The sequence below is a fragment of the Paenibacillus nuruki genome, from assembly GCF_963311185.1.
In the GTDB taxonomy this organism is placed as follows: domain Bacteria; phylum Bacillota; class Bacilli; order Paenibacillales; family Paenibacillaceae; genus Saccharibacillus; species Saccharibacillus nuruki.
This window is the reverse complement of the sequence record NZ_OY725677.1, coordinates 2,463,674-2,579,016: the sequence shown is the minus strand read 5'-3', so window position 1 is coordinate 2,579,016 and position 115,343 is coordinate 2,463,674. Positions and strand designations below refer to the sequence as shown.

At 39.1% G+C, this 115,343-nt stretch carries 122 protein-coding genes, 1 other RNA gene and 1 pseudogene (1 of these 124 cut by a window edge); 92 read left to right on the top strand and 32 right to left on the bottom strand.

What is annotated here, in order from left to right; genetic code table 11:
• Positions 1-130 precede the first annotated feature (130 nt).
• Complete coding sequence (locus tag RCP16_RS11355) at positions 131-1,576, top strand: FAD/NAD(P)-binding protein (RefSeq protein ID WP_308640283.1); 1,446 nt, start codon at positions 131-133, stop codon at positions 1,574-1,576.
• Between the two features lie 71 nt (positions 1,577-1,647).
• Here RCP16_RS11355 and RCP16_RS11350 read toward each other — a convergent pair whose 3' ends face one another.
• Positions 1,648-2,022 (bottom strand): ribosomal protein L7/L12, encoded by a 375-nt coding sequence (locus RCP16_RS11350; RefSeq protein WP_069327015.1) that lies wholly within the window; start codon positions 2,020-2,022, stop codon positions 1,648-1,650.
• 224 nt (positions 2,023-2,246) lie between these two features.
• Here RCP16_RS11350 and RCP16_RS11345 point away from each other — a divergent pair, with 224 nt between their 5' ends.
• The 16 genes from RCP16_RS11345 (at position 2,247) to RCP16_RS11270 (ending at position 20,514) form a co-directional block, all read left to right on the top strand.
• Positions 2,247-2,900 (top strand): serine/threonine-protein kinase, encoded by a 654-nt coding sequence (locus tag RCP16_RS11345; protein WP_308640282.1) that lies wholly within the window; start codon positions 2,247-2,249, stop codon positions 2,898-2,900.
• 90 nt (positions 2,901-2,990) lie between these two features.
• Positions 2,991-3,980 (top strand): D-cysteine desulfhydrase family protein, encoded by a 990-nt coding sequence (locus tag RCP16_RS11340; RefSeq protein ID WP_069327017.1) that lies wholly within the window; start codon positions 2,991-2,993, stop codon positions 3,978-3,980.
• Positions 3,981-4,316: 336 nt separating this feature from the next.
• Positions 4,317-5,498, top strand: coding sequence for a glycosyltransferase family 4 protein (locus tag RCP16_RS11335; RefSeq protein ID WP_083243410.1), 1,182 nt, complete (start codon positions 4,317-4,319; stop codon positions 5,496-5,498).
• Between the two features lies 1 nt (position 5,499).
• Positions 5,500-6,609, top strand: coding sequence for a prenyltransferase/squalene oxidase repeat-containing protein (locus RCP16_RS11330; protein WP_308640281.1), 1,110 nt, complete (start codon positions 5,500-5,502; stop codon positions 6,607-6,609).
• The gene (locus tag RCP16_RS11325; protein ID WP_273593605.1) at positions 6,602-7,681 is read left to right on the top strand and encodes a mannose-1-phosphate guanylyltransferase; all 1,080 of its coding nucleotides are present in this window, start codon (positions 6,602-6,604) and stop codon (positions 7,679-7,681) included. Before RCP16_RS11330 ends, RCP16_RS11325 begins: the two co-directional genes overlap by 8 nt.
• A 20-nt stretch (positions 7,682-7,701) precedes the next feature.
• Complete coding sequence (locus RCP16_RS11320; protein ID WP_193555942.1) at positions 7,702-8,658, top strand: DUF1861 family protein; 957 nt, start codon at positions 7,702-7,704, stop codon at positions 8,656-8,658.
• Between the two features lie 538 nt (positions 8,659-9,196).
• Complete coding sequence (locus tag RCP16_RS11315; RefSeq protein ID WP_137222380.1) at positions 9,197-9,943, top strand: DeoR/GlpR family DNA-binding transcription regulator; 747 nt, start codon at positions 9,197-9,199, stop codon at positions 9,941-9,943.
• A 2-nt stretch (positions 9,944-9,945) separates the two neighbouring features.
• The gene (gene pfkB / locus RCP16_RS11310) at positions 9,946-10,857 is read left to right on the top strand and encodes a 1-phosphofructokinase (protein ID WP_308640280.1); all 912 of its coding nucleotides are present in this window, start codon (positions 9,946-9,948) and stop codon (positions 10,855-10,857) included.
• 37 nt (positions 10,858-10,894) lie between these two features.
• Positions 10,895-12,853 carry a PTS fructose transporter subunit IIABC gene (locus RCP16_RS11305; protein WP_137222384.1) on the top strand — a complete coding sequence of 653 codons (1,959 nt, stop codon included), beginning with the start codon at positions 10,895-10,897 and terminating at the stop codon, positions 12,851-12,853.
• Positions 12,854-13,269: 416 nt separating this feature from the next.
• Positions 13,270-14,034, top strand: a complete 765-nt coding sequence (locus RCP16_RS11300) for a DeoR/GlpR family DNA-binding transcription regulator (protein ID WP_137222386.1) — start codon at positions 13,270-13,272, stop codon at positions 14,032-14,034.
• A gap of 167 nt (positions 14,035-14,201) precedes the next feature.
• On the top strand, positions 14,202-15,584 hold the full coding sequence (locus tag RCP16_RS11295; protein WP_137222388.1) for a PTS fructose transporter subunit IIC: 1,383 nt from the start codon (positions 14,202-14,204) through the stop codon (positions 15,582-15,584).
• Between the two features lie 121 nt (positions 15,585-15,705).
• Complete coding sequence (locus RCP16_RS11290; RefSeq protein WP_069327028.1) at positions 15,706-16,164, top strand: PTS sugar transporter subunit IIA; 459 nt, start codon at positions 15,706-15,708, stop codon at positions 16,162-16,164.
• Positions 16,165-16,378: 214 nt separating this feature from the next.
• A complete protein-coding gene (locus RCP16_RS11285; protein WP_308640279.1) occupies positions 16,379-17,305 on the top strand; it encodes a prenyltransferase in 927 nt (308 codons plus the stop codon).
• 226 nt (positions 17,306-17,531) lie between these two features.
• Complete coding sequence (locus RCP16_RS11280; RefSeq protein WP_308640278.1) at positions 17,532-18,695, top strand: sn-glycerol-1-phosphate dehydrogenase; 1,164 nt, start codon at positions 17,532-17,534, stop codon at positions 18,693-18,695.
• Between the two features lie 60 nt (positions 18,696-18,755).
• Positions 18,756-19,838 carry a GntR family transcriptional regulator gene (locus tag RCP16_RS11275; protein ID WP_308640277.1) on the top strand — a complete coding sequence of 361 codons (1,083 nt, stop codon included), beginning with the start codon at positions 18,756-18,758 and terminating at the stop codon, positions 19,836-19,838.
• Between the two features lie 70 nt (positions 19,839-19,908).
• Positions 19,909-20,514: an SMI1/KNR4 family protein gene (locus RCP16_RS11270; protein WP_308640276.1), complete on the top strand. Its 606-nt coding sequence runs from the start codon at positions 19,909-19,911 to the stop codon at positions 20,512-20,514.
• Between the two features lie 104 nt (positions 20,515-20,618).
• On the opposite strand, the gene RCP16_RS11265 is transcribed toward RCP16_RS11270, so the two are convergent.
• Positions 20,619-21,221 (bottom strand): transcriptional regulator, encoded by a 603-nt coding sequence (locus RCP16_RS11265; protein WP_069327033.1) that lies wholly within the window; start codon positions 21,219-21,221, stop codon positions 20,619-20,621.
• 670 nt (positions 21,222-21,891) lie between these two features.
• Here RCP16_RS11265 and RCP16_RS11260 point away from each other — a divergent pair.
• The 6 genes from RCP16_RS11260 to racE all read left to right on the top strand — a co-directional run bounded on the left by RCP16_RS11260 (position 21,892) and on the right by racE (position 25,616).
• The gene (locus RCP16_RS11260) at positions 21,892-22,545 is read left to right on the top strand and encodes a 50S ribosomal protein L25 (protein WP_069327034.1); all 654 of its coding nucleotides are present in this window, start codon (positions 21,892-21,894) and stop codon (positions 22,543-22,545) included.
• A 152-nt stretch (positions 22,546-22,697) separates the two neighbouring features.
• A complete protein-coding gene (locus tag RCP16_RS11255; RefSeq protein ID WP_069327035.1) occupies positions 22,698-22,985 on the top strand; it encodes a Dabb family protein in 288 nt (95 codons plus the stop codon).
• Positions 22,986-23,000: 15 nt separating this feature from the next.
• A complete protein-coding gene (locus RCP16_RS11250) occupies positions 23,001-23,474 on the top strand; it encodes a DUF86 domain-containing protein (protein WP_069327036.1) in 474 nt (157 codons plus the stop codon).
• Positions 23,475-23,642: 168 nt separating this feature from the next.
• A complete protein-coding gene (locus RCP16_RS11245; protein WP_308640275.1) occupies positions 23,643-24,284 on the top strand; it encodes a helix-turn-helix transcriptional regulator in 642 nt (213 codons plus the stop codon).
• Between the two features lie 126 nt (positions 24,285-24,410).
• Complete coding sequence (locus RCP16_RS11240; protein ID WP_069327038.1) at positions 24,411-24,725, top strand: YtxH domain-containing protein; 315 nt, start codon at positions 24,411-24,413, stop codon at positions 24,723-24,725.
• A gap of 75 nt (positions 24,726-24,800) precedes the next feature.
• Entirely contained in the window at positions 24,801-25,616 is an 816-nt protein-coding gene (racE, locus tag RCP16_RS11235) for a glutamate racemase (RefSeq protein ID WP_308640274.1), read from the top strand.
• 135 nt (positions 25,617-25,751) lie between these two features.
• Here the strand turns inward: racE and mtnK are convergent, their stop codons facing one another.
• The 4 genes from mtnK to RCP16_RS11215 form a co-directional block, all read right to left on the bottom strand.
• On the bottom strand, positions 25,752-26,960 hold the full coding sequence (gene mtnK, locus RCP16_RS11230) for an S-methyl-5-thioribose kinase (RefSeq protein ID WP_308640273.1): 1,209 nt from the start codon (positions 26,958-26,960) through the stop codon (positions 25,752-25,754).
• Positions 26,961-27,024: 64 nt separating this feature from the next.
• Positions 27,025-28,011, bottom strand: coding sequence for an ABC transporter permease (locus RCP16_RS11225; RefSeq protein WP_069327040.1), 987 nt, complete (start codon positions 28,009-28,011; stop codon positions 27,025-27,027).
• On the bottom strand, positions 28,008-29,537 hold the full coding sequence (locus RCP16_RS11220) for a sugar ABC transporter ATP-binding protein (protein WP_308640272.1): 1,530 nt from the start codon (positions 29,535-29,537) through the stop codon (positions 28,008-28,010). Before RCP16_RS11220 ends, RCP16_RS11225 begins: the two co-directional genes overlap by 4 nt.
• A 108-nt stretch (positions 29,538-29,645) precedes the next feature.
• Positions 29,646-30,737 (bottom strand): sugar ABC transporter substrate-binding protein, encoded by a 1,092-nt coding sequence (locus RCP16_RS11215; RefSeq protein WP_308640271.1) that lies wholly within the window; start codon positions 30,735-30,737, stop codon positions 29,646-29,648.
• Positions 30,738-31,027: 290 nt separating this feature from the next.
• Between RCP16_RS11215 and RCP16_RS11210 the strand changes: the two genes are divergently transcribed.
• The 6 genes from RCP16_RS11210 to RCP16_RS11185 all read left to right on the top strand — a co-directional run bounded on the left by RCP16_RS11210 (position 31,028) and on the right by RCP16_RS11185 (position 36,551).
• Entirely contained in the window at positions 31,028-32,404 is a 1,377-nt protein-coding gene (locus RCP16_RS11210) for a hypothetical protein (RefSeq protein ID WP_308640270.1), read from the top strand.
• A gap of 31 nt (positions 32,405-32,435) precedes the next feature.
• Complete coding sequence (locus tag RCP16_RS11205; protein ID WP_308640269.1) at positions 32,436-34,538, top strand: hypothetical protein; 2,103 nt, start codon at positions 32,436-32,438, stop codon at positions 34,536-34,538.
• A gap of 6 nt (positions 34,539-34,544) precedes the next feature.
• Positions 34,545-35,183, top strand: a complete 639-nt coding sequence (locus RCP16_RS11200) for a class D sortase (RefSeq protein ID WP_308640268.1) — start codon at positions 34,545-34,547, stop codon at positions 35,181-35,183.
• A gap of 221 nt (positions 35,184-35,404) precedes the next feature.
• Entirely contained in the window at positions 35,405-35,665 is a 261-nt protein-coding gene (locus RCP16_RS11195; RefSeq protein WP_069327046.1) for a hypothetical protein, read from the top strand.
• 307 nt (positions 35,666-35,972) lie between these two features.
• Positions 35,973-36,275 (top strand): heme biosynthesis protein HemY, encoded by a 303-nt coding sequence (locus RCP16_RS11190; RefSeq protein ID WP_069327047.1) that lies wholly within the window; start codon positions 35,973-35,975, stop codon positions 36,273-36,275.
• 24 nt (positions 36,276-36,299) lie between these two features.
• Positions 36,300-36,551, top strand: a complete 252-nt coding sequence (locus RCP16_RS11185) for a YuzB family protein (RefSeq protein ID WP_069327048.1) — start codon at positions 36,300-36,302, stop codon at positions 36,549-36,551.
• A 201-nt stretch (positions 36,552-36,752) separates the two neighbouring features.
• Here the strand turns inward: RCP16_RS11185 and RCP16_RS11180 are convergent, their stop codons facing one another.
• Positions 36,753-38,768, bottom strand: a complete 2,016-nt coding sequence (locus RCP16_RS11180) for an LTA synthase family protein (protein ID WP_371748081.1) — start codon at positions 38,766-38,768, stop codon at positions 36,753-36,755.
• Positions 38,769-38,821: 53 nt separating this feature from the next.
• Positions 38,822-39,982: a THUMP domain-containing class I SAM-dependent RNA methyltransferase gene (locus tag RCP16_RS11175; protein WP_308640267.1), complete on the bottom strand. Its 1,161-nt coding sequence runs from the start codon at positions 39,980-39,982 to the stop codon at positions 38,822-38,824.
• Between the two features lie 316 nt (positions 39,983-40,298).
• Between RCP16_RS11175 and RCP16_RS11170 the strand changes: the two genes are divergently transcribed.
• Positions 40,299-40,943 (top strand): O-methyltransferase, encoded by a 645-nt coding sequence (locus tag RCP16_RS11170; protein ID WP_308640266.1) that lies wholly within the window; start codon positions 40,299-40,301, stop codon positions 40,941-40,943.
• A gap of 119 nt (positions 40,944-41,062) precedes the next feature.
• On the opposite strand, the gene RCP16_RS11165 is transcribed toward RCP16_RS11170, so the two are convergent.
• The gene (locus RCP16_RS11165) at positions 41,063-42,319 is read right to left on the bottom strand and encodes an MFS transporter (protein WP_308642477.1); all 1,257 of its coding nucleotides are present in this window, start codon (positions 42,317-42,319) and stop codon (positions 41,063-41,065) included.
• A gap of 288 nt (positions 42,320-42,607) precedes the next feature.
• On the opposite strand from RCP16_RS11165, the gene hemE reads away from it, so the two are divergent.
• The 8 genes from hemE to RCP16_RS11125 all read left to right on the top strand — a co-directional run bounded on the left by hemE (position 42,608) and on the right by RCP16_RS11125 (position 51,911).
• A complete protein-coding gene (gene hemE / locus RCP16_RS11160; protein WP_069327052.1) occupies positions 42,608-43,666 on the top strand; it encodes a uroporphyrinogen decarboxylase in 1,059 nt (352 codons plus the stop codon).
• Between the two features lie 53 nt (positions 43,667-43,719).
• The gene (hemH, locus tag RCP16_RS11155; protein ID WP_308640265.1) at positions 43,720-44,667 is read left to right on the top strand and encodes a ferrochelatase; all 948 of its coding nucleotides are present in this window, start codon (positions 43,720-43,722) and stop codon (positions 44,665-44,667) included.
• A complete protein-coding gene (gene hemG / locus RCP16_RS11150) occupies positions 44,667-46,103 on the top strand; it encodes a protoporphyrinogen oxidase (RefSeq protein ID WP_308642423.1) in 1,437 nt (478 codons plus the stop codon). Before hemH ends, hemG begins: the two co-directional genes overlap by 1 nt.
• A gap of 265 nt (positions 46,104-46,368) precedes the next feature.
• Complete coding sequence (locus RCP16_RS11145) at positions 46,369-47,835, top strand: CapA family protein (protein ID WP_308642422.1); 1,467 nt, start codon at positions 46,369-46,371, stop codon at positions 47,833-47,835.
• 34 nt (positions 47,836-47,869) lie between these two features.
• Complete coding sequence (locus RCP16_RS11140; RefSeq protein WP_308642476.1) at positions 47,870-48,496, top strand: fumarylacetoacetate hydrolase family protein; 627 nt, start codon at positions 47,870-47,872, stop codon at positions 48,494-48,496.
• Complete coding sequence (locus RCP16_RS11135) at positions 48,496-49,332, top strand: DUF92 domain-containing protein (RefSeq protein WP_137222418.1); 837 nt, start codon at positions 48,496-48,498, stop codon at positions 49,330-49,332. The genes RCP16_RS11140 and RCP16_RS11135 overlap by 1 nt, the downstream gene beginning before the upstream one ends.
• Positions 49,333-49,344: 12 nt before the next feature.
• Positions 49,345-49,968 carry a TetR/AcrR family transcriptional regulator gene (locus tag RCP16_RS11130; protein ID WP_069327058.1) on the top strand — a complete coding sequence of 208 codons (624 nt, stop codon included), beginning with the start codon at positions 49,345-49,347 and terminating at the stop codon, positions 49,966-49,968.
• A complete protein-coding gene (locus tag RCP16_RS11125; RefSeq protein WP_069327059.1) occupies positions 49,965-51,911 on the top strand; it encodes an ABC-F family ATP-binding cassette domain-containing protein in 1,947 nt (648 codons plus the stop codon). The genes RCP16_RS11130 and RCP16_RS11125 overlap by 4 nt, the downstream gene beginning before the upstream one ends.
• A 127-nt stretch (positions 51,912-52,038) precedes the next feature.
• On the opposite strand, the gene RCP16_RS11120 is transcribed toward RCP16_RS11125, so the two are convergent.
• From RCP16_RS11120 to RCP16_RS11100, 5 genes are all read right to left on the bottom strand, one after another.
• Entirely contained in the window at positions 52,039-53,079 is a 1,041-nt protein-coding gene (locus RCP16_RS11120) for a M42 family metallopeptidase (RefSeq protein ID WP_308642421.1), read from the bottom strand.
• A gap of 174 nt (positions 53,080-53,253) precedes the next feature.
• Positions 53,254-53,604 (bottom strand): LapA family protein, encoded by a 351-nt coding sequence (locus RCP16_RS11115; RefSeq protein ID WP_175425146.1) that lies wholly within the window; start codon positions 53,602-53,604, stop codon positions 53,254-53,256.
• A 152-nt stretch (positions 53,605-53,756) separates the two neighbouring features.
• Complete coding sequence (gene pepF, locus RCP16_RS11110; protein ID WP_069327061.1) at positions 53,757-55,547, bottom strand: oligoendopeptidase F; 1,791 nt, start codon at positions 55,545-55,547, stop codon at positions 53,757-53,759.
• A gap of 62 nt (positions 55,548-55,609) precedes the next feature.
• On the bottom strand, positions 55,610-55,798 hold the full coding sequence (locus RCP16_RS11105) for a hypothetical protein (RefSeq protein WP_069327062.1): 189 nt from the start codon (positions 55,796-55,798) through the stop codon (positions 55,610-55,612).
• Positions 55,799-55,807: 9 nt separating this feature from the next.
• Positions 55,808-56,038, bottom strand: a complete 231-nt coding sequence (locus tag RCP16_RS11100) for a hypothetical protein (RefSeq protein WP_069327063.1) — start codon at positions 56,036-56,038, stop codon at positions 55,808-55,810.
• A gap of 153 nt (positions 56,039-56,191) precedes the next feature.
• Here RCP16_RS11100 and RCP16_RS11095 point away from each other — a divergent pair, with 153 nt between their 5' ends.
• A complete protein-coding gene (locus RCP16_RS11095; protein WP_069327064.1) occupies positions 56,192-56,389 on the top strand; it encodes a cold shock domain-containing protein in 198 nt (65 codons plus the stop codon).
• A gap of 259 nt (positions 56,390-56,648) precedes the next feature.
• Here the strand turns inward: RCP16_RS11095 and RCP16_RS11090 are convergent, their stop codons facing one another.
• Positions 56,649-57,962, bottom strand: coding sequence for a multi antimicrobial extrusion protein MatE (locus RCP16_RS11090; RefSeq protein WP_273593624.1), 1,314 nt, complete (start codon positions 57,960-57,962; stop codon positions 56,649-56,651).
• 405 nt (positions 57,963-58,367) lie between these two features.
• On the opposite strand from RCP16_RS11090, the gene RCP16_RS11085 reads away from it, so the two are divergent.
• The 4 genes from RCP16_RS11085 to RCP16_RS11070 all read left to right on the top strand — a co-directional run bounded on the left by RCP16_RS11085 (position 58,368) and on the right by RCP16_RS11070 (position 62,223).
• Complete coding sequence (locus RCP16_RS11085; RefSeq protein WP_371748230.1) at positions 58,368-59,438, top strand: tetraprenyl-beta-curcumene synthase family protein; 1,071 nt, start codon at positions 58,368-58,370, stop codon at positions 59,436-59,438.
• A 27-nt stretch (positions 59,439-59,465) separates the two neighbouring features.
• Positions 59,466-60,437: a 6-phosphofructokinase gene (gene pfkA / locus RCP16_RS11080; protein ID WP_069327067.1), complete on the top strand. Its 972-nt coding sequence runs from the start codon at positions 59,466-59,468 to the stop codon at positions 60,435-60,437.
• A 279-nt stretch (positions 60,438-60,716) separates the two neighbouring features.
• Positions 60,717-61,313 (top strand): TetR/AcrR family transcriptional regulator, encoded by a 597-nt coding sequence (locus tag RCP16_RS11075; protein WP_069327068.1) that lies wholly within the window; start codon positions 60,717-60,719, stop codon positions 61,311-61,313.
• A 28-nt stretch (positions 61,314-61,341) separates the two neighbouring features.
• On the top strand, positions 61,342-62,223 hold the full coding sequence (locus tag RCP16_RS11070; protein ID WP_069327069.1) for a DUF72 domain-containing protein: 882 nt from the start codon (positions 61,342-61,344) through the stop codon (positions 62,221-62,223).
• A 56-nt stretch (positions 62,224-62,279) separates the two neighbouring features.
• Here the strand turns inward: RCP16_RS11070 and RCP16_RS11065 are convergent, their stop codons facing one another.
• The 4 genes from RCP16_RS11065 to RCP16_RS11050 all read right to left on the bottom strand — a co-directional run bounded on the left by RCP16_RS11065 (position 62,280) and on the right by RCP16_RS11050 (position 66,555).
• Positions 62,280-63,647, bottom strand: coding sequence for an MATE family efflux transporter (locus tag RCP16_RS11065; protein ID WP_308642419.1), 1,368 nt, complete (start codon positions 63,645-63,647; stop codon positions 62,280-62,282).
• A 211-nt stretch (positions 63,648-63,858) separates the two neighbouring features.
• Entirely contained in the window at positions 63,859-65,031 is a 1,173-nt protein-coding gene (locus tag RCP16_RS11060) for a putative glycoside hydrolase (protein ID WP_137222428.1), read from the bottom strand.
• Positions 65,032-65,286: 255 nt separating this feature from the next.
• The gene (locus RCP16_RS11055; protein WP_175425148.1) at positions 65,287-65,475 is read right to left on the bottom strand and encodes a hypothetical protein; all 189 of its coding nucleotides are present in this window, start codon (positions 65,473-65,475) and stop codon (positions 65,287-65,289) included.
• 258 nt (positions 65,476-65,733) lie between these two features.
• On the bottom strand, positions 65,734-66,555 hold the full coding sequence (locus tag RCP16_RS11050; protein WP_069327073.1) for a YitT family protein: 822 nt from the start codon (positions 66,553-66,555) through the stop codon (positions 65,734-65,736).
• Between the two features lie 392 nt (positions 66,556-66,947).
• Between RCP16_RS11050 and cshA the strand changes: the two genes are divergently transcribed.
• From cshA to RCP16_RS11030, 4 genes are all read left to right on the top strand, one after another.
• A complete protein-coding gene (gene cshA, locus RCP16_RS11045; protein WP_069327074.1) occupies positions 66,948-68,534 on the top strand; it encodes a degradosome RNA helicase CshA in 1,587 nt (528 codons plus the stop codon).
• A gap of 209 nt (positions 68,535-68,743) precedes the next feature.
• Positions 68,744-69,610, top strand: coding sequence for a YesL family protein (locus RCP16_RS11040; RefSeq protein ID WP_083243412.1), 867 nt, complete (start codon positions 68,744-68,746; stop codon positions 69,608-69,610).
• Positions 69,611-69,731: 121 nt separating this feature from the next.
• A non-coding RNA gene (gene ssrS / locus RCP16_RS11035) (6S RNA) lies at positions 69,732-69,921 on the top strand.
• Positions 69,922-70,125: 204 nt separating this feature from the next.
• Positions 70,126-70,521: a DUF1499 domain-containing protein gene (locus RCP16_RS11030; RefSeq protein ID WP_069327075.1), complete on the top strand. Its 396-nt coding sequence runs from the start codon at positions 70,126-70,128 to the stop codon at positions 70,519-70,521.
• A 160-nt stretch (positions 70,522-70,681) separates the two neighbouring features.
• Here the strand turns inward: RCP16_RS11030 and tpx are convergent, their stop codons facing one another.
• The gene (tpx, locus tag RCP16_RS11025; protein WP_273593627.1) at positions 70,682-71,200 is read right to left on the bottom strand and encodes a thiol peroxidase; all 519 of its coding nucleotides are present in this window, start codon (positions 71,198-71,200) and stop codon (positions 70,682-70,684) included.
• Between the two features lie 121 nt (positions 71,201-71,321).
• Here tpx and RCP16_RS11020 point away from each other — a divergent pair, with 121 nt between their 5' ends.
• Positions 71,322-72,005: a rhomboid family intramembrane serine protease gene (locus RCP16_RS11020; protein WP_308642418.1), complete on the top strand. Its 684-nt coding sequence runs from the start codon at positions 71,322-71,324 to the stop codon at positions 72,003-72,005.
• A 152-nt stretch (positions 72,006-72,157) separates the two neighbouring features.
• On the opposite strand, the gene RCP16_RS11015 is transcribed toward RCP16_RS11020, so the two are convergent.
• Positions 72,158-72,841: a zinc metallopeptidase gene (locus tag RCP16_RS11015; RefSeq protein ID WP_137222434.1), complete on the bottom strand. Its 684-nt coding sequence runs from the start codon at positions 72,839-72,841 to the stop codon at positions 72,158-72,160.
• Positions 72,842-72,868: 27 nt separating this feature from the next.
• A complete protein-coding gene (locus tag RCP16_RS11010) occupies positions 72,869-73,303 on the bottom strand; it encodes a MerR family transcriptional regulator (RefSeq protein ID WP_069327107.1) in 435 nt (144 codons plus the stop codon).
• Between the two features lie 479 nt (positions 73,304-73,782).
• Here RCP16_RS11010 and RCP16_RS11005 point away from each other — a divergent pair, with 479 nt between their 5' ends.
• The 3 genes from RCP16_RS11005 to RCP16_RS10995 are packed head-to-tail and all read left to right on the top strand — an operon-like array spanning position 73,783 to position 77,022.
• Positions 73,783-75,165, top strand: coding sequence for an ammonium transporter (locus RCP16_RS11005; protein ID WP_308642417.1), 1,383 nt, complete (start codon positions 73,783-73,785; stop codon positions 75,163-75,165).
• 40 nt (positions 75,166-75,205) lie between these two features.
• Positions 75,206-76,288, top strand: a complete 1,083-nt coding sequence (locus RCP16_RS11000; RefSeq protein ID WP_371748218.1) for a DUF294 nucleotidyltransferase-like domain-containing protein — start codon at positions 75,206-75,208, stop codon at positions 76,286-76,288.
• Positions 76,285-77,022 (top strand): exonuclease domain-containing protein, encoded by a 738-nt coding sequence (locus tag RCP16_RS10995; RefSeq protein WP_137222438.1) that lies wholly within the window; start codon positions 76,285-76,287, stop codon positions 77,020-77,022. Before RCP16_RS11000 ends, RCP16_RS10995 begins: the two co-directional genes overlap by 4 nt.
• Positions 77,023-77,049: 27 nt before the next feature.
• On the opposite strand, the gene RCP16_RS10990 is transcribed toward RCP16_RS10995, so the two are convergent.
• Both RCP16_RS10990 and cimA read right to left on the bottom strand, forming a co-directional pair.
• Positions 77,050-77,625, bottom strand: a complete 576-nt coding sequence (locus tag RCP16_RS10990; protein ID WP_308642415.1) for a M67 family metallopeptidase — start codon at positions 77,623-77,625, stop codon at positions 77,050-77,052.
• A 248-nt stretch (positions 77,626-77,873) separates the two neighbouring features.
• A complete protein-coding gene (gene cimA, locus RCP16_RS10985; RefSeq protein WP_137222442.1) occupies positions 77,874-79,493 on the bottom strand; it encodes a citramalate synthase in 1,620 nt (539 codons plus the stop codon).
• A 186-nt stretch (positions 79,494-79,679) separates the two neighbouring features.
• On the opposite strand from cimA, the gene RCP16_RS10980 reads away from it, so the two are divergent.
• From RCP16_RS10980 to RCP16_RS10865, 24 genes are all read left to right on the top strand, one after another.
• Positions 79,680-80,240, top strand: a complete 561-nt coding sequence (locus tag RCP16_RS10980) for an Imm50 family immunity protein (protein WP_069327084.1) — start codon at positions 79,680-79,682, stop codon at positions 80,238-80,240.
• Positions 80,241-80,320: 80 nt separating this feature from the next.
• Entirely contained in the window at positions 80,321-80,776 is a 456-nt protein-coding gene (locus tag RCP16_RS10975) for a tetratricopeptide repeat protein (protein WP_308642414.1), read from the top strand.
• Positions 80,773-81,315: a hypothetical protein gene (locus tag RCP16_RS10970; protein ID WP_308642413.1), complete on the top strand. Its 543-nt coding sequence runs from the start codon at positions 80,773-80,775 to the stop codon at positions 81,313-81,315. Before RCP16_RS10975 ends, RCP16_RS10970 begins: the two co-directional genes overlap by 4 nt.
• Before the next feature lie 12 nt (positions 81,316-81,327).
• Positions 81,328-81,801 (top strand): hypothetical protein, encoded by a 474-nt coding sequence (locus RCP16_RS10965; protein ID WP_308642412.1) that lies wholly within the window; start codon positions 81,328-81,330, stop codon positions 81,799-81,801.
• Between the two features lie 28 nt (positions 81,802-81,829).
• Positions 81,830-82,552, top strand: coding sequence for a metallophosphoesterase family protein (locus tag RCP16_RS10960; protein WP_308642411.1), 723 nt, complete (start codon positions 81,830-81,832; stop codon positions 82,550-82,552).
• Positions 82,545-83,165 carry an SMI1/KNR4 family protein gene (locus tag RCP16_RS10955; protein WP_308642410.1) on the top strand — a complete coding sequence of 207 codons (621 nt, stop codon included), beginning with the start codon at positions 82,545-82,547 and terminating at the stop codon, positions 83,163-83,165. The genes RCP16_RS10960 and RCP16_RS10955 overlap by 8 nt, the downstream gene beginning before the upstream one ends.
• Before the next feature lie 13 nt (positions 83,166-83,178).
• On the top strand, positions 83,179-83,553 hold the full coding sequence (locus RCP16_RS10950) for a hypothetical protein (RefSeq protein ID WP_308642409.1): 375 nt from the start codon (positions 83,179-83,181) through the stop codon (positions 83,551-83,553).
• Between the two features lie 42 nt (positions 83,554-83,595).
• Complete coding sequence (locus RCP16_RS10945) at positions 83,596-83,973, top strand: hypothetical protein (RefSeq protein WP_137222454.1); 378 nt, start codon at positions 83,596-83,598, stop codon at positions 83,971-83,973.
• A gap of 11 nt (positions 83,974-83,984) precedes the next feature.
• The gene (locus RCP16_RS10940) at positions 83,985-84,332 is read left to right on the top strand and encodes a hypothetical protein (RefSeq protein ID WP_308642408.1); all 348 of its coding nucleotides are present in this window, start codon (positions 83,985-83,987) and stop codon (positions 84,330-84,332) included.
• Between the two features lie 91 nt (positions 84,333-84,423).
• Entirely contained in the window at positions 84,424-84,870 is a 447-nt protein-coding gene (locus RCP16_RS10935; RefSeq protein ID WP_308642407.1) for a DUF6386 family protein, read from the top strand.
• 59 nt (positions 84,871-84,929) lie between these two features.
• Positions 84,930-85,364: an immunity 26/phosphotriesterase HocA family protein gene (locus RCP16_RS10930; RefSeq protein WP_308642406.1), complete on the top strand. Its 435-nt coding sequence runs from the start codon at positions 84,930-84,932 to the stop codon at positions 85,362-85,364.
• A gap of 202 nt (positions 85,365-85,566) precedes the next feature.
• Positions 85,567-86,856 (top strand): DNA polymerase IV, encoded by a 1,290-nt coding sequence (locus RCP16_RS10925; RefSeq protein WP_069327094.1) that lies wholly within the window; start codon positions 85,567-85,569, stop codon positions 86,854-86,856.
• A 210-nt stretch (positions 86,857-87,066) separates the two neighbouring features.
• Complete coding sequence (locus RCP16_RS10920; RefSeq protein WP_069327812.1) at positions 87,067-87,309, top strand: ferredoxin; 243 nt, start codon at positions 87,067-87,069, stop codon at positions 87,307-87,309.
• 240 nt (positions 87,310-87,549) lie between these two features.
• Positions 87,550-88,962, top strand: coding sequence for a L,D-transpeptidase (locus tag RCP16_RS10915; RefSeq protein WP_308642405.1), 1,413 nt, complete (start codon positions 87,550-87,552; stop codon positions 88,960-88,962).
• 214 nt (positions 88,963-89,176) lie between these two features.
• Positions 89,177-90,271, top strand: a complete 1,095-nt coding sequence (locus tag RCP16_RS10910; protein ID WP_083243496.1) for a quinone-dependent dihydroorotate dehydrogenase — start codon at positions 89,177-89,179, stop codon at positions 90,269-90,271.
• Positions 90,272-90,323: 52 nt separating this feature from the next.
• Positions 90,324-91,148, top strand: coding sequence for a GTP diphosphokinase (yjbM, locus tag RCP16_RS10905; protein ID WP_069327814.1), 825 nt, complete (start codon positions 90,324-90,326; stop codon positions 91,146-91,148).
• Positions 91,132-91,611, top strand: a complete 480-nt coding sequence (locus tag RCP16_RS10900; RefSeq protein WP_308642404.1) for a DUF309 domain-containing protein — start codon at positions 91,132-91,134, stop codon at positions 91,609-91,611. Before yjbM ends, RCP16_RS10900 begins: the two co-directional genes overlap by 17 nt.
• A 227-nt stretch (positions 91,612-91,838) precedes the next feature.
• The gene (locus tag RCP16_RS10895; protein ID WP_308642403.1) at positions 91,839-93,494 is read left to right on the top strand and encodes an RsmF rRNA methyltransferase first C-terminal domain-containing protein; all 1,656 of its coding nucleotides are present in this window, start codon (positions 91,839-91,841) and stop codon (positions 93,492-93,494) included.
• Positions 93,495-93,499: 5 nt separating this feature from the next.
• The gene (locus RCP16_RS10890) at positions 93,500-94,255 is read left to right on the top strand and encodes a pseudouridine synthase (RefSeq protein ID WP_308642402.1); all 756 of its coding nucleotides are present in this window, start codon (positions 93,500-93,502) and stop codon (positions 94,253-94,255) included.
• A 19-nt stretch (positions 94,256-94,274) separates the two neighbouring features.
• Entirely contained in the window at positions 94,275-95,087 is an 813-nt protein-coding gene (locus RCP16_RS10885) for a Cof-type HAD-IIB family hydrolase (protein ID WP_308642401.1), read from the top strand.
• A gap of 103 nt (positions 95,088-95,190) precedes the next feature.
• Complete coding sequence (locus RCP16_RS10880) at positions 95,191-96,369, top strand: glycosyltransferase family 4 protein (protein WP_273593648.1); 1,179 nt, start codon at positions 95,191-95,193, stop codon at positions 96,367-96,369.
• Positions 96,370-96,450: 81 nt separating this feature from the next.
• Positions 96,451-97,020 (top strand): xanthine phosphoribosyltransferase, encoded by a 570-nt coding sequence (locus RCP16_RS10875; RefSeq protein WP_069327820.1) that lies wholly within the window; start codon positions 96,451-96,453, stop codon positions 97,018-97,020.
• Between the two features lie 273 nt (positions 97,021-97,293).
• Positions 97,294-97,623: a hypothetical protein gene (locus RCP16_RS10870; RefSeq protein ID WP_069327821.1), complete on the top strand. Its 330-nt coding sequence runs from the start codon at positions 97,294-97,296 to the stop codon at positions 97,621-97,623.
• A gap of 135 nt (positions 97,624-97,758) precedes the next feature.
• Positions 97,759-98,010 carry a hypothetical protein gene (locus RCP16_RS10865; protein WP_308642400.1) on the top strand — a complete coding sequence of 84 codons (252 nt, stop codon included), beginning with the start codon at positions 97,759-97,761 and terminating at the stop codon, positions 98,008-98,010.
• 222 nt (positions 98,011-98,232) lie between these two features.
• On the opposite strand, the gene RCP16_RS10860 is transcribed toward RCP16_RS10865, so the two are convergent.
• Positions 98,233-98,730, bottom strand: a complete 498-nt coding sequence (locus RCP16_RS10860; protein ID WP_273593649.1) for a YhjD family protein — start codon at positions 98,728-98,730, stop codon at positions 98,233-98,235.
• A gap of 402 nt (positions 98,731-99,132) precedes the next feature.
• Between RCP16_RS10860 and RCP16_RS10855 the strand changes: the two genes are divergently transcribed.
• The 5 genes from RCP16_RS10855 to RCP16_RS10835 all read left to right on the top strand — a co-directional run bounded on the left by RCP16_RS10855 (position 99,133) and on the right by RCP16_RS10835 (position 103,334).
• Complete coding sequence (locus RCP16_RS10855; RefSeq protein ID WP_137222477.1) at positions 99,133-100,251, top strand: glycerol dehydrogenase; 1,119 nt, start codon at positions 99,133-99,135, stop codon at positions 100,249-100,251.
• Positions 100,252-100,543: 292 nt separating this feature from the next.
• Positions 100,544-101,746 carry an MFS transporter gene (locus RCP16_RS10850; RefSeq protein ID WP_308642399.1) on the top strand — a complete coding sequence of 401 codons (1,203 nt, stop codon included), beginning with the start codon at positions 100,544-100,546 and terminating at the stop codon, positions 101,744-101,746.
• Between the two features lie 72 nt (positions 101,747-101,818).
• On the top strand, positions 101,819-102,139 hold the full coding sequence (locus RCP16_RS10845) for a cupin domain-containing protein (RefSeq protein WP_273593651.1): 321 nt from the start codon (positions 101,819-101,821) through the stop codon (positions 102,137-102,139).
• A 371-nt stretch (positions 102,140-102,510) separates the two neighbouring features.
• Positions 102,511-102,951 carry a ribonuclease gene (locus RCP16_RS10840; RefSeq protein ID WP_069327827.1) on the top strand — a complete coding sequence of 147 codons (441 nt, stop codon included), beginning with the start codon at positions 102,511-102,513 and terminating at the stop codon, positions 102,949-102,951.
• Positions 102,952-103,046: 95 nt separating this feature from the next.
• Positions 103,047-103,334 (top strand): barstar family protein, encoded by a 288-nt coding sequence (locus tag RCP16_RS10835; protein ID WP_308642398.1) that lies wholly within the window; start codon positions 103,047-103,049, stop codon positions 103,332-103,334.
• 157 nt (positions 103,335-103,491) lie between these two features.
• Here the strand turns inward: RCP16_RS10835 and RCP16_RS10830 are convergent, their stop codons facing one another.
• Positions 103,492-104,442: a copper amine oxidase N-terminal domain-containing protein gene (locus RCP16_RS10830; protein ID WP_308642397.1), complete on the bottom strand. Its 951-nt coding sequence runs from the start codon at positions 104,440-104,442 to the stop codon at positions 103,492-103,494.
• A gap of 179 nt (positions 104,443-104,621) precedes the next feature.
• Here RCP16_RS10830 and RCP16_RS10825 point away from each other — a divergent pair, with 179 nt between their 5' ends.
• The 5 genes from RCP16_RS10825 (at position 104,622) to RCP16_RS10805 (ending at position 109,094) form a co-directional block, all read left to right on the top strand.
• Positions 104,622-105,059 (top strand): hypothetical protein, encoded by a 438-nt coding sequence (locus RCP16_RS10825; RefSeq protein ID WP_308642396.1) that lies wholly within the window; start codon positions 104,622-104,624, stop codon positions 105,057-105,059.
• A gap of 141 nt (positions 105,060-105,200) precedes the next feature.
• Positions 105,201-106,547: a stalk domain-containing protein gene (locus tag RCP16_RS10820; RefSeq protein WP_308642395.1), complete on the top strand. Its 1,347-nt coding sequence runs from the start codon at positions 105,201-105,203 to the stop codon at positions 106,545-106,547.
• Positions 106,548-106,634: 87 nt separating this feature from the next.
• On the top strand, positions 106,635-106,880 hold the full coding sequence (locus RCP16_RS10815; protein ID WP_308642394.1) for a hypothetical protein: 246 nt from the start codon (positions 106,635-106,637) through the stop codon (positions 106,878-106,880).
• Positions 106,881-107,179: 299 nt separating this feature from the next.
• On the top strand, positions 107,180-107,515 hold the full coding sequence (locus RCP16_RS10810) for a hypothetical protein (RefSeq protein WP_308642393.1): 336 nt from the start codon (positions 107,180-107,182) through the stop codon (positions 107,513-107,515).
• Between the two features lie 31 nt (positions 107,516-107,546).
• The gene (locus tag RCP16_RS10805) at positions 107,547-109,094 is read left to right on the top strand and encodes a patatin-like phospholipase family protein (protein WP_273593657.1); all 1,548 of its coding nucleotides are present in this window, start codon (positions 107,547-107,549) and stop codon (positions 109,092-109,094) included.
• A 28-nt stretch (positions 109,095-109,122) separates the two neighbouring features.
• On the opposite strand, the gene RCP16_RS10800 is transcribed toward RCP16_RS10805, so the two are convergent.
• The gene (locus RCP16_RS10800; RefSeq protein WP_273593658.1) at positions 109,123-109,413 is read right to left on the bottom strand and encodes a hypothetical protein; all 291 of its coding nucleotides are present in this window, start codon (positions 109,411-109,413) and stop codon (positions 109,123-109,125) included.
• 146 nt (positions 109,414-109,559) lie between these two features.
• Between RCP16_RS10800 and RCP16_RS10795 the strand changes: the two genes are divergently transcribed.
• A complete protein-coding gene (locus RCP16_RS10795; RefSeq protein WP_308642392.1) occupies positions 109,560-110,012 on the top strand; it encodes a WapI family immunity protein in 453 nt (150 codons plus the stop codon).
• 53 nt (positions 110,013-110,065) lie between these two features.
• A pseudogene (locus RCP16_RS22560) lies at positions 110,066-110,518 on the top strand (WapI family immunity protein).
• A 1-nt stretch (position 110,519) separates the two neighbouring features.
• On the opposite strand, the gene RCP16_RS10780 reads toward RCP16_RS22560, so the two are convergent.
• The 3 genes from RCP16_RS10780 to RCP16_RS10770 form a co-directional block, all read right to left on the bottom strand.
• Positions 110,520-110,795, bottom strand: a complete 276-nt coding sequence (locus RCP16_RS10780; RefSeq protein ID WP_308642389.1) for a hypothetical protein — start codon at positions 110,793-110,795, stop codon at positions 110,520-110,522.
• Between the two features lie 69 nt (positions 110,796-110,864).
• Positions 110,865-111,200, bottom strand: coding sequence for a type II toxin-antitoxin system PemK/MazF family toxin (locus RCP16_RS10775; RefSeq protein WP_069326302.1), 336 nt, complete (start codon positions 111,198-111,200; stop codon positions 110,865-110,867).
• A complete protein-coding gene (locus tag RCP16_RS10770) occupies positions 111,197-111,466 on the bottom strand; it encodes an AbrB/MazE/SpoVT family DNA-binding domain-containing protein (RefSeq protein ID WP_308642388.1) in 270 nt (89 codons plus the stop codon). The genes RCP16_RS10775 and RCP16_RS10770 overlap by 4 nt, the downstream gene beginning before the upstream one ends.
• 156 nt (positions 111,467-111,622) lie before the next feature.
• Here RCP16_RS10770 and RCP16_RS10765 point away from each other — a divergent pair, with 156 nt between their 5' ends.
• From RCP16_RS10765 to RCP16_RS10745, 5 genes are all read left to right on the top strand, one after another.
• Positions 111,623-112,192, top strand: coding sequence for a ribonuclease domain-containing protein (locus RCP16_RS10765; protein ID WP_308642387.1), 570 nt, complete (start codon positions 111,623-111,625; stop codon positions 112,190-112,192).
• A gap of 152 nt (positions 112,193-112,344) precedes the next feature.
• Entirely contained in the window at positions 112,345-112,833 is a 489-nt protein-coding gene (locus RCP16_RS10760) for a tetratricopeptide repeat protein (RefSeq protein ID WP_308642386.1), read from the top strand.
• 45 nt (positions 112,834-112,878) lie between these two features.
• Positions 112,879-113,367, top strand: coding sequence for a GNAT family N-acetyltransferase (locus tag RCP16_RS10755; RefSeq protein WP_308642385.1), 489 nt, complete (start codon positions 112,879-112,881; stop codon positions 113,365-113,367).
• A gap of 150 nt (positions 113,368-113,517) precedes the next feature.
• Complete coding sequence (locus tag RCP16_RS10750) at positions 113,518-114,039, top strand: HPP family protein (protein ID WP_308642384.1); 522 nt, start codon at positions 113,518-113,520, stop codon at positions 114,037-114,039.
• A 264-nt stretch (positions 114,040-114,303) separates the two neighbouring features.
• Complete coding sequence (locus RCP16_RS10745; protein ID WP_308642383.1) at positions 114,304-114,597, top strand: hypothetical protein; 294 nt, start codon at positions 114,304-114,306, stop codon at positions 114,595-114,597.
• 28 nt (positions 114,598-114,625) lie between these two features.
• Here RCP16_RS10745 and RCP16_RS10740 read toward each other — a convergent pair whose 3' ends face one another.
• Together RCP16_RS10740 and RCP16_RS10735 are read right to left on the bottom strand one after the other, a co-directional pair.
• Positions 114,626-114,937 carry a hypothetical protein gene (locus tag RCP16_RS10740; RefSeq protein ID WP_308642382.1) on the bottom strand — a complete coding sequence of 104 codons (312 nt, stop codon included), beginning with the start codon at positions 114,935-114,937 and terminating at the stop codon, positions 114,626-114,628.
• Between the two features lie 217 nt (positions 114,938-115,154).
• Positions 115,155-115,343 carry the end of a superoxide dismutase family protein gene (locus RCP16_RS10735; RefSeq protein WP_273593663.1) on the bottom strand. It continues 543 nt past the right edge of the window, so only the last 189 of its 732 coding nucleotides appear in the window; its start codon lies off the right edge, out of view — the gene reads right to left on this strand; its stop codon occupies positions 115,155-115,157.

Here is a 115,343-nt window from a genome sequence, read left to right as displayed (position 1 = left end):
AGCTTACAAGTTACATCTCATTACATTTAAATTTAAAATAAAATAATATATCACATCAACATCACATATTAAATGGCTTCAATTCATTCTAATAAGCAATAGATATAGAGCAGAGGAAGGATGAGAGAGTATGAGTTTGGCAGAACTGAATCAACGTGTGAAAACAGACCTTTCTTATCTAGCTTATGGAGGAGCAGATTGGGTACGTCCATTGCAACATCCAGCAGGTCATGTCTATGATGTCGTGATTGTAGGTGGTGGTCAGAGTGGTCTGGGCGCGGCTTTTGGATTATTGCGTGAACGGATATCGAATATTTTGGTTATAGATGAAAATAAAGAAGGGGTCGAGGGTCCATGGGAAACGTATGCACGGATGGTCACTTTGCGTACTCCTAAGCATTTAACATCAATAGATCTAGGGATTCCTTCATTAACGTTCCGCTCATGGTGGGAAGCACAGACAGGTGCAGAAGGATGGGCAGCTGTGGATAAAATTCCACGTGGAGACTGGATGAATTATCTACGGTGGTATCGCCATATTCTTGATTTACCTGTACGCAATCATGTACGCTTGAAGCTGATCGAACCGACCGAAGAAGGGATTCACCGTCTGCATATCGAGAATACCAGCTCAGATTCAGTAAGCGTTAATGACGTACTTTTAGCACGGAAAGTCGTGTTGGCGACAGGTATACAAGGAGGAGGAGAGTGGCATGTTCCACCAATGATCCGTAATCATCTGCCTTCTCATCTGTATGCTCATACTTCAGCAGATATTGATTTTGAACCGTTAAAAGGCAAAAAAGTAGCTATATTAGGTGGCGGAGCTTCCGCTTTTGATAATACTCATTTTGCCCTTACGCAAGGTGTAGGCGAAGCTCATGTTTTTGTCAGACGTGAACAATTACCACGAATCAATCCGATTCGACAAATGGAAGTATCGGGTATGATTGAACGGTTTGCCGCTTTGCAAGATGAAGATAAATATGCAGCAATCGGGCACTTTTTCAAATACAATCAACCACCCACCAATGATACATTTGAACGTGCATCTGCATGGGATGGATTTCATCTTCATTTGGGAGCACCATGGTTAAAGGTTGAACAAGTAGGTGAGCAAGCTGTCGTTACCACACCTCAAGGAAGATTTTCGTTTGACTTCTTAATTATCAGTACAGGATTATTAAGTGATCCCGCATTACGTCCTGAATTGAAGTTAGTAGAGTCTCATATTGCACGTTGGAGTGATAAATATACAGCACCGGCAGAAGTGGCTAATCCATTATTGGATGCTCATCCGTATCTTAATGCAGGGTTCGGTCTGCAAAGTCGAGATGAAGCTGGTAAAGAACGACTGCATGGATTGTATGTTTTTAACTATTCTGCGTTGGTCAGTTGTGGATTATCGGCATCTGCGATTTCAGGCATGCGATTTGCGATACCGAAGTTAGTCGGAGCGATTGCGGATGAATTGTTTTTAGACGATCGAGCAGATATTTTACACAACTTCTTCGCTTACGCTGAAGATGAATTTATCGGACAATGGCCGAAAGTAGCCAATACCGTAGATGTATAAGTAAACTTTGAAAGTCTGTAACTTAATGATCGTTCTATAAAAAGAAACCTGCAAACACGTTGAAATCGTGCTTACAGGTTTTTTTGTTTGTATTCATTTTCCAAGTGATCTACATAATCTTTGGCTTCTTTGAGTCCCCATCCACGTGCTTCACGAACTTCTTTGATCGCTTGAATCTTTTTATTGTCATGAGTCAAAAACAATATACGTTCTTCAAAAGTAGCTTGGTCAATCATTGGCGGTGAATGAGGAGGATGAACTTCACTTGTTGAAGATACCGACTTGGCACGATAAGAGGTAGACACTCCTGCATTACCCGGCCGATTTTTGAGCCATTCTAGATCTGATTTTATTTCGTTGAGTTGACTTTGTAGACTAATGACACGCAGTAACAGAAATACGGATAATACAAGCGCAATCATCGCCACAATTTCATATGTATTCATGGTATCTTGCTCCTTTCTTTATATAGTCATCTACAAAAGTATAACATACATCAGATTAGGGGTCATATCAGCATCTATTGTTTATCTTTTGTGAAATAAATCTATGAAATGTAGATGCGTTTTGCTACATTATCACGTAAAATAATACTGTGAATCACTTACAGTATGTACATACTTAGAAAAGAATAACCTGTTGATGAATGAAGCTATAGGGAGCGTATGAGATGGAGAAGTTATTACAGCAAATAAGGGATGAATTGATCGCTCATGTTATTGTAGAAAGTTTTCATTTTATGGAGCCTGTACGAGTAAAAAATGCACCTCAGCCATGGATTTTACTCGGTGCAGGGAATTATGCAGCTGTATTTTATCATCCCGATTATGAAGATTATGCAGTGAAAGTATATGCAATTGGGAAAACAGGCTTAAAAGAAGAAGCAGCCGTTTATGAAAAGTTAGGTGTACATCCTGCGTATTCCGCTTGTTATTATGTAGGGGAGAATTTTCTAGTTCTAAAGCGTCTACGAGGTGTAACCGTCTATGAATGTATGAAACGCGGAATTCTAGTCTCTGAACAAGCGATCAAAGATATAGATGCGGCGCTCGATTATGCTATTTCCAAAGGTCTACGTCCTCATGATATCCATGGTAAAAATGTGATGGTTGAACATGGGCGAGGGCTGATCGTAGATATCTCTGACTTTTATAAACAAGAAGAATGTAAAATGTGGGCAGACTTCAAAAAAGCATATTACCGTGTATATTTGCCTGTCGCTTCTCGTATATTATTTCCAGTGCCAGGTATCATGTTGGAAGGTGTACGCAAAGGCTATCAAGTATATCGTAAACGAAAAAAAGCTCAACTAGCTAGACATTGACTTGATGTAGTGTCTTTTGTTTTCATTTATCCTAAATAAGGTATATAGAAGTAATAGATCATACAGAGTCTATAAAGGAGGCATTATCCGATGATCACTATCCCGGAACGAATCATACTGGCTAATCTACCGACCAAGATCGAAAAGTTAGAGCGTATCTCTGCGCAATTACAAGGACCTTCCATCTATATCAAGCGGGATGATCAGACAGGGACTGAATTGTCAGGTAACAAAATTCGCAAACTGGAATATTGTATTCGCGAAGCCATCGACCAGGGTTGTGATACGTTGATTACTTGTGGAGGGATTCAATCGAATCATTGTCGTGCAACAGCCGCCGCAGCCGCCAAGCTCGGGTTAAAAGCGATCGTTGTATTACGTGGTCATGATCCTGATACATACGAAGGCAATTTATTGTTGGATCATTTATTAGGTGCAGAAGTACGTTGGATCAGTAGTGAAGATTATCGAGATCATCGGATGGATATTATGCATACGATTGCTGATGAAGTATCGGCTAAAGGGCAACAAGCTTATGTGATTCCAGAAGGAGCTTCAAGCGGAATCGGTGCATTTGGATATTTCTCAGCGCTACAAGAAATTGTCCAACAAGAGCAAGAATTAGGTATCTCTTTCGATGCTGTTATTGTGGCAGTAGGCTCAGGGGGTACACATGGTGGATTATTGCTAGCTCAACAGTTACTTCCTACTTCACATCGTATTATAGGGATTAATGTGTGTGATGATGAAGATTATTTTATAAAAGCGATCACTACAGTTATTGAAGAAAGTGCTCATTACCTTGATCAATCGGTTACGATACCGACTGAAGCGATAGAAATCATAGATGGCTATGTAGGTAAAGGTTATGCTCAAAGTCAACCTCAAGAATTACAGTGTATTAAAGATCTGGCTTCGCTAGAAGGTGTAATTCTTGATCCTGTCTATACGGGGAAAGCTTTTTATGGGTTAGTTGAAGAAATTCGTAAAGGTACATTCCAAGACTTACAAAATATCTTATTTATTCATACTGGCGGATTATACGGATTATTTCCTCACAGTGCATCTTTTGAATTTTAAATAATAAACAAAGCCCATTATACATACATCATTTTATTCTTAATATGGTGTTGTGATTGGATTAAGTTTATTCACTATTTTCATTTGTCAAATATAGTACCACGTTAAGTTAATTATTTGACAACTTATACACCCAGTGGTAAAGTTAGGAAAGCAGATAGGAACGGAAAGATACACATATCAGCTAAGAATATACATCATGACTCATTTTAATTGCTTATCCAATACGTACAGAATCAAATACAAATTTATTCGATCTTAAGAAATAAAGGTATCTTTATTTCTTTTTTGTTATCTCATTTTGGAAAATAATATAATAAAAGGGAGAAAATAACTATGAACAAAGAGATCAAAAAACGGAATATTGTATTTTTAGGAACCAGTCTACCAAGAGAATGTGGATTGGCTACCTTTTCGCAAGATATGCTTGATGAAATTCAAAAAATAAGCGATTTTAATCCTCCACATATTATGGCTGTAAACAATGACAAAACATATGAGTACGGTAGTCAGGTCATGGGGCAAATTAATCAGTTTGAACGTGCTGATTATTTGAAAGCAGCGAATGAATTGAATCAATCCAACACAGACGTACTGGTGATTCAACATGAATTTGGTATTTACGGTGGCGAAAGTGGCGAGTATGTTGTAGAACTTGCAGAACATTTAACCATACCGTTTATTATTATTTTCCACACCGTTCTATCTGAACCTAGCGATAAGCAACGTCAGATTATGAAAAAGCTAGCAGATATGAGTTATAAAGTAGTGACAATGGTGCAGAATAAAGTACAAGATTTGATCGAAGTGTACGATATTGCTGCTGATAAAATAGAAATGTATCATCATGGTGTTCCGTTTGTTGACACAGGTAGTCGTACTGAATTGAAAGAACGTTATGGATATAGTGATCGTCAAGTATTATCTACATTTGGATTTTTGAGCCCGGGTAAAGGAATCGAATATGCGATTCAAGCGATGAGCGGTGTTGTCAAAACACATCCAGAAGCGCTTTATATTATATGGGGAAAAACACATCCAGTCGTGAAACAACAGGTCGGTGAAGTATATCGTCAAAAGCTAACTGATTTGGTCACTGAACTTGGACTTGAGAACAATGTCGCTTTTGTAGATAGACTGTTGACGCAAGAAGAAGTGGTTCAGTCGTTGGTCATGTCTGATATTTATTTGACTCCTTATTTGGGAAAAGATCAGGCTGTAAGTGGAACACTGGCTTATGGAATAGGATACGGACGTGTTATTATTTCAACGCCTTATCGTTATGCTATTGAAATGTTAGCAGATGGCAGAGGGATGCTAGCAGAGTTCAATGATTCAGCATCGTTAGAAACGCATATGTTGAATATATTAGATCACCCAGAGCTGAAGACAGAAATGGAAAACAAAACCTTGGCTCTTGGACAAACCATGATGTGGAGCGAAGTTGTGAAGTCCTATGCCAAACTATTTCGTGAAGTCATGTCTAGCAGTTACGGATTAAAAGGGAGTGCAGTATAAAATGGAAAACGTCATCGATTCAACGCCAACATCTACCTTATCTGCAGATTACTTACGACGCTTAACCGATGATACAGGGATTTTTCAACACACCAAATTTGGTATTCCTGACCGTTCGAAAGGCTACACTTCTGATGATAATGCAAGAGCGCTCATCGCAGCGGTATTACTTTATAAAACCAAACAAGATCAGGCTTCCCTTGATCTTGTGCATACGTATCTAGCCTTTATCTACCATGCTCAAAATGAAAATGGTAGCTTCCGTAACTTTATGGATTATAACCGTACATTTATAGAAAAAACAGGTTCTGAAGATTGTCAGGGCAGATGTCTGTGGGCATTAGGTGTCACTATTGCAGAGCCTTCGATTCCAGATAATTTGCAAAATACATGTAAATTTATGATCAACCGTGCACTTCCATTTTTGGAGAATATTCGTGCTCCAAGAGCGATTGGGTATGCTTTGATCGGATTAACAACTATGCTCGATACTCCAGGTGCGTTAACGTATACATTCCCATTTGCTACAGGTGAGAAATCAGGCGCTTCATTCTTACCACGCACACGAATCGAATCTTTGATTCAGAATATGGGGATTCGTCTGCACAATCTGTATCAAGGTCATGCTAGCGCAGATTGGCACTGGTTTGAAGACAAAGTGACTTATGGTAATGCAATGTTACCGTGGGCTTTGTTCAAAGCGTCTCAACATTCCAATACAGCTGCTTTTCAAAAAACAGCCCAGGAAAGCTTAGATTTCTTGGCGGAGTTAACATTTGTTTCTGAAGGTTATTTCAAGCCGATAGGTAGTCATGGTTGGTTACAGCGTGGTAAGCCTGCTGCACCTTATGATGAGCAACCGATCGAAGCTTCTGAGATGTTAATGGCTTGTTATGAAGCTTACAAAATACTTGGTGTACAAAAGTATCATGATCAAGCTTTGTTATGCTATCAATGGTTCCACGGCAGAAATTCACGTAATGAATCGTTGATTGATCGTCAAACAGGCGGTTGTTATGATGGTATTCATGCAGTAGGCTTAAATCTCAATCAAGGGTCAGAGAATATCGTCTCTTACTGCATGGCTCATGCGGTGATGGGCAATGAATAGATTTGCGACTATTCTTGCAGGTGGAGGAGGAACGAGGTTCTGGCCTCTTTCCCGGCAAGATCTCCCCAAGCAATTATTAAATATTAGTGGTAACGATATTATGCTAAATGATACGATTCAACGCTTTGATGGAGTCATACCTATGGAAAATACCATTATTGTGACCCATCGCTCTCAAGCGACTTTACTTGAAAGTATTATGCATACCAGTGTACAAGCTTCCAATATCCTCGTAGAACCTGTTTCCAAAAATACGGCTGCAAGTATTCTGCTAGCTGCTCTATATATCGAAAAAAATCATGGCGAATCTTTAATGATTGTGTTCCCTTCTGATCATCATATTACACAAGAAGAGAAATTCCGCACCAAGTTAGAAGAAGCGTGTCAAATTGCTATCGAAACAGACAAAATTGTAACGATAGGCATCAAGCCTACATTTGCAGCAACAGGCTATGGTTATATTTCGTGTAAAAGCGAACCGTTGATGAATACTCCTTGTCCTGTATACGAAGTTGCTGAATTTGTAGAAAAACCTACCTTTGTCAAAGCCAAATCTTATCTAGAAACAGGGCATTATTTATGGAATAGTGGTATGTTTATCTGGAAAACATCTACAATCATTGATAACTTCAAGCGTTTCCTACCTCGATTGTACAAAACAATGCTACCTTTGATTGCTTATCTAGGTACCGATCAAGAAGAAGAGATGATCAATCAGATTTATCCGTTATTGCAAAATATCTCGATTGATTATGGTATTTTAGAACGTTGTGATGAAGTGGTTGTGCTTGAAGGTGATTTTGGATGGAATGATATTGGAAGCTGGGATGCTTTAGGTGCGATTTTCCCACCGGATGCAGAAGGCAATATTGTGAAAGCCAATTATGTAGGCATTGATACACGTAACTCTATTATTTATGGAGAAAAGCGATTAATTACTACGATAGGTCTGGATCATTTGATTATTGCAGACACAGAAGATGCCTTATTAATCTGTGCCAAAGACCGTGCGCAGGATATCAAAGATATGGTGATCATGTTGAAAGAAAAAGGACTTCAGGAATATACCTGAGAAAGGTTGACTCTTACCTCATGATGAAATTAGATTGGGATATCAAAACGTGCCGGGAATTACTGTCAGAGTATACGCCTGCCGAGCAAAAAGGAACCAAGCTCCATTTTACAGGAGTAGATGGTCTGGATGTCTATAATATTACAGCTCCTTTCTGGAATGATGGAGAACTGTATATTGCGGGACGTGTAGAAGCAAGAGATTCCGAAGACTCTGAAGTGATCTTTTTTGTACGTAATGGAGAGGTATGGGAACCGAAAGAAGATCTCACGCCTTTTCAATTACAAGATCCGTTTATTACGAAGCTAGACGATGAATTGATCTTTGGTGGCGTGGAAATTTATCGGAACCAAGAACCGGACCATAAGATTATTGGCTGGCGTACTTTACTATATCGTGGCAAAACGATCCATGATTTTGAATATGCAGTGACAGGCCCCTGGAATATGAAAGATATTCGCTTAAATGAAATGGCTGATGGCAATATTGCTGTATTTTCTCGACCATTTGGTGTAGAAGGGGCAATCGCTTTGATAGGATTTGGTATTTTTGAATCTTTTCAAAATCTATCTGAATCTAATATTATTAGTGCGCCTGTATTTAAAGATCAATTCGATAAAAATGAATGGGGCGGAGCAAACGAAATTCATTTGCTAAATAATGGACTATTAGGCATACTCGGTCATATTGCTTATCGAGATGAACATAAGATACTACATTATCATGCGATGTCTTTTGTACTCAATCCATGGACACGGGAGAAATCTGAACTGAAAATTATTGCTGTTCGAAATGATTTTCCAGAAGGCCCTGCCAAGCGTCCAGATTTAGTCGATGTTATTTTTAGTGGTGGATTAACACGTGAAGCGAATGATCGTGCCATATTGTATGTAGGGGCAAGTGATGTCGAATCTTATTGTATTGATATCCCTGATCCGTTTGTAGAGTATGAGCAGATTATTTTGACCAAACATTAGTGTGAAGTAGAATGACTATAATTCGCTAATCAATATAGAATGTATATAAACAAGGCTATCTTACAATCAGATTATAGATTGTGAGATAGCCTTGTTTTGCTTTGAGCTATAGTTCAATCGGGTACGGTCGCTATAGCACGAATCCACCCTGCACTCGCTTTCTCAATGCCTGCAAAATGTCCTTCCTAGATCAGACTGGCATCGCCTGTTTCTTTGTACCGTTCAGCAATCGTCGGCAGAGGAGCATCCCAACTCCAAGCATGCCAATATCATAAAAAGCCCAGAATTGATTTGTATAGAAACGCTCATGATAAAAGATAGAGTATAAAATGAACTGCCTAATAGAGCACTTTACAAAAATCATGTGTTGACCGATGAAAATAATAGTGAATCTTATAAAAGAATCCAAATCCCTCCAAATATTTATCAAAATGTGAACGAAAACAATCATGATTTGAATTTTTATGGATTATTTTGAATGAAAGTGATTGTTTTTTGTTAGGTTTGTGATACGATAGTTGGAGTTGGAGGAATGATCATGCTGACAGAAGAACGCTACCATTTAATTCTACAGCGCTTACAGGAACGAAGCATTGTTAAATTGCAAGAATTAGTTGATATTTTAGGTGCTTCGGAATCAACCATTCGTCGTGATTTGATCGATCTTGAAAGTCGCCAACTGCTAAAGCGTATACATGGGGGAGCAGCCCTAGTTCATCAAAAAAGCCAGGAACCTGGTATGGATGAAAAAACATTCACAAACGTTCAACAAAAAGATATTATTGCCAAATTAGCAGCACAAGAGCTTTTGGATGGTGAATGTATCTATCTCGATGCAGGAACAACGACGCTTGCCATGATTCCTTATATTGAAGCAAAAGACATTACAGTGGTGACCAACGGATTATCTCATGTTGAAGCTCTTGTTCAGCAACAGATTCGAAGTTATTTGTTGGGAGGTATGATGAAAATGCATACCAAAGCCGTTATTGGAAGTATAGCGCTCCAGAATATGGACAACTTCCGCTTTGATAAATGTTTTCTCGGAGCAAACGGCATAGATGCAGAGATGGGATATACAACGCCAGATCCTGAAGAAGCCTTAATTAAAAGACGTGCACATGAATTATCCAGTCAGACGTATATACTAGCAGATTCGAGTAAGATCGGTGAAATCACGTTTGCCAAATTATTTAATCTAAATGAAGCTGTATTAATCACCGAAGCTATGCCAGAACAATGGCAACGTTCGATTGCCCAAAAAACTAAAATAATCGAGGGATAACCATGATATATACAATAACGCTTAATCCTTCCATAGATTATATCGTGGAAGTGGACGAACTGAAGCTAGGTGACTTGAACCGAATGATACGGGATTTGAAACTTCCCGGTGGAAAAGGAATCAACGTATCTCGTATTTTGAATCGTTTAGATGCGCCGAATACAGCCCTTGGTTTTGTCGGTGGATTTTCTGGTCAATATATAGAAGATAAACTTCATGCTGAACACATTTCGACTGATTTTGTCCATGTGGCAGATGATACACGAATTAATGTAAAGCTGAAACATGGAGAAGAAACAGAGATCAATGGGCAAGGGCCGAATATCAGTACAGAAGAAGCAGATGCGCTGGTTGCCAAATTGTCTCAATTGAGCAAAGAAGATGTTGTTGTTCTTTCCGGAAGTGTACCGCCTTCATTAGGAGCTCATTTCTACGATCGCTTAATTGAAGTATGTAAGCAGACAGGTGCAGAATTTGTGATCGATACAACAGGGCCAGCACTACTCAAAGCGCTTGCAGATCGTCCACTATTAGTGAAGCCTAATCATCATGAATTAGCAGAACTGTTCAGTGTTGTGATTGCGAGTCGTGAAGATATTATTACGTATGGTCGTAAATTGCTTGAACTTGGTGCGCAACATGTACTGATTTCGATGGCAGGCGATGGGGCTTTATTGATCACACCGGAGGAAGTGTATCATGCGAATGTGCCTAAAGGTACAGTGAAAAATTCTGTAGGTGCAGGCGATTCAATGATTGCTGGATTTACCGGTACATTGGTATCTACTCACGATCCAATAGAAGCTTTCCGTACAGGTGTTGCTTCAGGTAGTGCGACTGCCTTTTCAGATGATCTAGCAACACGTGAAAAAATTGAAGAGTTACGTCCACAAGTTACTATTGTTAAATTATAGAATCTGTTGATTGAATCCAACAAAGGAGTGTAACCCAATGAGAATTACAGATCTAATGATCAAAGAAACGATGATCATGGACTTACGAGCAACAACCAAAGAAGGCGCGATTGATGAATTGATCGCAAGCCTTGCAGCCAGTGGAAGAATCAATGACCAAGTGCTATTCAAAGAAATGATTTTGAAGCGTGAAGGCGAATCGAGTACAGGTATTGGTGGCGGTATTGCAATGCCTCATGCCAAAACAACAGCAGTGAACGAGCCTACTGTCGTGTTTGCAAAAAGTACAAGAGGTGTAGATTACGAGTCTCTTGATGGAGAACCTGCTCATTTGTTCTTTATGATTGCAGCACCAGAAGGAGCAGCTAATACTCATTTGCGTACACTGGCAGCACTCTCTAAGCTACTGATTGATAGCGATTTCATCGAAAAATTGATGAATACGACTAATCCTGATGAAGTATCGGCTTTATTTGATACTCAACAAGCAGAAAAAGAAGCTGCTGAAAAAGCAAAAGCGGAAGCTAAAGCAGCAAGAGAACAAGCCAAACAACAAGAAAATGCAACAGTACAACAAGCAGAAGCTACTCTTGAAGGCAAAGACAACAAACCATTTGTAGTTGCTGTTACTGCTTGTCCTACAGGAATTGCTCATACGTTTATGGCGGAAGATGCACTGATCAAAAAAGCGCAAGAAATGGGCGTAGAGATCAGAGTAGAAACAAACGGTTCTGAAGGTGCCCAAACCGTCCTAACCGATGATGAGATTCGCCGTGCAAGCGGAGTTATCGTAGCTGCGGACAAAAATGTAGAAATGGCTCGTTTTGATGGTAAGCCTGTTTTGCAAAGACCGGTTAGTGATGGTATCCGTAAATCCGAAGAATTGATTCGTAAAGCGATGAATGGAGATGCTCCTATTTATCATAGTGCAGGGGGCAAATCGTCTTCTGAAACTTCTTCTTCAAATGAAAAAACTAAAATTGGTAGCAAAATATATAAAGACTTAATGAATGGTATTTCTCACATGTTGCCATTCGTTGTCGGTGGTGGTATTTTACTTGCGATCTCGTTCTTAATCGAGCAGACAGCAGGCGAGAATAGCCAAATCTTTAAACTGTTACAAACGATTGGTGGCGGCGAAGGAGCATTCTTCTTCCTGATTCCAATTCTAGCTGGTTTTATCGCAATGAGTATCGGTGATCGTCCGGCATTAATGCCAGGTATGGTCGGAGGTCTGATGGCGGCGAACTCTAATGCTGGTTTCCTTGGCGGTCTAGCAGCTGGTTTCTTAGCAGGTTATGTAATTCTCGGTCTACGTAAGTTACTGGCTGGATTACCAAAAACGTTAGATGGTCTTAAACCGATTTTGTTATATCCTGTACTTGGTTTGCTGATTACCGGTACCATTTCGTATTATATCTTCGATCCAATCTTTGGTGGGATTAACACTTGGTTGGTTAACGTATTGAATAATTTAGGAACTGGAAATGCTGTTATTCTGGGTCTGATCTTAGGTGGAATGATGTCGATCGATATGGGTGGCCCATTTAACAAGGCTGCTTATGCGTTTGCAATCGGTGTATTCACATCGAGTGGTAATGTAAATGGTACAATGATGGCGGCTGTTATGGCGGGCGGTATGGTTCCTCCGTTAGCTATCGCTTTGGCGACTACATTCTTCAAAAACAAATTTACAGAGCAAGAGCGTAAGTCAGGTCTGACTAACTACGTGCTTGGATTGTCCTTTATAACCGAAGGTGCGATTCCTTTTGCAGCAGCTGATCCATTACGTATTTTAACATCTTGTATTATCGGTTCTGCGGTTGCAGGCGGATTAACACAATTTTGGGGTATTAATATCCCTGCACCTCATGGTGGTATTTTCGTAGCGGCATTAGCAAATCATGCTTTATTGTTCTTGTTAGCTGTTGCGATTGGTGCTGTTATTTCAGGATTAATTCTAGGTTTATGGAAAAAAGTACTTGTAGCTAAATAATAGTTTAACCCTTCAAAACCTTTATCAAAAGATTAAGCTGATTACATATAGCCTCTGTTCTTTTGATAAAGGTTTTTTTTGTTGTCAACATGATGCAGTATAATGTCGTATTTTGTATTATGTGATCATTTCACACTATAAATTAAAAAAAATGAGCGAAATCGTGCAAATATATGTAAATATTAGGCAAGTTACTGACGATATATAATCTATAACTCCTAGAAAATGAATTAGTTCAAAAGAATTATAAAAATCTATTTACAGTCTATGAAAACGCTGTTATAATCAAAATCAATCAATAGTAATCACAAACGATCACGAAAATTGTCGAAAAAAATCAGTAAACGATCATTCTCGATCATGAGAGTGTGATGAACACAATATTAGCTAACATATGTAGACAGGTGGGTTGTCCCATGCTTTTTGAAGAAGAACGAAAGCATAAAATGGTTCAGTATTTACAAGAGAATCACAGGGCATCTGTTCAAGAACTAGGGGAAGCTTTTGGTGTATCCGATTCAACGGTTCGTCGGGATCTCAAAGAGTTAGAAGATGCAAAGCGTTTGAAAAGAACACACGGGGGAGCAGTATCACTTCAAAGTGTGAATTTTGAACCAAACATGGTCGACAAAGAAGATTCTTTTCGAGAAGAGAAAGAGCGTATAGCGAAGCGAGCAGTAGAGATGATTCATTCAGGAGATACCATCTTGCTTGATTCAGGAACAACCACTCTTCCACTAGCTAGAGAGCTTAAGAATATGTCGGGGATTCGAGTCATTACGAACTCTGTCATAGTTCTCAGTGAGCTTCGAGATTGTCGGAATATTGAGTTATCTATTATTGGCGGATTGCTGAGGCCAGACACTTTAGCTTTTGTTGGCCCGATTGCAGAGCGTTCACTGGATATGGTGCGCGTAGACAAAGCTTTTATTGCAACGAATGGTCTTGATCTCAAAGAAGGTGTTACTACCCCTAATCTCACAGAAGCTGCTATTAAGCGCAAAATGATTGAAATTGCCAAGCAAGTCATTTTACTCGCAGATCATAGCAAAATCGGTAATATCGCTTATGCTAAATTTGCAGACGTATCCGAAATTGATCATTGCATTATGGATTCAGAAGTACCGCCTTATGTTATTCATCAGTTGAGAAAGCTTGGTATAGGAGTGACAATCGCATAACTACATTCTTCTATTCAAAGCTTTATCATAGAGCATATTTGTAAGCGTTTTATTCCAACATCATCAGCAGTGCAAAACAGCAATAATATACTAAAGAATTATTGTGAACGCTTCAGTTTAAGCTTGGTTCAGGTTAGACCATTACTCAATTATAAGGGGATATTACCATGAAAAAATTATTGGCTGTTACCGCTTGTCCAACCGGTATTGCTCACACGTATATGGCTGCTGAGTCATTGCAAAAAGCTGCGGATCAAAAAGGTGTACCGATTAAAGTCGAAACGCGTGGTGCAGTCGGAGTTGAAAATGGTCTAACCGCTCAAGAAATTGCTGAAGCACATGCTATTATTATCGCTGCTGATACCGATGTAGATGAAGATCGTTTTGCAGGCAAGCCAGTTATCCGTGTTGCGGTTGCACAGGGGATTAAAGTGCCAGGGGAATTGATTGATCGTGCACTTGCCAAAGAAGCTTCTAGTGGTCTTGGGGCTTCACCAACATCTACACCTGAAGAAAATGAAGGTCGCAAGCCTAATATGTTCTACAAACACTTGATGAATGGTGTATCCAATATGTTACCGCTTGTTATTGCGGGTGGTCTAATTATCGCATTCTCATTCTTATTCGCTTTCACTAAAGGTGGAGTCGATCAAGTCGAAGGTTCATTCGGAGCTGCTTTGTCCACAATTGGTGGCGCTTCAATGGGACTTATGGTTATCGTCTTATCTGGATTCATTTCGTTCTCTATCGCAGGTAAACCCGGACTTGCACCTGGTTTAGTTGGTGGTGTACTTGCTAAAGATATGGGCGCTGGATTTATCGGCGGTATTATCGCAGGTTTTGTAGCTGGTTATATTGCACATTACTTGATCAAAACGATCAAAATGCCTAAAAACTTTGAAGGTCTTAAACCGATTTTAATCGTTCCAGTCTTGTCTGTTCTTGCTATTGGTCTATTGATGGTCTACGTTATCGGTCAGCCGATTGAATGGTTGTTGACTGGTTTGACAGCTTGGTTAACGAATATGGGTGCAGGAAATGCAATTATGCTAGGTGCTATTCTTGGCGCAATGATGGCACTTGATATGGGTGGCCCTTTCAACAAAACAGCGTATACGTTTGCAGTAGGACTGCTAGGTGCTTCACTGTATACACCAATGGCTGCTGTTATGGCAGCAGGGATGACTCCACCACTAGGTATCTGGTTAGCAACCGTTATAGCTAAAAATCGCTTTACGAAAGAAGAACGTGAAGCAGGTAAAGTTGCTTCGGTTCTCGGATTATCGTTTATTACCGAAGGAGCGATTCCGTTTGGTGCAGCCGATCCGATTCGTGTTATTCCTTCCTTTATGGTAGGTTCAGCAGTTGCTGGTGCATTGTCCATGTACTTTGGTGGCGGACTACATGCTCCTCATGGTGGTGTATTCGTTCTCTTTATCCCGAATGCAATTGATCATTTACCACAATATGTATTATCTATTGTGATCGGTACAGTCGTTACAGCATTGATGGTCTTGTTGCTTAAACGCAAAGCACCTGCTAAGTTATAAGTAATTATAATTCATTACAAGCGATCGGAAAGACCCTCTTTCCGGTCGCTGTCCATATTTCTGCTTAGTGGGTTCACAAATAATAATTAGATGAAGATGATGAGAAGGAGTGACACTAGCCATGAATATCAGCGAACTATTAAGCACAGAAAGTATTTTTTTACCTTCTACAGCAACCACACGTGAAGAAGCGATTCAACAAATGGCAGCCGGTATGAAAGCTTCTGGCGCAGTGACCAACGAAGCAGCTTATGTAGATGCTGTGATGGCACGTGAACAACAAAGTTCAACAGGAATTGGTTTTGGTGTAGCGATTCCTCATGGTAAATCAGCAGGTGTAGCCAAAGCAGCTTTAGCCTTTTCACGATTTGCAGAGCCGATTGATTGGGAATCTTTAGATGATCAACCTGCTCAAATTGCATTTATGATTGGTGTACCTGAAGAGAATGCTGGAAATGAACATTTGCAGATTTTAGTGGCTCTTTCTCGCAAATTAATTCATGAAGAATTTCGTGCTGAATTGATCAATGCTCAAAGCAAACAAGAAGTGATTGATATTTTAACGCGTACGATTGGATAATACAGAATTAGATATAGTTATATGTAAATAAAAGCGTATTGCCTTTTGATCAGGTGATACGCTTTTTTTGTTGTCCTTTTTGATGATTCATGATCGATGAAGTGATAAGGATACATCACAGCTAGGCGTTTGAAAGTCATGGAGACGGTTAATGAACAGTATCTTACAAAAATAGATACGTATAGAACCAACTATAAAATAAAGGTGGAACATAATGAGCAAATGGATAGAGTTTACTCAAGCTTCGCGATTGCATTTTGTGCCCTTGATGATCATTTGTGTGATACAAGGAGCTTTGGCAGCATGGATCTGGAATGACCAGTTTAGTGTGATCATTTTTCTATTAACGTTGATTGGCTCCAGTGCCATACATATTTTTTCGATGATGATTAATGATCTATGGGATTATCGTAGTGGTGTCGATGTAGCTGCTTATCAATCGGATGAATCGATTTCAACCGATTCAGGGTATCTGACTACTGGGAAATGGAGTGAACAAACATTTGCCCGGGTGACATGGAGTATGCTGGCAATTACGATTATGTGTGCGGTAACATTATACTTTTTAAGCGGATGGGGCGTTTTATTACTGGGTGGCATAGGTGGATTATTGGCTTTATTTTATGTCGTTCCACCGGTCAAATACGGATATATTGGTAAAGGCAGTAGTGAACTTGCACATGTATTATGTTTTGGCGTTTTTCCAGTCATGGGTGCTTATTATGTGCAGACCGGTCATTTTGATATTCGATTATTCTTTTTGTCACTACCGATGGGATTACTAACGACACTGACCTTTTTTAATCATCATTTTTTACATTGGAAAACTGACAAACAAGTTGGTAAGCGTACACTGGTAGTTGTATGGGGAGAACGCAAATCTTTTCGTTTTTCGATTGTTTTGTTGTGTCTTGCACTGTTCAGCATTTTGATCTGTGTGCTTGTAGGCGGATTGCCTATCTACGGTATTCTTGCTTTACTGACAGCTATTCCATTGTGCCGTATGTACCAGCATATGAAAAACAAACGTAATTTACAGACGCATCAGCAATTACTATGGTTATCTTTACGAACTTCGCTTCAATGTGGAACGGTGATGATTCTGGTATTGTTGGTCGGTCGATGGATATGGATCATCTAATAATCATATAGCCATTGAAAAGGTTAAACCGCAAAAGAAGACATTCTAAACCAATGTCTTTTTTTGTTTAATACCGAAAATAGCTACTCAAACATAGACAATAATATAAAAATTTTCTAAAATGTATGTACAAGTAGGATATTATGACGCATAATTTAATTATTTATATGTACAAGTTCGTTACTATTGTAAGCGGTATCTTTATTATAAAGAAGGAGATGACAACATGAAGCAACCAACAACCTCTATCAATGAACAAATTACGCTTTGGAATCAACAATCTGCTTTGGATGCAGGAGGTCAACATTTCAAAACAATCGGTATTCATATCGAACTTGAATCAGGTGCAGTTCGCAAACTACCTGCATATGTGCAGACTGAAAGATATCAACAAGTGATGGTTGTCTATGATACGAATACGTATGAAGCAGTAGGACGACAGATTATAGATTTGCTACAAAGTATAGAGGTAGGTATTACAGAATTAGAACTGCGTGAAAATAAAGTGGGTGATGTGATTGCAGATGAAGCGACGATCGTACAATTGTTGCTAGCTGTAACCCCTGAGATAGATGCTATTATTGCAGTCGGTTCAGGAACGATTCATGATGTAGTACGGATTGTTAGTTATAAAATGGATAAACCGTTTCTTTCTGTACCTACCGCTGCGTCAGTCGACGGATTCACTTCTGCGGGAGCACCGTTAATCGTTAATGTAACCAAAGAAACGTTTCAAGCCAAAGCTCCACAAGCTATTTTTGCCGATATCAATGTCTTAATGAATGCGCCACAGACTTTAACTGCCGCAGGATTTGGGGATATGTTAGGCAAATGTACTTCACTTGCTGATTGGAAAGTATCTCGTGATCTCGGTAATGAACCTTATAACCAATTGGTCTATGACATCACAGAAGAAGCACTTAATCAATGTATTGAAAAAGTAGACTTGATTGCTTCAGGTAGTGCAGAAGGCATCTATACAGTAATGCATTCGTTACTTGCTTCAGGAATAGCGATGTTGATTGCTGATCATTCTCGCTCTGCTTCAGGTGGAGAACATCATATTTCTCATCGCTGGGAAATGGAACTGATCAAAGGTGGACACCGACAAATTTTACATGGAGCCAAAGTAGGTGTGGCTTCAGCACTTCTAGCTGATCATTATCGTCAATTAGCAGTTAATCATCCTGAAGTTAAAGCATTTGCTGCTTACAAACATATTCCGACCAGTGCACAAATGAAACAATGGTTATCTGCCGCAGGTGGACCGAGCGAATATGAGCAATTAGAAATGCCAGCTGAATGGTTAGAGCTTGCTTTACATTCGGCGCATACGCTACGTAACCGTTATACAGGACTGAAATATATGAATGAACATCAATTGATCTAATAGACTATGTTTATGGTAAAATAACATATGATATATCTTTATCAATCGTTCGGAGGAATTATGGCCGCAAAATACAGACAAGTTCGAGATGAAATATTATCATGGATACATTCATCCAAATTATTACCGGGTAGCCGACTGCCTTCAGAACATGAGATCGCTGATCAATTCAGTGTAAGCCGACAGACCGTTCGTCAAGCATTAGGAGAGCTGGTGCGAGAAGGCTGGTTAAACCGGATGCAAGGTAAAGGAACATTTGTTGCTGATCCTGCTGTCAAATCGGTCGATGATAACAAAACTGTCGGTGTCATCACAACCTATATCTCTGATTATATTTTCCCACAAATTGTGCAAGGCATCGAAACAAGACTTCGTAGCGAGGGCTACCGGCTGTTACTAGCAAGTACAGAGAACGATCCCACCAAAGAGCGGGAGTGTATGGAAATGATGCTCAATCAGTCTCCAGCGGCTTTGATTGTAGAGCCTACTCGTAGTGGAGAACGTAGTGCGAATCTGAATTATTTTCTGACGATTGAAAATCGGTCTATTCCTTATCTGATGATCAATGCGAGTTACGAAGAAATGGATTCGGCTTGTCTACGAATGGATGATGAGCGTGGAGGTTTTTTGGCAGCTCAACATTTAATTGAGTTAGGGCATCGGCGCATAGCCGGTTTTTTCAAAACAGATGATATGCAAGGTGTGCGCAGAATGAAAGGGTTCGTAGCTGCCCATCGCAAGTACAGTATTCCGCTACAGCCATCACTGATCTTCACGTATAATACAGATGATAAAAGTACTGCACCGATTGCACAAGCGAAGCAGTTGATTGAACAATCTGCTCAAGAACGTGCAACAGGCTGGGTTCTATATAATGATGAGTTAGCTGTGAATTTGCTTCAAGTGGTACGTGAAGCAGGATTGTCTGTACCGAATGACCTTTCGTTAGTGGGATTTGATGATTCTTTTTTAGCGACTGCAACAGAAGTGAAGTTAACTACACTTAGTCATCCTAAGCATGCATTAGGCACAGCAGCAGCAGAAATGATTTTGCAGATGTTAGATGGAGAACAACGTGGTCTGGGTGAGAAGATACATACCCCTGAACTGATTATTCGAGAATCGACATCATCTCCAGCATAATCATTTATATAGAGATCAACAAGGAAGAACGGTTATCTCTTTAAGCTATTTTGTAATAAGGAGTGTACTTATGAAGACATTAGAACAAGCATTATCTACATTTGTAGAAACTCATCGTACCTTTGAGCTTCAGGGTCACTTTACTCCGATACAACCGGACACATTACAGCAACAGTGGCCAGACAACATTCCAAGTTCTGCTGAATTGGATTATTATCTGAGTCGTTATCAACCGAATGATATCCTGATTGAAACAGGTTTTGCTCCGATCATTTTTTGGTCGATTGATCAATTGCAACAAGCATTGATCGGTTATCGCTGGGTAGGCATGTCTGAGCCATTTGAAGCAAGCGATACATGGCCATCTCATTGGGTAATTATTGCAGATGATCTGGGTAAAGGTAAGCCTATTCTGGTAGATACTCATCAAGAAGGCACACCTGTATATGCAGGCTATGACGCAGGGAACCCTTTTTTAATAGCATCAAATCTAGCTGATTTTTTTACCGCTATGACGGCATGGATTGAAGTGGTCTATGGATCATTTGATGTTTTTGAAATTACCGATGATGATAGTGTGGTTCTACCTGAATTTGATGCTCAGTTAAAGGCTGCGCTTGAGCCTATTTTGGGAGCGGAATTATTCGCGCATTTTTATGATTACTTTTATGGATGATATGTATATAAAAAAACTCCGCTTCTCACTAGATTCAGTGGGAAAGCGGAGTTTTTGTACTGCTTATTTGGTTGTACCTATACATTCAATGTGAAGATGCTAGATTACGCTTGAGATTTTTCGTCTTCGCCCAATACACAGTCAGCGAATAAGACAGATTTGGGAATACGGAAAAATTGCTCTGTTTTTTCTTGAAATGCAGGAGAAGGCAAAGTTGCTTGATGTAACCACTTGCGGAATGTACCTGGATGAACACCAATCCAATGACTGACATCGGTTACAGATAAATCATGAACCATACATAAACCTGTCAAAATGTGATTGCGTACCGGTGAACGAGTAATCGTTCTTTTCATAAAGCGAGAAGGTTCTTGCTGGCAAATCACAGGGCTATTATTAATCACCTGCTGGTTAAACAAAATGTGATGCGGATATCCTAATTCCCGGCATACTTTTTCAAGATTAGCTTTGCCAGGGAGGCGGCCTTCATAGACCCAAGCACTAACGCTTCGTGATGAAACCGATAACCGTTCTGCAAGTTCAGATAGTTTGATATCGTTGACCATGAGTACAGCAAGCAATACACGATTGCGAATTTGACAACGTGTCGGTCTGCGGAATCGCTTTACTCGAACTCCTTTGCCGAGATACTTACGGTTGATCAGAGACCACGCCTCTATAAAGTGTCGTTCTGGTTGATTAGGCATATTTCCTCCGATTGATCTATTTTTTCGTGATATTAGGTTTAGTGTCCTTTCAACATCCTACAACACACAGACGCTCGTTTCAAGCTGACATGGACACTATTTTTAACCAATTAAGAATATTTATCAAATAAGAATGATTATAAGCATAATAACATATGCAAATCAGTAATATAGATCATAGCAGTATCTAAAAGTTGATCTATATGTTCTTTAATCCTTCTTTATATACTTCAAACGTTCTCACCTCAAAATCAATAAAACATACTCTCTTTACATCAACAAATGAATAGAAAAATAAACAGGATAAAGCTATCGAATATTTTATCAAATTAGTATGCGTTGTTATCCGCAGAGAGATTTTAAAATAGAACCATAAAATACACTTATATCTATATTTATCCTTTTATAGTTGCATATATCCATATTATTTAAGAGCTAAATGATTAATTTTATAAAAAAATAAAAATAGAGCGTATGACTTGGTACGTCTGGGTTTCTAATCAATTGTGTGCAAGTATTTTGGTTCTTTTATAAAAAAATAAATTCATTTCTGATACATTTGTTGTTTAATGGGGTATTAAATAAGACGATAGCCGATTGCTTGACCAAATCGGTTGCAACATCTAAAACTACCACATAATCGTTTTATATTATTAGGAGGCCAATACTTATGAGTACAAATCACGAAAAACTTACAGCAACAAAAAGAGAAAGTTCAAAACGTTCTGAAATGCGTGAACTTCGTCTAAACGGACGCGTTCCAGGTGTAGTATATGGTCCAGATTTGGGCAGCGTACCTGTACATGTAGATTCCAAACAATTGCTAGCTCACGTTAAACGCGGTGGAGCAGAAATGTTCTCACTTGCTGTTGAAGGCGGAAAAGAAGTACAAGTATTGATTAAAGATGTACAACGTGTAGATGGTCGCATCTTGCATGCTGACTTTATGCAGGTTTCTGATACTAAACCAATTCAGGTAACAATGCCAATTGACTTCCATGGCGAAGCAATCGGTACTAAATCTGGTGGTGTATTGCAACACCAAGCAACAGAACTAGAAGTGAGCGGTTTGGCTAAAAACTTGCCAAGTAGCCTTGAAGTTGATATTTCCGGATTGGAAATCGGCGACAGAGTCATCGCAAGCGATGTTAAATTACCATCTGGCGTTACATTGGTATCGAACGAAGAAGAGATTATCGCTTCTGTAATCGTACCTCGTGTAGCTGAAGAAGATCTTGAACCTACTACTGCTGATGAAGCAGAAACAACTGATGCTGCTACAAATGATGCAGGCGAAGAAGTTCCAGAAGTGGGCAAAGAATAATAGTATTCATACCCGGTATGAATCTGTAATATAGCATGACCAAAAAGCTGGTACTCTTTATGAGTATCAGCTTTTTTTATCAGCGCATCTGTAATTCATTTATGATACGATAAGAAAGAAACTTATTGTCTATACAAAGGAGCTATTCTGTTATGATCAAACACATTGTTTTATTTAAGTTGAAAAATCCAACAACTGAAGTTGTAAATGAAACCGTAGCCAAATTGAGAAGTTTGGAAGGCAAAGTGGAATCACTGATTGCTTTGGAGATTGGCGCAGATATTTTACGTACAGAACGTTCTTATGATGTAGCTTTGACCGCTACATTTGAGACATTAGAAGGTCTACAAGCGTATCAAGTGCATCCAGAACATGTGAAAATCATTGAATACATGAATAGTGTCAGAGAAAGTTCAATAGCAGCAGACTACGAATACTAAGGCGGTGTGACTCTTTTGTACTATATAAACCGTGAACAGATTGAACGAAGAATTGTAGCCCTAGAAGATGTATGTGAAGCATTACAACAAGTGTCTACGCATTGGGACAGCAGTCTTATTTCTGGTTTTGTTCAAGAGCGAGCCCTTCATTTAGCGATTGAATGTGTCACAGATATCGGCAGTTATTTGATTGACGGTTTTATTATGCGGGATGCTAGTAGTTATGACGATATCGTAGACATTATGCGTGATGAGAAAGTGATTGATCAACCGATGGGTGAGACATTGACTGCATTAGTACGTCTGCGTCGCCCACTAGTACAAGAATATTATGATTGGAATCGTACAGAACTGCACCCGCTAACGACTCCTTTAGTGCATGTGTTGAAAGAATTTGGTCAACGTGTGTATACGTATCTGGATCAGGAATTAGATTCGTTGACTGTAGTAAATGTAGACAGAGCATCAGGTAATTCTACGTCTACATAATAGGGAATAAGATTGTAAATATCTTGTTTGAAAAGATAGCTTTGGAATTTACATCCCCTTGTTGATACGCTACAATAGCGTTAATACACAAAGGGATGATGTGACCCTTTTCGCTGACAAAGCGGATGGGGTCATTTTTATTTCAATTTAGAGCAAGGGGGTCATACGATGAAGTCCCATCAGGAACCATCGACCCGGCGCAGTATTATGATTATGCTCAAAACACAAGGACCTTTCAGTGTATCTGAGCTAGCACGGGAATTAAATATTACAGAGATGGCGGTAAGACGTCATATTCATACGTTAGATCAAGAAGGGTTACTGATCACCGAAACCATACGTATCCCGACAGGTAGACCATTTTTGCGCTTTCGGTTAAGTGAACGAGCAGAAGAACATTTTCCGCATAATTATCACCAGCTAGCGCTAGATTTGTTGAGTGAATTGGATGAAGAAGATGTATCTCGATTGTTTGAAGGACGTAAGCAGAAGTTATTATCTCGTTATCAAAGTATTGCCGACACTGAAGATCATCAAGAACGAGTAGCGGCGTTAACAGATATTCAGCATAACGGTGGTTATATGGCTCGTTATGAACAACAAAGTGAGAATCATTATACGATTTACGAATACAACTGTCCGATTAACCAGATTGCTAATCGTTATGATATCGCTTGTCAGTGTGAACAGCAGTTATTTGAACAATTGTTGCAAGCTGATGTAGAGCGTACAGAATGTATTGCTAAAGGTGGACGTTGTTGTGTCTATCAGATTCAATTTCAACCCCAATCATCGACAAGTTCTGAGTAAAAGCAGACAGCTTATAGGTCTGCTTTTTGGGTTGTAGCATAATGCTCAGCAGACAAGTGGGATATTTAAGCGGTGTATGGGTAATACACATATAGAAAACATAAGTGAAACGAAGGAGAGATAACAATGCCAAATCATAACAAATCAAAAAGTTTAACATGTGGTATTTTGACAGGACTATTGGTAGGAGGATCCACAGCACTTTTACTTGCACCTAAGCAAGGTCGTGAACTGCGTTCCGATATTTCTACGAATGCTCGTATTGCAGGAGCTAAAGGTCGTGAACTCGCCGAGTTGAGTAGAGAAGTTGTCGGTGTGGTCAAAGATTGGAAAGAACAGATCAATATTGCAACAGCAGAAGTAAAAGTAGAATTGGCTGCTCTCAAAGCAGAACAAGCAGACACACAAGGCCCAGAAACAAAAGGAAATTACAGCGTCTAAATCAACGTTACATCTTTCACTTGCGACTATGTGTGTATACGGTATAATAGGTACAGTTTACGAAAAGGAAGCGATATGTACGTGCAACAACCGATAGCTATATTTGACTCCGGTGTGGGAGGATTAACTGTTGCAAAAGAAGTTATGCGACAACTACCACGCGAAAAAATCATTTATTTTGGAGATACTGAGCGTGCTCCTTATGGACCTCGTTCTCTCGAAGAAGTTAGAGAATTTACAGAGCAAATTGTGAATTATTTAATGACCTTTCAACCTAAAATGATAGTGATTGCTTGTAACACCGCAACGGCAGCAGCCTTAGAACATATCAGTTCAAAAGTGTCTATACCGGTAATCGGTGTGATTCATCCAGGTTCAAGAGCAGCAATTAGTGCAACTAAAACAGGCTTTGTCGGCGTTATTGGTACGGTCGGAACGATTAATAGTGGTGCATATTCAGCAGCGTTGAAGCAATTATCACCGTTTATACAGGTATACAGTCAGGCTTGCCCTGAATTTGTTCCTTTAGTCGAACGTGGTGTATTTCTAGACGGTGAAGCTTATGAGGTAGCACAGCAAGTGTTAGCGCCTGTACGTAGTTATCCGATTGATTGTCTGATTCTAGGTTGTACGCATTATCCATTTCTACATGAAGCGATTCAAGCTGCTGTCGGCCCTGATGTTAAGTTGATCAATTCAGCCGAAGAAACAGCACGTGAGATCAGTACTATTTTGTACAATAAAGGCAAGCTAGCGCTTACTGAAGAGTTGCCTGTCCATGAATTTTTCTGTAGTGGCACCGCAGAGATATTTCAACACATTGCTCGTCAATGGCTAGGAGAGCAGATTAAGCTTACCCCTGTATTGTGGCAAGTCTCACGAATGGTGTAGTATAGAGCATTTGGATCTCTGCATCTATTCAAAAGTACATAAAAAAGCTACCTTTACTCTTAAAGAGTTGGAGGTAGCTTTTTTGATGCTGCTGTTCATCTGTTCTACATTCAAACGATATGGTGATCTGAAAAGTTAGATATGCACGATAGATGCTCCTGTAACGACCTGTTGTAGCGCCTGTACGATTTGCGAAGGACTTTCGTATAACGAACGGTTTACTATAAAATCACGTCCTAGCGCAGCTGCATTGCGTTTGACAGCCAGTCGGTGAGCATCTTCTGTGATCGCTTCAATATCCCGAGCATGAGCCAAACCGAAAATACGACGAATGATCTCACTTCCTGCGAAACCAACAGCATCTTCCCAAATATGTTGTAACTGATATTCCAGATAACCTTCGACCTGTGAAAAATCGTCTACGTTGTTCTGTCGCCATAGATTGGAGAACGTTATTGTAAATACATCCCATACTTGAGTAATATGAAATAACAGTGCAGCTCGGTCACTTTCTTCACGAGCCAGTGCAGACAATAGAGTATTAGCTATAAATAGACCTACATCAAACCCGATCGGTCCGTAAAAAGCAAACTCAGGATCGATAACTTTGGTTTCTTCGTCACTGGCAAAAATACTACCGGTATGCAGATCACCATGTAGCAAAGCTTCGGCATGGGTCATAAATGTCTGCTTCAACTTCGCCGTTTCTAATAAAAGAACTTGATCGTTCCATAATGCTTCTGCTGTAGGACGCAAAATATCTTCTACATCGTTAGTCTCATGGTCAAATAGTGGATACGTGAATACGAAATTTTCTGTAATTTTACACAATTCAGGATTATGAAATTGTAGTGCCAGTTCACGCTTCTCCTGCGGGCCCATCGCAAAGTCTGACGTTGCAAAAAGAGTCTTTGCTAGAAATTCACCAATATGGGTGGAGAGTAACGGATACGTAGAACCACTGGCTAACCCTGTACGTACAATAGTGAGATGAGACAGATCTTCCATAACGGTAATGGCATAAGCTGCATCGGTATAATAAATTTCCGGTACAAACTGAGGTGCATGTTTGGCGAAATGTCGCAATGCTTCACTTTCGATCACAGCACGGTTCAAAGTCAAAGGCCAACCTTCTCCAATCACACGTACATAAGGAAGAGCTTGCTTGATAATAATGCCACGCTGAGCAGCAGGTTCTGTGATCCGAAATACCATATTAAGATTCCCATCACCAATTTCATGACAGACCAGATCGGCATTGCTATCGAATAACTCTAATTTTTTGGCAAGGGTGATTGCTGTATGTTCTGTAAGAGCTTCATACGATGGTTGAGAAAGGGTCATATCGAATATCCTCCTTTAAAAATCAAGTATTTAGTATGTCCTATAGCCGATCCAACGTTTTAAGTTATACTTTTTGACGTTTACGATGCACAAAAGTTACTGCCAAAGCGAGAACAAGTACTGCTCCTTTGATAATATCTGTAGTGTAATACTGGACATGAAGCATAGTCATTCCATTGACGAGTACTCCCATCAACACAGCACCGAAAAAAGTACCGATAACATTCGGACGACCTGCACCAAATACCGAGTAGCCTACAAACACTGCTGCAAGTGCATCCATTTGCATCGACGATCCTGCATCAATCTGACCGGAACCGACACGAGCTGCAAATAAAATCCCGCCAACTGCTGCAAATACACCGGAAGCTACATACGCAAGGGTACGCACACGATTCACACGTAGACCAGATAGACGAGCCGCTTCTTCATTACTACCTGTCATAATCATTTGTCGTCCACCACGTGTATATTTGAAGAATAAATGCATCCCAATCACAGCGACCAGCATTAGAATAACAGGGAAAGGAACACCTAATAATTTACCCTGACCAATCCATAGAAATGAATCCAACATCACACCGGGTGCTTTGGTTCCATCTTGAAATTGCATATTATTGTAGATCGAATAACCTTTTGTATACGTTCTATGAATGCCGCTAACTATATACATCACAGCTAGTGTAGCCAGTAGATCAGGAATACGAATTTTGACAATCAAAAAAGAATTTAATAATCCGACCAGTGCGCCAATAATCAAAGGAACAATCAAGACCAGAATCAAAGGCATCTGATGCCAGACCATCATCGCTGCCACTACAACAGTCGTGAGCGATACGGTCGAGCCCGCAGAGAGATCGAATCCATCTACAGTCAGTGAAATCGTAATACCAATCGCAACAAATGTGACAATTGAGATGGAACGCAAAATATCGCTGATATTGTTGTAGGTAAAAAAGTGTTGATTATAAATAGAGAAAAAGAGTAGCACAAGCCCGATAAAGATCAAAGCTCCATAACGATACGAGAATTGAGCGATTTTGTGATTCATACAAGTTCCTCCCGGCCAGCGCTGGCATAATATAACAAATCTTCTTGTGAAGCTTCTCCATAGTTAAAAGATTTCATGATTTTACCATCACACATGACGAGGATACGATCAGCCAGCCCGATCGCTTCCTCAAATTCACATGTAAGGTATAGAATGCCTTTACCTTGACCAGCTAGTTCTCCGATCACTTTGAAAATATCCCGTTTGGCTCCAATATCAACGCCTTTAGTCGGTTCATCGAGTATAAAAAGTTCTGCATCTGTCTGCATCCATTTGCCAATCGCTACTTTTTGTTGATTTCCTCCACTGAGATAGCCCGTTAACTGCTGATCCGATGACGTTTTGATGCCTAGCGATTGAATCAATTGATCACCATGCTGTTTTTCAGCAGTTTTCGAGACGATACCCATACGGGTGATTTTTTTCAAAATAGGTAAGCTTAAATTATGCAGCACCGATTCTTTGACCAAAATACCTTCTTTACGGCGTTCTTCAGGAACAAGCACAATCCCGGAAGTAAGTGCATGATAAGGCGTTTTGGAATGCAGGTTACGACCGTTTAATTGAATTGTTCCTCGTTCGGGTTGATCCGCGCCGAATAACAATTTAGACAATTCCGTTTTGCCGGCTCCAACCAATCCCACAACAGCAACGACTTCACCACGTCGAACTTCCAGATCAACCCCTTGTACATATCGACCTGCTGCTAGATCAGATACGGTTAGTAGAGGGTCACCAATCGTTACAAATGTTTTGGGATATTCTTCTGCAAAAGCTCGACCGAGCATCGAGTGTACCACTTCATTAGCATTGGTCTCAGCTGTAGCCACAGTACTTACCTTTTTACCATCACGCATCACTGTAATCTTATCGCAGACTCTAAAAATTTCAGGCAATCGATGGGAAATAAAAATAACTCCGATTCCTTGTGCTTTCAAGCCTTCCATGATGGTAAATAATCGTTCGGCTTCTTCCATACTCAGCGGAGCTGTAGGTTCATCGAAAATAACGAATTTAGCTTGTTCCGCCATAATGCGTGCGATTAATACCAACTGCTTTTCCGCTAAAGACAATTCACTCACCTGTTGACGAGCAGAGATCGCAAATCCTAATTTTTGCAAAATTGCTTCAGCTTGCTGATAAATAGATTTCCAATGCAGAATTGGACTGCCTTGAGAAGAAGTCAGATGACTGAGTAAAATATTTTCGGCGACTGACAACTGGGGAATAAGCGAAGTGTCTACTTCTTGATAGACACATTGAATCCCGGCTTGCTTGGCGGCGGCTGGCGAATCGATCTTGACTTGCTCACCGTTGATCACAATATGACCTTGGTCAGAAGTATAAGCACCCGATAAAATTTTCATCAATGTACTTTTACCTGCACCATTTGCTCCGAGTAGTGCATGAATCTCACCACTGTTTACTGTAAATTCCACATCGGTTAGTGCAGGTACATTGGCAAATGACTTATAGATGCCGTTCATCACTAGACTACCTGTTGAGACATGTAGAGGAGTATTCATGGGATTGTTCCTTTCGCATCCATATCTGTATAGACAAAATCCGGATCGGTCTCCTAAGAAACCGCCGGAATGTGGGTCTACATTAAAGTAGGAATGTATGTTTTTGGATTATTGTCCAGCCACCGATTTTTCTAGTGCTTTTAATTGATCAGTATTCCCTTGATCACTTTCGCCCCAGCCTTTTACATATTCATTGAGATCTGCTGTCGTTACTTTTTTGTCTTTGGGTAGATCATCACGCTGTACATAGACAGGTTCCAATTCTACTTTTTCATCTTTGGTGTTGCCAGCGAATTTTTGATACAAATAACGAACTTGTACACGTCCGATCGTTGTCGGATCAACAGCCGCTGAAGCGATCCACGGACTATTTTTATCCTGAATCAAATTCAAATCTTCATCACTCAGATCAATACCATAGACTTTGATCTCATCACGTCCCGCTTGCTTGATTGCATTTGTTGCGCCTTTAGCGAATTCATCCCAAGCTGCCCAGACAGCTGTAATATCGCCTTTATTTGGATATTGTTTTAAAATAGCTTCCATTTGTGTCTGTGCATCCAATTGAGCATTGTCTGCTGTACCGAAAGCGGCAATTTCTTTGATATCTGGATATTTGGCTTGGAATGCTTTATACGAAATTTGACGAGATTCCATAGGAGGGAAGCCAGCAACCCAGATTTTAACGATATTGCCTTTACCATTTGCATCTTTCGCCAGTTGGTCTAACGTTAATTCCGCCATTTTCTGGTCATTTTGTGCCAGATTAGTTACGCCTTGTACGCCATCTAATGCAGAGTCAAAAGCAACGATAGGGATATTGGCTTGCACTGCTTTTTGTACGCCCATTGTAAGAGCACCTGCGTCTCCATGATCAAGTAAGATTCCATCGAATTCACCCTGATTTACAGCTGCATCGAGAGCAGAAGCCATTTTGCTCAGATCGTTATCTGCTGTAATGACTGTAACGGTTCCACCATATTTGGCTACTTGATTTTTTACACCATCTACATATTGAGCTGAAAAAGTTCCGTTGTTTAAACGCATAATGAGAGCGATATTTTTACCTTTAAGTGGTTGATCAGAAGAGCCTGTATCCGTGGCATCATTACTAGCCGCTCCATTACCGCAAGCACTTAAAGCCATTACCAAAACTACCATTAATGTAAGCAAGCTAGCTAACTTTGAACTCTTTTTCATTTTCTTTTCCCCCTGTACATAATCGCTTTAAAGCTTTCAAGTAATTAATTATATTAAAATTTAATATAGAAGCTAAAACCAAGTATGTCAATGGGTTTTATGTAATTTGATGATTTTTGTCGAAAAGTACGCGATAAGAATAAACATTTACTATAAAAAAAGTATAAAATTAGATATCAATCAGTAACCTAAAGGGTAATATATAAGTAACTAAACTTTTAAATGCTTGATTGGTTGTCTAAACATCGTTGTCTCAACATTCTTTCGATAGAAAGGAGGTGAAAGCTCCTATGAAGTATCGAGTGTTAGCTTTGTTGATTGCTTTGTTTTTGTATTATTTTACACATCATGATATTGCTCATGCCGATGGAGAAGTATCGAATCCTGATTCATCCACTGCTCAGACTTCATCGACGACAAATGAATCGGCGAAGTCCACAACAAGCTTAGTCGGTAATGTATTAAGTAGCACAACCAGTTCGATCAGTAATGTAGTCAAAGACACCGTCAAAGGTACAACAGATACTGTCGACAAAACAGTAGACAATGTATCCAACACTGTAAAAGAAACTACGAATCAAGTATCTACTACAGTAGATCAAGCCACTACAGATGCCACTACGATTGTCAAAGACGTTGTAGATCTACCTGCTAATGTCATTCAAGAAGTAGATCAAGCAGCTAATGGACAATCTTCTGATGTATTAGGTAGTGTAACTTCTACAGTAGATCAGACGGTGAACAATGTTACAGACACTGTGCAACATACTGTAGACAACACAACTAATACCGTTACAGGTGTCTTAGATTCTACCGTTAAAACAGTAGAGGATACGGTCACTTCTGTTGTAGATACAACCACAACGGTTATACCCGAAGTCGTACCTGTTGTTCCTGATGTGCCGGTGATCAATCTTCCGCCGATTGTACCGCAGCTTCCAGTAGACGTTCGACCTACTCCGGTACCGGATGATTCCGTAGCACCGAATCCATCGAAAGATACAACTGCAACTCACCATTCTCAGAAAAATAGTACTCAAGGTGATCCGGATAGTCATACACCAGCTATGCCACCGGTTCAACCTGCTGTCCCATCGGTTCATATTGCAACCCAGTCCCCATCGACAGAGGCAGTTCAATCTTCACCGATCAATGAGTCTAACGATAAAGATATACCAGCTTCAATTCCATCAATACCCAAATCTATTTCCAAAAATATTTCTACGATTCCAAGTCCAGTTCAAGAAAAAGTTCAATCTGTTCAGACATCATCAGATGCAACAGCATTGCCAGTAGATGAATCTGTATCTGATGGATCAAATCCAGATACGTTTGCAATTCAGACATCTGTTGAACCAGAACCATCCAGTAAGCCATTTATTTCAGATGTGAAAGGAACAGAACCTGTTTCTCCAAGCGCAGCGATTTGGCTTGATATTCAAGGCGTGCAAGGATTAGTCGTTGCACATTCTTCAAGTTCAGCAGAATGGTCTAGTAACAGTAATCCTTCCAATTCGCAAAATGTATTTGTTAATAATCGTTTGGCAAATTGGAAGCATTATCGTATTCATCTTTTAACGTACCGTGCTCAATCCGAGCATGGCAGTAATCAATGGACACATGCACCACCAGGACAACCACCGCAAGAAGCTCCCTATTTTATTTGAAAAAATAAAAAATTAAAGGGAGCGATTAACAATGAGATGGTCAATGAAAACAATGGTAGCGACAGGTTGTCTAGCGGCGGTATTGGGATGGTCACAAGGAACAGTATCAGCAGATTCAACAAATGATGCATTGCTGAAAATTGATCTTCACAATGAAGATTCTTCATCAAGTGCTGTTCATGTAGGTATTTTGGAAAATAAAGATACAACATCAACAGACTCTTCTGGATCGAATGCAGTAATCAGTATTGAGACAGAAGATACAATACTCGGTGATGAATTCAATGTTGATGTGTTACCAGAGCACAACAATACGACAACAGATCAACAAGATCATCAAGCTGCTGTAGAGGTGACAGGAACCGATACAATCGTAACGGACGACTTGCATATTGGTGTATTGGATCAACAAAATCAATCCACTGATAGCAATACCAACGACCATGAAGCTGTAGTAGAAGTAAGTGGAACGGATACTATTATCGGAGACGACTTACATGTAGGCGTATTGGACAACAATGATTCTTCTACTGACACTACAGATAGTAATCATCAAGCTGTAGTGGAAGTAAGCGGAACCGATACTGTTGTAGGAGACGACTTGCACGTAGGCGTATTGGACAACAGTAATTCTTCTACTGACACTACAGATAGCAACCATGAAGCTGTAGTGGAAGTGAGTGGAACGAATACTATTATCGGTGACGACTTGCATGTAGGCGTATTGGATAACAGCGATTCTTCTACCGACACTACAGATAGCAACCACGAAGCTGTAGTGGAAGTAAGCGGAACCGATACTATTATCGGAGATGACTTGCATGTAGGAGTGTTAGACAACAGTAATTCTTCTACCGACACTACAAATAGCAACCATGAAGCTGTAGTGGAAGTGAGTGGAACCGATACTGTTGTAGGAGACGATTTACATGTAGGTGTATTGGATAACAGTGATTCTTCTACCGACACTACAGATAGTAACCATGAAGCTGTAGTAGAAGTGAGTGGAACGGATACTATTATCGGAGACGACTTGCATGTAGGCGTATTGGACAACAATGATTCTTCTACTGACACTACAGATAGCAACCATGAAGCTGTCGTGGAAGTAAGCGGAACCGATACTATTATCGGAGACGACTTACATGTAGGTGTATTGGATAACAGTGATTCTTCTACCGACACTACAGATAGTAACCAACAAGCGGTTGTGCAAGTAGCGACAACTGATCTGATTGTAGATGCTATTGATCTTTCTATTTTGGAAAATAGCAGTCAGCAAAATGCAGCAGGTCAGACAGATCATTCTTCCCTTATTTCAGTAGGGTTATTGGATAATGTGTTGCCTGGTATCAATGTGGCTGTACTGGAAAATGAAACATTTACTCCAACACCAAGTACAGAAGATCCAGATGACACCAATCCAGATAACAATACACCTACTATTCCTCAACAACCAGATAATGGTAGTGGAACAGAAGGGAACACAGGAAATAACGGGAATAATGGAAGCAATGGCAATAATAATAATAATAATAATGACAATGGTACTACCGGTGGAACTAGTGGTAACGGACCTAATACTACTGGCGATACAGGTAATACCAATGATAATGCCACTGGAAATACGAGTTCTAATAATGACACCTCAGGCACAAATAATGGAAATTCATCGGTAGGTAATGGTGGTAGCCCAACTGTCGGATCATCTAGTGATAATACAACCTCTAACCCTTTTCCTAACAATACTGGATTATCTACAGTGACCACAGCTTCTATTACTAATCCTATACCTGTAACGATAGAAGATACGCAAGGAACTGCATTCCCATCTGATAGTATCAACAATCATCAACCGAATCGTGTAATTACAGCATCTGCGGATATACCACAATCTGTAGCATGGACTACAGAATCTTCTGTTCAGCCAGCCAAAGGAATAGTGACTGCGGCGAGTATAGCGGCTAACCGCACAGATGTTACAGCAGATATGACCACATCTTCATTATCTGTGTTGCCAAAAACAGGAGAATGGTTAGATTCGACAATGCTTTACACGCTTGGTGCTTTGATGATGATCTTCGGATGGATCGTTCGTCGTCGTTCTTTACGTTCTAATCGTCAAGGACGGTGAATAGAAATGTCCAAATTTGTAGCTCGATGTGGAACGTTATTGTTAGTGTTAGGTATAGTGACGATTGGCTATACCCTGTATTCCAACTGGCATACGAATCAAGTACAAGCATCTTTAAAACAAACATTTGCTACCGGGTTGGATCAAAGTACAGAAGTAGAATCTAACATTCAATCGGTTTCAAATGAAACGGGTGCAAAGAAACAAAAAGCATCAATAATCACAACGGTAGACGGGTTAAAGGTACAAGGTATTCTAAGTATCCCCAAGCTTGATCTACAAACAGCAGTTGTCGAAGGTGCTGAACCAGAGCAGTTACAATCTGCTTTGGGTCATATTAGTGGCGGTGGAGAAGTGGGTAAGCTTAACAGCAATTATTCGATTGCAGGTCATCGTTCAAGTCGATATGGTCAGTTTTTTAACCGTCTGCATGAATTGAACAAGCAAGATTCTTTTCAATTGCAGACTTCTACAGGTAAATATGCTTATCAGGTATACGATATTCAGATTGTAGAACCGGATCAAGTACAAGTTCTTCAACCTGAACGAGGACAATCGATTGTAACGCTGATTACGTGCTACCCTGATCACTCCAGTCAATATCGCCTTATTGTCAAAGGTAAGCTTATACAACAGCCAGTTTAACGTATAAATAGAATATATAAGCTAGTCACTATCATCCGACTTCATAGGATTAAGCTTTCTTCGTGTCATTTAGCGAAGAAAGCTTTTTTATTTTATCATCTATAAATAATATCGGGTGCTGTATCTCTTTGAAACTTTTAGATGAGTTTACCGTAATACTAGAGCAAGACATCAAAAGTGTCTGTGATTATCGTTTTCTACAGAAAAGGGAGAGATGGATTGTGAAATGGAATCGATTTTTTTCGCTACAACAATGGGCGCATGTTTTTAAAAGATTGCCAAGCTTATTAACCTCCCGGGAATTACCTCTAGGAGAAAAATTATTATTTCTTATACCAGTTTTAACGTATTGGGTATTGCCTGATGTGATGCCATTTATGCCTATAGATGATATTGGAGTCACTTTGTTGATGATGAATTGGTTTGTAAGTCGAGCGGAACGCAAAACAGCTTTTGTTTACGAGCAAAAGAAAGTTCGCTAAATGAAGTGATTCGATTGCCAATAGCAACATAGCTCACTTTGCAAAGTACACTTTTATGGTAGGATCAAATGAAGAGCGCTTGAGGTTCTAAGCGCTCTTAGTCTTGCGTATTATGCAGTGGAGCTATACAATAGTATAGGTTGAGTTTACAGAATAAGTATCTGAACCGATCATACATTTCATAACAAATGAAACCCAAAAAGTATTGTTGGGTTCATTTCTTTTTCAAAAAAGAATATAATGGTCGAATATTCCAAGTATAGTTCCTGCATATAAGCAGGCTAGTCGATGAAGAGGAGCTGATCTTATGAAAGTCAAAATTACCCGTAATGCAGCGAAAGTGATTCAAGCTGAATTGGATAAACCCGAAAATGAAGGTCTAAAATTGCGCGTATTTATTACCAATTCTCACGGTGATCATGTTCATTATGGTATGGACTTGGGACAACCTGAAGGTGCAGAAGAATTAGTAAGCACAGATAAAGAAATCGATGTAGCGGTTGATCCTAATGAATCTTGGTTAGATGGTATTAAAATTGATTATTTATATTTGCCAGAAGAAGGTTTCGTCATCACTAACCCTTCCAAAGGCAATCATGGCGATCACTAAGATCGTTTGAGAAGGGAAAGTATAATGGCTAACGATATTCGCGTATGTGATAAGTGCAATCATGTTCGCCTCAAAACAATGATTCCAAAGTTGGAAAAAATGGCTCCTGATGCTGAAATTAAAATAGGCTGTAAATCATACTGTGGTCCTTGTGGCAAGCGTGCTTTTGTATATATTAATGGCCGTTATGTGAGTGCACCTACAGAAGATGAAGTGCTAGAGAAAGCATCTAAGTTTATTAAAAAACCATCTGTACAAGCGCAAGAACAGGTATAACCAGCAATTAACCGGGAACAACAGATTGCACCGATCGGTATGAAGTTATTGAGCGATACGTGCTTTCTATTGCATAGCTGTATAGCATAACCAAAAAGCCTTTGTAGATCTCACATTAACGTGATGATCTGCAAAGGCTTTTTTTGATATTTATAAATATGATCTTAAAAGAACGATGTCAACCAATCCATTTCAAATGAATTATTTGGCAGTAGTACTGGCTTCATGAAATTGACGAATCAGATCGTACGTAATCAGTTCATCCGAGACATTCAGACGCTTCTGCGCTTCATCATAGCTAGAACGAGCTTGCTCAATGTCAGTCACTTTACGTGTTTTCATATCGTAGGCAGTACCATGTTCAAATATACCATCTGCTGACGGAATATAGAATACATTACCATCGGTAAATGCACCTGTACGTAGTACCACAAGCTTATCTTCTTTCTGATTGAACATATCGTTACCCATCAGATAATAAGGGCTAGCGTTAATACCTAGTAAATGCAGAATCGAAGGTGTCATATCCAATTGCCCAGTAGGTTCATTATATGTTCCTGCGTGACTATCGTCAGGTAAATGAACAAGCATAGGGACTTGGTTCATCAGTTGTTCCATATCCAGATCGGATAAGGAGCGACCTAAGAATTCCTCCATCGGTTCTTTTTCTTTTAACGAATTATCATGATCTCCATAGAACATAAGAATAGTATCATCCCATAAGCCGTTATCTTTCATTTCTTGTTCCATTTCACCGAGAGCAGCATCGACATAGTGGAGAGACTGAATATAATCGCCAAATGTCGTTCCTGTCAGATCGCCCATATCCAATTCCTGTACAGAAGCAGGTAAGCTATACGGATGATGACTGGATAATGTAATCAAAAAAGAGTAAAACGGTTGTTTGAGTTCGACCATTTTATCAAGAGATTGTCGGAAAAATGATTTGTCACCAAGTGACCATCCTAGAGGTTCATCAATCGTAAAGTCTGGTTTACTGTAAAAGGTATCGTATCCCATATTTTGATACATGATCGATCGATTCCAGAAGCTACTTTCATAAGCATGGAATACATTGGTACTGTAATCTTTGCTTTTAAGTATTTTGGGCAACGTATCAAATTCATGATCAGGGTAACGGATAAATACAGAACCTGTAGGTAGCGGATGAAGAGAAGCATTCGAAGCCATATCTGCATCTGATGTACGGCCTTGACCGGTCTGATGATAATACTGGCTGAAATACATACTCTTTTTCATCAAGCGATTAATATTAGGTGTGATCTCTTGTCCGTTATAATTTTGACCAATCACAAAGTTCATAAAAGCTTCGCCTTGAACAACGATCACATTTTTCCCTTTGTAAGCGCCAAATAGATCATCATCGCCTGCTTTGGATCTTGTTGCTTGTTTGGCATCGAACCATTGTTTAACTTCATCCGTTTTGTCTGTTGACAATTGATCTTGAGGACCAAAATGATCGTCTGCATACCGATAAGCATCATATCCATGAAAAGCCAGTAGACCTGTTACATTGTAAAGAGACATGTTCCACCAGTTCCCTACAAATAATCCAGTTGCCCATGTAGATGTAGCGAACTTAATCGGACCTATCGTTAAGACCAGACCAAGTACAAAAACAATCATTCCTTGTACCAATCGTTTGGAAAAACGTGTAGGCAAAGATGGAGTATATGCTGATGAATATCGACGACTGGATGAATAAGATCGATCGGAGCGTCTACGGATACGACGTCCTATTAGAAATACTCCAACCAGAAGCAAAACGATCCAATCTGCAAACATCCATATATCTTCCATATAAATCAATTCCCAGATGCTATCACCTAGCGAATCTACTTGACCCGCTTGAAGTAATACAGGAATCGTTATGAAATCTTGAAAATAACGGAAGTAGACCAAATCTGAAAAAATCAAAAAAGTTAATAATACATCTAACACAATCAAAGCAATCAGTCGTCCACGATATGGCAAAAAGATCGTCCAAAAAGAGGCAAGCATAATAGAACCAATCGCTGTCACCACATCAAGTGGATTCATATCAATATTTTGCAAATGTAAATGACTATGCAAAATCATTAATTTAACCAGCATTAAGATTAGAAAAATTATATAATCTATTCGAGTAAACGAAACAAGCCACTTCAGGCGATCAAGCCAACTGCCACGCTCTGAACGAGAAGTTAAGTATGGCAAAGCCAGACCCCCTTACGTTTGAAAAAATAAATCCAATCTATACAAATTGTTATTTACGTTGTTGGAGCTTCAGCTTTAGGTTGACGTGGAGGCAAAGGTCCAAGATATTGAAGGAATTGACATTCAATCCGTCCATTGTATAACTTACGACGTTTGTCTGCTTTACGACCGAAATATTGTTCGAATTGACGAGTCGGGCTGATTACGAATACAGACCAATCTGGTAAATAGATGGTTGCACGTCCTAGATCACGAATCATTTTTTCGACTTCTTTGACTTCACTTAGACGCTCACCATAAGGAGGATTCGTGATAATGCAACCGAATTTTCCTTGAGGTTGTACACGAGCTACAGGCATAACTTTAAATTCGATCTCGTCACCAAGCCCTGCACTTTTCGCACAAGCTTGAGCGATTTCGATTGCTTCAGGGTCTATATCACTACCTACTAATTGCAAAGGAACATCATCTTTGACAGCATCATAGGCTTCATCACGAGCTTGTTCCCACAACTCATCCGGAATAATAGACCAACCTTCAGAAGGGAATGAACGACGTAGACCAGGAGCGATATTCCAGCCAATCATTGCTGCTTCGATCAGCAATGTACCTGAACCACAGAACGGATCATAGAGCGGACGATGAGGGCCCCAGCGACTAAGTAACACCAGTGCAGCCGCTAATGTTTCTTTAAGCGGAGCTTCAGTTGCATGTTTACGATAACCACGTTTGTGAAGAGAAGGACCTGTTGTATCCAACGTCAACAAAGCGATATCATCGTATAAAGAAACATCTAACTTGTATAATGCCCCATCTTCAGGGAACCACTCGGTGTTATACGTTAATTTAAGCTTTTCAACAACCGCTTTTTTAACGATACCTTGACTGGCAGGAACACTGCTTAACTGAGATTTCTGTGAACGACCGGATACAGGAAATTCACCGTCAGCAGGGATAAATTGATCCCATGGTAATGCTTTGGTTCCTTCAAACAATTCATCAAAAGTAGTGGCTTTGAACTCACCCATTTTGATCAATACACGATCAGCTGTACGTAACCAGTAATTGCAACGGCAAATATCAGCAAAGTCACCGCTGAATGTTACACGTCCATTTTCAGTTTTCGTATCATCATAACCGAGTAATTTCAATTCTCTTGCGACTACAGCTTCAAGTCCCATCGGACAAGTCGCTATTAATTTCAAATCTTTCATTTTACAATGTCAACTCCATTTAAACTTGTAGGATAGTTCCGAAAACCATACAATCTAGTATAGGTGAATGAGGCTATACTTACAAACGTTTCTATGCCAATATAAATAAAATAAATAAGCATAATTGTAAGGTATATCGCTATTTTTAAAACGATATTGCGCTTATATACGTGATTGTATAGGATAAGGTACTCCGCACATATTGATTTTAATTTCTATTGTAACAGGTTAACGCCATGTAAAACCAAACAAAAATGATCAACAGACTATAAAATGCTAAATCTTGATCATGATATCCAAAGGAGAAGTAAACATAATGACAGAACACTCGCCTTACAATGCTGAACAATATATGGATGAATTGCTTCAAGAAGATCCATTGTTAATTCAAATTAAACAAACGATTCGTGAAAAAGGAATGCCAGAAGTATCTGTAGCTCCAGGGTATGGACGATTGTTGACGATGTTAGTACAACTATCTCGTGCAGAACAAGTACTTGAGATCGGTGCGCTTGGTGGATACAGCGGTGTCTGTCTGGGTAGAGGCTTAATGTCTACAGGTACAATTACTTCATTAGAATTACAAGCTGATTACGCAGCTCTGGCTCAGCAACATATGACACTTGCTGGTTTGGGAGAGCAGGTTGAATATCGGATTGGTGAAGCAATTCATAGTCTGGAACAATTGAAGCAAGAAGGAAGACAGTTTGATTTCTTTTTTATCGACGCAGATAAAGGAAATTATTTGAATTATTTAGAATATGCAATTACGCTGGCTCGCCCGGGGGCTATTATTGCAGGTGATAATCTTTTACTACGTGGTCGTACATTGAATCCTGATAAAAATGGGCCTGCTGTTCAAGCCGTGCGTGAATTTAACCGTCGTATGGTGACTGATTCTAGATTAACAGGTACTTTATTGCCTGCTTATGACGGTTTAGCATTAGCGATGGTGAAATAGATTAGTATAACGTTATAGTTCATAAGAAAAGAACCCTCTGATTTCTTCAAGACATTCTATAGAAGAGATTCAGAGGGTTCTTGGTGCATCATATAGCGAGATATATTGCGGAATCCCAATCACTTTTTATGATAATCGCTAGGGTTAGACTGGGAAGGGAAAGAAGTATTATGTTTCAATGCGCCTGGCTTCACATATAACTTGGTGCGTACCCATACCATATTGAGTAACAATAAGACCCCAGCCATAATAAATAGCCCTTCAATCCCGATAAATCCAGCTAAGACACCACCCATCACTGCACCTGTCATATTTCCAAGAGCGGTTGTACTGCTGTTAAATCCAAAGGCTCGACTTTCCATACCATCTGGCGTGTAATACCGAATTAATGAGTTCACACTTGGCAATAATCCACCCATACAGATCCCCATCATAAATCGAACAATGATTAACTGCTCTACATTCTGCACAAAAGCTTGCGGAATTAGCATCAGCCCTGCTCCAATTAACGAGAATGTGAGCACCCGATGCGCCCCATATTTATCACTGACTTTTCCCAAAATGGGAGCCATGAGCATATTAGATAATCCGGTGACTGCACTGACAAGCCCTGCCCAAAAGGCAACATTTTCAGCTGTACCATGTAATTTCTGTACATATAGAGGCATTAGCGTCATCGGACTAATCATTGCAAATTGCAGAAGTAGTGTAACTGTAAATAATGCAGGTAATTGTGGGGTTAAGCTTAGTTCGCGGAATCCTGATAATACCGATACTTTAGGCATTTTAGACGCAGCTAAACGGTCGAATTTCTCACGTACAAGGAATAGCGCTAACAATGTCGCCATAAAAATACATGCCCCTGTAATATAGAAAATCGATCGGAATCCAACAGTATCTGCCATAATTCCACCTATTAACGGACCGAGTATACTACCGGCTACCGTTCCCGACTGACTGATTCCCATCGCAAATCCCATTTTTTCTTTGGGAGTACTGCTAGAGATCAATGATATCGAAGCCGGATTGAATCCAGATATGGTTCCGTTTAATAAACGAAGGACTAATAAATGCCACGGTTGAGTTGCGAATCCCATGGCTGTAAATACAATCGCCATCCCGAATCCAGAGCGAAGTAACATGACTTTGCGTCCGTATTGGTCAGACAATTTGCCCCATAGCGGTTGAAACAAAAATGAAGTCACAAAGTTGGCAGCAAAAATAACCCCGGACCAGATCGCTATCCGGTGTTCACCTTGCACACCAATATCTTGCGATAAGTACAACGCTATAAAAGGAATGATCATTGTGGTTCCTGCATTAACCAGAAATTGACCAAACCATAATACGATCAAATTTACTTTCCATGCTTGCATCATGTTTCACTTCCTTAAAAAAGTCCATTCATATAGTATACCATAATTGACTACACTTTTTGAGGGGATAAGGTGATTTGATTGAGTAAAAATCACTTTTTATTGGAGTGGGAGATAGAGAGCTTATGGTGCCAAGCGCTTTATTCATCGGATTGTCATGGGATGTTCATGGTTGGGGAGTTGTTCCTGTACTTGAAAAAGGGCATAATTAGGAAGTGAGATTATTGACAGGAATATTGTTTATTATACAAAAATGACTGATTTTTATTGAACAGCGGAGGCAAAAAGATGACATACAATGATTCCTTTATACGCGCATGTCGAAAACAAGACGTCGATCGTTTGCCTGTCTGGTATATGAGGCAAGCAGGGCGTTATGATCCCGATTATCGCAAAATTAAAGAAAACTATAGTTTGCTCGAAATTTGTTTACAGCCTGAGCTTGCAGCAGAAGTGACCATGATGCCTGTGCACAAGTTAGGTGTGGATGCAGCTATTTTGTATTCAGATATTATGAACCCGGTGGCATCGATCGGAATAGATTTTGATATTGTCAAAGATATTGGACCTGTAATTGCGAATCCGATTCGTAATGCGGCTGATATTGAGCGCTTGCGCCCGATTCAAGTGGAGCAAGATTTGTCTCATATTTTAAAAACAATTCAGATCTTGGATAACGAATTAGAAGTACCTTTGATTACATTTGCAGGTGCGCCATTTACGATTGCAAGTTATTTAATCGAAGGTAGACCTTCCAAAAATTATATTCGTACCAAAACCATGATGTATAACGAACCCCAATTATGGCACGCTTTGATGCGTAAGCTTGGCGATATGGTAGCTACCTATTTGCGGGCTCATGTTCAATACGGCGGTAAAGCATTCCAATTGTTCGATAGTTGGGTAGGTGCATTATCACCGCTTGATTTTAGAACCTATGTATTGCCAACGATTCAATATATTTTTGATCAGCTGAAAGATTTGGATGTACCGAAGATTTATTTCCCGGGAGTGAGTTCAGGTGAATTATTACCAGAACTTCGTCAATTACCTGTTGATGTGATTGGTGTCGATTGGCGTGTATCGCTTGCTGAAGCACGCAGACGCTTAGATCATAAGTATGCAGTACAAGGTAATCTGGACCCTTATTTGCTAACCGGACCGTCTACATTAATTCATCAACAAGCCAAATTGATTATAGACGAAGGGTTACAAGATCCAGGCTACATTTTCAACTTGGGTCATGGTCTATTCCCGGAAGCTTCGATTGATAAGCTCAAAGAATTGACAGATTATGTTCATGAGTATTCAGCAGAAGTGCTTCGTCAACGCATCACTTCAAAGTAATAGATATAGTAGTAATTTAGAATAACGATATGAATTGAAGGAGCGAATAAATAATGAGTAAAAAAATTGGTGTTTTGGTTATGTCTTATGGTACGCCAGCAAGCTTGGACGATGTAGAAGCGTATTACACCCATATTCGCCGCGGTAATCCACCTGGAGCTGAACAATTAAAAGAATTAAAAGATCGTTATGAAGCAATCGTTGGCGGTGTTTTTCCTTTACGTGAAAATACAGATAATCAAGTTCTCGGTATGCAAAATATGCTGAATGAGCATACGAAAGATAGCGATTTGGAATTTGTTTGTTACCAAGGGCTAAAACATGCTTTTCCATTTATCGAAGACGGTGTGGAAAAAATGGCGGCTGATGGGATTACAGAAGCCATCGGTATCGTACTTGCTCCTCATTATTCTACAATGAGCGTAGCTAGTTATATCAAACGTGCGAAAGAAACAGCAGAAAAGCACAACTTACCGATTTCATTTATCGAAAGTTATCATTTGCATCCTAAATTGATCGAAACGTTATCCAATCGTGTAAATGCTAAATTAGAGCTATTCGAAGAAACAGGTGCTACACGTGAGCAAGTTCGTGTATTGTTTAGTGCTCACAGTCTACCTGAACGTATTTTAACAATGGGAGATCCGTATCGTGACCAATTGATGGAGACATCCAAAGCGATTGCAGAACGTGCCAATGTTCCTTCATGGCAGTTCACATGGCAAAGTGCTGGACGTACAGCTGAGCCTTGGTTGGGTCCTGATGTGTTAGATACGATGCAAGAACTAGCGAAAGAGCAAGTGAAATATGTACTGGTAGCACCAATAGGATTCGTATCCGATCATTTAGAAGTATTGTATGATCTGGATATTGAAGCACAAGAATTAGCAACTGAGATTGATATGCGTCTTATGCGTATCGATTCACTAAATACGGATCCATTGTATATGGAAGTACTCGCAGACGAAGTCATTCGTAAATATAAAGAGGTGCATGCATAATGAGCCAATCTACTCGCCGTGTCGTTGTCATAGGCGCAGGGATGACTGGACTCAGTGCGGCTTACTACATGCGCAAGTTTTTACAAGAAGCAGAGATTACAGCACAGATCACGATTGTAGATCAAGACGATCATATCGGTGGTAAAGTGAACACATTACATCGTGACGGATTTGTGATTGAACGTGGCCCGGATTCATTTCTCGCTCGCAAAACAGCGATGGTCGATCTGGCAACCGAGCTGGGGATGGAAGATGAATTAGTCACTACCAATCCAGAAGCAAAAAAAACGTATATCCTTCATGATGGTCAATTGCATCCGATGCCTTCCGGTCTGGTGCTTGGGATTCCTACTGAACTGAGATCCTTTATGGAAAGTGATCTGTTATCGATGGATGGCAAAATTCGTGCATTGGATGATTTTCTTTTACCTGCCAAAATGGACGGCAAAGATGAGTCGTTAGGTGATTTTATCGAACGTCGTCTGGGCAAAGAAGTATTGGAAAATGTAACCGAGCCATTACTTGCAGGAATCTATGCAGGCGATACACGTAAGTTGAGCTTGCAAGCGACATTTCCACAGTTTGGTGTAGTGGAACGTGAATATGGCAGTCTGATCAAAGGAATGAATACAGGAAGCAAACCTGTAGAAACGCACACAGGCACCAAAAAAAGTGCATTTCTAACGTTTCGCAATGGATTGCAAAGTCTGATTAACCGTCTGGGTGAATCATTGTCTACAGCAGATATGCGTTTGAACACAGGTGTAGAGTCTATTCAGCCTCAAGCAGATGGTACGTATATCGTATTGTTAAATGATGGACAACAGGTAGTTGCAGATCATGTAATTGTCACTGTACAGACATTTGCCGCTTCAAAACTATTGAAACCTTTGGTAGATACAAAAGCATTAGATCTAATCAATTATGTATCGGTAGCGAATGTCGTTATGGCTTTTGATCGCAAAGATATTCAGACGGAGTACGATGGTTCTGGATTCCTTGTGCCTCGTAAAGAAGGTCGTACGATTACAGCTTGTACATGGACTTCAACCAAATGGCTTCATACCAGTCCAGATGATCGCGTGTTAATGCGTTTCTATGTCGGACGTTCTGGCGATGAACAAGTGGTGGATGAATCCGATGAGCAGATCAAAGCCAAAGTGTTGCACGATATGCGTGAATTAATGGGTATCGATGCAGAGCCTTTATTTACAGAGATCACACGTCTTCATCATTCGATGCCACAGTATCCTGTAGGACATATGGATAATATTTCTATGTTACGTGCTCAATTAGCAGCGCAATATCCAGGAGTATTAGCACTTGGAGCAGGATATGATGGAGTCGGACTACCTGACTGTATTCGAACAGCCAAAGAAATGGCGATGAGAGAAGCAGAACGTGTTACTTCTTTCTCTAATAGTCATTCATCTTAAAATGATATAAATAAGAATAGCCTTCTGTAATGTAAAGTACTCTGATTACACTCCTAAGTCGCATACATGATGCAATGTTATGGAGATGTCCAAAGAGACTTTACACCGCAGAAGGTTTTTTGCATCCTAGCATCACTTTTGCCGAACAACTAGAACCTGTTATAATAGACAAAGCGTAAAAGTAGGATCAAGCATGAGTATCGTAAGATATCTTCCAATCGTCCTCAGGTATAGTAAAATATTGCAAGCATTAAAGGAGTTCTTTATGTATACGACAAGGTCTCAACAATCCCGTCAGCGTCAGCAAGAAAAAAAGCAGCGTCAAAAGCGGCTCCGTAACTGGATCGTATTTAACACTGTGCTGGTTCTGTCTATTGTTGCACTTGGCGGTTATTATTGGTTGCATGTGAAGCCACAAGAAGTACAGCAAGCCTCTACGTATCCGACAGAATATCCATTAGATCAGGCAACAGCGCCAAATTCGTATGGGAATGACCCTGTAGTGGATGACAATGATCATTCTAATCAGCCAGATGATGAAGAAGAAGCAGATCCGTCTCGTGCTACAACAGAAGCCGATACAGAACATCTAGATCAGACAGCAACCGATTCAGAAGCAATAGATATACCATCCAAAGACTCAACATCAACAGATCAAGCACCAGAAGAGACAACACCAGAGTCGTCTACTGACAAAGTAGAACCTCCCAAGTCTTCTTCAGATTCTTCCGAGTCATCTAATAAAGAACTTAAACCTGCTACCCGTACAGAACCATCCGGTCAGACCGTAACGCTTCATTTTGGTGGGGATGTGATGTTCTCAGGAAAAGTCGGTGAAAAGTTAGCCAAAGCAGGATATGATTATCCTTATCAATATGTAAAAGATTCATTTACTTCGGACGATCTGACCGTTGTTAATTTGGAAACGCCTGTAACAGATTCCAATACAACCGCAGCAGATAAAACGTATGCGTTTAAATCATCGCCTCAAGCGCTCCCGCATATGGCAGACGCAGGTATCGATGCGGTGAATTTAGCGAATAATCATATTTTGGATCAAGGCATCACAGGGCTTACCGATACGATTGCTCAACTGGATCAAAGCGGAATCGCCTATGTAGGGGCTGGTAAAAATAGTGCTCGTGCTTATCAACCTGTGTATTTTGACCGTAAAGGAATCAAAATCGCTCTCTTGGGATTCAGTCGAGTTATTCCAGAAACAAGTTGGAATGCTGGAAAAGATCAGGCAGGAGTAGCGACCACATACGATTCAACCGCTGCTCAGGCGGCGATTCGTGAAGCCAAAAGCAAAGCCGATCTTGTCGTCGTTGTCGCTCACTGGGGTGTAGAACGTTCAGATACACTAGCTGATCATCAGAGTGATCTTGCACATAAATTTGTCGATGCCGGTGCCGATCTGGTTATTGGTGGTCATCCTCATGTGTTGCAAGGATTAGAGCAGTACAAAGGTAAATGGATCGCTTATAGTACAGGTAATTTTATTTTCACTCGTTCACTGGTTGCAAAAACATGGGACACCGGTGTGTTTGAAGCAAAATGCACAGTCGATGGGAATTGCAGTATGCAGGTCATTCCGTACACTGCGGAGTTAGGTCAGCCTGTACCGATGCCATCAGATAAAGCTCAAGCAGTACTCCAACGATTACAGACATTATCTAATCATATTCAATTTGATATCAAAGGAAATGCTATCGCAAATCCAGCCAATTAATAGATCCTAGATTATTTATAACAGAGGAGAATGTATAATGACTGCTATTCAAAACGTATATTGTGTAGGTCGTAACTATCGTCTTCATGCGGAAGAATTAGGAAATGAAGTACCGACTCAACCTATGATTTTTATGAAACCTTCTCATGCGGCTGTACCGTTAGAACAGGCAGAATTGGTTTTACCTACAGACAAAGGTGAGATTCATTATGAAGCAGAGTTAGTGATTCGAATTGGACGCGATTATGCACCTGATCTTTCTGTGGAAGAAATGGTCGATGGATTAGCACTTGGGATCGATTTTACATTACGTGATGTACAAAGTGTTTTGAAGAAAAAAGGGCATCCGTGGACAGCAGCTAAAGGGTTCAAAAACTCTGCACCGTTGACATCTTTTGTTCCATTTCCAGATGCTACAACATGGGCAGAACAACCTTTTGCTTTGCTCAAAAATGATCAGCAAGTTCAGCTAGGCTATACACGTAATATGATCTTTTCACTCGAAACGATTATTGCTCATATTGGAGAAAATTATGGACTTGCAGCAGGTGATATTATTTTCACAGGTACACCTGAAGGTGTTGGACCTGTAGCAGTTGGTGATACTTTCGAATTAATGTATGCGGGCGCTTCTGTAGGTAAGTGCCGGATCGCAGAATAATGTTAGATTGGATCATAGGTGCGGTCTGTGCTGGATTGATTGCTGGACTTGCTTATAAAAAGCAGTGGTTATCCGGTTCAGGCGCATATGCAGCGGCTATTATGGGTACCATTTATTATGGAGCAGGTAATCTACTCTGGTTTGGATTGTTGATCTTATTTTTTATCAGTGGCAGCTTACTCTCCAAAATGAAAGGCGAACGCAAGCGTAAATTAGAGCAAGATTATGCCAAAACGTCACGGCGTGATGCAGGGCAAGTATTTGCTAATGGTGGGCTGGGTATGATTCTGTGCCTCGGACATGCTCTAATACCTCATCCAGCATGGATATACGCTTTTGTAGGCGTGATGGCAACAGTTACCGCAGATACATGGGCAACAGAGTGGGGAAGCCTCAGTCGCAAGCCTCCGCGTTCTGTATTGAATGGTCGTGTATTAGAGGCAGGGGCTTCTGGAGGAGTATCTGTTCGTGGTACATTAGCTGCGGCGATCGGTGCATTATTGATTGGTATTGCAGCATGGGCATTTTCATTATGGTCAGGTGTATCTATAGAATCAAGCAACAATGTAGCTAAAGATGGTATACTTACTATTGGTCTATTGCCACTCGTTGGATTGGTGGGCGGATTAGCTGGTTGTTTTGCGGATTCTTTTTTAGGAGCAACGGTACAGGTGATGTATCAATGTGAAGTCTGCGGTAAAGCTGTGGAAACCAAAGTACACTGTAATCGCCCAACGTCTTATTTGCGTGGATGGCCGTGGATGAGTAATGATCTCGTGAATGGGCTTAGCTCTATTATTGGTGGAGTTGTAGCATTGTTATTTTTATGGGTATAGGAGAGTGCGCTAATGAGCAGCACCACAGGTGAAAAGTTAGAATTAATTTTGGATGCTGCTTACGATCTTTTTGGTTCCAATGGATTTTATGAGACCAAGATTTCAGATATCGCACACCAGGCAGGAATAGCCAAAGGAACGGTTTATTTATATTTTAAAAGCAAAGAAGAACTATTTATGGCTGTTACTCGTCGAGACTGTGAACATTTTCTTGACGGTTTAGATACTAATTTGCAAAATTGTAGTACGATGGCAGAACGATTGCTTGTGATTGCCAAGCATCATTCGATGTATTATTTTGAACGTAAGCATCGCACCAAGTTATTTTTCCGGACACCCAATAACGACCCTGAACTTATGGCGTATATGAAGCAGTTTATGTTGCGATATATGCAAGCGGTAGAGAAAGTACTCACAGAAGGTGGAGTCGCTCAACCCGTATGGTGTGCAGAATCGTATATTGGTATGTTAGACCGGATACGTATGGATATTTTATTCAACCCTGAGTTTCCGATGGAACAACTTCATGAACGGACAGACTTTGTTGCACGTCTATTTCTAGAAGGTTGTCATCATTCGCTGAATACTCAGGATCAAATAGACCGGGATCAGTCCCAAGAAGGTGAGTCACAATGAATATTATGACAGTGGAGTCAATCTCCAAAAGTTACGGCGAAAAAGTACTATTTGAAAATGCTTCATTTGGGATGGAAGATCAAGACAAAATCGGTATCGTTGGTGTCAATGGTACAGGGAAATCAACGTTTCTTAAAGTCATTGCAGGAATGGAAAGTACAGAAAGTGGACGTGTGACTATCAATAATGGATTACGTATTCGTTATTTGGCACAGAATCCACCATATGATCCGGAAGCTACAGTATTGCGTCAAGTATTTGATGGCGGCGGGGAAGAACTTCAAATTGTTGGTGCATATATGAATGTACTGGAACAATTAGAGACTCATCCTGAAGATGAAGCTGTATTAGAACAACTGATTCATTTGAATCAAGAATTGGAACGCTTAGATGCATGGTCACTCGAAAGTGAAGCCAAAAATATTTTGTCCAAATTAGGCATTCATCATTATGATGCTTTGATGGGGACACTATCCGGTGGTCAACGTAAACGGGTAGCTCTTGCGTCTGCACTAATTCAACCGTCTGATTTGTTAATTTTGGATGAGCCTACGAACCATATTGATCATGATTCGATTACTTGGTTAGAACAATTTTTGCAAAAGCGTCGTGGCGCATTGTTAATGATTACGCATGATCGTTATTTCTTGGATCGTGTAGCCAATGTGATGATCGAACTGGATCATGGTAGTCTATATCGTTATGAAGCAAACTATTCACGTTTTCTTGAACTTAAAGCAGACCGTGAAGAACGAGAAGCAGCATCTGAAGATAAGCGTCAAAATCTATTGCGTCGTGAATTAGCATGGATCAGACGTGGAGCCAAAGCTCGTACAACCAAGCAACAAGCACGTATTAACCGTTTTGAGCAGTTGAAAAATGATGGACCAGGTCGTCGCGATGAAGCGATGGACATGTCTGCGATTTCTTCTCGTCTAGGGAAACAAATTGTAGAGTTAGACCATGTGTCATTAACACTTGGTGGTAAAGAGCTGATTCACGATCTGACGTATCATGCTGTTCCTGGAGATCGGATCGGAATTGTAGGTCCCAATGGACGTGGTAAATCGACATTGCTGAATCTGGTATCCGGTCGTCTGGTTGCAAGCGAAGGTAATGTGGTTACAGGACAGACCGTTAAATTTGGCTATTTCACGCAGGAGCATCAAGAAATGGATGAATCAATGCGTGTGATTGAATATATCAAAGATGTAGCAGAAGTCGTAGAAACAGCAGATGGTAGTAAAATCTCTGCTTCGCAAATGCTAGAACGATTCTTATTTACACCTGCATCACAATGGACACCGATCTCCAAATTATCCGGTGGGGAAAAGCGTAGATTGTATTTACTACGTGTACTGATGGGCGCACCTAACGTATTGTTACTGGATGAGCCTACCAATGATTTGGATATTACAACATTAACCGTTTTGGAACAGTATTTAGATGAATTCCCTGGCGTTGTATTCGCTGTTTCGCATGATCGCTACTTCTTGGATCGTACGTGTGATCGTATCTTTGCTTTTGAAGGTGAAGGTCAGGTTAGTATTCATGCAGGAAATTATAGTGATTATGAAGAGCGCATTGCCGATCTTGCCAAAATTGCTAAAGCAGCTAATGCACCTGTTGTTGCACCCAAAGCAGTAGAACCTGCACCTGTAAAAGAAAAAGCACCTGCTCCAGACAAAAATGCTTGGCGCAATAAAGTCAAATTCTCATATAAAGAGCAATTAGAATATGAGCAAATTGATAAAAATATTGCAGATACAGAGCAGAAGTTAGTCGATCTTGCTAGTGATATGGAGAAAGCATTCAGCGACTCTGTAAGACTACAAGAATTGATGGCTGAGCAGACAGCAACTGAAAAGCATTTAGAACATCTGATGGAACGCTGGACGTATCTAACCGAATTGGCTGAAAAGATACAGCAAAGTCAGAATTAATTCCATTCGATCTCCAAAGACTGTTAGGGTATAAGCATCTCAGTGTGATATCAATAAGCATTCTATAAAACAAAAACCTTCTTTCTTATCATTTCTGACGAGAAAGAAGGTTTTTTTGTGTATTATTTTATTTAGTCGTAATATAAGCGCCTAATAATTTGGCGGTATTAATCACAGCATCTGTATGAGTACGTTCCATAGAATGCGAAGCATGTACACCAGGCCCGATGAGAGCTGCACGAATATTGTTGCCTGCACGAAGAGCAGCAGAAGCATCTGAACCATAATGAGGATATACATCTACAGCATAAGCGATCTGCTCCGCTTGAGCCAATTCAATCAATTTGCCTGTCATTGCATAATCATAAGGACCAGAAGAATCTTTGGCACAGATTGATACATCGGTTTCTTTGCAGCTAAGATCGTCTCCGATACAACCCATATCCACAGCGATCATTTCATGAATACCTTCAGGAATATAAGCTGTACCATGACCCACTTCTTCATAATTGGAAATTAGGAATTGAGTGCGATACTGTGGTGTCCATTGATGAGTGTATTGTGATTCTAATAATGCAAACAATGCGGCTACACTTGCTTTATCATCCAAATGACGAGATTTGATATACCCACTTGGTGTAACGACAGGACGAGCATCAAATGAAATATAATCACCAACTTGTATGCCTAGTTGCTGTACATCTTCTTTGGACGATACCAACTCATCAATTCGAACTTCCATATTTTCTTCTTCACGCTTAAGTCCACGTGCTTCATCATATACATGCACAGAAGGTTGAACAGACAGGATAGTACCTGTATACGTTTTGCCACTGCGTGTATGAATCGTGCAGTATTCATTTTCAATACTATTCATACTGAATCCACCTAGAATTGTAAAACGGATTGTTCCTTGCGATTTAATTGCACGTACCATTGCACCAAGTGTATCTACATGTGCACTGAGAGCAATCGTTTTGGAAGCATCTTGGCCGTCTAATGTTAAGATCAGACCGCCTTTTTGATTATATTCGGTCGTAACGCCGAATTTGCCAGCTTCTTCTGCAATACGTGTAATAATATCATGTGTAAATCCAGTCGGGCTTGCCGTAGATAATAATTCTTTGAGCAGCGAAATAGTATATTCTTGATTGATCGTGATTGCCATTATAAAACGTCTCCTTAGTGAGAAAAATTGGTATAAAAATCATTCGTAAATTTATATTTTAAGCATAGTTCACATGAAAAAACCACTTACCTGTTGGCTGAAATCAGACAACAATCGATAAGTGGTTGAGTTCATCTTGATCAGTAAGTAATCTGTTTAGCTTTTCAGCTCTTATTACTTACGGTTTGAAAAAGAAGTTGCAGTCGTATCATTATCAGTATACATCGGCTTGAGTGGATCATTATCTACAGATGATGTAGTTAATGGAGTTCCAGCAACTGGAGCTTGAGCTAACTCAGCTTTCAGTAGTTTGATCTCACGCTGTAAGCGGTACTGACGATAGATACCGTAAAATCCTACAATTAGACCACCTAACAAAGCGCATCCAATAATTAAAAGAATTAAAGGTACTTGTACTACATTAAAATAAAGATTTACCTGCACAGGATTGACATTGATTACCGCAAATACAGCTGTAATTAGCGCAAAGATCAAACCCAAAATAAGCATCCATTGCATTTTCAAAATAATAACCCCCTCAATTTAGCATAAGGCCGAACACATCCTTATCTAATCTATAAAACGCAATCAACCCTATTGTAAACATGTCTTTACAAGTATTAGGTGAATTTTGAAGGGAATGCAAAGTCTAGTTGTAGTTCACCAGCTTCAAATTCTTATTTTGCTAACTCTTCCATTTCTGTAATTAATGCTTCAAATACGCTCATAGCTTCGCGAATAGGAGCAGGAGTAGACATATCAACACCCGCTTTGGCAAGGATGTTAATAGAATAATCACTACCACCGCTTTGTAAGAAACCGGTATAACGATCTACAGCAGATTGACCTTCTTCCAAAATTTGTTTGGAGAAGCTTGTTGCCGCAGAGAAGCCTGTCGCATATTTGTACACATAGAAGCTATTGTAGAAATGCGGGATACGTGCCCATTCCATTTCAATATCCTGATCGACATGCATACCTTCACCATGATATTTCACATTGAGGTCATAGTAGATTTTGGATAGTTCTTGTGGAGTTAAGGACTCACCAGCTTCTGCGCGAGCATGTGTAATCATTTCAAATTCAGCAAACATCGTCTGACGGAAAACAGTTGTGCGGAATTGATCTGCATAATACGTTAACAGATACATTTTTTCTTTAGGATCTGTCGATTTTTTCAAAAGGTAGTCCATCAATAACGCTTCATTAGTCGTCGAAGCGACTTCTGCAAGGAAAATAGTATACTGTGCATCACGATAAGGAAGAGCATTGTCTGAATAATAACTATGCAATGCATGACCCATTTCATGAGCCAGTGTAAACATACTATTCAGATTGTCTTTGTGATTCAGTAGAACGTAAGGATGGACACCATAAGCACCCCAGCTATAAGCCCCTGTACGTTTACCTTCGTTCTCATACACATCGATCCAGCCTTCATTATAGCCTGCTTGAAGCGCTTGTTGATAATCTTCACCGAGTGGTTTGAGACCTTCTGCCACAGTAGCTTTGGCTTCTTCGTACGTGATATCCATTTTGAATTCATCAACGAGTGGCGCAAACAGATCATACATATGCAGTTCATCCACACCAAGCAATTTCTTGCGTAATGCAATATAACGATGCAGTAGAGGAAGACCCTCATGAATCGTATCGATCAAGTTGGTATATACTTCTTTAGGAATATTATCTCCATAAAGAGCTTTTTCCAACACAGATGGATATTTACGTACATTAGCATAGAAAATATTTTTATTAATATTAGCTGTTAAGGTAGCAGCAATTGTATTTTTTTGACGAGCATATGCGCTATAGATCGCTTTGAATGCACGCTCACGTAGTTCACGATTCGGATTTTCCAAAAATTGAATATAACGACCATGTGTAAGTTCCACTTCATTACCATTCTCATCTATAATGTTAGGGAATTTCATATCTGCATTATTCAACATTCCGAAAATAGTCTGTGGTGCTTGAGAAAGATTACCCACTTGTGCGAGCAAAGCTTCTTCTGCTTGTGTCAACACATGTGCTTTCTCACGCTTCATTTCTTGTAATGTAAAGTGATAAGGAGCAAGAACAGGAGAAGCAAGCAATTCATCCAACTTCTCATCAGACAGACCCAAGATTTCAGGTGTGATAAAGGAAAGGGCTTGACCAAGTTCTACGCCTAATTTTTTAACTTTTTGCGATAATGCCTGATATGTAGGATTGGTGGTATCTTCATCCTGATGCATATGAGCATACGCATATAATTGTTCGACTTGTAGACCGATACGATCTTCGAGCTCAAAAGCCGATTTGACCGCTTCAGGAGTGTTGAGTTTACCTTGTAATTGAATCGCTTCAGGTAATTCTTGTTTTACTTTGTCATAGGCTTGATCCCAAGCTTGTTGATCTGCGAACAGATCGGATAAATTCCAGCAATTTTCCTGTGACACTTCTGACCGTTTAAGTACTTGCTGCATAAATAAATCCTCCTCTTGAGCGATGATATGATAGATAGTTAATAGATCTACATCAAGCTATATTATGTGTTAGGGTTAACGGCAACCAAAAATCCGTAGATCATTAAGAAGAACGCAACCAGTAACATGACAATAGCAAAAATAGCAAGCCAGCGCTTTAAAGGCGCTGGAATGGTTTCCTTATAAGCAATCAGTACAAACCCTTGCAAAAAAGCAAGAATAATAAATATGACAATCGCTGTATAATTCATTGGAAAGGGTTATACCTCCCGAAAAGCATTCATAATTTCTTCCCATTCCGCTTCTGTTTCAAAGCGTTCTTTAGGAAAACGATCGCTTGCCCATTGCATCAAAGCAGGACGGCTCAAGAAATCATGCGTTTCTTCGCCCCATTCATCAGAGATCTCTCTCAAAACGATTTTGCGTCCTTGAACTTCAATAGTCATCATGTTCCAATTGTCTTTTTTATAAATCGTGTGTTTTTTTATCATTTTAGTATTCTACTCCCTGTCCGTTTGCTAAAATCATACCCTTTGCCTTCATTAATTGCAAATCATATCCCTTGTTTTATTTGCTATTTAAGAACAGGTGCGTTATACTATGGTTATGCGTCATATATGGCGATATTCTAGGAGGTTTTTTGAATGAAAGGTACAGTTAAATGGTTTAATGCAGAAAAAGGTTTCGGATTTATTGAGGTTGAAGGTGGAGAAGACGTATTCGTACATTTCTCAGCTATTCAAAGTGATGGTTTCAAATCGTTAGATGAAGGTCAAGCGGTAGAATTCGACATTACTGAAGGTAACCGTGGTCCTCAAGCAGCTAACGTAATTAAATTATAAGACCGATATCTGCTTAGCAGATCACTTATATATTGAATATTCGTTTGAATGTTCATCCATATGTTAGTAAAAGCGTAAGTTCTCTTGATTCATTTTAAGAGACTTGCGCTTTTTTATATGTCTATATATATGTAATCTATACTCTAAATAAAAACCCTGTACCTATTCTAGGCATTCCTAGAGCAGTACAGGGTTTTGTGTAACACATCAACTATGGTAATAAGGATATCTGATTATCATTTATGGATATCTGGCAATCTTAATTATTTACTTGAAGTCCAGAACGTCGTCCTGTACGACGAATAACCAGTGTAATGATAGCTAACTCAGCAGCAAGTCCGATCGACTGAGCAAGTGCCCCGATTACACCATTCCATGCAGGGAAGATAAAAAGTAAGATTATTAGCACGATAAATGTACATATAGCATTCGCCATCTGTGAACGAAACATTGCTTTGGTTTGTCCACGCAAAAGAATCAGTCCATTCGAATAATCTAACCATGGCATAACTAACGCGTACAACACAAAAGCTCGTAAAGTATACAGACTTTGTGTTAATAATTCACCGTTCACGTTCATAATATGTCCTAGCACCCAATAACTCATAGGCGTATAAGCGATAATAGCTAGCAAAGTGACCGGAATAAATCCAGTTAACAATCCAAAGCGGCGTACTTTTTTGGGATCGATATGATAGAAATTCAATACAATCTGATGAATATACGTAAAAAAGCTAAGCATTAATTGTAACAGACTGCTAGCAATTGCAAAGGAAGAAATCGCTAAAGCAATACCTTCTGTTTTACCAAGAACAACATTGATAGCAGGGCCAATCAACATCGCAACAAAAGATGAAAAAAGAAGCGGTTTGTAAAATTTGAATACATCTGCACGCGTTTCTACCGGATGATCGGCAAGTTTTTCAGGCATCTTTTTAGCGATATTTCGTCCTTCGCTATAGCTGACAGCTGCTTCGATAATCATACCTGTCAGAAATAAGATGGCTCCGATCGTACCACTTGTAATCTGATGATAATAAATAAAGTAAAGAGATAACGAGTACATACCTGCTAAACGGAATACCATGCCAATCGTTAACCATTTGGTACGATTATTGGTAATAATAATGCCTTGATAAATATTGCGAATCACTGAAAAGATACTTACAAACATTAAGATTGCATACACATTAATCACTAATGGAACCATCGAATCTTTGATTCCGAATAAAGTACTGAATATCCATTTTCCTATAGGCGTATAGACAATCAGTATGCCAATGGCTAATACAAAGGCTAGAAAAATCCATGTCACTTTGAGCAAAGCTTTGAACGAAAGTCGATCTCGCACAAGCGCAGAACAGGTCTGCCGCAATAAGGTAGACGGTCTTTCTGTAATCGTCACTAGACTCATCGCTAACGCATAGCTAGCAATCACCACTTCAGCATCAACAGCAAATGCCAGCGTACGATTAATAATGACATGTGAAATAGTGACTAATGAGGCTGAAATCCCAAGAGGGATAAAAAATGAAAACAACCGCCTCCATGAGAGCGGTTCTGGTGTGGACATATGTAATCGTCTCCCTTTGTTCTATAAAAATTATCGTTAGTATATCATAATGATCTCTAAGAGAGCGTGATCTAACCAACAAAAAGTTACATTTTTTTAAAATTGTATCTATTTGTGCAAGTTTATTACTGCTGATTATAGGTATAGAGCAGGGTGTGGAAAGTCAAAACAAAAAGTGGTGTTTTTAATCCGATTTCCAACATTGAATATCCTTTTTGTATTCTATTCAAAGACCATAGAGAAAATAAGAAATATATGTCCTTGAAATGAAGAAAAAAAGAAAGAAAACCCATATGTGGCGCGGTGTGATAAATTCAATTGTACGTTGTGAGCACTCTGAATATAATGTATGATAATACTGATAGGTTCAACAGACAACTATGTGGAGGAAGCCCATTGAATGATATGATGAAAGTCCGTTATCCGTTTCCGCGTAATGCTGTTTCTTTGATGAGACGCGTATACAAACACGGAATACCGGAAGTCCGTAAAGAGTTTGCTCGCTGGCGTGAACAGGCGAATTTGATACCTGATGCTGAACTACGATATCAAGCACTTGATAGTCTAGGTAACAAGCAATTTCACTGTGATGGTGGATCAGTATATGCCGTAGCGAATATGGCTCAATTTCATAACTTGCTACCTTTAATTGTAGCGTTTCAGACGATTTGTGATTATGCAGATAATCTATCTGATCGTCCTCAATGTACAAATGTTGAAGATTTCCGTTTACTCCATCAGGCTTTGCTTGATGCGATTGTTCCAGGCGTAGAACCCAAAAACTATTATGAATTTAATAGTGAAAGTGAAGTTGGTTATATGTCTACACTGGTAAAAGCTTGCCAGGGATATATTAGTGAACTTCCAGATTATGATATTGTATATCCTTATTTGCGTGATCTGGTTGAATTATATTGTGGTTTACAGACATACAAACATATCGCTCCTGAACTACGACAAGCCACATTGATGGAATGGTGGTCTGAGCATAAGCACCGTACACCTCAGTTATACTGGCATGAATTTGCTGCTGCAACAGGTTCTACTTTGGGCATATTTATGATGTTTTTGGCAGCAAGTGGTCTACCGGGTATGAATGATGCGGCAGCTAAGCAAGCGCATGCTGCTTATTTTCCAAATGTATGTTGTCTTCATATTATGCTGGACTATGTGATTGATCAGGAAGAAGATCAGCATTCAGGCGATCTTAATTTTTGCGATTATTATGATCCGTCTATTAAGGTCATTGATCGTATTGAGAAGATCGTTGATTGGGCGCGCGCAGATGTACAACAACTTCCGGGTGCTTCATTCCATCTTATGATTGTTGAAGGTCTAGTCGCACTATACTTAACAGACCCCAAGGTCAAGACACAACGAGAAGTGCGTGCTATCTCTAAACGGCTATTGCGAAAAGGTCCTCCTATGCGAGCCTTTTTTATCATTAATAGTCAAGTGATTCGCAAGTATCTGTAAACATAATGAACAAGGGGGCAATTTGAAATGTCAGCAGTAAAAAAAATTGCAGTACTAACCAGTGGAGGAGACTCCCAAGGAATGAACGCAGCGGTTCGTGCCGTTGTGCGTAGTGCTCTTTATTTTGGTCTTGAAGTATGTGGAGTTCAACGTGGATATCAAGGTTTGTTAAACGAAGATATTTTCCCGATGGATCTACGTAGTGTAGGCGATATTATCCAACGTGGGGGAACGGTTCTTCAATCAGCACGTTGTAAAGAATTCATGACACTTGAAGGTCAACAAAAAGGTGCTGATATTCTTCGCAAACACGGTATTGATGGATTAGTCGTTATCGGTGGAGATGGATCTTACCAAGGTGCAAACAAATTAAGTAAATTAGGTATTAAAACCATGGCATTGCCAGGTACAATCGATAACGATATTTCGTATACAGATACAACGATTGGTTTTGATACAGCAGTAGGTATTGTTGTAGATGCAGTTAACAAATTGCGTGATACCATGTCTTCTCATGAACGTGTATCTATTGTAGAAGTTATGGGTCGTCATTGCGGCGATATTGCTCTTCATTCTGGTCTAGCTTCTGGTGCAGAGACTATTCTTGTTCCTGAAGTATCGTATGATCTTAAAGAAGTTGCAGATCGTATGCATCACAACTTTGCTTGTGGTAAACGTCATAGTATTGTTATCGTAGCTGAAGGTGCAGGTCGTGGCGAAGATATCGCAGAACAACTGCATATCCACTATCCTAACTTGGAACCTCGTGTAACTGTACTTGGACATATTCAGCGCGGTGGAACACCAACGCCTCGTGACCGTAATCTAGCAAGTCGTTTGGGTGATTTTGCAGTACGTAAGTTAATTGAAGGTGAATCCGACAAAGCTTGTGGCGTGATCAAAGGCGAAATCGTATTGACGGATATTGATAAAGTTGTAAATAGCAAAAAAGAGTTTGACCACGAAACATACGAGTTAGCACTTCGCTTATCTCAATAATTTAAGCCAGTCCTAAAACGGATAAATGTTTTAATCATCAACTTTAAAAAGCGGGCTAAATCTTACGTAATCTTCGGATTGCTAATATTTGCACGCTTTTTATTTTACCAAAAATTACTTTTAGATATCACTTTTGTAAAAAATATGAGAAGAAATGGTAAAATTTTTGAATTAAAGATTAGAAGTAACGGGTAAATTATTGTACTATAAGGGAGTAAGTCATTTATATCTTAACTCCGTAGGAACTGGAGAGACCAACTAGAAGGGGGCTACCATACATTGACGAGAGAAAAAGGAGCAAAAGGAAAGGAGAGCCGTTTACGTTTGCTACACGCTGCTGCTAAACAATTTGCTGTACATGGTTTTCATGAAACGAAAGTCAGTGCTATTGTTGCAGAAGCCAAGCTTTCACAACCCGCATTTTATTTGTACTTTGAAAGTAAAGATGCTGTGTTTGAAGAGCTAGTTAAGCTTTTCCATGCTAGACTCACTACAGTCATCAATGAAAGTCGTCTTCCTGAAATACATTCAACTGATGGGGTACTGCACCAATTATGTCATACGTTGACCTCAATGTTTGACTATTTTTATGCGAACCCGTATTTAACACGAATTGGATTTCATTTGGCACCACAATCGCAAAATATGAAGCAAGAATTGGTTCAATGGGTTGAGCAGATGTTATCGGGTGAACAACGTTCTGGACAATTTAAGTCTGAATTTCGGATGAATATGGTCTCAGAATGTTTGGTAGGTACAATCGAACGGATTGTATTTACACAACTTCTTCCTGGCAAAGTTGCACCAGAACAATTAGCGCTTGATATTGTAAATTTATATGTATCTGGAATTGGTATGAAACAAAGCAAAGTGTAGATGATAGCGCTAGGAGGTTCATTTTCATATGATTACTGTCGGTTTGACGGGTTGGGGAGATCATGATTCTCTCTATCTTACCAAAGAAGCAAATAAGAACAAATTACCCACTTATAGCTCATTATTCCGCACCGTAGAGGTAGATAGTTCCTTTTATGCGATCCAATCCCGGCGGAATATGGAAAAGTGGACTGAAGAGACACCTGGTTCTTTTCGTTTTCTTGTCAAAGCTTTTCAAGGTATGACAGGGCATTCACGGGGTAAAATTCCTTTTGATAGTGAAGCAGAGATGTTTGAAGCTTTTCGCTTATCGATCAGTACAATGGATCAGGCAGGTAAATTGATGGCTGCTCTATTTCAATTTCCACCCTGGTTCGATTGTAATCGAGAAAATGTAAAGACTCTTCGGCATATTCGTGAACTTATGGGAGATTACCCGTGTGCACTCGAATTTCGCCATCAAAGTTGGTACACGCCTGAAATGCGAGATAAAACGATCCAATTTATGCGTAAAGAGAACTGGATTCATAGCATCTGCGATGAACCGCAAGCTGGAATCGGCTCTGTTCCAATTGTTGAAGAAGTGACCGATCGTCAGTTAACAGTGGTTCGTATGCATGGCCGTAATGAATCAGGCTGGAATTCATCAGGACAACCGAACTGGCGAGAAGTACGTTATCTGTACCGCTACAATGAAGCAGAATTACAAGAATGGGCACAACGTCTACAGCGATTGGAACAGCAATCCGAAGAAGTTTGTGTGATTTTCAATAATAATTCAGGCGGAGATGCAGCAGATAATGCTCGGCAATTGATGGCGATGTTAGGACAAGAAGTACCAACGATTCCAGAAGAAAAGAAAGTCGATATGGAACAGATTGACCTTTTCGACTGGAGTGGACAAGAATAAATAAAAAGCGGCATTTTCCTTGGATAGGAGAATGCCGCTTTTGTTGATAAATCATTTTATTTAGAAGCAAAGTTCGTATCACGGATAGCTTGCCGTTGTACCCACAATAACCGAGAAAGCAACGTAATTGCTCCTACTGCAAGCCCGATACTCAATCCTATCCAATACCCGAAAGCACCAAAATTGGTATAGTTCGCAACAATATACCCTACAGGTAATCCAATAATCCAATATGAGATAAAAGTTAAAAAGAAAGCTGGGTTAACATCTTTATATCCTCGTAAAGCTCCTTGTACAGGAGTAGCAATCGCATCTGATATTTGGTAAAAAGCAGCATAGATCATAAAGTGAGCAATCAGGTCGATCAATACCGGATCAGACGAGTACAGTGCAGAAACCGATTGGCGAAAAGCAAGTAAAATCACAGCCGTGCATAATGATAATGCAAGAGCTAATCCCAGACCAAGCTTAGTATATTGCCTTGCATCCTTGAGGCGCTTTGCACCGACTTCATAACCGACCAGAATCGTCAAAGCTGTACAAATACTTAGCGGAATCATATAGAGGGTTGCTGCAAAGTTCTGAGCCGCCTGATGAGCTGCAATCGTCATTGTATCGTAGTTGCTCATAAATAGTGTTACACCTGCGAAAATAGCAACTTCAAAAAAGATAGCAAATCCCATCGGAATACCTAATTTCAAGATTTCGCCCCATTTTTGCAAAGAAGGGGAGTGCCATTTTTTAAACATCTGATCTTGACGGAAAGGTTCAGCGAGATGAATAACCAATACGGCTATTAAAAACACACACCAGTAGGTGATCGCAGAGGCTACACCTGCACCAATTCCGCCCAATTTAGGAAATCCGAATTTACCGAAAATAAGTAAATAGTTAATCACTACATTGATCGGTAGCGCACATAATGTAATTATCATCGAAAATCGTGTCTGTCCTAGTGCATCAATATAACTACGCAACACGGTATAAGCGAACAACGGCACGATGCCTGTAGATAAACATACAATAAATCCATGAGCGACTTCACGTACATAAGGTTCTAGACTCATTAGATCCAAAATGGGGTTCAATAATAGACCGCCTACAATGAGAATCACGATCGAGACGACTACAGATAATAACAAGGCTTGAACGACATTAAAGCTAATCTGCTTGCGTTGATTGGAACCGATCAGCTGAGACACAATAGGTGTAACAGCCACTAGAATACCACTAAGACCTGCTTGAATTGGAACCCATAAGCTAGAACCAATAGCTACACCAGCTAGATCTTCGGCACTGGCATGTCCCGACATATTAGTATCAAAAAAAGTCATCAATGATAAAGCAATCTGTGTGACCAGAATTGGAAACAATATTTTTAGAAACTGACTGAACTTTTGCAAAAGTGTAACTGTAGGGATCATAGTCTAACCTCATTTAATAGAATAAAGTAATATATGTATTCATCAATACAATCAAATAGTTACTATATAGGCATCATAGGCATCAAAATTATAAGTATCAAAAGTTGATTGTACAGGATAACGATTATTTTGAATAGTCAAAAAAAGAACCCGGAAAATGATCCGGGTTCTGCACTTTAAATGGTATAGCATTCCCAACATAAAATGATGATTAATAATCAGCGTTGGCTGTATAACGGTTACCTGCATTCCATAGCAAGTACTCATCGATACCTTTTTCATGCATCGCACGAATCTGGTCGTTAACTTCTTTAGCACCATACGATGTATAGTGGCCGCTACCTAACCAGCTTGCTGTAAAGTCTTGAATCCACGGACGAATAATCGGTGTTTGATCACCAAGTGGTTTTAACTTTTTCAATGTATCTTCCATCGAACCTTTAATCGTTGCATATGGGTTTTTGTCGGGATCTTTAACACCGAACCAACCTGTAGAGTAATGACTTGGATAGACCATTGGACTGATAACATCTACATTTTCTGAAATTTTCGTGAAATCTTGTCCGATACCTTCAGCCGCAGGAACAGAAGCTGCATAACCGAAAATATCAACAGAAACCCGTACACCTAGTGGAGCAAGCTCTTTACGAGCATATTGTACAAATTCAGCAATCACATCAACACGAGATTGTTTAGTTTTGGTAAATTTCAATTCAGCTTCATGATTTTCGAAGCCTTCAGGGAAACGAACATAATCAAACTGGATTTCTTTGAATCCCATCGCTGCTGCTTCTTTAGCCAATTCAATATTGTAATCCCATACGTCTTTATTATATGGATTTACAAAGTTATCGCCTTTAGCATTGCTCCATACTTGTCCATTGCTTTTTACAAAAGAAAGTTCAGGATGCTTTTTAGCAAGGATAGAGTCTTTGAACACAACAATACGTGCAATCGGATAAACATCATGCTTTTTCAAACGTTTCATCATCGCTTCTGGATCAGCAATAAATTTTTGCGGGCTACCCATTTCTTTCAACTTTGCATTTTTCGTCTTATACGTTATGTATCCAGCATCGTCTTTAAGATCAATAACCATAGCATTTAATGCTGTTTTGTCCAAAAGATCAAGCAGGGTAGTCATACGTGAACCACCAGCACTGTAAGCTGTAACGTATACGCCTTTTACTTTAGGTGCATCGACTTGCGGATCAATTTTGGCAGGAGGATTATCAGCATCCACCTCTGTTTGACTCATTTGACTGTGAATAGCCGCTTGATTCAAAGCGGATTGAAGAGTAGTTGTCTTTGTTGTACCTTGATCACTTTGACCACCACTAAGCGTTGTAGATGCGAGCAGCATAATTGCCCATAAGATTTCCATGTGTTAGCTCCTTCTCTGTATGTATAATCGTGACGTCATGTGGATTTACTTTTTAAGTATAACGGATGTCAATAAACTGTAAAGAACATAATTGTTACCGTTAGTATCTAAAAATATCCATCTTACATATTTAACCATGTCAAAGCATAGCTAAACAAGTATTAATCTTTTTTAGTATAAAACATAAAAATGCCACTTCCAACCCTCTATAGAAGAAGGTAGAAGCGACATTTCTAATATCGTTATAAGTTAATCTTATTGCATGAATTGCTGGCTTTGATTTTCGCAAATACTGTGTTGAATAATTTCCATAGCATCCTCTGGCTCCAAGATACGCAACCCATCACGTAAAACAATAACAGCGTTCAATTCTTGCTGTTTTAGGGAAGGCATCATATCAGGAAACCATTTCATGACGATTTGTGACAATTTGACCGTTTCCATTTCCACAATAATCACCCTTTCCTATTCTGGAATCATTACGCTTAATGAACGAAATCATTCTAATGAGAACTTTAGGAAAAGCATGGCTGTGTATCAAATGTTAGGGACTGAACACAAACTGCAACTAATAAAAAGGTAGAGGTGGCGTGTTTTTAGTCTACTATATATTACGACAAAAAGCGACTTTCAGTGTATAGCAAAACCAAAATAGTTTACATTTTTTTAATAAAACATCAAAACAATATTTTTTGTCGTCTATTACCCTTTACGGAAAGAACCCATAACTCCAACTGTTTCGACCATATTTACAAAAGCAGCAGGATCAGTTTCTTTAATAATTCTACGTAATTCTGCGAGTTCATAACGTGTGGTTACCGTCATTAACATATCTTTAGGCGTATGTGAGAATGCACCTTCTGCTTTGATCATCGTTACCCCACGCTGAAGAGGCATTAACTTTTCTAACAATAGATCAGTATGATTAGATACGATAAACAAAGTTACTTTGACATGACTAACATGAATAAGATCTAGTACCTTACCTGCAATATAAATAGAGACCATAGAAGCAAGTGCGATATTCCAATTATTCGACCAGTAACCCATAGCGAGTACAACCAATCCATTTAATCCAACAATCACATTACCGACCGGGAAATCACGATAGCGCGTAATAATGGAACCAAGAATATCGAATCCACCCGAAGAACCGCCGACACGGAAAGAAATACCTACACCTATTCCTATAAGTACACCACCAAATACAGCAGAAAGGAGTAAATCAGGTGCTGCTGCTTCAACGGGAATAATAGTCATCATCCATGTGGTTGCTGCGACAGAGACAATACTGAGCAAAATGTATCGTTTGCCAAGCAAAAACCAACCTGCAATCAACAGAGGTATATTGTATACAAAGTAAAGCAGGCTAATATTAAGCGGTGTAAAATAACCGGTTAACATAGCAAGTCCTGATACACCACCACTTAATAATTGATGGGGAATCAGGAACAGGTTAAACGCAGCAGCTGTGAATAAGGAGCCCAGAAAAACAACAAATAGGGCACCGATTTTTTTTGACACAAAAATCACCTCGGGTTGTAAGTTAGTAAGTTATGGAAAGTATACCTGTTAATTTATAAGAAGTATCTTTCACAAAAGTAATTATATTATGATTCAGCTAGTAATCATTGTGTATTTTGTGATATAATGATTTAGATATTCTTGAGTAGGGATGTTTTGCTGAATTATGTTGACTATTCTATAAACGCAAGACTGATTTATTTCATCATAGAAACTATTGAACAAAGGTATAGTTTATACTAACTACTGAATTATTCAATAGTTCATAACAAAAAAAGAATAAGTGGCGGTCCACAAGGCCTCCTGCGATGCAGGTATATACTACTCATTTGCTACTTAAGAATACAAACAAGTTGGTGGATTGTCCACAATATAGAAGGAGCACGAATATTTTGACTAAATTTGCAGATTTCGGATTAGATGAAAAAGTACTACAAGCGGTAATGGAGCTAGGTTTTGAAGAATCAACACCTATCCAAGCACAAGCTATTCCAATTGCTATGAGCGGCAGTGACATGATCGGACAAGCTCAAACAGGTACAGGTAAAACAGCAGCATTCGGCATACCCCTTATTAACAAGATCGAACGTTCGGAAGATAAAATTGTAGCTTTGATCATGGCACCAACACGTGAGTTGGCGATCCAAGTAGCAGAAGAAATTGAGAAACTAGCTCGCTTTAAAGGTATCCGTTCATTGCCAATTTATGGTGGACAAGATATCGTTCGCCAAATTCGCGCTTTGAAAAAGAAACCTCAAATTATCATCGGTACACCTGGTCGCTTGCTTGACCATATCAACCGTAAAACAATCAAACTTGATGATGTACAAACTGTAGTATTGGATGAAGCAGATGAAATGCTTGATATGGGTTTCATGGAAGATATCCAATCTATTTTGAAACAAGTTCCAGAAGAGCGTCAAACCATGTTGTTCTCAGCAACTATGCCTGCTAACATCAAACGTTTAGCGCAACAATTCTTGAAAAACCCTGAACATGTTTCTGTAATTCCAAAACATGTTAGCGCACCTTTGATTGACCAATCTTATATCGAAGTAAACGAGCGTCAAAAATTTGATGCATTGTCTCGTCTATTAGATATGGAATCTCCTGAACTAGCAATCGTATTCGGACGTACTAAACGTCGTGTTGACGAATTGGCAGAAGCTTTGCAAAAACGTGGCTATACAGCTGACGGTTTGCATGGTGACTTGTCTCAGAATCAACGTGATAGTGTAATGCGTAAATTCCGTGACGGTAGTATCGACGTTCTAGTAGCTACAGACGTAGCAGCACGTGGACTTGATGTATCTGGCGTAACTCATGTTGTAAACTTTGACTTGCCGCAAGATCCAGAAAGTTATGTTCACCGTATCGGTCGTACAGGACGTGCTGGTAAAGAAGGCGCAGCTTACTCTTTCGTAACGCCACGTGAAATGGATCATTTACACTTTATTGAGCGTGTAACAAACCAAAAAATCGCACGTAAACCTCTTCCATCTTTGGCAGAAGCGATTGAAGGTAAACAACGCATTACAGCTGAGCGCTTGCTTGAGCTAGTACAAGACGATACAACACCTTTGAACGAATATAAAGGTATTGCTATTCAATTGTTAGAACAATATGATTCTGTGAACTTGCTTTCAGCAGCAATCAAATTGTTAACTGGCGAGAAAAAAGATGCACAGGTTGATTTGACTCCAGAAGATCCAATTCGTGCAAAACGTCGTAAACCAGATGTTCGTTCAGGTGGACGTAAGCCAAGTGGTAGCTACAACCGTGGTGGAAGTAGCACTGGTGGATATAAAGGTAACAGTAGCAGCAGTGGTGGACGCGGTGGATACAGCAGCGGCGGAAGCTCTAGCGGTGGCGGATATAAAGGTAACAAAGATGCTGGACGTGATCGTAACAAACCACGTACAACTAGCAGCGAAAACCGTCGTCCAGCACCAAAACGCGACGATTCTTTCAACGCATAAGTAAATAACATCTTTGTATAAATAGGAGAGTCAGGTATAAAACCTGGCTCTCTTTTTTTATTTTTAACCAAGGCGAATTAGCGAAATACCATACATAATCAATCGACACTGGTATTATAATGAAGAGTTAGGTATATTTAATATGTGTAGGTTTCAGAGAAAACAGCGATATGATGAAATGCTGATGCAGACGTGAGGGGGAAGTTGATTTGGAATTTAGAGGGGTAATGGGTGGAATATACAGGCTATCCGAGTGGATTATGCGCTTAGCAGGTAGTAACCTATTATGGGTCATTTGTTCTTCACCATTTTTATTTTTCCTAGTAATGCGATTTATTTTTGGTCAATCCGGGTTTACAGCGAATGATATTCTTCAAGCTAATTGGGGAATGGGAATTATGGCACCGTTCACATTGTTTCCAGCGACAGCTGCTCTTTTTACAGTGGTTCGTAAATGGGTGATGGGCGAAGGCGATGTATCGGTATTCAAAACCTACTTTAGAGGATACAAAGAAAATTATAAACAGAGTATGTTAGGTGGATTCTTCTATACATTATTATTTGTTATTATGTATGTAGACTATACCGTTTATATGACTCAATTCCCGAATCTACAATTACTTGGAATCGTGATGTTGATTTTCTTACTGGTATTATTCGTATCTTTGTTCAATTTCTTCGCTATGATTGCTCACTATCATATGAAATTAAAAGATATTGTTAAAAATGCGATCCTTTTATCAATCGTTAGACCGTTTCGTCTGTTCTCGACATTGCTCGGTACAGTAGCTTTATTGTTTATCGGTACCAAATATCCTGTGCTATTTGTTTTCTTTTTAGCTTCAGGTATCGCGTGGTTTGCATTCTTTAACTTCTATGGCATGTTCCTCAAAATGCAAGAACAGTCTGAGAAACAAGCACTAGCAGATGAAGAAAAAGAATTAAAAGCAGATGAACAATTAGTGATTGGGGATCAGTCTCCTGTTGAGCAAGCCAAACAAATCAATGTTGAAAAGCAACCGACTTCAATGAACGATAATGTTAAAAAAAGCTTGACTAAAAATAAAGAACGTTAACATAGCCCGAACAAATAGTTATAAAAACTCATATTTTATTCCTTATTATCGTTCAAAAATAGATATCAGGAAAAAATGGTGTAAAGGTTTACAATTCGCTACACGAGGTTTATAATGAATTTACATCCTGCAATGTACGTTTTGATTATCTGTTGTTTTGAACCAATAACAATGTCTTGGGAGATTCAAATTGAACTGTAGCTGACCAGCCCTATCCATTGGATGCGGGGACTTCAAAAACAGTTTTGCGATCACCCACCTGCTACGCAGGTTCGAAGACAATGTAATCAGACGGCATATGCGGGACTTTTTAGTAGATTCATCAGTAAGCAAGAGGTTGGTGTAGTGTGAATGACCGAATTATTGAATACGAGAGCGCTCTAGCTACAGTTCTGTAAAAGAATTGATAGAATAGGGCGTTTTTCGTGTGCGCTTACATAATATTAGTTTTATTATTCAGGTACTAATGATACACTTATAATAAGGTAGGCTTCACATGTAAAGGAGGAAAAATCTTGTCGTTAAAGAGAACATTGGTGGGGATTATACGTAGCCAAGAAGGAACAGGCGATCGTGCCAAAGATCCTCAAATGAAAACAAGATATTACAATCTGTCCCGTGAAAGAGCATGGGAAGAAGTTTCTTCAACCCTCAAAAAAATTCCGGGTTATAAAGTACTGCATGAAGTTCCAAGTGTAGGCGAAATTATACTGGAGAAAAAAACAGGTTTTGGACGGACAATGGATATTACCGTATCGATTGTATCGGTAAGTCCTGTGCGTAGTGCCATCGATATTTATTCAGCTTCTCGTGGATCATTAGGTGATCTAGGAGCAAATTATCGTAATATCCTGAATCTCTTTGGTTCTTTGGATAAAAAGCTAGCACAATACAAAACAACCAGTACCTAATGAAGCCCATGCTTCATACATACGTATTTGGTATACGACTTCAAAGAAGCTTCCTATTCACATACCGTGAGTAGGAAGCTTCTTTTTTTGGAACGTTAACGATAGTGTACCGTAGTACTAAGGATTAGATTCTTACTGCGCAATACTTATTGAAGCTAGATTATAGCAATTGTTTGACGGCTGCAACTGCTTTATCATAGTCTGGATGTTCAGCCATTTCTGGCAAGTATTCAACATATTGAATAACATCGTTTTGATCAATGACAAAAATCGAACGCATATCAATTACAAATTCTTTAATCAATACACCATAAGCTTTGCCAAACGAGTTATCACGATAATCAGATAGAGTAACGACACGATCTACACCAGCTGCACCACACCATCTTGCTTGAGCAAAAGGAAGGTCTGCACTGATCGTCAGAACGATTACGTCATCGCCTAGTTCAGAAGCGGCTTCATTAAAACGACGTGTCTGTGCATCACATACACCTGTATCCAGAGAAGGAACCACACTAATTAATTTTACTTTACCTGTGTAATCGCTAAGTGTTGCTTGTTCAAGCAGGTTTTTGCTCAGATTAAATGCAGGAGCTTGATCGCCTACTTTAAGTTCAGGGCCAATAAGAGTAATAGGGTTTCCTTTAAAAGTAGCTATGCCTGTACGTTCTTGTACCATATCATATTGCCTCCTCATATCTTGCTATCATTTCGCAATCTTAACCAAAATTCATTATAATAGAGTGAGGGTAATAAATCAAAAATGCAGTTCACTACTATATTCAGTAAAGGAAGATCCTATGTTATTTGTCCGTTATGAGAATTGGAAAAGTTTTTTACGGTATTATCCAGTCACTTCTTTGATATTATTGATTAATGTTGCAGTGTTTATCTTTTTAAGCTTTAATGGCGGTTCAACTAATCCACAGACACTAGCTGATTATGGTGCTGTTACCAATGTACCTATGTATGATCAATGGTGGAGAGTGATTACAGCTATATTTTTGCATAATGGATTCAGTCATTTGTTATCGAATAGCTTTGGACTGATTGTATTTGCTCCACCGCTTGAACGTTTAATTGGAAGCTGGCGTTATGTAGTTCTGTATATGGCGAGTGGTATTATCGGAAATGTAATCAGTTTGGAATTATACCAACAATCGGCGAATAGTGTCGTGGCTGTTGGCGCATCAGGAGCTATCTATGGTATTTATGGAGCATTTTTATATATAGCGTTGTTCCAGCGTCAAATTATGGATGAGGCTTCTCGTAAGACGATGTACACGATTTTAGGACTGGGTCTTATTTTCACATTCGTTGTTCCGGGTATTGGCATCTGGGCGCATGTAGGCGGTTTAATCGCTGGATTCTTTATTTACGGATTGATGTTGCGATTGACTGGATTACGTGGACGATGGAGACGTTTGGCAGAAGCTTATGCCAAATCACTGTCTGAACAAGAAAATCGAAACAAAATGGAATGATCTTGTTCGATCTATATCACCAATCTTTAGTCGTTTAGATAAAATAAAGATAGAGTGTAAACAAACAAAAACCACTTTCTATACATCGAAAGTGGTTTTTGTTTGGAATCTATTGAATTTAATGATTAGACAGTCATCTGATAATAACGTTCTTAGTCACGGTTACCTGCAAACATAAAGACAAGGCGTAACAATTCAAGTACAGACAATAGCGCAGCCGCTACATACGTAAGGGCAGCAGCATTCAATACTTTACCTACACTACGTTCTTCTTCATTCGTTACATAACCTTCAGCAACCATAATATCTCTTGCACGGTTACTTGCGTTAAACTCAACTGGTAAAGTTACCAATTGGAATACAACAGCAGCCGAGAAGAAGATAACCCCAAGTCCCAAAAGACTAAATGAACTGAAAATAGCACCTGCAATAATTAAAAATGGTGCAATACCGGATGTGAAATTAACAACCGGGAAGATACGGTGACGAAGTGCAAGCATTGGATAATGCGTTTTGTGTTGAATCGCATGACCAATTTCGTGACAAGCTACAGATACAGCCGAAATACTGTTTTGGTAATATACATCTTCAGAAAGACGTACTACCCGATGAACAGGATCATAGTGGTCGCTTAGCGTTCCACGTACAGGTTCGATAGGAACATCTTGAAGACCATTACTATCTAACATATGACGTGCTGCTTCATAACCAGTAAGACCTCGTGCATTAGGAACTTCAGAATATTTCTTAAATGTACCTTTAACTCTAAATTGTGCCCAGATGGTTAATCCAAACGCAAGAATAATTAAGATCCAAAAGAAAGCATTAATACTCATTTCTCATTCCTCCATAGTATAGACAAATTACATCATGCCTGAACTTTGACCTAGCAGGAATTTTAACGCCTCGATACAGGCGGCACTTTGAGGAATCAGATTAACAAATGCACGTTTGGCTTGATTAGGCTTCATTTGTGAAAGTAAAGGTTCGAGTTCACGTACTTCGCGTTGCAATTGAAGCATGTGTTGTTCCAACTCGGTGAGTCGTTGCGTAACCTGTTCTTCGTCTGAAACCCGATCCCAGGCGTGCAGTTTATCTCTAATTTCATCAAGAGTGTATTTGTCCTGCTTTAACTTTGTTATACGTTCCAATCGTATTAAGGTTTCAAAACTATAGAGCCTATAGTTTTTTAAGGAACGACTTTCTGGTTGTATCAATCCGAGCTTAGTGTAGTAATCAACTGTACGTTCACTAATGCCGGCTGTTTTGGCTAATTCGCCGATCCGATAAAGTTTCATATCCCCAAGGTATCCACCCCCATTTATAGTCATGATCAAAACAGGATCCCTTGAGTTTGCATCCTGTTTGTTTATATTACAGGAATACAAACGTTGCAGTCAAACCATACAGTGTAACGTTATGCTTGCTTTTACATATTCTGTCACAGTATATGAAGGAAGACTTAAGTCTAGTATAATCACGATCCCTTAAATTTAGATGAAAATGATCTGAATACTATATAAATAGTATAAAAAGTAGTCATTATCATAAATATAAAAATACGTATAAAAATTAGGATCAAAATCGCTCAAAAGCTTGAATTCACTGCACTTTGACGATGTTAAACGGTAAAGAATTAAAGTAAGAGTAGATGTAAGAAACAAAATATTTTCAAAAATTGAAAATTAACTCTTGTTATTCTTTCATTATTCTGATTATAATGACATTAAGGATTTCACGACATGTGAAGTAATATTACATAAGGAGAGTGGGTTATATGAGAAAAAAATGGGCCGTTATGGGGTTAGCGGCATCAACCCTTCTTGCTTTTCCATTAAGTGCTTTTGCAGCAGCTGAGGTTACAACAGCTGAGATATCCACAGGACTTAACACGTTCTTCGTGTTCCTGGCGTTCGCACTGGTGTTATTCATGCAAGCTGGTTTTGCACTGTTAGAAGCGGGTTCAGTACGTATGAAAAATGCGGGTCACGTTGCAGGTAAAACAATTCTTACACTGGGTATTGCACTCATTGCTTTCTGGGCTTTTGGTTTTGGTCTTGGATTTGGTAATGGTAATGGATTTTTCGGGTATGAAGGATTTTTCTTAAGTGGCGAAGGAATGATGGGGTCGTTTGATGCACTATCTGGGCTTGGTATTCCAATCTCAATGATGTTCCTTTTCCACCTTGCTTTCGCAGCAGTCTCCTTATCTATTGCTTTTGGCGGATTTGCTGAACGTGCGAAGTTAAGTGTGTATATTATCTTCGGTATTTTGTTTACGGTTATTATTTACCCGATCATTGCTCACTGGGTATGGGGTGGCGGATGGTTAGGCGCTATGGAGATGCAGGATTATGCAGGTTCTACCGTTGTCCATTTGACAGGTGCAACAGCAGGTCTAGCCGCTACATTAATGCTCAAACCTCGTCTTGGTAAATACAATAAAGATGGTAAGCCTAATATTATTCCAGGTCATAACCAGATTTATTCTGTAGTCGGTGTATTTATTCTCTGGTTCGGCTGGATGGGCTTTAACCCGGGTAGTGCGCTATCTACATTAAATGATGGATTCTTCACTTATGTGGCGCTGACAACTAACCTTGCAGCCGCAGCAGGTGGTGTAGCCGCTCTATTGATCTCATGGGTTGTTTTTGGTAAAGCAGATATCCCAAGTATGTTAAATGGTGTGCTTGCTGCACTTGTAGCGATTACCGGTTCTTGTGCTTTTGTCGATGTATGGGCGGCTATCGTAATCGGTCTGGTAGCAGGTATTGTAACCTTCTTTACATCACAATGGTTTGAAAAAGCAGGAATCGATGATCCGATCTATGCGTTCTCTGTTCATGGTATTGCAGGTATGTGGGGAGCAGTCTCTACAGGATTCTTCGCTACACCGGAATTAGTAGAAAAAACAGGCGTTGGTTCTCCAGGATTGTTCTATGGTGGTGGATTCCATCAATTAGGCGTTCAGTTGCTAGGGATGATCGGTACATTTATCTTTGTTCTCGTGATCTCTCTTCTTATCTTATGGATCATGAAGTCGATCAATGGTATTCGTGTTACTGAAGAAGAAGAAATGATGGGTCTAGATATTAGTGAACATGGTTCTTATGGTTATCCTGAGCAAATGAGAGCATTAGGTGAAGATGCGCGCAAATAACGCTCTTTTCTCCAACATCATGAAGAAAGAGCAGTAGGGGATGAAGCTGATGAATGAATATTCTTTTGATCTTCCCTTGCGTGATCTTGCCGATGCTGATACTCCGCAATTATTGAAAGAAAAGCGCATATCGATGCAGACCGAATTGTATCAAGCTTTGCCGGATAGCGACACGCGTCAGTGGGTAAAGAAGGTCAATGAAATGCACGATCATGTAATGCAACAGGCAGTAGCCATTTGTGAAAAACAATTAAGTGAGGCGGGCTACGGTCCGCCTCCTGTTGCATATTCTTTTATTGTTTTCGGTAGCGCAGGGAGATTGGAATCTACACTTTGGAGCGATCAAGACAATGGATTGATCATAAGTGATGAACCTCATGAGGGCAAAGAAGATTATTTCAAACAATTTGGCAGTACACTTGCAGATATATTAGAAGCGATAGGTTATGAGAAATGTCAGGGAAAAGTGATGTGCTCTGAGCCGATGTGGCGTAAAACGCTAACCGATTGGCGTACTCAATTGAATACCTGGCGTAGTGATCTCAGTTGGGAGCCTGTTCGTAATTGGATTATCGCTTCCGATATGAGACATATGGCAGGGGATGCTGAACTTTCAAACGCATGGTTAGATACGTTATATGGAGGGATCAAAGAAACACCTCAATTACCAGCGGCAGTTTTGCGAAATACGGTTCGTCACAAAGCAACACTCAATGTATTGGGTCAGGTCGTGGCTGAACGATTTGGCGAGCATGCAGGTGATTTCGATGTAAAGTATGGTATTTATATTCCGCTTGTTAATGCATCACGTTATCTGGCATTACAACATGGGATCTATGAATCCTCTACACTAAAGCGTTTAGAACGGCTTATTCAATTAGAAGCAGCCACGTTATCGCTACTGGAAATGATGCAAGAAGCTTTTTTAACAGCACTGCGTATGCGTAATTCTACACCTGTACAGCAAGTGGATGGATTGTATATCGGTACTGGATTTATGCCGCAAAAAGATTGGAAACAAAGACCTCTTTTCCATGAGCTTCGAGATAGTCTGGGAACAGTGAAAAAAGCACATCGTGTACTTCAACGGCAATTACGCTTTTTAGAAAGGAGACGCTTATGAAAGAGCCAGTGAAAACAGCGAACAATGGTTTTTGGCGCAGTCTGCGTAGTGGTGGTGTTCCATCTGCTATTGCTTCCGTATTCGGTGCTCCTTCTGCACAGCAAATGGCTTTTATAAGATCTCTTTCTCGTGAACAGCGTCGCCCTGAAGTATTGTATATGCCACTGAGCAAGTTAGAGACCGTCGTTTTCGATCTGGAGACGACGGGATTTCATGCTCAACATGGAGATGAGATATTATCTTTCGGAGCGGTCAAAATGATTGGCGATGAAGTGACAGATGAACAATTTTATACGTTAGTAAATGCCAAAACCAATGTTCCTGAAAATATTACAGAGCTGACAGGTATTACCCAGGAAATGATTGAAGGTGCACCTTCGCTAATAGACGGGTTGCATGACTTTATGGCTTTTGTCGGTAGATCGGTATTAATTGCTCATGGTACAGGGCATGATAAAGCATTTCTCAATGCCGCTTTATGGAAAACATCCAAAATCCAATTAACACATCGGATACTGGATACAATGATGATCGGCAAATGGCTTAAACCTTCACTTGGTAGTTACGGATTAGATGAATTATTGGAAGAAGCACGTATTCCGATTACACTTCGCCATCATGCACTAGAAGATGCCAAAATGACAGCTTCGTTATGGGGAGAGTACCTTCGTCTAATGCGTCATAAACAGGTGGATACACTTGAAGATTTGTATGCCTATTTGAGTAATTTCTAAGATTGATTTCAAAGAAATTAATATGATTTAAACCAGTCTCAACGCGCAAGATTGCAATGTATACAAAGGTGTATCTGAGGCAGTTGAATCTGCTAAATTATCCGTGATCACTTGATAACCTGCTATAGCCAAAGATTGCGTATTGTAGGTATACAAATGGTCTTTGTGTACATGATCTTGATCTGAGATCATAAGCCATGAACGATCTATCCATTGTGGCTGATCAGATAAAGCAGTAGATGATGATCCAATTAGATAAATAGGGGTCAAAGCACCAAATTGCTGTAATTGAATAAGATCTATGGAAGAAGGTATAGGAGCAGACAATGGATGGGAATGAAAAATGCCGATCAAGTCAGTCTCTTGATAACAACATTGAACCCATTCGATAGGGTCAAACAGGAAGTGGTGCAGCGGGTCAGGTGCAACGTTGCGTAGCTTCCGATAGGATTCGATGCGCATACCTCCCGCTGCTTTTCTACCGAGCAATACCCCGCAGACTTCTGAGGATAGGGAACTGCTCATATGGTCGGTCAGTAGCTGTAGGGCTGTTGGACGAATGGAGATGTCAGTCTCCCTATCTGTGCGCAGCAGGTCTGCCATTGTATTTACCCCTCTCTTTATTGGACTCTCCATGCAATCAGGAGAGTCACTTTTTTTATTATAATAGATATGTATTTGTAGAACGTTTCATAAAATAAGGCTCTGCGACCTATATCCAAAAGATATACGATCCAGAACCTTATTTTTGATATTCATCATATAACTAATAGATACAGAAGTGGATCACGCTCTCTAACGCTATGAAGCATTACAGTGCGAAGTTATCGTAAACATCTTACAATCTCTTATTAATGGTTCACGATCCCATGAATAGAAGGGCCGTTAGATAGATTCTGATCAGGCAAAGCTTGTCCAATAAGAGCATAACGGATACTGTCTACCAATGCTTCCCAACTGGCTTCAATAACGTTAGCAGATACGCCGACTGTACTCCAAGTATTACTTAGATTCTGTGATTCGATCAATACACGGACTTTAGAAGCGGTTGCGTCTGCTTCATCTAATACACGAACTTTATAATCGGATAGATGCATTTCACGTAAATTCGGATAATGTTCAACCAAAGCTTTACGAAGTGCATTATCCAGTGCATTCACCGGACCATTACCTTCAGCGGCAGTATAAATACTGTCTCCACCGATTTTGAGTTTGACAAAAGCTTCAGATACAACAGCAGAACCTGCATTTTTTTCTACCAACATTTTGAACGATTCAAAAACGAATAATTCTTTAATTTCACCATTGGCTTCACGTAGCAACAATTCAAGCGAAGCATCTGCGCCTTCGAATTGATATCCTTGATGCTCCAAATCTTTGATTTTACCAATAATCTGTTTGGTATTTTCATTTTCAGGGTCAAGGATCAGATCCATTTCTTTCGCTTTAGAAAGGATATTGCTTTGTCCTGCTAATTCAGAGACAAGAATACGCTGTTTGTTACCAATTTTCTCAGGTTCGATATGCTCATAAGTTCTAGAATCACGCAAAATAGCAGAAACGTGAATACCTCCTTTATGGGCAAAAGCAGCATTTCCAACATAAGGCTGATTAATAGGCATATGCACATTCGCAATTTCGCTAACATACCTTGCTGTATTCGTTAATTGAGCCATCTGTTCGTTACTGATACAGGTATAATCCATTTTCAATTGTAGTGTAGGTAGGATAGAACAAAGGTTAGCATTACCACAACGCTCACCATATCCATTCATCGTACCTTGAATCTGTCTTGCTCCGGCTTGAACAGCGCTTAATGTATTAGCTACAGCTAGTTCGCAATCGTTATGTGTATGAATTCCTAGAGGAGCGCCGTCAAGTTCAAGATTTAATCTGGATACGATTTCATAAATTTCATGTGGAAGTGTACCACCATTGGTATCGCACATGGTTAACCAATCTGCACCTGCTTTGCGTGCTGTACGTAATACTTCTACTGCATATTCAGGATTGTTTTTGTACCCATCGAAAAAGTGTTCAGCATCAAAAATAAGTTCCATTCCTTGTTGCTTCAAATAGGAGATTGAATCTGCAATCATCGCTAGATTTTCTTCAAGTGTAGTCTGAAGTGCAGTATGCACATGAAAATCCCAAGACTTACCGACTAATGTAGCGGCTTGTGCACCGGATTCGATCATGCGTTTGAGATTATCATCCTGATGGGCAATACTCCCCTTACGACGTGTACTACCAAAGGCTGTGATTTTGGCATGTAATCCAAGTGTCTGTACTCGTTTGAAAAACTCAATGTCTTTGCCATTGCTTCCGGGAATACCGCCTTCAATATAATGAACACCAAGCTCATCAAGTTTTTTGGCGATTTTGAGCTTGTCATCTGCGGACAAACTGATACCTTCACCTTGAGTACCGTCACGAAGCGTAGTGTCGAAAATCGATATGGACTTTGACATAATGGGGAGTTCCTCCTTCATTTGTGCAAAAAAATGAATAGCTTTTTTTAGTGTTTCGTTAATCATTTGTGAAGTGGGGTGTCAATAAAGCATTGTTTTTTAGTATAATTTATTATTATATCACCTCACTTATGTAAGGGATACGATAATTTTGATTTTATTTAGTTTACTAGGAGGCAGTACATCATGCAATTACATATTCAAAAAGTTGAACAAAATAACAAGGTATTCACCCTTTATTATACGTCAGAACAACCTTTACCGTTTGATCCACACGATGTGGTCATGGTATCTGCGGGTGATTATGTAGTCGCAAGTGTGCGTGAATTAACAGCAGATGCGATTCAGCTATATATTTCAACAGACGAACCGCTAGAGTGGGGCGATCAAGTTGTGATCCAACTGGCATTTTCACCGACAGTATCGATTGTAGGGAGTAAAGAGATTATTGCCAAATTAGGGCATTTTCCTGACTTCGAACACGGTGTAATAACTGATCATACTATTGGTAAAGACAAAGTGGAGTTAGATGTTCAATTGGCAGAACCTTTTGCAGATCATACGATCAAGCTTACTTTTTTGGAAGCGACTGAGATTGAATTTTCAGCACCGGATATGGAGAAGAATGAAATCGCTGAGATGGATTTCCGTTATGATGAGACATTGATGGTCGTTGATATTGAAGCAGCAAGAGGCATGTCAGGTAGTTTCTTCTGTGGAGGCATCAAAGCAGAGTTGAAATCGTAAGCTCTATGGAAAGGTTACCTCAGACTTAAGAGGACGATCTTTGAAGAAATATATCTGTAAAGGAATAAAGGGGGATAGATATGCCTAATTTGGAAGATTATAATCAACCGTTATCCGATCAAATTGTAGCTATTGTAGAACAAGGAAATCGTTCTCACGAAGATCATAAATGGGATCAAGCGTTAGATAAATATACAGAGGCTTGGGAGTTGCTTCCAGAGCCTATAGCGCACTGGGATCTCACAGAATGGATTGCTTCATGTAAAGTAAGTATCTATATGGATCGTCAGGATTATCAACAGGCTCATAAATGGGCACTGCTTGCTCTAGAAGCAGTAAAAGATAATCCTAGACATACTTCAGCCCGAATAAATGTCGGTATAACCTGTTATGAGACAGGGGATACGTCCGAAGCATATACATGGTTTGAACAAGCCTATCAATTGGGTGGTACACGTGCTTTTCAAGGATTCGATCGCAAATATCTGCAATTCTATACACAGATAAAACAAACGGAAAAGGAGGAGACCCAATGACAGTTTCTTTAGATCAATTAACTATTCAAGATATTCCATGGAATCGGATCACTACGCCTTACGGGAGAGCGACAGAAGTTCCTCAAATGATCGCCAAAAGGAATTACAGTGATCTATCCAATATCGTAGAACATCAATCGACATTATGGCAGGTCACACCATGGTTACTATTCTTTTTGTTAAAAGAATTATCTCTTCAATCACCAGATGAAGTCAGCGCAGCAGAGATTGATTTGTATGCAGGAGTAATTGAAGCTCTTTCTGAACACGAACAGTTGGAAGATACTAAGCAGACACTGGACGCAATGCCTCTTTTATTAGAAGAAACGTATCTTTGGGATAACGATGATCAAGATGATGAATTAGAATGGGAAAATGAAGAACCTCGCGGATATGATTCAGAAATCTTTTTCAATTATTATGTCTACAGTTATCTACTTCTGAAGCAAGCTTTACCTATATTTGAAAATATTTCACGTTATACGACAGATCAAGATATGCAAAATACCCTACAGGACTGTATGGAGTACTTGGAATAAGGAGGGTCGATTGTGCAGTATATCAAATCGTTATTTGAAGATGAAATATACTATTTTGAAGTGGATGATCAACGGGTAGCTTATCGCCAGATTGTGATAGCAGAAGGCCAATCCAAAGTATCGATTGCGCCGGATTTTATGCTCGCTGAGAAAGAAGTTGATTTTGAACCGGATGAACAGATTGGTCTAATTGAATTTGAAATAATATGGGAATCTGCAATCTCATCCTATCGAAAGCAGTGGGATTATTACAAACAACAGTACTTGCCCGGTGATTCGGTAACAGGCATATTACGTATGTTCTATCCGCAAGGTTGTCTTATTCAATTGAATGAGCATGTGTATGCAATTGCCGATACAACAACATTGCCTGAACAGATGAATGGACAACCGATTGGAGTAGGATTAACGGTAACCGGTATTGTTAGTGGTTATGATGAGCAGAACTTATGGGTACAATTGGATCAATGTACGATCTATAGCTAGTCTATATCGGTGAAAGGAGCTTGCTACGATGATCTATATCACAGGCGATATTCATGGTACACATAGTGTGAATACACGATTTAACAGATGGAATTTTCCCGAGCAAAAGAAGTTGAATAAGCAAGATGTAGTGATCATAGCAGGTGACTTTGGATTGATCTGGAACGGAGACAAAGAAGATCAATACTGGTTGAAATGGCTAGATCAGACCAAATCATTTACAACATTATTTATAGATGGAAATCACGAAAACTTTGATCTGCTAGAACAATACCCGATAGAATCATGGCAAGGCGGATTGGTGCATCGAATCAATAATAGTGTATTACATCTGATGCGCGGACAAGTGTATGAGATAGAAGGATTAACCTTTTTTACATTTGGAGGGGCTGCTTCACATGACCAAGCATTTCGGAGCGAAGGAAAGTCATGGTGGGCTCGTGAAATGCCTAGTGAAGATGAATATCAATTAGGTCTGGCTAATCTTGAAAAACATCATTGGAAAGTGGATATTGTGATCACTCATACGTGTACTTATCAAAGCTTAGAGTGGATAAAACAACATTATGCAACAGAAGTGGTTGCTGATCCGATGCATGATTATTTTCAGCATATTCAGAATCGATTGGATTATCAACAATGGTATTTTGGTCATTTCCATCAAGATGTACAGTTACCGGATCGTCAGCGGTTACTTTACAACGATCTTTTTGTTATTTCAGATCGAAAGGAGATTATACATAATGAGTGAGCATATTCAGACTCAACTCATACGAATCCATGATAAGTTGGAGCAATTGCGGATACAGGATAGTACATTTCAAGTATTTGGTGCTTTTCATCATCAGTATCGACTAAATACTGTCCAAACTGAAGCTGAAATCATTGCGTTTGAACAACAACATCAAATTACATTACCTGCGGATTATCGAGCGTTTTTATTACAGATCGGTGATGGTGGAGCAGGGCCTTATTACGGATTAGAACGGCTAGCAGATGGCATCTATGAATCTTTAGATGATAAAAATGAAGCATTCGGACTGGTAAATATTTCAGCTGATTTTCGGTTTACTGAATCGTGGAATCTATTGCTTGCTGAGGAAGAAGCAGAAGATGAGATTGATGAAGAAGCTATGTATGATGCCAAATGGGCAGATGGAATGCTGAGAATTAGTAATTATGGTTGCGGTGTATCGATTAATTTGATTGTACGAGGGAACAGTTACGGAGAAATATGGGTAGATGATCGATTCAATGATGGAGGAATATATCCAGATCATTATTTTGATAATCCCAATCGCTTACATTTTTTGGACTGGTATGAACTCTGGTTAGATCAATCGTTATTGAATCCAAGCAGGTAGGAGGTGGGTGCAAATGAATCCATTTATAGAGCAAGACGATGAGCGGGATGGACCGTTGCGAACGATAGAGGTTAATCAAGCGGAGATTGTTGCTTTTCAAAAAGCAATGTTGTATCTGAAATTTGCTTGTGAAGAAACAGATTCACTATTGTATGCAGGTAGTGATTCGCTGAATAGTCTACTTTATAAAATGATGAAAGCAAGTGATATGGCTGAAAGTTCGGTTTCATTTTATAATCAATCGTCTCTGATGAATGAAACATTTGTTGAGGAAAAGTTGAAGCGTCTAGAGCAAGAGCAACCCTATGTGAAGTCGTCCACTCACGAGCAGACTCAACAATGGATGAAGTCGTACATGTATCCGTTTCCATATTCTGGTGAAAAGTAAATTGCAAACAGATGTCATTTCATAAGAAATGAGGGTGTACCAATGAAAGCTATTACCTATAAGCATAGTAAAGCTGATGGACTACTAGGATATGAATTATTGCCTGCGCGTTATGGTGAAAAGTGGAATCAGATTGAAGCCGATTCTGTTTTTATTTATGCGGGTGATTTTGATTATTTGATGCCTTATCTGAAAAAGCATTATCCTATTGTTGATCCGGTGACCAAAGATCGATATGGATACTTTGATACAACAGGATTTAATCCGATCGCCAAAGCACTCTGGACCAATATATTAGCCGAAATGAAAGCTTATCAGACCAAAGATCGTGAACTGAAAGCTTTTATCCGCTCATTAGTTACATGGTTAGAGATTCAATTGGAATGGGCAGATGAGATTATTATTTTCGGAAATTTATGAGGTGAGTCATCGTGGGTTGGGAATACGGTATTCAATGTATAGAACATGATAGCATAAGTAAAGAACATCAAGCCAAGCAGTTAATGGAGCAGTTAAGACAGGATTTGGTTACGTTAGATCTGGGTGATATGGTGATAGAGCAGGTAGACGATGGGTTGGTTATCACAGATCCTTCTCATACAGAGTGGCCGCATGTGGCACAGATTCAAGTGGAGCAGGCTGAGCTAGCCATTGAATCTATAGCCGAAGGCGAAGTGTATATTTATTGTTTGTTTCATCGACATGACGCACCTGTACGGCGAATGATTGATACCATCCAAACAATTATTTCTACCGAAGATCAGTGGATTGAATTGTAAATGATCATAAGAGTACTGGAAGAGATGAGATTGTAATCAGGATCAGATGTGCACATTATGAAATGAGTATAACCAAGAGAGGAGCAATCCAATGTCTAACCAAATTCAAGTCATGACAGACACAGCTACATTGTGTATTTACGATCTTCAAGCCCTTAAACATCGGTTAGAAGATACATCCGATTGGTGGTCTATTCCTGAAGATGAATTACTAGAAGTGAATTTAGGAAATGTTGCTTTTCTCAATGTAGGCGCAGATGGCTTATACACGATGCAACAGGTAGAAGATATACAACAACCAGCCGTACAATTGTGGATCAATGTTTCTTCGGGTCAATTGTATGCAGGAGCAGCAGAAAATGTAACAGGTGGCGATCTAGAACCTGAAGATGGAGACAGTGGACAGTATATAACGCTTGAACCTGGTGTCTATCATTTGAAAATAGCACGAAATGAACAACAGATTGAATTTGCTCTGTTACGGACTGAGCATCAGCAAGCTACGAACGAGTTCAAAGATTTGATTCGTATAGGATAAGTAATAAGGAGATGAGCTCATCAGTGGACGTATTAATAAACGCAAAAAGGAGTTAGGAGATGTTTAAAAAGGTAAAGTATAAAACAGGCGATATTTTTGTGATTCCAATGCATGATCAGCGATTTGCGATTTGTCAGGTGATTAGTGCTCTGTATGAACGATTTAAAAAGGTATTTTCATTTGGTGTGCTTTCTATTCAAGAAGATGAAGTCTATCACGGGGAACAACAGTATCTTTTCTTTACAAATTATCGAGGATCTTTCTCCATGATCGTTACCGCCTCTAAATTACTTGCAAAAGGAACATGGCAAATCATCGATTATGCTCCATTATCGGCTGAACAAGCGTCGTTGCAATATTTCTCCGTTTCTAACCATCTATATCATAATGACGACTACATCAGAATACTTGAAATCAGTGAATTACAAGATTATCCTCCACTTGCTGTAGCAGGATATGAATTAGTACAAAAGTATCTGGCTCAGTATCCATAAGGTTGAAATTGATTCATCTCTATTCAGCTCCAATACATACATAATAAAATGTCGAACGTTTGTACTTATTTTTAGATGGATAGGATAGGCTAAATGATACAGTTACGATATAATAAAACCATACGATATTTATTGTAAATGATTCGGATTATCGAGCAAAGGGAGCAGGGTACACTCTACACAGGCAAGGAGGATGATCAGCTTGAGGCATCATGCCAATTACTACCCTGCCAAAGGAAGGGTCATTCTGCATGTGGATATGAATGCTTTTTACTGTTCTGTTCATACGGCGGAAGAACCTGACAAATATCAAGGAAAACCAACTGCTGTTGCGGGTAGTGTTGAACTTCGTAAAGGAATAGTGGTAACTTCATCGTATGAAGCTAGAAATCGTGGCGTCAAAACAGGTATGTTAGTTAGAGAAGCCTTGCAAAAATGCCCGAATCTGATCTTAATTTCGCCTGATTTTTATTTGTATAAACAATACTCGATGGCATTTATGAATATTGCCTATAGTTATACGCCAATGTTGCAAGCAACCTCCATTGATGAATGTTATCTAGATATCACCGGTTCAAGTCAATTCGGTACACCTCCACAGATTGCTGAACAGCTACAACAACGGATCTGGGACGAATTGCATTTGCCGTGTTCGATAGGGATTGCTCCTAATAAATTACTGGCAAAAATGGCTTCTGATATGAAAAAGCCTAAAGGAATTTCGATTTTGCGTATACGAGATATGCCCAAGTTGTTGTGGGATAAGCCATGTGGACAATTATTTGGTGTAGGTGGTAAAACATCTGCCAAATTGGTAGATATGGGTATTCGCACGATTGGACAACTGGCGGCGGCAGATGAAGCTCGCTTAACAGCTAGATTTGGTGTAATGGGAAGCTGGCTCAAACAAGCGGCTAACGGTATTGACCATTCGCCTGTTGAGATTGATCGTGAAGTCAGTAAGTCGATAGGGCATACCACAACATTACCCGCAGATATTCAAGCACGTGATGATATCAGAAGAGTAATGCTCAATCTAAGTGATCAGGTGTGTCGCCGATTACGTCGTCAGAAATTAATAGCACAGACGATTCAGATTACGATTCGTACACCGGATATGAAAACGATCACCCGCTCCAAATCGCTGGCTGTTCCTACAGAAACCGCTGATGAAGTCTATCGTGAAGCTTGCGCATTGTATGATCGCCATTGGGGAGATCGTGCGCCTGTACGATTGCTGGGTGTATCTCTTCAGAATTTGCAACCCAAAGAAGAAGCGGCTCTACAAATGGATTTGTTCGATTATAGTCGTCAACCGGTCAAAGAACAGTTAAATGAAGTAATGGATAAATTACGTGACAAATTTGGTGAAAGTGCAATTTTGACAGCAGGCATGTTAGGTAATGATCCTTCGGTATTGATTCGCAATCACAAAATCAGAGGAACTTCGCTGCAAAAAGATGGAGTTATCTTACCAGGTATGGAAGAATAGACGATAAATAGACATTAAAATAAAAAAATATAGTTTAAATTTTAGGGAATCTTGGATTAATGCAAGAGGTATGTTACAATTTGTGTATTGGAAATTTCTGGTTATTGATTTGAAATTATCGATTTTTTATATTATATTGTGAGTATATGTACACTGGTGTCGGTTCTCAAAAAGACAACTGGTAAGTAACGATAGGAGGCATATATAAAGATGGGGAAATATAGTTGGGTTGATAAAGATACATGCATCGCTTGTGGTGCTTGTGGAGCAACAGCTCCAGACGTTTACGATTATGATGATGAAGGTTTGGCAGAAGTGATTTATGATGGTGATGCTAACCGCGGTATAATGGCAATTCCAGACGATATGTACGATGACTTGCAAGATGCTTGCGATGGTTGCCCTACAGATTCAATCAAAATTGCTGATGAGCCTTTCGCTCAATCTGAATAATTTAGATTGTATTTATAATATCATAAATACAGGGTCCGAATAAAAGGCGTTGCAGAGGCACATATGTGTCTCTCAACGCCTTTTATCATCTTTATTAAAGCCCCTTGAAGAAATACACAGATTAGCCGATATAAATAATATTGTAGTACATTTTAAATCTAAAGTAATTATCCCTAAATGGTACATACTATAGAGAAAATATAGAATATTGGAGCGCAGTGTCCATGCTGGAGGTAATGAATGAAAAATCTACTCTATCTAAAGCGATATGTCAAAATGCATCCCAACAACAGAATGGGCTGGTATTTGTTAGGTAAAGAATATGAAGCAGATGGGCAAATGGGTAAAGCTAATTACTGTTACAACAAAGCTGGAGATGTATACGAAGCTTTTGAACATAGCAAAGTCCCTGCTGATATTTTGAAAGATTATGAAGCCAAGCTCATGGAGATGGCTGAAAAAAGAGATCATAAAATACGTCGTTGGCGGCGTAGCTTATTCGCATTATTATTGCTTTTTCTGATTATGTTACGTTCTGTAGACGCTCCTCACGCAACAGATGATCCTCTTGCAGATCACTTGACTTCTCAACCAACCAAGTCACCTACTCAGGTAGCCTCTCAAAAACAATCGAAAGAAACGTTCAAAGGATACTCTGTGCCTCTTAGCTTTACAGCTGAAGCATCGGGGATTCATAGCAATGCTTCATTATTGGCGGTATCCAAGTATATGCAACAACAATTGTTCCAAACAGCACCTCAAGTAGCCTCAGTACTAGGTATGGAAAAGCAAGATGATTGGTTGATATGGAAAGACAATATGCCTGTATTATATACAATGGCTGCAACCAAGCAACCCGGACAAATCGATCTACAATCGTATGATCCAGAAGCTTGTAAGTGCAAGCCGGGAGAACTGGAACGTTATACTAATGAATCTGCGGCATGGGTACAGCAACAAGAACAATGGATTGTGATGCAGACTGCGATTACGAATTATATTACAGCTAAAGGGAATCTTCCGGCACAGATCAATCAATTGGATGCTCCTTTTCCCGGTAACTGGTTAGCAGGTAGTTCGGATACGATGAATAGCACATTTACAGCATTGAAGAAATGGCAAAGTCGTCCGGGACAAATTACAGGTGATAGTGAAAGTACCAGAGGAGACAAAGCTTTCTCCTCTACACTTGGTAATCATCCTTATTTTACAAAGCCCCTTGAAGTGATCGTAGACAGAGAAAAGCATCGCTTGGCGATTGTAAGTGGATCGATTATTTTACGTAATTATGAAGTCGGTCTAGGTGGAAGCAAAACGCCTGAAGGAACGTTTAGAGTATCCATTAAAGTGATCAATCCAAATAGTAAATCCAAAGGAGAATTTGGAAGTCGGGGTATGCAGTTATCCGATACAAATTATGCTATTCATGGTACCAATGATCCGGATAGTGTTGGGAAAGATGAATCGCTAGGTTGTGTACGGATGGATCAAGCCGATGTTGAAGAATTATTCGATATGATTCCGTTAGGTACCAAAGTGACGATTGATAGTAATGTGTTGCCGGGTGATCCTGCGATACCGACTGTACGTTTCAAGACAAATCGCACTCAAGATCAGACTGATCCTTCCCGTCATTATCATTGGTTGAATTAGGATGGTTCCTTGTAGTCACTGGTTTGATTCATTATAGACCGTTTGAGTTTATGTACACAGTGGACGCTCTTTTCAAATGAGAAGAGCGCTTTTCTTTTGTCACAGAACAGGATAAACTGGTATAGAGAATGAATGTACAGGTTAATATACTGTATTCCTTATACATTCATGCATAAAGGCTTTTTGTAAATGCCAGGAACGGAGTGAATGTGACTTGCTTTATCGCAATGTTTTCAAACCTATGTTATTTCGGATGGACCCGGAAAAAGCACATCATATGGTTATTGGAGGTCTGGGCGCGGGAGTGCGTATACCAGGCACATTAGCTGCTATGAAGTCGATGTATGGGGTGACAAGTACACCAGATATGACGACTGAATTGTTTGGACTTTCATTTCCTAGTCCTGTTGGTCTTGCGGCAGGGTTAGACAAAAATGCTCAGGCTGTTCCAGGATTGTCTGCGTCAGGCTTTGGATTTATGGAAGTCGGAACAGTAACACCCAAAGCACAATCCGGTAATGAATTGCCACGTTTGTTTCGCTTGCCTTCAGATGAAGCGCTGGTGAATCGAATGGGCTTCAATAATGAAGGGGCAGCTGCTATGGCAGGAAGACTGCGTTCATTGTCTTCAAGACCTATTCCTATAGCAGTCAATATCGGTAAAAATAAAGTAACGTCTAATGCAGATGCAGCTAGCGATTATGAAACGTGTATTCGCACATTGTATCGATATGCTGATTTTTTTGTAGTTAATATTAGCTCACCTAACACACCTGATCTGCGAAACTTGCAGCATGGTGATGAATTAAAAGATTTGCTCAGACAAGTGATGGGTGAAATGAAACGACAAGCGAAGCAAAATGGCATGTCCAAATCGGTACTGGTCAAAATTGCACCGGATGTCAACGATAATGAACTTGAACATATGGTGGATACGATTGCTGCAAGTGGTGTAGCAGGTCTAATTGCTACCAATACTACGCTATCTCGTGATGGATTGACTCATCAGCATGCGAGTGAAGCAGGTGGACTAAGCGGCAGACCACTAACCAAGCGATCCACAGAAATCATTTCTCAAGTGTATCGTCAGACTGAAGGTAAACTGCCAATCATAGGTTGTGGAGGCATTTTCTCAGGACAGGATGCTTATGACAAAATCAGAGCGGGTTCTAGTCTGGTCGAGATTTATACTTCATTTATCTACGAAGGACCGGAAGTGACCCGGAAGATACATATGGATATCCGGGAGCGTATGCAACGTGACGGATTCACACACATTTCCCAGGCAGTGGGAGCAGATCATCATTAATCCAATATACCCTCGACTCAAGGAAGAGGTCATAGACTAAGGAGGCATGAAGATGGACGGAAGAGACTGGGGATTATTCTTGCTTCCCTATGAGCAAGCGGTTGAAGAATTAAAGGTCAAGTTCAAAACAATGCGTTCAGAACTTAAAAAGCGTCAGGAATATGCACCGATTGAATTTGTAACCGGTCGTGTCAAAAAAATATCGAGTATTCTGGATAAAGCCAAACGTCTAGATGTACCGATGGATGAACTTGAAACTGGAATCGAGGATATCGCCGGCATCCGTATCATGTGCCAATTTGTAGAAGATATTCGTTGGGTTGCCCAGTATGTACGTTCTCGCAAAGATTTAACAGTGTTATATGAAAAGGATTATATTACTAACTTCAAAGATAGTGGATACCGTAGCTTCCATATGATTGCTGAATATCCGGTGCAGACCGCTTTCGGACAAAAAATGGTGCTTGCTGAGATTCAGATTCGTACACTTGCGATGAATTTCTGGGCAACGATTGAACACTCTTTGAATTATAAATACCATAACAGTCTACCGGACGATATTCGTAGTCGACTCAAAACAGCGGCGGAAGCGGCGATGGTGCTTGATAACGAAATGTCCAGTATTCGTGAAGATATTTTATCCGCTCAGAAAAGCTTTGAAGATGATTCCAGTATTGTGCATCGGATTCTGACGGATATCCACAAGTTGTACTTCTTCCATCTGATTGTAGAAGCGATTGCTTTCCGCAAGCGGTTTGATGAATTATGGCAAGAACATGATTTTGAAGGGCTCAAAGAATTATCCAGCGATATCAAAGTCATGCTTCGAGCAGAGTCAGTTAAAGTAAGTGGAGAAGAAGATGAAAGCCAATTTTGAGCCGCTGTATGTAGCATATCTGGTCTACTTTAATCGGGATCGCGATTATTTTGAATGTCATGAAGTGCTGGAAGAGTTATGGCTGGAGAAGCAGCGAGAACCGGTATATCAGGGATTGCTACAAATTGCAGTTGCACTCTTTCATTTCCGTAATGGAACAGTGAATCATACCTATAATAAAATCGCTGGTGCTGTCAAAATGATGAAAAGCAGTTATAACAAATTACTGCCGTATCAACATCATGCACTCGGCATTAATATGGAAAAACTAATGGCAGATGTGCAATTGTATATTGAGCGACTAGAACATTATCAAGAACAACCTTTTGATTTCTATGACCTCAATATCCAAATCACAGACCTATTATTGCAAAAAGAAGTAGACCAAGCGTATCAGACCATTCAACCGAATCTACCGTTACGCACAGGCTACGAACGAGGTCCCAAATCGAAAGAACTCTAGCGCTTGGCAGTCAAAGCGCGACCCAGTCCAATCAAAAGTGATTTTTGCGAAGCAAAATATCTTACTTTGAGCGCTTGGAAGTATAAGCGTACACACTAAGCTTGCCACTATGGCAAGCTTTTTGGTATGAGTAGCTTTAAACTATGGTAAAATAAAATGACGTTTGTCTGGATGTATACAGATCAATCGATCTATTATCAACCTCAATTAAAGGAGAACGACCCAATATGGCTTTGCAACTCCCGCCGCTATTCGTGCAGCGGATGCAAGATTTGCTCGGTGATGAATTCCAGTCTTTTATGGATAGCTATCAACAATCACCTCATGCAGGCATACGCATCAATACACTCAAAATCACCGATCAGGATTTTCAACATATAACACCATTCGCATTACGTCCGATTCCGTGGTGTCCTACCGGATATTATGTGGAAGAAGGAACAAGACCGGGTAAGCACCCATATTATCATGCAGGACTTTACTATATTCAAGAGCCTAGTGCTATGGCTCCTGTGGAAGCGCTAGATGTACAGCCGGGTGATCGGGTACTTGATCTATGTGCCGCTCCTGGAGGCAAGTCTACGCAGATTGCAGCGGCTCTACAAGGACAAGGGGTATTAGTGACCAATGATATCAGTGCAGATCGTACCAAAGCCCTTGCTAAAAATATGGAATTATACGGTGTTCGTAATGCCGTCGTTTTGAATGAGACACCCGATCATATCGCAGAGCAGTTTGCAGGATTTTTCAACAAAATATTAGTCGATGCGCCTTGTTCAGGTGAAGGTATGTTCCGTAAAGATGAAGATATGGCACGCCAGTGGGTCAATCATTCGGTTGAACGCTGTGCAATGATGCAACAAGATATTTTGAATATTGTAGCTAAAATGTTAGCTCCCGGTGGACGAGTCGTATATTCGACGTGTACGTTTGCACCTGAGGAAAATGAGCGTAGTATCGCTGTATTTCTAGATCAGCATGCTGAATTCCAAGTAACTCCACTACAAAATGCAGAACATTTTGCACCCGGTCATAGTGATTGGGCGCAGCAAGTAGAACATGAATTACAAGCAGGTACTTCCATGTTGAGTGGGACTGCTCTGGATGTAGATCATAATGAATCTTATCAGCCTGTATCGACAGCATCACTCGAACAGACAGCGCATAGTGCTCGATTATGGCCACATCTAATCGAAGGAGAAGGGCATTATATTTGTGTGCTGGATCATCAGGGAGAAGCGGAACCTGTAGCAAATCATCCTGTGATGAATATCAACCCACAGTCTACATTCTCCAAAACATATACGGACAAACCGAAACGTGCCGAAAAACGACCATCTACGAAAGACCAACACGATTGGAAAAGTGATCGTCGTTCAGGTAAAAAAAGCAAAGACTATCGTTCCGATGCAAAAACTCCATCGAGCGATCACAATGAATCATTGTCGATGACAGAAGTGATTCAAGAATTTACAGATCGTGAATTGAATCTAGTATGGTCGCAGAACTGGATTCATTTTGGTGGACGTATTTATCAATCACCGATAACAGAACAGCAACTCAAAGGGCTTAAAGTGGTCAGACCGGGTTGGTTTGTCGGTACGATAAAGAATGGACGCTTTACACCGTCTCATGCTCTTGCTACAGCCCTTCAGACTACTGAAGCCAAGCGCTGTATCCAGCTTCAATCAAACACCACTGAAGCTATTTCCTACTTAAAAGGAGAAACATTAACGATCGAAGAACAACGTGTAGAACGTGCTACAGATATTCCACCTAAAGGCTATGTATTAGTCTGTATTGACGGTTATTCGGTAGGATGGGGAAAATGGTTAGAGGGTATGCTCAAAAATGAATATCCAGCAGGATGGAGATGGACATAAAATTTATGAAAACATCAGTTAAAAAGCAACGCGTAGATAAAATATTAGGAAATCTAGGTTACGGTACACGAAGCGAACTCAAACGTGCCGCCAAACAAGGACGCATCAAAGTCAATGATGAGGTTGTCAAAGATAGCGGATTACAGATCGATCCTTATCAAGAAAAGCTAGAATTTGATGGAGAACAAGTGAATTATCGTGAATACATTTATTTGCTGATGAACAAACCGCAAGGAGTAATCTCAGCTACTGAGGATCGTCATGACTCTACGGTGGTGGATTTATTGGATATCGAATATCAGGTATTTGAACCGTTTCCTGTCGGTCGCTTGGATAAAGACACTGAAGGGTTGTTACTGATCACCAACGATGGTCGATTAGCCCATGAACTGCTATCTCCACGCAAACACGTTCCCAAAACGTATGAAGCTGACGTACTGGGAGAAGTGACCGAAGACGATATCGTTCAATTTAGCAAAGGGGTTACTCTTGAAGATGGTTATGTAACGTTGCCTGCTGAATTACAAATTCTTAATCACACGCCAAGTCCAGAAGGAACCATGTCCCAGATCCGCCTTACCATATCGGAAGGCAAATTCCATCAAGTAAAACGCATGTTCGAATCTGTAGGCAAAAAAGTAACATTCCTCAAGCGTGTCTCTATGGGCGCTTTACAACTAGATCCGACGCTCCCAACTGGAGAATACCGTGAACTTACCGATGAAGAGTTAGTTCAGATTGGACGAGGAACTGAACAATAAATTTAAGGACAGGTGAACAATGACATACCGTTTAATTGCACTCGATATGGATGGAACTCTTTTAAATGATCATCATGAGATTTCACCACAGACCGCACAATCGATCAAGCAAGTAGCCTCTCAAGGCGTGGAGATCGTATTTTGCACAGGTAGAACACCCATTAACTCGATTCCATATATGGAGCAACTCGGATTACACGAAGATGGTTATGTGATTGTCCATAATGGGGCAGCCACTGTTCATGCAGGTACCCGAGAGATTGTGCATCAATTTCCGTTAGCCGCGCAAGGGCTTGATCCCTATATTCAGTACTGTAAGCAACATGATATCCATTTTGATATCAATACAGCATTTGGGTTGTACGTGGATTCAATTGATACATTACAAGCAGATGCAGGTAAAATGTATGATAACTTTCTAATGACGCCTCAAGTATTACCACCGTGGAGTGAATTTACAGAGCCTGTGCTCAAGCTAAGTGCTTTTGCTACAATTGATCAATTAGATCAAGCTTATGCAGAATGGACAACATGGAATCCAGAGTTCAATATGTTGCGGAGTGGTGAGTTTTTTATCGACCTCATGCATCCTCAATCTTCCAAAGGGTCTTCGCTACAAGCACTTGCTGAAAGTAAAGGGATCGGCTCTTCGGAAGTGATAGCGATTGGTAATTATTTTAACGACCTTTCGATGATTACGTATGCAGGACTTGGGGTTGCGATGGATAATTCTCCTGCTGAAGTCAAAGCCGCCGCAGATGAGGTTACGTTATCTAACAACGAAGATGGTATTCATCACATTTTGGTCAAGCATGGACTGATATCTGTTTAAATTTTGGTTAGCCGCTCTGTATTTTGAGCGGTTTTGTTGTGTTGGTTGACTTCAATACATGGTACAATCAATAATTATCAGCATACAGGAAGGAGGAACAATTTTGAGATTGTTGCAAGCTTTGTTTTTTCCTCCTGAACAGCCAGGGGGCGTATCGTCCATGATCCCTTATTTGCAGGAACGGTTCAGTTCTGCACGCTGGGAAATGGAATTATTTTCTTTGCCCAAACGGATTCGCAATAAAGGAAAAGAAGACGTTGTTTTTGAAACGTTTGATTGGACGATCTATAGTGAAAGTCCTATAGTAACGAAGTATATTCAGACGTATAAAGATTACCGCTGGTGGGCAAAAATGCGATTGAATAAACCGTATGATCTTATCCATTCTCATCATCCATTAGTCGGTATGGTGATGAAAGAAGTATTTCCAGATACGCCGCTGGTACAGACCATTCACTCCAGTTATGAACGTGAACTGATTTTGAATGGTAAAATCGAACGTGGTGGACTGGAAGATCAATTTTTGACATCATTGTACCGAGAACTAGAACATAAAACAGATATTTTGATGACGGTATCTCATTCGTTCCGTCAATACTTAGCGCCTTTTTTAGATCATCCTGAGCACGTCAGAGTGTTACCGAATGGATTCGATGAGAAACGATTCAAGCCGATCGCTCATGAAAATGAAGTGGCTCAGCTTATCACCGTATGTCGCCTTGTCCCTGCGAAAGGTCTAGACACACTACTTGAGGCTTGCGCGCTTCTCAAACAGCGTGGACAAGCGTATGTACTGCATATTATCGGGGATGGTCCAAGTCGTACTGATCTTGAAGACTTAGCGAAAAAGTTAGGTATTTATGAAGAAACGATTTTTTATGGATATACCTTACATCCAGAAGAATTTATGCCTTTCTTTGATATTTTCGTTCTGCCTTCGCGTGCTGAAGCATTTGGTTCCGTGTTTGCTGAAGCAGCCCTTTGTTGGTTAGCATTAGTTGGAACCGATATTGGTGGTATAGCCGAGCAGATTGAAGATGGTGTCAATGGATTATTAGTTCCACCGGAAAATGAAAAGTTGCTTGCAGATGCGCTTGAAAAAGTCATCAATGATCCTTCGTATCGTTATGAATTGGCACGCACAGGCTGGGAAAAAGCCAAAACACAATATTCATTAAGTCACATCGTCAATGAACTCAAAAAGTTATATTTGGAATTTCAACCTGAAAATTCAGTAGAATCCATGTCTCAGTTATCGGTATTACCGAATGAGCCAGAATAGAAAAAAGTAAATCACAGCTTTGATACATGATATGATGACACTAAAGAAGCACCAGAATACCGGTGATGGGGGACGGAGAATATGGAAGAATTAAAACAACGTATTTTGGCAGAAGGATCAGTTATGTCTAACGATGTACTAAAATTAGATGCCATACTGAATCATCAAGTCGATCCGCAACTGATTATGCGTATGGGCAAAGAGTTTGCGGATTTGTACCGGACAGAAGGGGTTACCAAAGTGGTTACCGTTGAATCTTCAGGGATTCCGGTCGCTTTCACAACAGCTTTTGAACTGGGTGTACCGCTTGTGTTTGCACGTCGTAAAAAGACATTGCTTGCTGATCCCGATTCATTGATCGAGCGTGTGCCTTCATTTACCAAAGGGATTGTGACCGATATTATGCTGTCCCGTCAATTTGTGACCGAGCAAGATCGTATTCTATTTATTGATGATATTATCGCAAATGGAGATGCCGCTCGCGGAATGATTCGCATTATTGAACGCTCCGGTGCAACATTGCTAGGCGTAGGTATTGTAATCGAGAAATGCTTCCAAAGTGGAGCACAAGCGATTCGTGATCAGAATATTCGTCTGGATTCACTGGTCAAAATCACTTCACTTCAAGATGGACAAATTACATTCGGGTGATCCAAAGTGGTATCATACACGTAGTTACCGTATAGATAGACAATTACAAATAAGTTCTAGTTGAATCAGATTTGTTGCAACAAAGTCTTATATTCGGTAAAGCAGATTCCGATATGTTACAATATAACCCATATTCGTGCTTGGTGATCTAAGCGCAATTGTCACTACATTTACAAATATCTTGAACCTTTTGTTGAAAATGTGAGCAATCTCTTTCCAAATGGGGTATATTTGTCTTATAATAAAGATATGTTATCGAGGGGAGGCAGACCAATGGGGAAAGAACCGATTACTGAAGAGTTCTTCATCAAAAAACTAGCCGATGCAAAAATTCACTTCGAGCGTGCTTTGGATTGTAAGCACACTGAATTTGATGACCTGTATCCCTATATGATTGAACATCCTCAGTTCTTTTGGTATAAACGCTATGTTGCCTGGTCAGAACTGTTGACCATTGTAGGATTGTGTAAAGACCTGGATTTTGCATGGGAGCAAGAATTTTCAGCTCACCAAGTAGAATATGTAGAACAACGTGTGATGTCAGCTAAAGTGCTTGATTTTTGGTTCGAGAAAAACGATACCAAAGAACCTGCACAGCGTTAATCCGCTTTAGGAAAATCCTTTGTCGTTACAGTCAACTAGAATCTACAGACATTTCAACAAATTATCAGACCTAAATGGGATTTCATTTAGGTCTTTTTTTGTACAGATAAATATAACCAATAAGAGGGTGAATTGATGATTACAGATGATGAATTAGATGCATACCGTGTATCCGGTGAGAAAGTCCGTGTCGTGCGTGATGATATTCGAGAAAATGATATTCGTGGCATCGTTGTAGCATGGGATGATGAGCAGGTACTGATTCGCCGTCCTAACCGTAACGTTGTTAAATTAAGTCGTAGCTATATCTATCAACCTTCCAAAGAAGAACGCCGGAGTCCGCTAGATGAAATGGACGATACTATTCAGCCAGCATCTGAGGAATAAAGCATCATCCAAATAAAAGCAGTCAAAGAGTTATATAAAGTCACACAAAAAAGCATCTATGAACATCTGCCCACAAGACAGAGATCATAGATGCTTTTATTATATAAAAGCCATTCAAGGAGTTGAATGAAAATGCAGACTAGCGAAATGTGTGGTTTCACTAAAATCAATGGATATCGAATCTAGACGGTATTTAGATAGTAACCCCTAGAATAACTGTAATTAACCAAGTGTACCTGTACGATAAGGACGATAACCTGAATAACGAGAAGGTTCCCGTAGCTTCGTGTTATTAGACACTGTTGCAGGATGTGGAGAACCTTGATCTTCATAAGACGAAGGTGTATGAGTAGCTGGAACAGGAGACAATCCCAGATAAGCACGCATCCGTTCATTCGCTTCTTGATGAAATTCAGTTATTCCTAACTGAAATACGCCATGATGACCACTACAAAGAATCTGAGCTTCAATATGAGTAGGAGATTGATTAATCTCATATAACCGTAAATTATGACTACGCAGATCACGACGAACTTCTGACAACAATAGATTAGTGCGGTCAATACCGCTACGAATCACTTCCATATATAATCCGGCAGACGGCAATTGATCACTTTCTTCTAACGACTTTGCATCACGATCAAATTTCTTTTGAATATAAACAAGCAGCAGATAGCTTTTTACCAGAGATCGCTCTTCTTCAGATAAAAATACAGCCATTCATATCACCACCTAGTATAAGAACTTATGTTCTTATTATATGGCATAACTTGTAAAGATGCAATACTTTGTTCGTAAAAAAGGCGAACAAAATAAAATAATATTCGCTGTTAGCAGAATTTCATATTTTTGGAATACTCTATTTGACAATGATCATCTATATTTTATAATCAACATCATTATCTACTTTGAAAAGCCGAAAGCTAACCTTCTTAGTGTTCATAAAGGTCAGTTTTGGTGAAATTAGAAGAAGAGACTATTGATCCGCCATTGCCGATTCCTAATAACCAAGATGAATAGTGAGCAACATTTACAATATAGGGAAGTACACATTCAGGTACATAGCGGAGTAATAGGATCCATTCGACCAACTATTTGATGAATTGGAAGGGGAAGATCTTCATGACAGAACGCATATTTATCAGCCCGGGAAAATACGTACAGGGTAGAGATGTTACCGACAAGGCAGGAGAATACGTCAAAGGCATTAATGATGGCAAAGCATTAGTTATTGCTGATGATATTGTCTGGGATATAGCAGGGAACCGTGTATTGGAAAGTTTGGACAAAGCTGGCGTACAATACACCAAAGCCGTATTTAACGGCGAAGCTTCAACAAATGAGATTAACCGTCTAGCAGGACTTGGTAAAGAAGGTCAGGCAACGATCGTTATCGGTGTAGGCGGTGGTAAAACGTTAGATACCGCCAAAGCGGTCAGCGATCAGTTGGGTGGGTACAGCGTTATTATCCCAACAACAGCGTCTACTGATGCACCAACCAGTGCGCTTTCGGTTATTTATTCAGACGAAGGGGTATTTGAAAGTTATAAATTTTACAACAAAAATCCTGACTTGATTCTAGTCGATACCAAAACGATTGCCGGCGCACCACCACGCTTCTTATCTTCGGGTATAGCAGATGCACTAGCAACATGGGTAGAAGCTAGAGCAGTAATTGAAGCTCGCGCGACAACCATGGCAGGCGGTCTAACAACGATTGCGGCTGAAGCGATTGCTCGTAAATGCGAAGAAGTATTGTTCGACTATGGTGTACTTGCTTATGAATCAGTTAAACGTAAAGTGGTTACACCTGCGCTTGAATCGGTAGTTGAAGCCAATACACTACTCAGTGGACTTGGATTCGAAAGTGGAGGTCTAGCTGCGGCACATGCTATCCATAATGGATTCACTGTATTGGATGGAGAAATTCATCATATGACACATGGTGAGAAAGTCGCTTTTGGTACGTTGTCACAGTTAGCTCTTGAAAAACGTTCTATTCAAGAAATCGAACGTTATATTGCTTTCTATATCAGCTTGGAATTGCCGGTGACATTGGAAGATCTACATTTACAAGATGCAAGCGATGAAGATCTTTATCGTGTAGCTGAAGCGGCGACCAAAGCAGATGAGACGGCTCATAATCTGCCTTTCCCTGTGACTGCGGCTGATGTGAAAGATGCGATTATTGCGGCGGATCAATATTCCAAAGCATACAAAGCTAAATTAAAAAATCAATAAAATTATAGTTTAATACATTACACTTTGAATGATGCATATAGTGGTACATTTGTAACTATGTAGTGCATCCACTTTATAATATAGAAGTCAGTGTATAATCGTAAGAATTTTTATAGGATAAATGAGAAGCCTTCTTTTGCCATTCATTTGGTGAAAGAAGGCTTTTCTACTTTCATTATTCGACATTTTCTGATAGGGTAGAAAAGATAGGATATAAGAATATAGAGAAGAAAACGTATTTTTTTATCCAGTAAATAAAGATGGTTGCGTAAGTGCAGGAAAGGTTGTTGATATGAAGAAGTTTGCATTGGCATCGTATCTGATGTATTTTCTAGCAGGATTAGTGGTGACTACCATTGGAGCGATTATGCCGCAGTTATTGGGGCATTATAATCTAAGTTATACGGAGGGTGGAACACTGGTATTTATCGGTTCGATTGGATTCTTGATCGGAGTTCCATTGTCTGCTTATATGATGCACCGATTTGGCGAAAAGGTTACACTGGCAAGTTCAGCGCTTATTATTGCGGTCACCCAGAGTATGATGCTCACTTTACCAGAGTACTCATGGATTACAATATTGAACTTTTTTAACAGTCTCAGTGTATCTGCGATTGAAGTTGTTGTAGCGGCTCTCGTGATGGAGAAATTTGTGAGTCGGCGAGCGGTGACGATGAGTTATTTGGAAGTATCGTTCGGTCTTGGGGCGCTCGGTATGCCTGTTTTTGCAAGCGGTTTTATTGCACTAGGGCACTGGCAATGGGTATTTGCAGTTACTGGATTGATCTCGCTAGTGATGGGGATTGTATGGATGCGTATTCAATATTCCCGAGAAGAAGAGACATCATCCAATCAAGCGGTCGATGCCGTAGAAGTTGCACCTTCAGCTACGGTAACAGGACGACATAAAATAGTGTTATTAAGCATATTTTTGTTGATGATTTTTGTGTATTGTGGAATAGAAGGTAGTCTGAATAATTTCTTATCTTCTATCTTTATTAGTTATTTTGGCAGTTCGGAATACTATGCTTCGATTAGTATTGGAGCGTTCTGGGGAGCCATGGTTATCGGGCGACTGGCAACCAGTTGGATTATTCGCCGGGTGAATTATAGTCGCTTCCTATTGATCAGTATGTCACTGAGTCTATTGATTCTGCTGGCATTTCTCGTATTCCGTCAAGAATGGGCTGGCTATCTATTAGTACCATTGTTAGGATTTACGATGTCAGGTGTGTACTCGATTACGATGGTCTATGCGAATCATACTTTACCTAATATGGCACGCACCGTAACCAGTCTGATTACCGGATTTGCAGGCTTCGGTAATGCTGTATTCCCTGTGCTGATCGGCTATACCTTGGATCGTGCACCGATTCAATTGTCTTTGATGTTGATCGCAAGTTATGCGCTGGCTTTCTTAATTCTGTTACTCATTATTATGGGCAATTATCGCAAATGGAAACGTACAGATGCAGATGGAGCAATCAAAGTATAAAGCAGTCCAAACTATATTAGACTAGATCAAATCATGAAAACTGTTCAATACGAATAAGGAGGCAGTATAGATATGAGTAATCTAGGGGTATGGGAAGATGCAGAACCAGGGGTAAAACGTTGTATTCTGAATGCCAATGGTGGCTTAATGATGATGGAAGTTCATTTTACCAAAGGCGCAGAAGGATACCAGCATCAACATCCTCATCAACAGATGAGTTATTGTCTGCGTGGTTCATTCACATTTACGATCGACAATGAGCAGACTACAGTCACACAAGGACAGTCGATTAATATTCCTCCGAATGCGTTACACGGAGTAATTGCACTTGAAGAAGACTCTGCATTGTTGGACGTGTTTACTCCGATTCGAGAAGATTTGTTAAAATTGTAAATAAAGATCGAGCTATCTCTTTACACTTGGTGAAGAGGTAGCTATTTTTATATCCTTATTCGAGGAGGGTGCACCAATAGAACATATAGAGGTATCCCTGATTTCGCTGGATTGATATGGTAAAATAAATAGGCATGTGAATGTAACCTTTATTTCTAAGAATAGATGAAGATTAGATGGGTATAAGAGTTACTTTTACTTTCATTTTACGTTATATTTAGAAAAATTTACAAATAAATCGATTGAATTTAAAATTTTAAACAAAATTGTGTGATATAAATGGTAAAGAGAATACTTGTTACCTATAATGTGTATATGACGTTATAAGTTAACAACGTTCATCCAATACGAGCTACATAGGAGGCTGGAAAATGAAAAGATTTTTGTCCACAGCACTACTTGCACTCATGTTAACGGTTGTCTTCTTTACCGGCTCACAAGTTACACCTGTTGCACAGCCAGAAAAAGCTTCAGCAGCAACGTGTACAATTATCAACACGTTCACAGGTGTATCGAATTACATCAAAGCGAACAAAACATTGCCATGTAACTTTATTACGAAATCACAAGCATCTGCACTTGGATGGGTTTCTTCTAAAGGAAACTTAGCAACAGTCGCTCCAGGTAAAAGTATTGGTGGAGATGTATTCAGCAACCGTGAAGGATTACTTCCAACAGCAAGTGGACGCACATGGCGTGAAGCAGATATCAACTACACTTCCGGCTTCCGTAACTCCGATCGTATTTTGTACTCCAATGACGGTCTAGTGTACAAAACAACAGATCACTATGCTTCATTTACGAAAATGTAGAACATAAACGTTGTTCATAAGCGTATGCCAGAGCAGATCATTGCTTCTGGCATATCGCTGTGAATAGCACTTTAGGATGTAAAGGATGATTAAAGATGAAAATGGTAACAATTAATGGCGAGGATTTTCATACCATCGCTGAACTACACGAGACACTCCAACAGAAGTTAGAACTGCCTGAATTTTATGGAAAAAATCTAGATGCGCTATGGGATTGCTTAACAGGCATGATCGAATTGCCACTACAGATGGAATGGCTAAACTATGATGTAAGCCGTCAACGTCTAGGCGACAAAGCCGATCAAGTACTAGGTGTCCTAGAAGAAGCTCAGGCGGAAGGCAATGGATTCCGGATATGGGTAAGGGATCAAGTGGAAGAGTAAATATAGAAGATTCGGATCGGCAAATATAGAGAGTTCATACATCACTAAGAAGGTAAAAAGAAAAGCTGTTGCTCTTAGGAGCACAGCTTTTTTGTATTTGGTTACAGTTAGATTGCTATAGAAGTGCTGAGAGTTAGAATATTATGAGCAAAGCTTATTATTTTAAATCAGTTGATTCTTGCTCTATGACGGGTAAAGCTTGTTTTGTCGAAGAAGCATCTACTCGTCCGATCTCTTGCTCTTTTCCATTAATATCTATCAAACCGTAGAAAAGATTGTCTACAGAAGCATTGACCTTGTAATAAGCCAAAGGTTTAGATACTGTAGGTCTTGTACCAATTTCTTTAGTGATCTGGTGAGGCAGGAATAGAAGGTTTTTATTGATCGCTGGCTTCGTATCGTCATACGTAGCAGCCCAGATTTGTTGGGCTTTGTTATTCTGAACTTCATAATAAACGATTCGCCCACCATTATCTTGAAAATACCGATTCGATACACCTACAGGAAAATAAGAAGTTACTGTCATTAGCCCCATGCTAGGCAATTCAGGTGGAACCATAACTTGCTTGAGATTAAGGGTATGTCTACGTGCTACGGCTAATTGTTGTGCTATAGAATCTGTAGAGGTAATAGATGGAGATGGACGATCCTTATTTCCAATAACGATACGATTCTGCTTGGCATCCCACTGTACAGATAATCCCATCAATTGACTAATGGCACGTAAAGGAACCATAACACGCTTGTTGTGGATGATTACAGGTTGAGCAAGTGTTACATGTTTGCCATCGACATTAACATAAGTACTTCCGACTTGAAACGGTAATGGAGATTGAGCGTTATCGGTATAGTGAAGTGTAGCCGTCTGCTTCGTCTGATCCCAAGTTAATCGGATACCAGAAGGTTGAATCTGTTGAATGGTCTGTAAAGATACCATTACTGTTCCTTTGAACATATAAGGAGGGACATCGATTGGAACGACTCCTGTTGCAGTTACGACTTCAATAGGCTTAGTGGCAGCAGAAATAGAAGGAGTAGCGGTTGAAAGTAGAGCAGTAGTGAGAATACATGTAGTTAATAACTTGATATGTAGGTTGCTAAATGGCATAGGTGATATTCTCCTTTGCTGAAATAATGGATGTTTCTTGTTGTATTATATAAAATATAACATATATTAAAGTTTGTCCCTATGATTAATCTCTATTCTGTTATTACGTAAGTATATAGAAATGTAGATTCTACCTATAAGAAAGTGAAAGTACTATGACTAATAAAGGAGCAAATAATGTGCAAATTCGCATCAAATCATTCAAATTATGGATAGTGGTGATGGTTATCTTAGGTAGCTTATGTTTATCTATACTACTCTATCAGTTATTACATTCTGTGCGAGTTCAATTGTTCGATCTACAAATTGGACATCAACATCGAGATGACCTACCGGGCATGTTAGATCAGGGTCTAACGTTTACTAATAATCAACAATTGTTTGTAATAGCAATCTATCCAGACGAGCCTTATGTACAATTAAATCAAAAAGCTAAACTAACAGTCACCCGCAAGTCAGATAGCAAAGTCATGCAGATCAAGGAAGAAAAAGAATCGGGCGATTTAGCTGCTTGGGAAATGCCATTACATAATACACAGTGGGAAAGTGGAGTATATAAGGTAGTATTTACAAGGAATAGTGATGTGATCGAGCAGAAAGAAATCACACTAAAATAGAAGAAGTGTAGTATATATCGAAAAGAATATTAATTTTTTCTAATTATAGTAATAATAAAAATGTAAATTAAATATGAGGAAATGCCGTTAATAAGAATAGTACTTATTAGTAACAAAAACATACATAAAAGGGGTTTGTACATGAAAAAAGTATATGGATTGATTATCAAAGGAGTACTTGTAGTAGGGCTACTTGTGCAGTGTTTGCCTGTGTCTAGAGTAGCTTACGCAGATAATAAAAGTACGATAAGTTCTTCAAAATTAGAAGCATATTCACTACAAATTGATACGGAAGGTAATCAACAAGCTATTCAAACACAAGCTTTTATGCAGGATGGATTAATGATGGTATCGGCAGCAGATTTGTTGAATAATACTGGATTCAAAGTAGGCAGACCACTAGGTTGGGAAAAAAGGTCTTTGGTAGAGCGAAAAGAGTCTCTTTCAACTACAATTCTTAATCGTCTAATATTTAGAGATGGTGATCATGTTATAGAAATATATATCAATAATGATATATATGATTTTGCAGAAGAGTATATAACAATGCCAACGACTGCAACTTTTAAAAATGGACGTTTGTATATACCTATTGATTTTGTAGCTTCTTTATTAAATTATGATGTGAAATACGATTTTTCAAAACATATCATTAATATGAATTCTTGGGATAACAAAACTGAACAAGTAAACCAAGTCAAAGAATTTGTGAATCACTATATGACAGGATCATCAGAAGGATACAGTCCAGATTTGTCATTGTATACTGCTGCTTTTTTAGAACATGATGAAGGTTGGATCGAAACAGCTTTCTCTGATGAACAATGGCCAGAACCACACCTTACAGTAACAGATTGGACAATTAAACATCTGTTTTTTATATCTCATGATGAAGTAATGGTGAAAGTTCCTTATCTAGAGATGGGTAAAGTATCACGAAAACCCGGAGCAGTATGGCTTCGCTTAATAAGAGTGAATAATGCTTGGAAAGTAGATACTTCAACATCTTGGAATCAGGCTCTTTATTTAGATGATATTCATGATAAAGTGAACAATCTTAAAATGAATGAACCTGAGAAGGTAAAAGAAATAAAAAAAGCATTATATGCTTCATTTGAAGTTGCGAATAGTAAGAAGCAAGCAATTGAAGGAGGAAAAGCAGAATATAAAACATATCCTAAAAATGTTGCAGTATTATACGCGGATGATCAGATTGCTTATGTATATACAGAATACAATTGGTCTTTTAAACAAACTAATGAGAATTTAGATAAGTATTCTATTAGTTCCGATGAAGATTTTATTACTATGGAGAAAGATGCGAATGGACAATGGAAATTTAAAACTCATTATGGTTTAGGATTAGGTCATCATATTTCTGGGAGTGTCATAAGAGGCAATTATACTAATAACAAATATGAATTTATGTCTTTTGATGACTATTATCTGAATGATCCTAGTGTGAAATCTTATATTTCTTTCTTTTAATATAAGAATATTAATCTAAGATATCTTTTGAAATTTTAAATAAATGAAAATGTAATTAATTTTAAATATATTTAGGAGGAAAAATCATTGAAAATATTCAAAATTTCGCAAGAATCAAATATTATTCATGAATTAACAGTTACTAATTTTGAGAATCTTACTCATAAAAGAGAACCATATTTTATAAAAGAAGAAAAAATGAAATATTATGCTGTCTGTCCTTCTTGTAATAATCCAATCCAAATTATTAATTTATATCCTCAAAAAAAATTGGAAATGAAAAGTCTAAACCATTATATGCAAAACATTACAGTAAAGATATTAAAAATTTAGCAAAATATGATCAAGAAAAATATAACAATTGTCCTTTAAAATCTCCTATTTCTTTTAGTGATAATACAAAACAAAAAAATAAGAATAAAAGTAATGAGATTCTAAGTTTAATTAAAAACTATCCTGAAATATTATTAATGTGTATCAGGACTATAACCAAAATAAATTTTTCTAATAATAAATTTATAGATATGATAGATAAATTCATAAAATCTGAAGGATACTATTATAAATATATAAATAAATTTAATCTTCCATATGCTTTTTTAAATATGCAAAATAATATAAATTTATACTATTTGAAGCCAGAAGAACTCTTTACAGAAAAATTTAAAAAGATTTTAGAATCTAAAAGTAAATTTTTTGAGTTGAGTAACTCAAATCAGTTTGTCAAAAAAGAATCGATTCAAGAGTATGCTAGTTTAGAAGTGTATACATCTAATCATAGTATAAAAAATTCAGAAGAAACTTTAAAAATTATAATCGTTGAAATTAAAGGAAAAGAGAAATATATATTGGATTCCCAAAAAGTATCTATAGATAAGTTTAAATTTATAGATCTTACTTCTAATGATTCCAATTATTTGAAAGATTATAGTTTAAGAAAAATGGTAGATAAATATATAATATTTTAGTTTTATATTTTATTGAAACGAGGAGTAGCAATTGGATGAATCAGTTAAACAAAAGCGAATAGCATTAGCATTATCGGGAGGAGGTTTTAGAGCTTCATTTTTTCATATTGGTGTACTAAGCGAACTTGCTAGATTAGGTCTTCTCAAACATGTGACAGCAATATCTACTGTTTCTGGAGGGTCAATTATTGGAGCATATTATTACCTAGAACTACAAAGATATAAAAATAAATTAAATAAAGACTTAGTCGATCAAGATTATATAGAAATTATTGAAAAGATATCAATTGATTTTTTTAAGAAAGTAAACAAGAATCTTAGAAATAAGTTTTTTATTCATCATTTAGGAGATTTATTTATAAGAAATAAATCTCTTGCTGAAAATCATAACTTAGTAGAATTATTAAATAAATATTTTTTTGATGAATTTTCATTTAAGGATAAAAATGTAACGATGGATCAGTTGTGTCAATCAGAAGGTCTCCCTAAATTGATTATAAATTCAACTAATGTAAACTTTGGAAAGATATGTTGTTTTACTTCGGATTTAAAAGATGCCGAAAATAATTTTTTTAAGTTTGCTGAAGAAATATCTAAATATCAAGCAAATAAATATAGATTTGACTATAAAAAGTTAACTATAGGACATGTTGTAGCAGCTTCTTCATGCGTACCGGGCTTATTTCCTCCAATGAATATATTTTTGGATAAATCCATATTATCATTTATAGATGGTGGAGTAATAGATAATTTGGGAATATCAGCACTTATGGAAGAAGACTACGACCAGATTATTGTTAGTGATGGATCCTTGCATATTGATCAAACCCTTTATTATGAAACTTCACCCTTAGATATGCTAATGCGTACAAATGACATATTAATGGATCAACTTAAAAAGCATAGTATTGAGAATACTAATTTTCAAAAAAATAATTTGACATTAATAAGTATTAGAAAAGGACTCTTAAATGAACCTCCTTCATTCAAGTTAGGGAGTATGCCATTAACAGATTATGGCATAGATCAATCAGTACAATATTATTTATCTAGAATAAGAACAGATTTAGATACATTCACAAATATCGAAGCAGAGTCTTTAATGCTTAGTGGAATGCTTATTACCAATCATATTTTATTAGAGAAACCATTAAAATCTAATTTAAACAATTATACTTATTCTTTTCAAAAAAAAATCATAGAAGAGAATATAAAAAATCCATCAGAAGAATATTTAAAATATCTTAATGCTGGAAGTAAAAAAATCAATAGAAATAAAAAATACAAATCAGATCCATATAAGCTATATATCACTTTTTCAAAAGAATTTAACTATCTCAAATTCTTTATAATATCAACTTTTTTAACTTTGGCTTTATTGTTTTTTTTCTATATATTTAAAGATGTATATTATATTCCTACAATCCTTGTAAAGATCACAAGGATCATATCTTTACTTTCATTCATTGCATTAGCCTTTAATCTTTACATTCCCTTATTTGGTTTAATAATATTATTGTATTTTTATGTGCAAAATAAATTATTTTGTTGGAAATCAAATAGATTTTATAAAAAATAATCAATTTTTCAAAAAATCATATTTTAATCTAATTAAAATTTGTCTTTGTTAGAAAAATATTTTTAAATTTGATCCCATCTTTTAATCCCTGCTCATACATCACCGACTCTGCTATACCTTGTAGCAGAGTCACTACATTACAATAATCTATCAACAACTTCATTCCTTCTGGTTTCACATATGTACATAACTCGGTAAACAGCCGATCACTATCCAACATCAACTTCTTATACTCTTCTGATCCATAAATAATCGTATTCGCTATACTTTCCATCCGCATTGACTTGAATTGATTAAAATCTTTTTCAAAATCATTCATAATACAAACCTCCACAAAAGTGATGCTATTATCGTAGCATCGCTTATTTTAGCTGTATACGGTCACTCTGATGGCAAAGTGATGTCACTCGTAAAGTTTGGTATACTGTCTTCTTACACTTAAATTTAATAAAGGTGGTACATTACATGCTGTGGCTTAGTGGAAATATTCGATTTGAACTTAACATCTTACATTATGATTATCCTCCAGAAAGAGTTGAATGCTTATATGACGATTGGCTAACGGTACAGTTGATCGCTCAAGATGAAAATGGATTACAGTGGGAGGCGAGCAGTTCTTGTATGTTTGCTAAAGAATTACAGGACTTACGAGATTGGTTCGGTTCGATACGAGTACAGAATGTGGTGTGGCAGACCTTCTTTTTTATGGAACCTGAATTAAGCTTTACATATATTCCAAATGGAACAGTAGAAATAGGCATATCTCAGTCTTTTTATCCTAAAGCCTTAATGGAGCATGGCAGACAAACGGTAGATAAAAGTTTAATTATGGAATTGCCTGAAGAGGTTTTGTATGATCTCATACAGCAATTGGATAACATGATTGTAGAATTTCCACAACGTTCGACCAAGCAATAAGGCAATTTAGAAAATATCTTATACATACATTTTAAAATAAGGCGGTACATCATATGTTATGGATAGATGGTAAGGCAAGAGTAGAAATCAAGATTATAGGGTATCAATATGAAGTTATAGAAGAGTGGTATGATGATTGGCTAACCGTACAGATTATCGCTCAAGATCAAAATGGATTTCAGTGAGAAGCGATCAATCCATCGATGATGAGTTCGGAATTGAAAAGTTTGCGGGATTGGTTCTCTTCCGTGCGAGATAACCAGATGATATGGAAATTTGCAGCATTTATGGAACCAGAAATTGAAATTTCTTATATCGAAGACGGGCAGATTGAGCTTAGCTTAAGTCATGCATTTTATCCGCATAAGCTAATAAAACTAGATCAAGGTGAATATGAGAAAAAGTTTATTATCTCGTCTACGAAAGAAGTATTACAAGAAAAGATTGAAGAAATTGATGAGATGCTAAAACAATTTCCAGAGCGATGTAGTCGATATAATAACTAGATCAGATCAAGCGAAAATAAACGCGTAAAAGTGCAGTAGGTAAAAAAGAAGATACAGAATCACTTTCTCCAAAGCTGACTCCAAAATCCCCCTGATAGGGATCAAGTAGAGAAGGTGGTTTTTCAGGTGGAGCAGGTAATAGACCATATTGTTTCATCAGGCGATCTTTGAGTGCTGAATCGACCTTACTAGATGATTGTGCATACATCGGTTGGGGTTGAATATTTATTGCGGATAAAGCTATAGTAAGGATTAGCATTAATTTTACGAATTTCAATTTATTTCTCCTTATATCTGCATCAAGAGAATTCTAAAACTTTAAAGTCCGAAATGCTTCGTACTGTAATTAGGCTAAAATAGAACGTGTGTTACGCAAAATATTTTGCATCGATTTTGTTTGAATAGACAAATGATCTACAATAGAAAAATTACGTTTTTTAATATCCAAGCTTTTCATTTGATCGGTCAAAACAACGCCTTGAAATCGAAGACCAGCAGGGAGTTCAACTTCAAAAGGGTAATTTTTTATTTGATTCGTAATCGGACATACGACAGCAAAACCAGTGATTTGATTAAAATTTTCTTCTGATAATACGATAGCAGGACGGCGACCAGCTTGTTCATGACCGGCTTGTGGATCAAAATCAAGCCATATTAAATCGCCACGAGTAGGAATTTTCAAAGTTTCTCGTCTCCTTCAATACCCCAATCCATTTCTTTATGTCGGGGAGATTCTGGCTTGATTTGAGCTAAAAGATTATTGAGGTGAGCTTTCAAATCTTGATTAGATTCTTCCTGTTGAAGAATCGGACGTAGAAGAATTTCATTATCATTAGTAATAATCATTTCCATTTCTGTACCTTCAGACCAATTCAAACGCTTAATTAAATCTGTAGGGATACGTATAGCACTACTGTTTCCCCATTTGCTAAGTGTAGCTTTAGACATACTCATCACCTCATTAATTTTATAAATATAGTATAAGATATTTAGATTGTAATGTATATCTATAGGATATACATTTAAATTATATAAATTTTATGAAGTATAGAGGAATATTTAAACAAACATCTAGAATAAGATTTATAAATAGGGGGCATTTTTTTGAAAAAGATATTATCAGGTATTGTATTAATCCTTGTATTGGGTGTTATCTTTATCACCCAGTTACAAGATGGATCGTCTACAAATACAAGTACCACAGCATCTAATCAGACAGCACAGGTTGATTCGAATAATTCGCAGACACAGAATGAATCTTCGAATAAATCGACAAGCAACACTAGCCAAACTCAAAATAACCAGAGTAGTAATACCAACAAACCTAACTCCGCAAATACATGCAAAGTTATCAATACCTTTGATGGCGTTGCCGATTATTTGAAAGAATATAAAAAATTACCTTGTAACTATATCACCAAGTCCAAAGCAGAATCGTTGGGCTGGGAATCGTCGAAAGGTAATTTGAATAAAGTGGCACCTGGTAAAAGTATTGGTGGCGATTATTTTAGTAATTATGAAAAGCTGCTGCCAGCTTCCAAAGGACGCAAATGGCATGAAGCCGATATCAACTATACATCTGGTTTTCGGGGAGCCAATCGGATATTGTATTCTACTGATGGACTGATCTACAAAACAACCGATCACTACGATTCTTTTCAGCAAATCCAATAAATGCGTCTGTACAACTTCAACTTCATATTCATCTATCGAAGATCGACAATCATTGTCGGTCTTTTGTTATAATGATAGCGATCTTATAGCTACACTGATGTATCGAATCAAGAATGGAGTACAGAAACAACAAGTCGAAAGGAAGAACCAAGATGACCAATACTCAGATGCAAGAAGCGATTGAATTACGTCAAAATGGACAATTAGAAGAAGCACGCACGAAATTACTCCATTTATTATTGGAAGATCCCGATGATCCTGTGTTGTTATATCAGGTGGCATGGACGTATGACAATTTAGGATTAGAAGCACAAGCTATGCCTTATTATGAACAAGCTCTTGCTAATGGACTACAAGGCGAAGATCGTCAGGGAGCGATGCTTGGACTAGGTAGCACGTACCGCACATTGGCTCATTATGACAAAGCAGCGATTCTTTTCAAGCAAGCGATTCAAGACTATCCGGAGGCACGAGAATTTAAAGTGTTTTATGCAATGGTGCTGTACAATCTAGAACAATATGCAGAAGGCATGCAGTTATTAATGACTGAACTAGCAGAGACAACAAATGATAAAGGGATTGAACGATATCAGCGAGCGATTTTATTTTATGCTGATAAGTTAGATCAGGTATGGGAATAAGCCGGTATAGACAGAGTACATATATAAATAAAGGAGTGGTTGGATATGCATACATGGAGTATTCGGGCAGTTACCGCAGACGATCAGAATTTTTTGTGGGAAACGTTATATTTGTCTCTTTATGTGCGTGAAGGAGAAGCACCATTTGATCGGGAAGTGATCTATGAACCACATCTGGCTAAATATGTAGAAGATTGGGGTCAAGCTGGAGATGTTGGTTATATTGCAATCAATGACCAGCAACAACCGATTGGAGCTGTGACGGCTAGAGTATTACCAGCAGACAATCAAGGTTATGGTTATATTGACGAGGTAACACCAGAGTTAGGATTAGCTGTATTGGATGAGTATCGTGGACAAGGGGTAGGTACAGCGCTTATGCAAGCATTACTAACTGAATTACGACAACAACAGATCGCTCAAGTCTCATTGAGTGTAGATCCGAGCAATCCTGTTGTGCGCTTATATGAACGTTTAGGATTTGAAAAATTAGCTGTCGTCGGTACATCGATTACGATGTTATTGGTTTTATAATTTTTTACGATTGAGCGCAATAAACACAAATTATTATTCAAATATAAGCATATTATTAGATAATCATTATTAGTATTATTCATTATAAAGATGTCTCATTTTGATGTATACTTCTATAGGGAAATAAACATCTGTAGAGGGGTTATCATTTTGTACAAAAATCTAAAGTTATATTTCAACAAAAGTTCCACACAAGCTCGTTCTCCACTGAAGGTTAGTATGTGGCAGGCTATTTTAGCTTTTATCGGTGGATTTATCACTATATTTATACTAGTGAGTCTTTCAGAAGGGTTGCATTTGTCTTTATTGATAGCTCCTTTTGGCGCAAGTTGTGTACTGGCTTTTGCACTTCCAGAGGCGGCTGTATCGCAACCTAGAAATATTATTGGTGGACACTTTATTACTGCTTTATGCGGTTTGGTGATATATCACTGGTTAGGGAACGGCATCTGGGCTTTATCTTTAGCAGTTGGACTGGGTATTGCTCTTATGATATTAACGAAAACGACTCATCCTCCTGCCGGTGCAAATCCGATCGTTGTCATTACCGCAGCGAGTTCATGGTCTTTTCTAATTACGCCAGTGTTAGTCGGTTCTATCGTGGTAGTCTGTGTTGCCTTGCTATACAATAACTTAATCAAGCATCGAAAATATCCGACATTTTGGCTATAAAAAAACAAAGGAACTCATCTATTGCGATTTCTATAGATAAGTTCCTTTGATTTTACATATAAGATTGAGCTCAAATATTAAAACGTATAAATGAATGGCTACGAGAAGATCCGAATAAAGGCTATAAATGTATGTATTTATTTAGTAAAACTATAACCATTTTGATCTATCAGGAGTCTAGAATATGAAGAAAAAAATAAGGATGATCAATATTGACGAAAACACATATGTTTACGTTCTAAAAGATTCTTATCAGAGTGAACAATGGCAAATTCTTTTAAAAGTCACCCTACAGAATCAAAAAATCTTGCACTTGTATATCATTTTGCAACTTGGGATGATGCTATTGTAGGATGTCCTTTGTTAACAGGAATCGAATTATATCATTCTAAGGAGCAAAAGAAGATACTATACAATTTGAATCATCCTATCAGAGTAAGAGAATTAATAGAATATGGACTTTACCATAAATGGACAGGGGAACAAACAGTAGAGTATACAGATGGTCTTAATGTATTAAAACATATGGGTTACGATAGTGATATGCTCAGACCTTAATCATGATAAAAGATAAAACTTTAATTAGTTAACCTGCACTTTTTGGAGCGACCAATTGAATATCTTCTAACTTGGGATGGCGTATCCAGTCTGAATGATAGCGGATAAAATAAAGCTGATCGATCTGTACTAACTGCATAATATCTGGTGTTGTTTTGAGATTAGCAGTGTCTTGACCTTGTTGAACCACAATACCTTGATCGGTCACGCCGATCACGCGGAATACACCTTCTGTTGTCTTTATACTGCTTACATATAGAAACGTCAAAGCTACTACCGAAATAGCAATCAATGTGATAATCTGGCGTGTACGTCTGATCGGCTTGCGAAGAATGGGCATATCTATCACCTCTTTCACGTAAAAATGAGATATAACCAGTATAGTCGATAGCGAAAGATACTTCTACGTTAGACCATTTTGAACTTTAATTTGCCTGTACAACGGGCATCCAACATAAAGTTCTGCAATCCAAAGAAACATAAAAGAAAAAACTCTCTAAACCATATAGAGAGTTTTTGAATAAATCTGTATTTTTTTCCTATCCTTATAAATTCAATTACTGCGGAATATTTCCTCCAGCAATACGATCTCCTGAATTTCCTGTCGGATCAGTCATCTCATCATCAGGAGCAGCATGAATAATAATGGAAGCCCCTAAAAGAGTGTGTTCATTTCCTTTTTCTAGACTGGCATTTGGTAATACCATTGTAGTATTAGCTGTACCATCTGCGGCTACTTCTAAGTT

Coding starts and splice junctions, on each gene's coding strand:
- RCP16_RS11355 (WP_308640283.1), top strand. CDS start 131: ATGAGTTTGGCAGAACTGAATCAACGTGTGAAAACAGACCTTTCTTAT.
- RCP16_RS11350 (WP_069327015.1), bottom strand. CDS start 2,022: ATGAATACATATGAAATTGTGGCGATGATTGCGCTTGTATTATCCGTA.
- RCP16_RS11345 (WP_308640282.1), top strand. CDS start 2,247: ATGGAGAAGTTATTACAGCAAATAAGGGATGAATTGATCGCTCATGTT.
- RCP16_RS11340 (WP_069327017.1), top strand. CDS start 2,991: ATGATCACTATCCCGGAACGAATCATACTGGCTAATCTACCGACCAAG.
- RCP16_RS11335 (WP_083243410.1), top strand. CDS start 4,317: ATGAACAAAGAGATCAAAAAACGGAATATTGTATTTTTAGGAACCAGT.
- RCP16_RS11330 (WP_308640281.1), top strand. CDS start 5,500: ATGGAAAACGTCATCGATTCAACGCCAACATCTACCTTATCTGCAGAT.
- RCP16_RS11325 (WP_273593605.1), top strand. CDS start 6,602: ATGAATAGATTTGCGACTATTCTTGCAGGTGGAGGAGGAACGAGGTTC.
- RCP16_RS11320 (WP_193555942.1), top strand. CDS start 7,702: ATGATGAAATTAGATTGGGATATCAAAACGTGCCGGGAATTACTGTCA.
- RCP16_RS11315 (WP_137222380.1), top strand. CDS start 9,197: ATGCTGACAGAAGAACGCTACCATTTAATTCTACAGCGCTTACAGGAA.
- pfkB (WP_308640280.1), top strand. CDS start 9,946: ATGATATATACAATAACGCTTAATCCTTCCATAGATTATATCGTGGAA.
- RCP16_RS11305 (WP_137222384.1), top strand. CDS start 10,895: ATGAGAATTACAGATCTAATGATCAAAGAAACGATGATCATGGACTTA.
- RCP16_RS11300 (WP_137222386.1), top strand. CDS start 13,270: ATGCTTTTTGAAGAAGAACGAAAGCATAAAATGGTTCAGTATTTACAA.
- RCP16_RS11295 (WP_137222388.1), top strand. CDS start 14,202: ATGAAAAAATTATTGGCTGTTACCGCTTGTCCAACCGGTATTGCTCAC.
- RCP16_RS11290 (WP_069327028.1), top strand. CDS start 15,706: ATGAATATCAGCGAACTATTAAGCACAGAAAGTATTTTTTTACCTTCT.
- RCP16_RS11285 (WP_308640279.1), top strand. CDS start 16,379: ATGAGCAAATGGATAGAGTTTACTCAAGCTTCGCGATTGCATTTTGTG.
- RCP16_RS11280 (WP_308640278.1), top strand. CDS start 17,532: ATGAAGCAACCAACAACCTCTATCAATGAACAAATTACGCTTTGGAAT.
- RCP16_RS11275 (WP_308640277.1), top strand. CDS start 18,756: ATGGCCGCAAAATACAGACAAGTTCGAGATGAAATATTATCATGGATA.
- RCP16_RS11270 (WP_308640276.1), top strand. CDS start 19,909: ATGAAGACATTAGAACAAGCATTATCTACATTTGTAGAAACTCATCGT.
- RCP16_RS11265 (WP_069327033.1), bottom strand. CDS start 21,221: ATGCCTAATCAACCAGAACGACACTTTATAGAGGCGTGGTCTCTGATC.
- RCP16_RS11260 (WP_069327034.1), top strand. CDS start 21,892: ATGAGTACAAATCACGAAAAACTTACAGCAACAAAAAGAGAAAGTTCA.
- RCP16_RS11255 (WP_069327035.1), top strand. CDS start 22,698: ATGATCAAACACATTGTTTTATTTAAGTTGAAAAATCCAACAACTGAA.
- RCP16_RS11245 (WP_308640275.1), top strand. CDS start 23,643: ATGAAGTCCCATCAGGAACCATCGACCCGGCGCAGTATTATGATTATG.
- RCP16_RS11240 (WP_069327038.1), top strand. CDS start 24,411: ATGCCAAATCATAACAAATCAAAAAGTTTAACATGTGGTATTTTGACA.
- racE (WP_308640274.1), top strand. CDS start 24,801: ATGTACGTGCAACAACCGATAGCTATATTTGACTCCGGTGTGGGAGGA.
- mtnK (WP_308640273.1), bottom strand. CDS start 26,960: ATGACCCTTTCTCAACCATCGTATGAAGCTCTTACAGAACATACAGCA.
- RCP16_RS11225 (WP_069327040.1), bottom strand. CDS start 28,011: ATGAATCACAAAATCGCTCAATTCTCGTATCGTTATGGAGCTTTGATC.
- RCP16_RS11220 (WP_308640272.1), bottom strand. CDS start 29,537: ATGAATACTCCTCTACATGTCTCAACAGGTAGTCTAGTGATGAACGGC.
- RCP16_RS11215 (WP_308640271.1), bottom strand. CDS start 30,737: ATGAAAAAGAGTTCAAAGTTAGCTAGCTTGCTTACATTAATGGTAGTT.
- RCP16_RS11210 (WP_308640270.1), top strand. CDS start 31,028: ATGAAGTATCGAGTGTTAGCTTTGTTGATTGCTTTGTTTTTGTATTAT.
- RCP16_RS11205 (WP_308640269.1), top strand. CDS start 32,436: ATGAGATGGTCAATGAAAACAATGGTAGCGACAGGTTGTCTAGCGGCG.
- RCP16_RS11200 (WP_308640268.1), top strand. CDS start 34,545: ATGTCCAAATTTGTAGCTCGATGTGGAACGTTATTGTTAGTGTTAGGT.
- RCP16_RS11190 (WP_069327047.1), top strand. CDS start 35,973: ATGAAAGTCAAAATTACCCGTAATGCAGCGAAAGTGATTCAAGCTGAA.
- RCP16_RS11185 (WP_069327048.1), top strand. CDS start 36,300: ATGGCTAACGATATTCGCGTATGTGATAAGTGCAATCATGTTCGCCTC.
- RCP16_RS11175 (WP_308640267.1), bottom strand. CDS start 39,982: ATGAAAGATTTGAAATTAATAGCGACTTGTCCGATGGGACTTGAAGCT.
- RCP16_RS11170 (WP_308640266.1), top strand. CDS start 40,299: ATGACAGAACACTCGCCTTACAATGCTGAACAATATATGGATGAATTG.
- RCP16_RS11165 (WP_308642477.1), bottom strand. CDS start 42,319: ATGCAAGCATGGAAAGTAAATTTGATCGTATTATGGTTTGGTCAATTT.
- hemE (WP_069327052.1), top strand. CDS start 42,608: ATGACATACAATGATTCCTTTATACGCGCATGTCGAAAACAAGACGTC.
- hemH (WP_308640265.1), top strand. CDS start 43,720: ATGAGTAAAAAAATTGGTGTTTTGGTTATGTCTTATGGTACGCCAGCA.
- hemG (WP_308642423.1), top strand. CDS start 44,667: ATGAGCCAATCTACTCGCCGTGTCGTTGTCATAGGCGCAGGGATGACT.
- RCP16_RS11145 (WP_308642422.1), top strand. CDS start 46,369: ATGTATACGACAAGGTCTCAACAATCCCGTCAGCGTCAGCAAGAAAAA.
- RCP16_RS11135 (WP_137222418.1), top strand. CDS start 48,496: ATGTTAGATTGGATCATAGGTGCGGTCTGTGCTGGATTGATTGCTGGA.
- RCP16_RS11130 (WP_069327058.1), top strand. CDS start 49,345: ATGAGCAGCACCACAGGTGAAAAGTTAGAATTAATTTTGGATGCTGCT.
- RCP16_RS11125 (WP_069327059.1), top strand. CDS start 49,965: ATGAATATTATGACAGTGGAGTCAATCTCCAAAAGTTACGGCGAAAAA.
- RCP16_RS11120 (WP_308642421.1), bottom strand. CDS start 53,079: ATGGCAATCACGATCAATCAAGAATATACTATTTCGCTGCTCAAAGAA.
- pepF (WP_069327061.1), bottom strand. CDS start 55,547: ATGCAGCAAGTACTTAAACGGTCAGAAGTGTCACAGGAAAATTGCTGG.
- RCP16_RS11105 (WP_069327062.1), bottom strand. CDS start 55,798: ATGAATTATACAGCGATTGTCATATTTATTATTCTTGCTTTTTTGCAA.
- RCP16_RS11100 (WP_069327063.1), bottom strand. CDS start 56,038: ATGATAAAAAAACACACGATTTATAAAAAAGACAATTGGAACATGATG.
- RCP16_RS11095 (WP_069327064.1), top strand. CDS start 56,192: ATGAAAGGTACAGTTAAATGGTTTAATGCAGAAAAAGGTTTCGGATTT.
- RCP16_RS11090 (WP_273593624.1), bottom strand. CDS start 57,962: ATGTCCACACCAGAACCGCTCTCATGGAGGCGGTTGTTTTCATTTTTT.
- RCP16_RS11085 (WP_371748230.1), top strand. CDS start 58,368: ATGATGAAAGTCCGTTATCCGTTTCCGCGTAATGCTGTTTCTTTGATG.
- pfkA (WP_069327067.1), top strand. CDS start 59,466: ATGTCAGCAGTAAAAAAAATTGCAGTACTAACCAGTGGAGGAGACTCC.
- RCP16_RS11070 (WP_069327069.1), top strand. CDS start 61,342: ATGATTACTGTCGGTTTGACGGGTTGGGGAGATCATGATTCTCTCTAT.
- RCP16_RS11065 (WP_308642419.1), bottom strand. CDS start 63,647: ATGATCCCTACAGTTACACTTTTGCAAAAGTTCAGTCAGTTTCTAAAA.
- RCP16_RS11060 (WP_137222428.1), bottom strand. CDS start 65,031: ATGGAAATCTTATGGGCAATTATGCTGCTCGCATCTACAACGCTTAGT.
- RCP16_RS11055 (WP_175425148.1), bottom strand. CDS start 65,475: ATGGAAACGGTCAAATTGTCACAAATCGTCATGAAATGGTTTCCTGAT.
- tpx (WP_273593627.1), bottom strand. CDS start 71,200: ATGGTACAAGAACGTACAGGCATAGCTACTTTTAAAGGAAACCCTATT.
- RCP16_RS11020 (WP_308642418.1), top strand. CDS start 71,322: ATGTTATTTGTCCGTTATGAGAATTGGAAAAGTTTTTTACGGTATTAT.
- RCP16_RS11015 (WP_137222434.1), bottom strand. CDS start 72,841: ATGAGTATTAATGCTTTCTTTTGGATCTTAATTATTCTTGCGTTTGGA.
- RCP16_RS11010 (WP_069327107.1), bottom strand. CDS start 73,303: ATGAAACTTTATCGGATCGGCGAATTAGCCAAAACAGCCGGCATTAGT.
- RCP16_RS11005 (WP_308642417.1), top strand. CDS start 73,783: ATGAGAAAAAAATGGGCCGTTATGGGGTTAGCGGCATCAACCCTTCTT.
- RCP16_RS11000 (WP_371748218.1), top strand. CDS start 75,206: ATGAAGCTGATGAATGAATATTCTTTTGATCTTCCCTTGCGTGATCTT.
- RCP16_RS10995 (WP_137222438.1), top strand. CDS start 76,285: ATGAAAGAGCCAGTGAAAACAGCGAACAATGGTTTTTGGCGCAGTCTG.
- RCP16_RS10990 (WP_308642415.1), bottom strand. CDS start 77,625: ATGGCAGACCTGCTGCGCACAGATAGGGAGACTGACATCTCCATTCGT.
- cimA (WP_137222442.1), bottom strand. CDS start 79,493: ATGTCAAAGTCCATATCGATTTTCGACACTACGCTTCGTGACGGTACT.
- RCP16_RS10980 (WP_069327084.1), top strand. CDS start 79,680: ATGCAATTACATATTCAAAAAGTTGAACAAAATAACAAGGTATTCACC.
- RCP16_RS10975 (WP_308642414.1), top strand. CDS start 80,321: ATGCCTAATTTGGAAGATTATAATCAACCGTTATCCGATCAAATTGTA.
- RCP16_RS10970 (WP_308642413.1), top strand. CDS start 80,773: ATGACAGTTTCTTTAGATCAATTAACTATTCAAGATATTCCATGGAAT.
- RCP16_RS10960 (WP_308642411.1), top strand. CDS start 81,830: ATGATCTATATCACAGGCGATATTCATGGTACACATAGTGTGAATACA.
- RCP16_RS10955 (WP_308642410.1), top strand. CDS start 82,545: ATGAGTGAGCATATTCAGACTCAACTCATACGAATCCATGATAAGTTG.
- RCP16_RS10950 (WP_308642409.1), top strand. CDS start 83,179: ATGAATCCATTTATAGAGCAAGACGATGAGCGGGATGGACCGTTGCGA.
- RCP16_RS10945 (WP_137222454.1), top strand. CDS start 83,596: ATGAAAGCTATTACCTATAAGCATAGTAAAGCTGATGGACTACTAGGA.
- RCP16_RS10935 (WP_308642407.1), top strand. CDS start 84,424: ATGTCTAACCAAATTCAAGTCATGACAGACACAGCTACATTGTGTATT.
- RCP16_RS10930 (WP_308642406.1), top strand. CDS start 84,930: ATGTTTAAAAAGGTAAAGTATAAAACAGGCGATATTTTTGTGATTCCA.
- RCP16_RS10920 (WP_069327812.1), top strand. CDS start 87,067: ATGGGGAAATATAGTTGGGTTGATAAAGATACATGCATCGCTTGTGGT.
- RCP16_RS10915 (WP_308642405.1), top strand. CDS start 87,550: ATGAAAAATCTACTCTATCTAAAGCGATATGTCAAAATGCATCCCAAC.
- yjbM (WP_069327814.1), top strand. CDS start 90,324: ATGGACGGAAGAGACTGGGGATTATTCTTGCTTCCCTATGAGCAAGCG.
- RCP16_RS10900 (WP_308642404.1), top strand. CDS start 91,132: ATGAAAGCCAATTTTGAGCCGCTGTATGTAGCATATCTGGTCTACTTT.
- RCP16_RS10895 (WP_308642403.1), top strand. CDS start 91,839: ATGGCTTTGCAACTCCCGCCGCTATTCGTGCAGCGGATGCAAGATTTG.
- RCP16_RS10890 (WP_308642402.1), top strand. CDS start 93,500: ATGAAAACATCAGTTAAAAAGCAACGCGTAGATAAAATATTAGGAAAT.
- RCP16_RS10885 (WP_308642401.1), top strand. CDS start 94,275: ATGACATACCGTTTAATTGCACTCGATATGGATGGAACTCTTTTAAAT.
- RCP16_RS10875 (WP_069327820.1), top strand. CDS start 96,451: ATGGAAGAATTAAAACAACGTATTTTGGCAGAAGGATCAGTTATGTCT.
- RCP16_RS10870 (WP_069327821.1), top strand. CDS start 97,294: ATGGGGAAAGAACCGATTACTGAAGAGTTCTTCATCAAAAAACTAGCC.
- RCP16_RS10865 (WP_308642400.1), top strand. CDS start 97,759: ATGATTACAGATGATGAATTAGATGCATACCGTGTATCCGGTGAGAAA.
- RCP16_RS10860 (WP_273593649.1), bottom strand. CDS start 98,730: ATGGCTGTATTTTTATCTGAAGAAGAGCGATCTCTGGTAAAAAGCTAT.
- RCP16_RS10855 (WP_137222477.1), top strand. CDS start 99,133: ATGACAGAACGCATATTTATCAGCCCGGGAAAATACGTACAGGGTAGA.
- RCP16_RS10850 (WP_308642399.1), top strand. CDS start 100,544: ATGAAGAAGTTTGCATTGGCATCGTATCTGATGTATTTTCTAGCAGGA.
- RCP16_RS10845 (WP_273593651.1), top strand. CDS start 101,819: ATGAGTAATCTAGGGGTATGGGAAGATGCAGAACCAGGGGTAAAACGT.
- RCP16_RS10840 (WP_069327827.1), top strand. CDS start 102,511: ATGAAAAGATTTTTGTCCACAGCACTACTTGCACTCATGTTAACGGTT.
- RCP16_RS10835 (WP_308642398.1), top strand. CDS start 103,047: ATGAAAATGGTAACAATTAATGGCGAGGATTTTCATACCATCGCTGAA.
- RCP16_RS10830 (WP_308642397.1), bottom strand. CDS start 104,442: ATGCCATTTAGCAACCTACATATCAAGTTATTAACTACATGTATTCTC.
- RCP16_RS10820 (WP_308642395.1), top strand. CDS start 105,201: ATGAAAAAAGTATATGGATTGATTATCAAAGGAGTACTTGTAGTAGGG.
- RCP16_RS10800 (WP_273593658.1), bottom strand. CDS start 109,413: ATGAATGATTTTGAAAAAGATTTTAATCAATTCAAGTCAATGCGGATG.
- RCP16_RS10795 (WP_308642392.1), top strand. CDS start 109,560: ATGCTGTGGCTTAGTGGAAATATTCGATTTGAACTTAACATCTTACAT.
- RCP16_RS10770 (WP_308642388.1), bottom strand. CDS start 111,466: ATGTCTAAAGCTACACTTAGCAAATGGGGAAACAGTAGTGCTATACGT.
- RCP16_RS10760 (WP_308642386.1), top strand. CDS start 112,345: ATGACCAATACTCAGATGCAAGAAGCGATTGAATTACGTCAAAATGGA.
- RCP16_RS10755 (WP_308642385.1), top strand. CDS start 112,879: ATGCATACATGGAGTATTCGGGCAGTTACCGCAGACGATCAGAATTTT.
- RCP16_RS10745 (WP_308642383.1), top strand. CDS start 114,304: ATGGCAAATTCTTTTAAAAGTCACCCTACAGAATCAAAAAATCTTGCA.
- RCP16_RS10740 (WP_308642382.1), bottom strand. CDS start 114,937: ATGCCCATTCTTCGCAAGCCGATCAGACGTACACGCCAGATTATCACA.